At 70.4% G+C, this 114326-nt stretch carries 104 protein-coding genes (1 of these 104 running past the window's edge); 49 read left to right on the forward strand and 55 right to left on the reverse strand.

Annotation, left to right across the window (positions count from 1 at the left end; translation table 11 throughout):
• The first annotated feature begins 157 nt into the window (after positions 1 to 157).
• From AB0M01_RS35240 to AB0M01_RS35250, 3 genes are all read left to right on the forward strand, one after another.
• The gene (locus AB0M01_RS35240) at positions 158 to 1237 is read left to right on the forward strand and encodes a winged helix DNA-binding domain-containing protein (protein ID WP_363676837.1); all 1080 of its coding nucleotides are present in this window, start codon (positions 158 to 160) and stop codon (positions 1235 to 1237) included.
• Between the two features lie 26 nt (positions 1238 to 1263).
• A complete protein-coding gene (locus AB0M01_RS35245; RefSeq protein ID WP_363676838.1) occupies positions 1264 to 2211 on the forward strand; it encodes a WYL domain-containing protein in 948 nt (315 codons plus the stop codon).
• A gap of 151 nt (positions 2212 to 2362) precedes the next feature.
• Positions 2363 to 3286 (forward strand): toxin-antitoxin system, toxin component, encoded by a 924-nt coding sequence (locus tag AB0M01_RS35250; protein ID WP_363676839.1) that lies wholly within the window; start codon positions 2363 to 2365, stop codon positions 3284 to 3286.
• 80 nt (positions 3287 to 3366) lie between these two features.
• Here AB0M01_RS35250 and AB0M01_RS35255 read toward each other — a convergent pair whose 3' ends face one another.
• Both AB0M01_RS35255 and AB0M01_RS35260 read right to left on the reverse strand, forming a co-directional pair.
• Entirely contained in the window at positions 3367 to 3789 is a 423-nt protein-coding gene (locus tag AB0M01_RS35255) for a nucleoside deaminase (RefSeq protein ID WP_363676840.1), read from the reverse strand.
• A complete protein-coding gene (locus AB0M01_RS35260; protein WP_363676841.1) occupies positions 3786 to 4628 on the reverse strand; it encodes an LLM class flavin-dependent oxidoreductase in 843 nt (280 codons plus the stop codon). Before AB0M01_RS35260 ends, AB0M01_RS35255 begins: the two co-directional genes overlap by 4 nt.
• Positions 4629 to 4722: 94 nt before the next feature.
• Between AB0M01_RS35260 and AB0M01_RS35265 the strand changes: the two genes are divergently transcribed.
• From AB0M01_RS35265 to AB0M01_RS35275, 3 genes are read left to right on the forward strand one after another with little or no spacing between them, the layout of a single operon-like run.
• Positions 4723 to 5181: an Lrp/AsnC family transcriptional regulator gene (locus tag AB0M01_RS35265; RefSeq protein WP_363676842.1), complete on the forward strand. Its 459-nt coding sequence runs from the start codon at positions 4723 to 4725 to the stop codon at positions 5179 to 5181.
• On the forward strand, positions 5178 to 6029 hold the full coding sequence (locus tag AB0M01_RS35270; RefSeq protein WP_363676843.1) for a hypothetical protein: 852 nt from the start codon (positions 5178 to 5180) through the stop codon (positions 6027 to 6029). Before AB0M01_RS35265 ends, AB0M01_RS35270 begins: the two co-directional genes overlap by 4 nt.
• 34 nt (positions 6030 to 6063) lie before the next feature.
• Positions 6064 to 6375, forward strand: a complete 312-nt coding sequence (locus AB0M01_RS35275) for a MazG nucleotide pyrophosphohydrolase domain-containing protein (RefSeq protein ID WP_363676844.1) — start codon at positions 6064 to 6066, stop codon at positions 6373 to 6375.
• On the opposite strand, the gene AB0M01_RS35280 is transcribed toward AB0M01_RS35275, so the two are convergent.
• Together AB0M01_RS35280 and AB0M01_RS35285 are read right to left on the reverse strand one after the other, a co-directional pair.
• Positions 6335 to 6817 (reverse strand): OsmC family protein, encoded by a 483-nt coding sequence (locus AB0M01_RS35280; RefSeq protein ID WP_363676845.1) that lies wholly within the window; start codon positions 6815 to 6817, stop codon positions 6335 to 6337. The genes AB0M01_RS35275 and AB0M01_RS35280 overlap by 41 nt on opposite strands.
• Positions 6818 to 6857: 40 nt before the next feature.
• The gene (locus AB0M01_RS35285) at positions 6858 to 7292 is read right to left on the reverse strand and encodes an NAD(P)H-binding protein (RefSeq protein ID WP_363676846.1); all 435 of its coding nucleotides are present in this window, start codon (positions 7290 to 7292) and stop codon (positions 6858 to 6860) included.
• Between the two features lie 43 nt (positions 7293 to 7335).
• On the opposite strand from AB0M01_RS35285, the gene AB0M01_RS35290 reads away from it, so the two are divergent.
• Entirely contained in the window at positions 7336 to 8118 is a 783-nt protein-coding gene (locus AB0M01_RS35290) for an alpha/beta fold hydrolase (protein ID WP_363676847.1), read from the forward strand.
• A 142-nt stretch (positions 8119 to 8260) separates the two neighbouring features.
• On the opposite strand, the gene AB0M01_RS35295 is transcribed toward AB0M01_RS35290, so the two are convergent.
• A complete protein-coding gene (locus AB0M01_RS35295; protein ID WP_363676848.1) occupies positions 8261 to 9376 on the reverse strand; it encodes a MerR family transcriptional regulator in 1116 nt (371 codons plus the stop codon).
• 83 nt (positions 9377 to 9459) lie between these two features.
• Positions 9460 to 9840 carry a MerR family transcriptional regulator gene (locus AB0M01_RS35300; RefSeq protein ID WP_363676849.1) on the reverse strand — a complete coding sequence of 127 codons (381 nt, stop codon included), beginning with the start codon at positions 9838 to 9840 and terminating at the stop codon, positions 9460 to 9462.
• A 25-nt stretch (positions 9841 to 9865) separates the two neighbouring features.
• On the opposite strand from AB0M01_RS35300, the gene AB0M01_RS35305 reads away from it, so the two are divergent.
• On the forward strand, positions 9866 to 10669 hold the full coding sequence (locus AB0M01_RS35305; protein WP_363676850.1) for an aminotransferase class IV family protein: 804 nt from the start codon (positions 9866 to 9868) through the stop codon (positions 10667 to 10669).
• Here AB0M01_RS35305 and AB0M01_RS35310 read toward each other — a convergent pair.
• On the reverse strand, positions 10656 to 12536 hold the full coding sequence (locus AB0M01_RS35310) for a propionyl-CoA synthetase (RefSeq protein ID WP_363676851.1): 1881 nt from the start codon (positions 12534 to 12536) through the stop codon (positions 10656 to 10658). The two genes, AB0M01_RS35305 and AB0M01_RS35310, sit on opposite strands and share 14 nt — an antisense overlap.
• Positions 12537 to 12607: 71 nt before the next feature.
• On the opposite strand from AB0M01_RS35310, the gene AB0M01_RS35315 reads away from it, so the two are divergent.
• Positions 12608 to 13528 (forward strand): threonine/serine dehydratase, encoded by a 921-nt coding sequence (locus AB0M01_RS35315; RefSeq protein ID WP_363676852.1) that lies wholly within the window; start codon positions 12608 to 12610, stop codon positions 13526 to 13528.
• Here the strand turns inward: AB0M01_RS35315 and AB0M01_RS35320 are convergent.
• The gene (locus AB0M01_RS35320; protein ID WP_363676853.1) at positions 13521 to 14126 is read right to left on the reverse strand and encodes a rhomboid family intramembrane serine protease; all 606 of its coding nucleotides are present in this window, start codon (positions 14124 to 14126) and stop codon (positions 13521 to 13523) included. The genes AB0M01_RS35315 and AB0M01_RS35320 overlap by 8 nt on opposite strands.
• Positions 14127 to 14400: 274 nt before the next feature.
• On the opposite strand from AB0M01_RS35320, the gene AB0M01_RS35325 reads away from it, so the two are divergent.
• A complete protein-coding gene (locus AB0M01_RS35325; protein ID WP_363676854.1) occupies positions 14401 to 15597 on the forward strand; it encodes a Cmx/CmrA family chloramphenicol efflux MFS transporter in 1197 nt (398 codons plus the stop codon).
• Positions 15598 to 15701: 104 nt separating this feature from the next.
• Here AB0M01_RS35325 and AB0M01_RS35330 read toward each other — a convergent pair whose 3' ends face one another.
• On the reverse strand, positions 15702 to 17120 hold the full coding sequence (locus AB0M01_RS35330) for an APC family permease (RefSeq protein WP_363676855.1): 1419 nt from the start codon (positions 17118 to 17120) through the stop codon (positions 15702 to 15704).
• Positions 17121 to 17153: 33 nt separating this feature from the next.
• Here AB0M01_RS35330 and AB0M01_RS35335 point away from each other — a divergent pair, with 33 nt between their 5' ends.
• Positions 17154 to 18098 (forward strand): DUF389 domain-containing protein, encoded by a 945-nt coding sequence (locus AB0M01_RS35335; protein WP_363676856.1) that lies wholly within the window; start codon positions 17154 to 17156, stop codon positions 18096 to 18098.
• A gap of 43 nt (positions 18099 to 18141) precedes the next feature.
• Here the strand turns inward: AB0M01_RS35335 and AB0M01_RS35340 are convergent, their stop codons facing one another.
• A complete protein-coding gene (locus tag AB0M01_RS35340; RefSeq protein WP_363676857.1) occupies positions 18142 to 21330 on the reverse strand; it encodes a S8 family serine peptidase in 3189 nt (1062 codons plus the stop codon).
• Between the two features lie 87 nt (positions 21331 to 21417).
• Here AB0M01_RS35340 and AB0M01_RS35345 point away from each other — a divergent pair, with 87 nt between their 5' ends.
• Positions 21418 to 22365, forward strand: a complete 948-nt coding sequence (locus tag AB0M01_RS35345) for a LuxR C-terminal-related transcriptional regulator (RefSeq protein WP_363676858.1) — start codon at positions 21418 to 21420, stop codon at positions 22363 to 22365.
• Here AB0M01_RS35345 and AB0M01_RS35350 read toward each other — a convergent pair.
• The 3 genes from AB0M01_RS35350 to AB0M01_RS35360 all read right to left on the reverse strand — a co-directional run bounded on the left by AB0M01_RS35350 (position 22362) and on the right by AB0M01_RS35360 (position 24797).
• Complete coding sequence (locus tag AB0M01_RS35350; protein WP_363676859.1) at positions 22362 to 22982, reverse strand: HNH endonuclease family protein; 621 nt, start codon at positions 22980 to 22982, stop codon at positions 22362 to 22364. The two genes, AB0M01_RS35345 and AB0M01_RS35350, sit on opposite strands and share 4 nt — an antisense overlap.
• Positions 22983 to 23088: 106 nt before the next feature.
• Positions 23089 to 23856 (reverse strand): peroxide stress protein YaaA, encoded by a 768-nt coding sequence (locus tag AB0M01_RS35355; protein WP_363676860.1) that lies wholly within the window; start codon positions 23854 to 23856, stop codon positions 23089 to 23091.
• A complete protein-coding gene (locus tag AB0M01_RS35360) occupies positions 23853 to 24797 on the reverse strand; it encodes an aldo/keto reductase (protein WP_363676861.1) in 945 nt (314 codons plus the stop codon). Before AB0M01_RS35360 ends, AB0M01_RS35355 begins: the two co-directional genes overlap by 4 nt.
• A gap of 65 nt (positions 24798 to 24862) precedes the next feature.
• On the opposite strand from AB0M01_RS35360, the gene pepN reads away from it, so the two are divergent.
• The 3 genes from pepN to AB0M01_RS35375 all read left to right on the forward strand — a co-directional run bounded on the left by pepN (position 24863) and on the right by AB0M01_RS35375 (position 29650).
• Positions 24863 to 27328, forward strand: a complete 2466-nt coding sequence (gene pepN, locus AB0M01_RS35365; protein ID WP_363676862.1) for an aminopeptidase N — start codon at positions 24863 to 24865, stop codon at positions 27326 to 27328.
• Positions 27329 to 27502: 174 nt separating this feature from the next.
• The gene (sepH, locus tag AB0M01_RS35370) at positions 27503 to 29047 is read left to right on the forward strand and encodes a septation protein SepH (protein ID WP_363676863.1); all 1545 of its coding nucleotides are present in this window, start codon (positions 27503 to 27505) and stop codon (positions 29045 to 29047) included.
• Between the two features lie 195 nt (positions 29048 to 29242).
• A complete protein-coding gene (locus tag AB0M01_RS35375) occupies positions 29243 to 29650 on the forward strand; it encodes a hypothetical protein (protein WP_363676864.1) in 408 nt (135 codons plus the stop codon).
• Here the strand turns inward: AB0M01_RS35375 and AB0M01_RS35380 are convergent, their stop codons facing one another.
• A complete protein-coding gene (locus AB0M01_RS35380; RefSeq protein WP_363676865.1) occupies positions 29651 to 30883 on the reverse strand; it encodes an erythromycin esterase family protein in 1233 nt (410 codons plus the stop codon).
• A 106-nt stretch (positions 30884 to 30989) separates the two neighbouring features.
• Between AB0M01_RS35380 and AB0M01_RS35385 the strand changes: the two genes are divergently transcribed.
• Together AB0M01_RS35385 and AB0M01_RS35390 are read left to right on the forward strand one after the other, a co-directional pair.
• The gene (locus AB0M01_RS35385; RefSeq protein ID WP_363676866.1) at positions 30990 to 34868 is read left to right on the forward strand and encodes a glycosyl hydrolase family 28-related protein; all 3879 of its coding nucleotides are present in this window, start codon (positions 30990 to 30992) and stop codon (positions 34866 to 34868) included.
• A gap of 14 nt (positions 34869 to 34882) precedes the next feature.
• Positions 34883 to 36007 carry a Gfo/Idh/MocA family oxidoreductase gene (locus tag AB0M01_RS35390; protein ID WP_363676867.1) on the forward strand — a complete coding sequence of 375 codons (1125 nt, stop codon included), beginning with the start codon at positions 34883 to 34885 and terminating at the stop codon, positions 36005 to 36007.
• A gap of 119 nt (positions 36008 to 36126) precedes the next feature.
• Here the strand turns inward: AB0M01_RS35390 and AB0M01_RS35395 are convergent, their stop codons facing one another.
• From AB0M01_RS35395 to AB0M01_RS35440, 10 genes are all read right to left on the reverse strand, one after another.
• A complete protein-coding gene (locus AB0M01_RS35395) occupies positions 36127 to 36693 on the reverse strand; it encodes a GNAT family protein (RefSeq protein ID WP_363676868.1) in 567 nt (188 codons plus the stop codon).
• A gap of 9 nt (positions 36694 to 36702) precedes the next feature.
• Positions 36703 to 37977 (reverse strand): ROK family transcriptional regulator, encoded by a 1275-nt coding sequence (locus AB0M01_RS35400; protein WP_363676869.1) that lies wholly within the window; start codon positions 37975 to 37977, stop codon positions 36703 to 36705.
• Positions 37978 to 38042: 65 nt separating this feature from the next.
• Complete coding sequence (locus AB0M01_RS35405) at positions 38043 to 38897, reverse strand: TIM barrel protein (RefSeq protein WP_363676870.1); 855 nt, start codon at positions 38895 to 38897, stop codon at positions 38043 to 38045.
• Entirely contained in the window at positions 38894 to 40159 is a 1266-nt protein-coding gene (locus AB0M01_RS35410) for an enolase C-terminal domain-like protein (protein WP_363676871.1), read from the reverse strand. The genes AB0M01_RS35405 and AB0M01_RS35410 overlap by 4 nt, the downstream gene beginning before the upstream one ends.
• A complete protein-coding gene (locus AB0M01_RS35415) occupies positions 40160 to 41038 on the reverse strand; it encodes an NAD(P)-dependent oxidoreductase (protein ID WP_363676872.1) in 879 nt (292 codons plus the stop codon). It lies immediately after the preceding gene.
• Positions 41035 to 41916, reverse strand: coding sequence for a carbohydrate ABC transporter permease (locus AB0M01_RS35420; RefSeq protein ID WP_363676873.1), 882 nt, complete (start codon positions 41914 to 41916; stop codon positions 41035 to 41037). Before AB0M01_RS35420 ends, AB0M01_RS35415 begins: the two co-directional genes overlap by 4 nt.
• Positions 41913 to 42833: a sugar ABC transporter permease gene (locus AB0M01_RS35425; RefSeq protein WP_363676874.1), complete on the reverse strand. Its 921-nt coding sequence runs from the start codon at positions 42831 to 42833 to the stop codon at positions 41913 to 41915. Before AB0M01_RS35425 ends, AB0M01_RS35420 begins: the two co-directional genes overlap by 4 nt.
• A gap of 3 nt (positions 42834 to 42836) precedes the next feature.
• Positions 42837 to 44216: an extracellular solute-binding protein gene (locus AB0M01_RS35430; RefSeq protein ID WP_363676875.1), complete on the reverse strand. Its 1380-nt coding sequence runs from the start codon at positions 44214 to 44216 to the stop codon at positions 42837 to 42839.
• A gap of 115 nt (positions 44217 to 44331) precedes the next feature.
• A complete protein-coding gene (locus AB0M01_RS35435) occupies positions 44332 to 45114 on the reverse strand; it encodes an alpha/beta hydrolase (protein WP_363676876.1) in 783 nt (260 codons plus the stop codon).
• 10 nt (positions 45115 to 45124) lie between these two features.
• Entirely contained in the window at positions 45125 to 46057 is a 933-nt protein-coding gene (locus tag AB0M01_RS35440) for a dihydrodipicolinate synthase family protein (protein ID WP_363676877.1), read from the reverse strand.
• A gap of 72 nt (positions 46058 to 46129) precedes the next feature.
• Between AB0M01_RS35440 and AB0M01_RS35445 the strand changes: the two genes are divergently transcribed.
• A complete protein-coding gene (locus AB0M01_RS35445; RefSeq protein ID WP_363676878.1) occupies positions 46130 to 47014 on the forward strand; it encodes a LysR family transcriptional regulator in 885 nt (294 codons plus the stop codon).
• 31 nt (positions 47015 to 47045) lie between these two features.
• Positions 47046 to 50717, forward strand: coding sequence for a S8 family serine peptidase (locus AB0M01_RS35450; RefSeq protein WP_363676879.1), 3672 nt, complete (start codon positions 47046 to 47048; stop codon positions 50715 to 50717).
• 93 nt (positions 50718 to 50810) lie between these two features.
• Here the strand turns inward: AB0M01_RS35450 and AB0M01_RS35455 are convergent, their stop codons facing one another.
• On the reverse strand, positions 50811 to 51422 hold the full coding sequence (locus tag AB0M01_RS35455) for a nitroreductase family protein (protein ID WP_363676880.1): 612 nt from the start codon (positions 51420 to 51422) through the stop codon (positions 50811 to 50813).
• Positions 51423 to 51525: 103 nt separating this feature from the next.
• Between AB0M01_RS35455 and AB0M01_RS35460 the strand changes: the two genes are divergently transcribed.
• Positions 51526 to 52356, forward strand: a complete 831-nt coding sequence (locus tag AB0M01_RS35460) for a hypothetical protein (protein ID WP_363676881.1) — start codon at positions 51526 to 51528, stop codon at positions 52354 to 52356.
• Here the strand turns inward: AB0M01_RS35460 and AB0M01_RS35465 are convergent.
• The 3 genes from AB0M01_RS35465 to AB0M01_RS35475 form a co-directional block, all read right to left on the reverse strand.
• Entirely contained in the window at positions 52353 to 53423 is a 1071-nt protein-coding gene (locus AB0M01_RS35465) for a DUF4185 domain-containing protein (RefSeq protein WP_363676882.1), read from the reverse strand. The genes AB0M01_RS35460 and AB0M01_RS35465 overlap by 4 nt on opposite strands.
• A 107-nt stretch (positions 53424 to 53530) precedes the next feature.
• Positions 53531 to 54349, reverse strand: a complete 819-nt coding sequence (locus tag AB0M01_RS35470) for a sulfurtransferase (RefSeq protein ID WP_363676883.1) — start codon at positions 54347 to 54349, stop codon at positions 53531 to 53533.
• Complete coding sequence (locus tag AB0M01_RS35475; RefSeq protein ID WP_363676884.1) at positions 54346 to 54999, reverse strand: thymidine kinase; 654 nt, start codon at positions 54997 to 54999, stop codon at positions 54346 to 54348. Before AB0M01_RS35475 ends, AB0M01_RS35470 begins: the two co-directional genes overlap by 4 nt.
• Positions 55000 to 55089: 90 nt before the next feature.
• On the opposite strand from AB0M01_RS35475, the gene AB0M01_RS35480 reads away from it, so the two are divergent.
• Positions 55090 to 56733: a S8 family serine peptidase gene (locus AB0M01_RS35480; protein WP_363676885.1), complete on the forward strand. Its 1644-nt coding sequence runs from the start codon at positions 55090 to 55092 to the stop codon at positions 56731 to 56733.
• Here the strand turns inward: AB0M01_RS35480 and AB0M01_RS35485 are convergent.
• The 4 genes from AB0M01_RS35485 to AB0M01_RS35500 are packed head-to-tail and all read right to left on the reverse strand — an operon-like array spanning position 56730 to position 61116.
• Positions 56730 to 57851, reverse strand: a complete 1122-nt coding sequence (locus AB0M01_RS35485) for a nucleotide pyrophosphatase/phosphodiesterase family protein (RefSeq protein WP_363676886.1) — start codon at positions 57849 to 57851, stop codon at positions 56730 to 56732. The two genes, AB0M01_RS35480 and AB0M01_RS35485, sit on opposite strands and share 4 nt — an antisense overlap.
• A 4-nt stretch (positions 57852 to 57855) precedes the next feature.
• A complete protein-coding gene (locus AB0M01_RS35490) occupies positions 57856 to 58476 on the reverse strand; it encodes a DUF5998 family protein (RefSeq protein WP_363676887.1) in 621 nt (206 codons plus the stop codon).
• 37 nt (positions 58477 to 58513) lie between these two features.
• Complete coding sequence (locus AB0M01_RS35495; RefSeq protein WP_363676888.1) at positions 58514 to 60409, reverse strand: FtsX-like permease family protein; 1896 nt, start codon at positions 60407 to 60409, stop codon at positions 58514 to 58516.
• Positions 60406 to 61116 carry an ABC transporter ATP-binding protein gene (locus AB0M01_RS35500; RefSeq protein WP_363676889.1) on the reverse strand — a complete coding sequence of 237 codons (711 nt, stop codon included), beginning with the start codon at positions 61114 to 61116 and terminating at the stop codon, positions 60406 to 60408. Before AB0M01_RS35500 ends, AB0M01_RS35495 begins: the two co-directional genes overlap by 4 nt.
• A 331-nt stretch (positions 61117 to 61447) precedes the next feature.
• Between AB0M01_RS35500 and AB0M01_RS35505 the strand changes: the two genes are divergently transcribed.
• The gene (locus tag AB0M01_RS35505) at positions 61448 to 61711 is read left to right on the forward strand and encodes a hypothetical protein (protein ID WP_363676890.1); all 264 of its coding nucleotides are present in this window, start codon (positions 61448 to 61450) and stop codon (positions 61709 to 61711) included.
• A gap of 41 nt (positions 61712 to 61752) precedes the next feature.
• Complete coding sequence (locus tag AB0M01_RS35510; protein WP_363676891.1) at positions 61753 to 62118, forward strand: hypothetical protein; 366 nt, start codon at positions 61753 to 61755, stop codon at positions 62116 to 62118.
• Between the two features lie 27 nt (positions 62119 to 62145).
• Here the strand turns inward: AB0M01_RS35510 and AB0M01_RS35515 are convergent, their stop codons facing one another.
• A complete protein-coding gene (locus AB0M01_RS35515; protein ID WP_363676892.1) occupies positions 62146 to 63156 on the reverse strand; it encodes a P1 family peptidase in 1011 nt (336 codons plus the stop codon).
• A 40-nt stretch (positions 63157 to 63196) separates the two neighbouring features.
• Positions 63197 to 63769: a helix-turn-helix domain-containing protein gene (locus tag AB0M01_RS35520; protein ID WP_363676893.1), complete on the reverse strand. Its 573-nt coding sequence runs from the start codon at positions 63767 to 63769 to the stop codon at positions 63197 to 63199.
• 146 nt (positions 63770 to 63915) lie between these two features.
• On the opposite strand from AB0M01_RS35520, the gene AB0M01_RS35525 reads away from it, so the two are divergent.
• Positions 63916 to 64935, forward strand: coding sequence for an aldo/keto reductase (locus AB0M01_RS35525; RefSeq protein ID WP_363676894.1), 1020 nt, complete (start codon positions 63916 to 63918; stop codon positions 64933 to 64935).
• Positions 64936 to 64968: 33 nt separating this feature from the next.
• Complete coding sequence (locus AB0M01_RS35530; protein ID WP_363676895.1) at positions 64969 to 65481, forward strand: DUF2087 domain-containing protein; 513 nt, start codon at positions 64969 to 64971, stop codon at positions 65479 to 65481.
• Here AB0M01_RS35530 and AB0M01_RS35535 read toward each other — a convergent pair.
• Both AB0M01_RS35535 and AB0M01_RS35540 read right to left on the reverse strand, forming a co-directional pair.
• A complete protein-coding gene (locus AB0M01_RS35535; protein ID WP_363676896.1) occupies positions 65463 to 66347 on the reverse strand; it encodes an aminoglycoside phosphotransferase family protein in 885 nt (294 codons plus the stop codon). The genes AB0M01_RS35530 and AB0M01_RS35535 overlap by 19 nt on opposite strands.
• A 7-nt stretch (positions 66348 to 66354) precedes the next feature.
• On the reverse strand, positions 66355 to 69105 hold the full coding sequence (locus tag AB0M01_RS35540; protein WP_363676897.1) for a GNAT family N-acetyltransferase: 2751 nt from the start codon (positions 69103 to 69105) through the stop codon (positions 66355 to 66357).
• A 79-nt stretch (positions 69106 to 69184) separates the two neighbouring features.
• Here AB0M01_RS35540 and AB0M01_RS35545 point away from each other — a divergent pair, with 79 nt between their 5' ends.
• From AB0M01_RS35545 to AB0M01_RS35560, 4 genes are read left to right on the forward strand one after another with little or no spacing between them, the layout of a single operon-like run.
• Positions 69185 to 70330: an SLC13 family permease gene (locus tag AB0M01_RS35545; RefSeq protein WP_363676898.1), complete on the forward strand. Its 1146-nt coding sequence runs from the start codon at positions 69185 to 69187 to the stop codon at positions 70328 to 70330.
• Positions 70331 to 70338: 8 nt separating this feature from the next.
• The gene (locus AB0M01_RS35550; protein ID WP_363676899.1) at positions 70339 to 72048 is read left to right on the forward strand and encodes an AMP-binding protein; all 1710 of its coding nucleotides are present in this window, start codon (positions 70339 to 70341) and stop codon (positions 72046 to 72048) included.
• 19 nt (positions 72049 to 72067) lie between these two features.
• Positions 72068 to 72835 carry an ABC transporter permease gene (locus AB0M01_RS35555; protein WP_363676900.1) on the forward strand — a complete coding sequence of 256 codons (768 nt, stop codon included), beginning with the start codon at positions 72068 to 72070 and terminating at the stop codon, positions 72833 to 72835.
• Complete coding sequence (locus AB0M01_RS35560; RefSeq protein ID WP_363676901.1) at positions 72832 to 73080, forward strand: DUF2630 family protein; 249 nt, start codon at positions 72832 to 72834, stop codon at positions 73078 to 73080. Before AB0M01_RS35555 ends, AB0M01_RS35560 begins: the two co-directional genes overlap by 4 nt.
• An 80-nt stretch (positions 73081 to 73160) precedes the next feature.
• Here AB0M01_RS35560 and AB0M01_RS35565 read toward each other — a convergent pair whose 3' ends face one another.
• From AB0M01_RS35565 to AB0M01_RS35580, 4 genes are read right to left on the reverse strand one after another with little or no spacing between them, the layout of a single operon-like run.
• Positions 73161 to 73583 (reverse strand): TIGR03667 family PPOX class F420-dependent oxidoreductase, encoded by a 423-nt coding sequence (locus tag AB0M01_RS35565; protein WP_363676902.1) that lies wholly within the window; start codon positions 73581 to 73583, stop codon positions 73161 to 73163.
• A gap of 28 nt (positions 73584 to 73611) precedes the next feature.
• The gene (locus tag AB0M01_RS35570; protein ID WP_363676903.1) at positions 73612 to 74028 is read right to left on the reverse strand and encodes a CoA-binding protein; all 417 of its coding nucleotides are present in this window, start codon (positions 74026 to 74028) and stop codon (positions 73612 to 73614) included.
• 27 nt (positions 74029 to 74055) lie between these two features.
• A complete protein-coding gene (locus AB0M01_RS35575) occupies positions 74056 to 74715 on the reverse strand; it encodes a response regulator transcription factor (RefSeq protein ID WP_363676904.1) in 660 nt (219 codons plus the stop codon).
• Positions 74697 to 75971, reverse strand: a complete 1275-nt coding sequence (locus tag AB0M01_RS35580; protein WP_363676905.1) for a sensor domain-containing protein — start codon at positions 75969 to 75971, stop codon at positions 74697 to 74699. The genes AB0M01_RS35575 and AB0M01_RS35580 overlap by 19 nt, the downstream gene beginning before the upstream one ends.
• A 108-nt stretch (positions 75972 to 76079) precedes the next feature.
• Between AB0M01_RS35580 and AB0M01_RS35585 the strand changes: the two genes are divergently transcribed.
• From AB0M01_RS35585 to AB0M01_RS35635, 11 genes are all read left to right on the forward strand, one after another.
• On the forward strand, positions 76080 to 76850 hold the full coding sequence (locus AB0M01_RS35585; RefSeq protein ID WP_363676906.1) for an ABC transporter ATP-binding protein: 771 nt from the start codon (positions 76080 to 76082) through the stop codon (positions 76848 to 76850).
• A 35-nt stretch (positions 76851 to 76885) separates the two neighbouring features.
• Positions 76886 to 78871: an FtsX-like permease family protein gene (locus tag AB0M01_RS35590; RefSeq protein ID WP_363676907.1), complete on the forward strand. Its 1986-nt coding sequence runs from the start codon at positions 76886 to 76888 to the stop codon at positions 78869 to 78871.
• Positions 78872 to 79105: 234 nt separating this feature from the next.
• Positions 79106 to 80455 (forward strand): extracellular solute-binding protein, encoded by a 1350-nt coding sequence (locus AB0M01_RS35595; protein ID WP_363676908.1) that lies wholly within the window; start codon positions 79106 to 79108, stop codon positions 80453 to 80455.
• A 3-nt stretch (positions 80456 to 80458) separates the two neighbouring features.
• Positions 80459 to 81361, forward strand: coding sequence for a sugar ABC transporter permease (locus AB0M01_RS35600; RefSeq protein WP_363676909.1), 903 nt, complete (start codon positions 80459 to 80461; stop codon positions 81359 to 81361).
• On the forward strand, positions 81358 to 82209 hold the full coding sequence (locus AB0M01_RS35605; RefSeq protein WP_363676910.1) for a carbohydrate ABC transporter permease: 852 nt from the start codon (positions 81358 to 81360) through the stop codon (positions 82207 to 82209). Before AB0M01_RS35600 ends, AB0M01_RS35605 begins: the two co-directional genes overlap by 4 nt.
• 152 nt (positions 82210 to 82361) lie before the next feature.
• Positions 82362 to 82556, forward strand: coding sequence for a hypothetical protein (locus AB0M01_RS35610; protein ID WP_363676911.1), 195 nt, complete (start codon positions 82362 to 82364; stop codon positions 82554 to 82556).
• Positions 82557 to 82718: 162 nt separating this feature from the next.
• Complete coding sequence (locus AB0M01_RS35615) at positions 82719 to 85169, forward strand: DNA topoisomerase IV subunit A (RefSeq protein WP_363676912.1); 2451 nt, start codon at positions 82719 to 82721, stop codon at positions 85167 to 85169.
• A gap of 4 nt (positions 85170 to 85173) precedes the next feature.
• The gene (locus tag AB0M01_RS35620) at positions 85174 to 85878 is read left to right on the forward strand and encodes an LppX_LprAFG lipoprotein (protein ID WP_363676913.1); all 705 of its coding nucleotides are present in this window, start codon (positions 85174 to 85176) and stop codon (positions 85876 to 85878) included.
• On the forward strand, positions 85875 to 87545 hold the full coding sequence (locus tag AB0M01_RS35625; RefSeq protein ID WP_363676914.1) for an MFS transporter: 1671 nt from the start codon (positions 85875 to 85877) through the stop codon (positions 87543 to 87545). The genes AB0M01_RS35620 and AB0M01_RS35625 overlap by 4 nt, the downstream gene beginning before the upstream one ends.
• Before the next feature lie 46 nt (positions 87546 to 87591).
• Complete coding sequence (locus AB0M01_RS35630) at positions 87592 to 88527, forward strand: sucrase ferredoxin (RefSeq protein WP_363676915.1); 936 nt, start codon at positions 87592 to 87594, stop codon at positions 88525 to 88527.
• Positions 88524 to 89039: a carbonic anhydrase gene (locus tag AB0M01_RS35635; RefSeq protein WP_363676916.1), complete on the forward strand. Its 516-nt coding sequence runs from the start codon at positions 88524 to 88526 to the stop codon at positions 89037 to 89039. Before AB0M01_RS35630 ends, AB0M01_RS35635 begins: the two co-directional genes overlap by 4 nt.
• Here the strand turns inward: AB0M01_RS35635 and AB0M01_RS35640 are convergent.
• Entirely contained in the window at positions 89036 to 89809 is a 774-nt protein-coding gene (locus AB0M01_RS35640; RefSeq protein ID WP_363676917.1) for a carbonic anhydrase, read from the reverse strand. The genes AB0M01_RS35635 and AB0M01_RS35640 overlap by 4 nt on opposite strands.
• A gap of 133 nt (positions 89810 to 89942) precedes the next feature.
• Here AB0M01_RS35640 and AB0M01_RS35645 point away from each other — a divergent pair, with 133 nt between their 5' ends.
• A complete protein-coding gene (locus AB0M01_RS35645) occupies positions 89943 to 91262 on the forward strand; it encodes a hypothetical protein (protein ID WP_363676918.1) in 1320 nt (439 codons plus the stop codon).
• Here the strand turns inward: AB0M01_RS35645 and AB0M01_RS35650 are convergent.
• The 3 genes from AB0M01_RS35650 to AB0M01_RS35660 form a co-directional block, all read right to left on the reverse strand.
• Complete coding sequence (locus AB0M01_RS35650) at positions 91255 to 91887, reverse strand: HAD family hydrolase (RefSeq protein ID WP_363676919.1); 633 nt, start codon at positions 91885 to 91887, stop codon at positions 91255 to 91257. The genes AB0M01_RS35645 and AB0M01_RS35650 overlap by 8 nt on opposite strands.
• A complete protein-coding gene (locus tag AB0M01_RS35655) occupies positions 91884 to 92438 on the reverse strand; it encodes a GNAT family N-acetyltransferase (protein ID WP_363676920.1) in 555 nt (184 codons plus the stop codon). Before AB0M01_RS35655 ends, AB0M01_RS35650 begins: the two co-directional genes overlap by 4 nt.
• A 105-nt stretch (positions 92439 to 92543) precedes the next feature.
• On the reverse strand, positions 92544 to 94628 hold the full coding sequence (locus AB0M01_RS35660) for a DNA topoisomerase IV subunit B (protein WP_363676921.1): 2085 nt from the start codon (positions 94626 to 94628) through the stop codon (positions 92544 to 92546).
• Between the two features lie 469 nt (positions 94629 to 95097).
• Here AB0M01_RS35660 and AB0M01_RS35665 point away from each other — a divergent pair, with 469 nt between their 5' ends.
• Positions 95098 to 95328 (forward strand): hypothetical protein, encoded by a 231-nt coding sequence (locus AB0M01_RS35665; RefSeq protein WP_363676922.1) that lies wholly within the window; start codon positions 95098 to 95100, stop codon positions 95326 to 95328.
• A 111-nt stretch (positions 95329 to 95439) separates the two neighbouring features.
• Here AB0M01_RS35665 and AB0M01_RS35670 read toward each other — a convergent pair whose 3' ends face one another.
• The gene (locus tag AB0M01_RS35670; RefSeq protein WP_363676923.1) at positions 95440 to 96915 is read right to left on the reverse strand and encodes a PLP-dependent aminotransferase family protein; all 1476 of its coding nucleotides are present in this window, start codon (positions 96913 to 96915) and stop codon (positions 95440 to 95442) included.
• An 80-nt stretch (positions 96916 to 96995) separates the two neighbouring features.
• Here AB0M01_RS35670 and AB0M01_RS35675 point away from each other — a divergent pair, with 80 nt between their 5' ends.
• Positions 96996 to 97628, forward strand: a complete 633-nt coding sequence (locus AB0M01_RS35675) for a LysE family translocator (protein ID WP_363676924.1) — start codon at positions 96996 to 96998, stop codon at positions 97626 to 97628.
• Positions 97629 to 97659: 31 nt separating this feature from the next.
• On the opposite strand, the gene AB0M01_RS35680 is transcribed toward AB0M01_RS35675, so the two are convergent.
• Complete coding sequence (locus AB0M01_RS35680; protein WP_363676925.1) at positions 97660 to 99657, reverse strand: glycogen debranching N-terminal domain-containing protein; 1998 nt, start codon at positions 99655 to 99657, stop codon at positions 97660 to 97662.
• Positions 99658 to 99699: 42 nt separating this feature from the next.
• Between AB0M01_RS35680 and AB0M01_RS35685 the strand changes: the two genes are divergently transcribed.
• The 4 genes from AB0M01_RS35685 (at position 99700) to AB0M01_RS35700 (ending at position 103207) form a co-directional block, all read left to right on the forward strand.
• A complete protein-coding gene (locus AB0M01_RS35685) occupies positions 99700 to 100185 on the forward strand; it encodes a DUF456 domain-containing protein (RefSeq protein WP_363676926.1) in 486 nt (161 codons plus the stop codon).
• 132 nt (positions 100186 to 100317) lie between these two features.
• Positions 100318 to 100884: a hypothetical protein gene (locus tag AB0M01_RS35690; RefSeq protein ID WP_363676927.1), complete on the forward strand. Its 567-nt coding sequence runs from the start codon at positions 100318 to 100320 to the stop codon at positions 100882 to 100884.
• A gap of 65 nt (positions 100885 to 100949) precedes the next feature.
• Positions 100950 to 101651 carry a response regulator transcription factor gene (locus tag AB0M01_RS35695; protein WP_363676928.1) on the forward strand — a complete coding sequence of 234 codons (702 nt, stop codon included), beginning with the start codon at positions 100950 to 100952 and terminating at the stop codon, positions 101649 to 101651.
• Positions 101651 to 103207, forward strand: a complete 1557-nt coding sequence (locus AB0M01_RS35700) for an ATP-binding protein (protein ID WP_363676929.1) — start codon at positions 101651 to 101653, stop codon at positions 103205 to 103207. The genes AB0M01_RS35695 and AB0M01_RS35700 overlap by 1 nt, the downstream gene beginning before the upstream one ends.
• Here the strand turns inward: AB0M01_RS35700 and ppk2 are convergent.
• From ppk2 to AB0M01_RS35725, 5 genes are all read right to left on the reverse strand, one after another.
• On the reverse strand, positions 103204 to 104112 hold the full coding sequence (ppk2, locus tag AB0M01_RS35705; protein ID WP_363676930.1) for a polyphosphate kinase 2: 909 nt from the start codon (positions 104110 to 104112) through the stop codon (positions 103204 to 103206). The genes AB0M01_RS35700 and ppk2 overlap by 4 nt on opposite strands.
• A gap of 58 nt (positions 104113 to 104170) precedes the next feature.
• Positions 104171 to 104797 (reverse strand): class I SAM-dependent methyltransferase, encoded by a 627-nt coding sequence (locus AB0M01_RS35710; protein ID WP_363676931.1) that lies wholly within the window; start codon positions 104795 to 104797, stop codon positions 104171 to 104173.
• A 56-nt stretch (positions 104798 to 104853) separates the two neighbouring features.
• A complete protein-coding gene (locus tag AB0M01_RS35715; RefSeq protein ID WP_363676932.1) occupies positions 104854 to 106170 on the reverse strand; it encodes an MFS transporter in 1317 nt (438 codons plus the stop codon).
• Between the two features lie 88 nt (positions 106171 to 106258).
• On the reverse strand, positions 106259 to 108337 hold the full coding sequence (locus tag AB0M01_RS35720) for a DPP IV N-terminal domain-containing protein (protein ID WP_363676933.1): 2079 nt from the start codon (positions 108335 to 108337) through the stop codon (positions 106259 to 106261).
• Positions 108338 to 108342: 5 nt separating this feature from the next.
• Positions 108343 to 109842, reverse strand: coding sequence for an MFS transporter (locus tag AB0M01_RS35725; protein WP_363676934.1), 1500 nt, complete (start codon positions 109840 to 109842; stop codon positions 108343 to 108345).
• Between the two features lie 136 nt (positions 109843 to 109978).
• On the opposite strand from AB0M01_RS35725, the gene AB0M01_RS35730 reads away from it, so the two are divergent.
• A complete protein-coding gene (locus tag AB0M01_RS35730; protein ID WP_363676935.1) occupies positions 109979 to 110695 on the forward strand; it encodes a TetR/AcrR family transcriptional regulator C-terminal domain-containing protein in 717 nt (238 codons plus the stop codon).
• Positions 110696 to 110721: 26 nt separating this feature from the next.
• Entirely contained in the window at positions 110722 to 111123 is a 402-nt protein-coding gene (locus AB0M01_RS35735; RefSeq protein ID WP_363676936.1) for a hypothetical protein, read from the forward strand.
• Positions 111124 to 111126: 3 nt separating this feature from the next.
• On the opposite strand, the gene yidC is transcribed toward AB0M01_RS35735, so the two are convergent.
• From yidC to AB0M01_RS35755, 4 genes are all read right to left on the reverse strand, one after another.
• Positions 111127 to 111804 (reverse strand): membrane protein insertase YidC, encoded by a 678-nt coding sequence (gene yidC / locus AB0M01_RS35740; RefSeq protein ID WP_363676937.1) that lies wholly within the window; start codon positions 111802 to 111804, stop codon positions 111127 to 111129.
• A 52-nt stretch (positions 111805 to 111856) separates the two neighbouring features.
• Positions 111857 to 112114 (reverse strand): DUF6412 domain-containing protein, encoded by a 258-nt coding sequence (locus AB0M01_RS35745; RefSeq protein ID WP_363676938.1) that lies wholly within the window; start codon positions 112112 to 112114, stop codon positions 111857 to 111859.
• Complete coding sequence (locus AB0M01_RS35750) at positions 112114 to 113439, reverse strand: RNA polymerase sigma factor (RefSeq protein WP_363676939.1); 1326 nt, start codon at positions 113437 to 113439, stop codon at positions 112114 to 112116. Before AB0M01_RS35750 ends, AB0M01_RS35745 begins: the two co-directional genes overlap by 1 nt.
• A 296-nt stretch (positions 113440 to 113735) precedes the next feature.
• A protein-coding gene (locus AB0M01_RS35755; RefSeq protein WP_184794993.1) for an HhH-GPD-type base excision DNA repair protein crosses the window boundary here: on the reverse strand, positions 113736 to 114326 show its 3' portion. It continues 30 nt past the right edge of the window; only the last 591 of its 621 coding nucleotides appear in the window; the start codon falls outside the window, past its right edge; it ends in the stop codon at positions 113736 to 113738.

Here is a 114326-nt window from a genome sequence, read left to right on the forward strand (position 1 = left end):
GGCCAGCGGCCAGCGGCCAGCGGCCAGCGGCCAGCGGCCAGCGGCCAGCGGCCAGCGGCTTGGCTTCGCCATCGCCGCTCGACCACCTCCTGCTGACCGTCCTGCGTGGTGGAATCTGCGGATGACGGTCTCGGTGCGGGGGTTGAACAGGGCTTCGATGGTTCGGCAGTTGCTGGTGGAGCGGGAGGAGCTCAGCGTTGCCGAGGCGGTGAAGCGGATGGTGGCTGTGCAGGCGCAGCATCCGGCTTCGCCGTACGTGGCGTTGTTCAACCGGGTGGTGGGGTTCGATCCGGGTGAGCTGGATGCGGCGTTCACCGCGGGGGTCGTGGTGAAGGCGACGTTGATGCGGATGACGTTGCACGCGGTGCATGCCGACGAGCATGCGGCGTTCCGGGCGGCGATCGTGCCGATGATGAACAGTGCGCAGTTCCAGGCGGCGTTCGCGGCCGGTGGGGTGAGTGAGGAGGAGGCGCACGCGCTCGGCGTCGAGCTGGCGGCCTTCGCGAAGGAGCCTCGGTTGGGGGCGGAGTTCGAGGAGTGGCTGAACCAGCGGCTCGGGACCGGTGGGACCGAGATGTGGTGGGCGATGCGCGCGGTCGCGCCGTTGCTGCATGCGCCGACCGGTGGGCCGTGGTCGTTCGGGCAGCGGCCGGCGTTCATCGCCGCGTCGAGTTCCCCGGCCGCCCCCGCCCGAGGGCTGGAGCTGGTGACGCGGCGCTACCTGGAGGGGTTCGGGCCGGCGTCGATCGCGGACATCGCGCAGTTCGTGAAGGTGACGCGTGGGCGGGTGAAGACCGCGGTCGCGGCGCTCGACCTGGAGGAGCTCGAGGGGCCGGACGGCAAGATCCTGTACGACGTACCAGGCGGTGCCCGGCCCGATGACGACCTGGAGGTCCCGCCGCGGCTGATGGCGATGTGGGACAGCGTCCTGCTCGCGTACGACGACCGCGGCCGCGTCGTACCGCCGGAGTACAAGCGCGTCATCACCCGGAACAACGGCGACGTGCTCCCCACGCTCCTGGCCGACGGGTACGTCGCCGGGGTCTGGCGGCCGGTCGAGGACGGGATCGAGGCGACCGCGTTCCGCAAGCTGCCCGCCGCGGCGTGGAAGGGGCTGCGCGCCGAGGCCCGAGATCTGTTCAAGATCCTGAGAGAGCGCGATCCCCGGGTCTACCGGCGCTACGACTACTGGTGGAAGCATCTGCCCGCCGCCGAGGTGAAAGTGCTCAAGGGGTGAGCACTTAGCCTGCGACACTGGCGGGTATGCGCGCTGATCGGCTGGTGGCGACCCTGTTGCTGATGCAGGCCCGGGGCCGGGTGACGGCGGCCGAGCTGGCCTCGGAGCTGGAGATCTCGGTCGCCACCGCGCGCCGCGATCTCGAAGCACTCTCGACCGCGGGCATCCCGGTCTACCCCGAACGCGGCCGCAACGGCGGCTGGTCACTGCTGGGCGGGTCGCGCACAGATCTGAGCGGCCTGACCGCGACCGAGGCACAGGCGCTGTTCCTGCTCGTCGGCCCCGCGGCCGCGATCGCGCCCGACGCCAAGGCCGCGCTGAGAAAGCTGGTGCGCGCTCTCCCGGAGACCTTCCGCGGCGACGCGGAGGCGGCCGCCGAGGCGGTCGTGATCGACCCGGCCGGGTGGGGCGAGAACGACAAGGCCCGGCCGATCCTGGTCAACGATCTCCAGCACGCCGTCGTACGCCGGTTGAAGGTCCGGCTCCAGTACGCCGGACGCCGGGGCGCCGACCCGTCTGAGCGCCTGGTCTCACCGCTCGGCCTGATCGACAAGGACGACGTCTGGTACCTGATCGCCGGTACGCCGAAAGGCCAGCGGACGTTCCGCGTCGATCGGGTGATCGACGCGACCGTCACCGACGAGTCCGCCGAACGCCCCGACGACTTCGACCTGTCGGCGGCCTGGGCGCGAGTCGTCGAGGAGATGGAGTTCAACCGGTCGCTGTTCGCGGCGACCGTACTGGTTCAGGAACGCCACCTCTGGGTGATGCAGGACCGCCTCGGCCGCCACTGCGAGGTGCTCGGCCCGCCCACCGACGGCTGGGTGCGGACGCGGATCACCGCGCCGACGCCGCTGATGATCGCGCAGCACCTCGCCGGGTGGGGCGGGTCGATCGAGGTCCTCGATCCCCCGGAGGTTCAGGCCGAGCTCGCGCGGATCGGCGCGGAACTCGTCAGTCGGTACAAGAGCTGATCCGCCACAGATCGCAGCGGCGCGGTGACGGCTTGTGGAGCTGCGGAAAAGGTTTCGTAACTGATGGAACCGGAGTCGCGGTGTTGACCGTCAGTGGTGAGTAAGGTCCATCTGTCCCAGAGCTGTCCCGAGCGAGCAACAGGAAGTATCCGTGACCACGACTCCGCCGCAACCGCCCCACAACCCGTACGCCGGCCAGCCCGGTGGCTACGGTCCCCCGCAGGAGCAGTTCCCCCAGTACGCCGGCCAGCCGGGGCAGCCGCAGCCGGGCACGCTCCCGCCGGGCCAGCAGGTTCCGGGCCAGCCGATGCCGGGACAGCCGGGCGAGTACCAGGGCCCGCCGCCGCACCAGGCGCCGTACGGACAGCCCCAGTACGACCAGCAGCCGGGTCAGCAGTACCAGCAGCCGCAGCACGACCAGCAGTTCGGTCAGCGGCAGTTCCAGCCGAACATGCCGCCGGTCGGCGCGCTGCAGTGCCGCTTCTGCGGCGCCGTCCCCGCGGTCCAGGCGAAGGTCCGCGGCCACATGGGCCTGCTGATCGTGATGCGCCTCCTGCGCCTCGAAGGTCCGTTCTGCAAGACCTGCGGCACCGCGAGCGTGCGTGACATGACCGCGAAGAGCATGTGGCAGGGCTGGTGGGGTATCGGCTCGGCGATCATCAACCCGTTCACGATGCTGTCGAACATCGGCCCGTGGAAGAAGTTCCAGGAGCTCCCCGAGCCCGCGCCCGGCGCCCCGGGCCGCCCGATGAACCCGGGCAAGCCGCTCTTCAAGCGCCCCCAGGTCCTCGGCCTGCTGCTCCCGATCGCCGTGATCGCCGCGATCGTCGTCGGCAACCTGACCACCACGACGTCGTCCGAGGCCAAGGCCGGTGACTGCGTGATGAACGCGGGCACCAGCAGCGACCCGGACGTCAAGGTCGTCGACTGCAGCTCGGCCGACGCCGAGTTCAAGGTGCTCGGCCGGGTCAGCTCGTCGGTGTCCAGCACCTGCGACATGTACGACGAGGCGACGGTGACCTACACCGAGAAGCGCGGCTCGACCGGCTACACGCTCTGCCTCGGCCCGAACTGACAGCAGGGGCCCGGCCTTGCCCGCCGGGCCCCACGCAATCAGCTCCTGCAGCACTCCGGCCAGCTCCCGCAGTACTCGCGTCAGCTCTTGTAGTACTCCGCCGCAACAGCGCTCGCCTCGTCAGGCAGCAGCGGCCCCTCCGACGGCACCGGCGTGAACCCGCCGCCCGGCTTGAGCGCGTTCACCTGCGCCCCGGTCATCGCGTACACCACCCGCCCGAGCCCGGACCGTTCGAGCGCTCCCGCGCACATCCCGCACGGCTCGCAGCTCGTGTACATGGTCGTGCTCGCCGCGGCCTCGGCGCTCAGGTTCCGGGCCGCCCACAGCGCGAGCTTCAGCTCCGGGTGCGCGGTGATGTCGTTGCCGGTCACCGAGGTGTTGTGGTCCTCGGCCAGAACGTTGCCGTCGGCATCGGCCAGCAGCGATCCGAACGGCGGGTTGCCGCTCTCGATCGCGGTCGCCGAGAGCGCGATCGCGCGCCGCAGTAGTTCGTCGGGGGTCACGGTTTCTCCATTCCTGCCTGCACGGTCGCCAGGGCCTGCCAGGCGATCTCGGGGTGTTCGGTCTCGGCGGGATCGCCGGCGAAAGGGTCCAGTACGACGGTGTGCGCACCGAGCAGCCGCAGCTCGTCGAGGTCGCCGAGGATCTGGTCGATCGATCCCTCGCCGGCCTTGCGGGTCGCCTCGGGCTCGGGCCGGTCGGTGAGCCGGAGCAAGATCCGCGGCGCGAACCCGGGATCGGGCTTGCCGAGCTCGTCGGCCTTCGCGCGCAACCGGGCGGCGGCGTCGCGCATCCAGCCCATCGGCTGCCGCAGCGGGTGCCACGAGGCGCCGTACCGGATCGCCCGGCGCAGACCGGCGTCGGTCACGCCGCCGACCCAGATCGGGATGTCGTTGCTGCCGTAGTCCGCGGTGTCCCGCCACGCGGTGGTGAGCGCGTCGAGCAGTTCGTCGGTCTGTTGCCCACGGCGCCGGAAATCGAGGCCGAGGGCATCGAACTCCTGGGCCGCCCAGCCGACGCCGACGCCGAGCACGAACCGGCCGCCGCTGAGCTGGTGCAGGTTCGCGGCCATCCGCGCGACCAGCAGCGGGTGCCGGTACGGCGCGATCAGCACCGTGGTCCCGAGTTTGATCGAACCGGTCTGCCCGGCCAGCCAGGACAGCGTCGTGAACGGCTCGTAGAACGGTGCCGGGTACTGCTCCGCGACGTCCGGCGTGATCGCGACGTGGTCGGACAGCAGGAGCAGGTCGTAGCCGAGCCCCTCGACGGTCCGGGCCCAGGCGAGCAGCCGGTCGGGCGTCGTACCAGGGCCGAAGTTGGGGACGTTCACACCGAGTCGCATGCCGTTCAGGCTATCCAGGGCGAGGGGCGGTTCTGAACGGATTCCTCCCGGAAATCCGGCTGCCCGGCCGTGGATCCGCCGGTATCTTGGCGCGGTGACCGTGGATCTCGACACGACCGACTGGGCCATCCTCGGCGAGCTGCAGCGCGACGGGCGGATCGCCCTGACCGAGCTCGGCCGGCGGGTGAACCTGAGCGCGTCGGCGACCACCGAGCGGGTCAAGCGGCTGGAGTCCAGCGGCGTGATCAGCGGGTACGGCGCGCGCATCGACCTGCCGGCCGCCGGGTACGGCGTACTGGCGGTGATCCGGCTCAAGTACCCCGGAAACCGGCACGAGCCGCTGCACCGGCTGCTCGCGGAGCGGATCGAGATCCTGGAGTGCCTGCGGACCACGGGCGACGACTGCTACTTGCTGAAGGTCGCCGCCGCGTCGATGGCGCATCTGGAGCAGTTGGTCAACGAGCTGACCGAGTTCGGGTCGACCACGACGAATCTGGTGTACACCGAGACCTTGCCGTACCGCGGGCCGACGCAGCCGCCGGCGACTCCGTGATCGAGATCGCCGGGATCGCGCTCTCCGATGATCTCCTCGGGCGCTGGGTCGACTGGCTCGCTCCTGATCGGCAGCCTTTCTACGTGACCGCCCGCCAGGCCGCCGACTGGGAGCTGCCGCTGTCGGACGAGGAGCCGGATCGGCAATTGCGCGACACGTTCCTCTCGTACGCCGTGGACTCGCGGCTGCGGTGCTCTTGGTTGTCGGAGAGCGCGTTCTCGGATCTCCCGCGGAAGGTGCGGGCGGGGTTGGTGCGGGCGCAGGTGGTGCATGAGCGGGCCGCCGTACCGACGGTGCGGGCCTGGCGCGGGGTGCTCGGGGACGAGATCCGGGGGCAGGCGGACGGGCATCGGTTCGTCTGGTGGAAGTCGCTTCTGGGCGATCCGGGGGCCGTGCTGCCGCGGGTGGTGATGCAGGACATCGGGCCGAGCCGGCATCGGGAGGTCGCTGCTGTCGTGTGGCGCGAGGCCGAGGTGGTGCTCCCCCGGGCGCGGGAGCTGGCCGGGACGTTTCCCGACGGCAGCGGGCCGAACTGCTTCGGCACGGTGATGGCCGCGGCGGGGATCGAGGGCGCGGAGAACGAGTGGATGCAGCGGGCGCCGTTCGACGAGTGGCTCGAGCGGTCGACGAGCCGCGGCGGACGGGACGGCGTACCGGGGACTGTGCTGGTGTGGCGCTCGGCTGATCGCGCTGTTCAGCATGCCGCCGTCACCATCGGTGCAGGCTGGGCGCTGCACAAACCGTCGCAGTCCTGGATGACGCCGCGCAAGATCCGCACGACTGGCGAGATCCTGCGAGCGACCAGAACCGCCGGGTGGCATCTGCACCGCCACACGATGCACCGCTGACCGCCGCGACCGAGCCTCCGGCTAACGTCCCCCCATGGAGTTCTCGGAGCTGGTCACCCGCGCCCGCGAGATCCGCAGCAAGTACGCCGCGACGGAAACCGCCCGCTACGGCCGCGAGTGGACGCGTGAGGAGCTGATGCTCGGGTTCCTCGGCGACGTCGGGGATCTCGCGAAGCTCGTCCAGGGCAAGGAAGGCGTGCGCCCTCGCGACGACCTGGACGAGGCGTTCGCGCACGAGCTGGCCGACTGCCTGTGGTCGGTGCTCGTGCTGGCCGACGCCTACGGCGTCGACCTGGAGAGCGCGTTCAGTCGGACGATGGATCAGCTGGACGCTCATCTGGGGTGATCGTCAGTTCGCCGGCATTCAGGTCGACCGCGATCGGCGTACCGACCTCGACCGTGCGGCTGACCGTGCAGAGGCGGTCGTGGGACATCTTGACCGCGCGCGGGAGCGCCTCGCGGGCCTTGTCGCCGTCCTCGCCTTCGGGGAAGGTGATGGTGAACTCGACCTTCAGGTTCTCCAGGCGGTTGCCCTGCTCGGCGTCGCGGACCTTGTCGCCGCTGACCGTCGCGCTGAACTCGGCCGGCTCGGAGCGACGGCTGGTGACCACGTCGACGTCGATCGCGGAGCAGACGCCGATCGCGGCGAGCAGCAGCTCGACCGGGGTGAAGTCGGTGTCGTCGGGACCGCCGGAGCCGACCACCAGCTCGCCGCCACGCTTGTTGCGGACGACGTACTTGCTGTTCGCGGTCCGCTCGAACTGGATCTGGCGGAGGGTGTCACCCATCAGAGGCATCGCAATCTGTTGCCAGCGGCAACGGGAGTGATCAGAGCTGGTGCAGCGCGTCGGCGACCGGGGTGTCGCCGGCGATCAGTTCGAGGGTGCGGCCGATCGCGGCCGGGGTCTCGCACAGCCCGGCCAGCACGGCGGCGACGTCGTCGCGGGTGACCTTGCCGGCGCCGGTGTGGTCGGCGAACAGCGCCGCCGCGCCGCGGTCCACGGTGTCCTTGCGGGCGTTCCCGCTGCCCGCCCCGGCGCCCGCGGCGAAGATCGCGACGTCGGCACCGCTCAACACTTTGGCGACGGAGCCGGCGTCGGCCTGCTCGAGATCCAGTACGGCGACCTGCCCGCCGGCGGCGGCGACATCGGTCTCGTGCGCCGGGTTCCGGACCAGGCCGACCACCTCGTGCCCACCGCCGGCCAGCAGCTTGGTCAACCGCAACGCGATCTGCCCGTGTCCACCCGCTATCACGACTCGCATACCTGGAGCCTAACCCTTCACCGAAGCACGGCAGACTGAAGCCATGTTCGCCGAAGCTGCCGACGGGTGCCGGATCGCGTACCAGCTGGAGGAAGGCGCCCCAGGCAACCTCCCGCTCCTCCTGCTCGCCGGCCAGGCCAACAACCACCACTGGTGGGACCCGGTCCGCGCCGACTTCTCCCTCCGTACGACGATCACCCTCGACTACCGCGGCACCGGCGCCAGCGACCGCCCCGACGAGATCTACAGCACCCCCGGCTTCGCCGAGGACGCGATCGCCGTCCTCGACGCACTGGGCCTCGCGCGGGTCGACGTGTACGGCGCGTCGATGGGCGGCCGGGTCGCCCAGTGGCTCGCGATCCTGCACCCCGACCGCGTCCGCGGCCTGGTCCTCGGCTGCACGTCACCCGGCCGCTCCCACGGCTTCGAGAGAAGCCAGGAAATCCGGAGAGCGCTCTCTGTCCGAGATCAGGCCGAACGCGACGCGGTACTGATCGACCTGATGTACACCCCCGACTGGGTCGCCCGGCACCCCGGGCCGTATCCGGTGCTCGGCGACGCCACGATGCCGGCGTACGCCAAAGGCCGCCACCTGGTCGCCAGCAACAACCACGACGCCTGGGAGGGCCTGGAGACCATCCAGTCCCCGACCCTGATCCTCCACGGCACCGAAGACATCTTCAGCCCCGCCGCCAACGCACAGCTACTCGCCGACCGGATCCCGAACGCCCACGCGGAGCTGATCGGGGGCGCGCGGCACGCTTACTTCCACGAGTACCGCGAGACGGCCAGCCCGCTGGTGAACAACTTCCTCGCCGAGCTTTAGGCCACCCGACAGCTGCGTGCTCGCTGGGCACCCGCCCGTCGGGCCGGCCGGCCTCCACTCGCTCGTCTGCCTCACGCTCCCCGCGTTCTGCCGTGCCTCACGCGACCAACAACCGCAGCCCGGGCGGCACCGCACGTTTGCCTCACGCGACCAGCAGCCGCAGGCCCAGCTCTGCCGCGTCGAGGGCGACTAGTTCGCTGTTTCGTTCGGACCAGCGGTTTGACGTCAGGTCGGCGCTGAGGCGGTCGATTGCGCGGTGTTCGGCCTCCGGTCCGACGCGGGACCAGACCGATACTGCTCGGCGTACGGGCTCTTCGAGGTAGGCCTCGGGGCGGCGCCAGTGTGCCTCGAAGAAGCCGTCGGCGCAGTCCCAGGGGACCAGGACCGGCTCCAGGCGGGCGTTGATCGCGCGGCGCAGTTCGTCGATCGAGGGGCGGCCGGCGGTGAGGGCGGCGACCTCCGGGAGGTAGTCGCGGGTCAGCCAGAAGCGGTGCAGCCAGCCGGCGGCGCTGGCGTCGTGGGTGAACACCACGACGCGCCGGGCCACGCGGCGCATCTCGCGCAGACCCGCGATCGGGTCGTGCCAGTGGTGCAGCGTGCTCACCGCCATCGCGGCGTCGAACGACTGGTCCTCGAACGGCAGGCTCTCGGCGCTCGCGGCGAGGCAGCGGGCCGCGCCGGCCGGGCGCTGGTCGCGCATCACCGCCGATGGCTCGACCGCTGTGACGTCGCGGTCCGGTGGTTCGTACGAGCCGGAGCCCGCGCCGACGTTGAGCACTGTCTCGGCGTCGCCGAGCGCGGCCCAGAGCTGTGCGGCGATGCGTGGTTCGGTACGACGAGTTGCCGGGTACGCCGAGCCGATCGCCTCGTACAGCTGAGCGCCGAACGGGCCGAGCTGTTGCTGTGGTGTCGTGCGAAGTCCCATCGCGCGCTCCTTCAGTTCGGTGTCGATCGCGGTCACCAGCGCGGCGGCTCGGTCGCGTTGCTCGAGGAGGAGACCGTGCAGCCGGTGCAGCCGGGCGACCGCGTTCAGGGCCGGGTCGTTGACCAGGTCCGCGATCTCGCGCAGGCCGAGGCCGAGGCGCCGGTACACGAGAACCTCTCGGAGCCGCTCGACGTCGTCCGCCGAGTAGGCCCGGTAGCCGGCCGCCGTTCGCGCCGACGGGTGGACGAGGCCGATCTCGTCGTAGTGGTGCAGTGTCCGGACGCTGACGCCGGCGAGCTCGGCCACGTGCCCGACGGTGAGGTGTTCGCCCATGCCGGGACTATGCGGCATCACGTCACGTGAGGGTCAAGAGCAAGCTGATTCATGGGTGGTCGAGCGGAGGCGCGCCTGATCGCCTACCGATGCTCCGCCTGGTTCAGATACCCGGCGAGCGTGTCCCGCGTGCGCTGCAGGCTGCCGAGTTGGTTGTCCATCGCCGCCAGCTCTTGGTCGAGCAGCGTTCGCAGGCTGTCGCACCAGTCGAAGACTGTCTCGTTGTCGCGGATCTCGCGGGTGCACGGGAGGACGTTCTTGATGTCCTCGGTGGTGAGGCCGGCGTCCAGGAGGATGCGGATTTTGCGGACGGTCAGCTCGGAGCCGTCGGGGTAGCGGCGGTAGCCGTTGGGGGCTCGGGTGGCGGTCAGGAGGCCCTGGGACTCGTAGTAGCGCAGGAGCCGTGGGGTCACGCCGGTGCGGCGGGACAGCTCGCCGATCAGCATCGGGGTTGACCTTTCCACTGGTGTCAGCGTTTAGCGTCGCCGCATGAACTCGTACGTCGTCCACCGTAACGGCCGTCCGGCCGATGACCTCGCGCCGCTGGCCTTCGCCGGGTACGCGCACTTCACCGCGATGCAGATCCGCGGGAGGCTGGTGCGCGGGCTCGATCTGCATCTCGACCGGCTGCGGACAGCGTCGGTCGAGCTGTTCGGGAGCGCGCTCTCCGATGATCTCGTCCGCGATCAGCTGCGGGTCGCGGTCGAGGCCGGGCCGGAGGATGTGTCGTTGATGGCGACCGTGTTCTCGCGGGCCGGGGAGTTCAGCGGGGCGGAGGCGAAGCTGGAGTTGCTCGTACGGACCGGGCCGCCGTCGAGCGGGCCGGAGGGACCGCTCAAGCTCGCGACGTTCGAGCACGAGCGGTTCAAGCCGGAGCTGAAGCATGTCGGGGAGCCGGCCAAGACGTACGCGCTGCGGCAGGCGATCGCCGCTGGGTACGACGACGCGGCGTTCGTCGACCGGCAGGGGCGGCTGACCGAGGGGTCGATCTGGAACCTGGCGTTCTGGGACGGCGAGAGCGTGGTCTGGCCGAAAGCGCCGATGCTCACCGGTACGACGATGGGGATCGTGCGCCGCAACCTGCAGGTGCCGCAGCGCACCACCGAGATCAGCGCAGCGGACCTCGGCGGGCGAGCGGGCGACGGGCGGCCGTTCGTCGGGGCGGTGGTGATGAACTCGTGGTCGCCGGGGATCGCTCTCAGCGGGATCGCCGACGTCGAGTTCCCCGCAGCGCCCGAGTTCCTCGACCTGCTGCACAAGGCCTACGCAACAGAACCCCTCACGGCGTTCTGAGGATCGGCCGCAGCGTCTCCAGCACCGAGGCGTCCTCGATCGTCGACGGGACCGGGGCAGCCCGGCCGTCGGCGATGTCTCGCATGGTCTTGCGGAGGATCTTGCCCGAGCGGGTCTTCGGGAGCGCCTCGACGACCGACACCTCACGGAACGCCGCGACCGGTCCGATCTCACGCCGTACGGCGGCCACCAGCTCCTCGCGGAGCACGTCCTCGCTGATGTCGACGCCAGACTTGAGAACAACCAGACCCCGCGGCAACTGACCCTTCAACGCGTCGTGCACCCCGATCACCGCACACTCCGCCACAGCAGGATGCGCGGCGAGGACCGCCTCCATGCTCCCCGTCGACAACCGGTGCCCGGCCACGTTGATCACGTCGTCCGTCCGGCCCATCACGAAGACGTACCCGTCGGCGTCGATCGAGCCCGAGTCGCCCGTCAGGTAGTAGCCGTCGTACGCGCTCAGGTAGTTGTCGACGTAGCGCTGGTCGTCGCCCCACAGGGTCGGCAGCGCGCCGGGTGGCAGCGGGAGCTTGATCGCGATCGCGCCCTCCTCCCCCGCCGGGAGCGGACGACCGGAAGCGTCGAGGATCTGCACGTCCCACCCGGGCAGCGGCACCGTCGCCGAGCCGGGCTTGGCCGGCATCGGCTCCAGCCCGCGCGGGTTCGCGACGATCGGCCAGCCGGTCTCCGTCTGCCACCAGTGATCCACGACCGGTACGCCGAGATGCTCGTGCGCCCAGTGGTAGGTCTCCGGATCGAGCCGCTCACCGGCCAGGAACAGGGTCCGGAAGTTGCTCTTCAGGTCGCACCGGTCCAGCTCCAGCGCGTCCGGGTCGACCTTCTTGATCGCCCGGAGCGCGGTCGGAGCGGTGAAGAGCGCTTTCGCGTGGTGCTGGGAGATGACCCGCCAGAACGCGCCCGCGTCCGGTGTCCCGACCGGCTTGCCCTCGTACAGGATCGTGGTCGCGCCGACCAGCAGCGGCGCGTACACGATGTAGGAGTGGCCGACCACCCAGCCGACGTCGGAGGCGGTCCACCACACGTCGCCCGGCCCGATGTCGTACACCGCGCTCATCGACCACGCCAGCGCCACCGCGTGCCCGCCGTTGTCCCGGACGACGCCCTTCGGCTTGCCCGTCGTCCCGGACGTGTAGAGCACGTACAACGGATCGGTCGCCGCCACCGGCACCGGATCGGCCGGTACGGCGTCCGCGATCAGCGTGGCCCAGTCGAGATCGCGCTCTCCGAGTTTCCCGGGCGCGATCTCGCGCTGGACGACGACCGTCCGCTCCGGCTGGTGCGAAGCCAGCGCCAGCGCCTCGGTGATGATCGGCAGGTACTCCACGACGCGCCCCGGCTCGATCCCGCAGGACGCCGCGACGATCACCTTCGGCGTCGCGTCGTCGATCCGCGCCGCCAGCTCGCGCGGCGCGAACCCGCCGAACACCACCGAGTGGATCGCCCCGAGCCGCGCGCAGGCCAGCATCGTGATCACGGCCTCGGGGATCATCGGCAGGTAGACGATCACCCGGTCGCCTTTCCCGACACCGAGCCCGCGCAGCGCACCCGCGAACGTCGCGACCTCGTCGCGCAGCTCGGCGTAGGTGTAGGTGCGGCGGGTGTCGGTCACCGGCGAGTCGTAGACCAGCGCGGTCCGCTGCCCGTGGCCGGCCTCGATGTGCCGGTCGAGCGCGTTGTACGCCGTGTTCAGCTCGCCGTCGGGGAACCAGCGATAGATCGGAGCCGCGGAGGACTCGAGCGCCCGGGTCGGCGGCCGGGTCCAGGTGATCGCTTCGGCGGCGGCCAGCCAGAAACCTTCCGGATCGGTCAGGCTGCGGCGGTAGCTGTCGGCGTACGAACCCATCGCACCTCCAGGAGTCACGAGCAGTCTTACCCATCGGTGCGAACGGCAACAAGGCATGGTTGGCTGGAGGCGTGACGGTGACGCGTGAGCAGGTCGAGCAGGCAGCAGCGAGGATCGAAGGCCGGGTACGCCGTACGCCGGTCCTGCGGGTCTCGGAGACGGCGACGTTCAAGCTGGAGCTGCTCCAGCACGTCGGATCGTTCAAACCGCGCGGCATGTTCAACCGGCTGCTCGCGGCCAAGGAGGACGGTTCGCTGACCGGCGTCGGCGCGGTCACGGCGTCGGGCGGCAACGCCGGTCTCGCCGTCGCGTACGCCGCCCGCGAGCTGGGCGTCCCGGCCCGGATCTTCGTCCCGGAGAGCGCTCCCGCGGCCAAGGTCGCGCGGCTCCGGACGCTCGACGCGGACGTCGTTCAGGTCGGCAGCGAGTACGCCGAGGCCTACGCGGCGGCGGTCGTCGCCGCCGAGGAGTCAGGGGCGTTGTTCTCGCACGCGTACGACCAGCCGGAGGTCGTCGCCGGGCAGGGAACGCTCGGACTCGAGCTGCTCGACCAGGTCGACGGCTTCGACACGGTGCTGGTCGCGACCGGCGGCGGAGGCCTGATCGCGGGGATCGCCACCGCGATCGGCGACCGCGCGCAGATCGTTTCCGTCGAGCCGGAGCTCGCGCCGACACTGGCGCGGGCGCTCGACGCGGGCGAGCCGGTCGACGTACAGGTCGGTGGAGTCGCCGCGGACTCGCTCGGAGCGAGGCGCCTCGGCGACATCGCCTTCGAGGTCGCAACCAAGCAGCAGATCCAGCCGGTGCTCGTCGACGACCACGCGATCATCGCAGCCCGGCAGGAGCTCTGGCGCGAGTACCGCCTGGCGACCGAGCACGGCGCAGCGACCGCCTACGCGGCACTGACCTCAGGTGCCTACAAGCCGGCCGCCGATGAGCGAGTCGTCGTGGTCGTCTGTGGAGCCAACACCGACACCAGCACGCTCAGCTGACCTGACGCCGCTCGTCGGTCAGGAACCACGCCGCCATCACACCGGCGATGGCACCGAACAGATGCCCCTGCCACGAGATCCCGTCCTGCGGCAGCAACCCACCCAGCAGCGCGCTCCCCCACACCAGCACGACCACCACACCGATCAGCACCTGACCGATCCGCCGGTTGAAGACCCCGCGCGCGATCAGGTAAGCCGCGTAGCCGAACACCAACCCGCTCGCACCGATCGTGATCGTGTGCGGCGGCGAGATCAGCCACGTCCCGATGCCGCCGATCACCGCCACGATCGCGGTCACCGACAGCAGCCGGACCGCGCCCGAGATCGCGATCAGCGCGCCGAGCGTCACCAGCGGGAGCGTGTTGGAGATCAGGTGCCCGAAGCCGAGATGCAGGAACGGCGACGTGACGATGCCGACCAGGCCCTCGGGGTCGCGGGCGACGATGCCGTACCGGTCCAGGGCGCCGTTCAGCGCGGTGTCGACGATCTCGCTGACCCACATCAGGCCGACGAGCGCGACGAGCAGCTTGATCCCGCCGCTGATCCGGGCGGCGTCCACGGCCGGCTTCGGCCGGCGCGCTGGGCTCGGGTAACTCATGTCACCACGATGCCCGATCGCGCCAAACTCCACCTGCTCCAGCCGCGTTTCCGCCGGACTGTCGGTGCCGTGCGGCAGACTCGGCCACCACGGGAGAGGGGGTCACCTGCGCCACATCGCGGACGCCGGGTCGTGATGGGACCGCAATCTGTGTCACTATGTGCGACTTACAGGTCGCGTTGTGCGACCGGGGGCTCTGGGGGCGACCGGTTCACCGTGCGCTGACCTGATCACTGGGTCCGTCCACCCTGACCGAAGCCCGAGGAGGTCCGCTGTGCCGTTGGCTGTGTACCTGATCGGCCTCGCGATCTTCGCCCAGGGCACCTCGGAGCTGATGCTCGCCGGGCTGCTGCCCGAGATGGCCACCGACCTCGGCGTCTCCATCCCGCAGGCCGGTTTGCTGATCTCCGCGTTCGCGGTCGGCATGCTGGTCGGCGCGCCGGTGCTCGCCGTCGTCACGCTGCGCTGGCCACGCCGTACGACGCTGCTCGTCTTCCTCGCGGTCTTCGCGCTCACCCACGTGGCCGGCGCCCTCACCCCGAACTACGGCGTCCTGCTCGCGACCCGGATCGTCGGCGCCTTCGTGTACGCCGGGTTCTGGGCCGTCGCCGCCGTCGCCGCGGTCGGGCTCGTCCCCGCCGGCCAGCGGGCCAAGGCGATGAGCGTCGTGACCGGCGGCCTCACCATCGCGACCATCATCGGCCTCCCGGCCGGCACCGTGATCGGCCAGCACCTCGGCTGGCGAGCGGCGTTCTGGGCGGTCGCGCTGATGTCGCTGCTGGCGATGCTCGGCATCCTGCGCACCATCCCCGGCGGCCGGCCCACGCCCGAAAGCACCCCGCGGCTCGATGCCGAGCTGCGCGCGATGGTGAACCCGCGGCTGTGGTTGTCGTACGCAACGACCGCCCTGGTCACCGCCGCGATCCTGGTCGTGTTCAGCTACCTCGCGCCGCTGCTCACCGACGACACCGGCCTGCCGCCCGGCGCGATCCCCGGCGTCCTGGCCCTGTACGGCGTGGGCTCGCTGATCGGCATCACCCTCGGCGGCCGGACCGCCGACGCGCTGCCGTTCCGGACGCTGCTGGCCGGGATCAGCGGTCTCGTGCTGATGTCGGCGGTGCTTGCGCTGCGGGCCGGCCAGCCGGTGATCGCGATCGCCGCGATCTTCCTGCTCGGCGGCTTCGGCTTCGCGGTCAACCCGGCGCTCAACGCCCGGGTGTTCAGCCTGGCCGAGCAGGCGCCGACGCTGGCCACCGCGGTGAACTTCTCCGCGTTCAACGTCGGGATCACCATCGGCCCGTGGCTCGGCGGGCGCGCCATCGACGCCGGCGCCGGCTACCCGGCACTGGGCTGGATCGCGGTCTGCCTCGGGATCGTTGCCCTCGGCACCGTCGTACTGGCCGCGCTGCTGCCGCTGCGGTCGGTCCGCCGGACCGCTCGGGCGCCGCAGGCGACGCACCTTCCGAACTGATCGGACGAGGCAAGCCGAAGCCCCGCCTCGCTGGACGAGACGGGGCTTCGGTGGCAACTACTCGAAGAGCGAGAGCTCGCTGGAACCCGGGCGCACTGGCTGACTCAGTTCACCGGACCGCTCGGGTCCAGGTGGCTCGGGTCGAAGTCGGACTTGCGGTGGAACACGTACTTGTTCAGCACCCAGGTGAGCGCCCACAGGCCGACACCGACGACCATCAGCCAGCCGGCGATCTTGTAGTCGTTGCTGGCCCGGCCCGACAGCGGGCTGGCCAGGTAGACGCACAGGATGACGCCGAGGATCGGCAGCGCCGTCGGCGCCTTGAAGTGCTTGTGCTCGACCGGGTCACGGCGCAGCACCAGCACGGCCACGTTCACGACCGCGAACACGCACAGCAGCAGGAACGCCGTCGTCCCGCCGAGCGCCGTCAGGTCGGCGTACCCGATCAGGAAGAACGCGAGCAGCGTGGTGAACAGGATCGCCACCCACGGCGTCCGGCGCTTGTGCAGGACGCGGCCGAGCGGGCCGGGCAGGACCTTCTCGTGCGACATGCCGTAGAGCAGGCGGCTGGCCATCAGCATGTTGATCAGGGCCGAGTTGGCGACCGCGAACATCGTGATCCAGGCGAAGATCTCGATCGGGAAGCCCGGCGCGCCGGCCTGGACCACCTTGAGCAGCGGTGTGGATCCCTGGTTCAGCTCGTCCGGCGAGACCAGCGTGACCGCGGAGATCGCGACCAGCACGTAGATGATGCCGGTCACCGACAGGCCGATCAGCATGATCTTGGGGAAGATCCGGACCGGGTCCTTGGTCTCCTCGGCCATGTTCACCGAGTCCTCGAAGCCGACCATCGCGAAGAAGGCCAGCGCCGTCGCCGCGGTCACCGCGCCGAAGGCGTTGTCGCCCTCGGGGGTGTGGAACTCGGTGAGCCGCGAGGTGTCACCGTCTCCGCCCGCGATCGCCCAGGCGCCGACGCCGATCACGATCAGCAGACCGGTCAGCTCGATGCAGGTCAGTACGACGTTGGCCTTGACGCTCTCGCCGACGCCGCGAAGGTTGACCAGGGCAATCAGCGTCATGAACGCCAGCGCGGTGATCATCAGCAGCGAGCCGCGGTCGGGGTCGATCTTGACCGCGGAGAAGAAGTTCGCCGCGAACGCCTTCGACGCGCTCGAGGCCGAGGTCAGCCCGGAGCACATCACCGCGAAGGTGAGCAGGAAGGTCAGGAAGTGGATCCCGAACGCCTTGTGCGTGTAGACCGCGGCGCCGCCGGCCTTCGGGTACTTGGTGACCAGCTCCAGGTAACTCGTTGCCGTCAGCATCGCGACGATGAACGCGCACAGGAACGGCAGCCAGACCGCGCCGCCCACCTCGCCCGCGACCTTGCCGGTCAGCGCGTACACGCCGGTCCCGAGGATGTCACCGACCACGAACAGCAGCAGCAGTCCGGGTCCCATCACCCGCTTCAGCTCCGGACGGTCCTGCGCGGCCTCCTGCGTCGCCGCGCTCGTGCTCTCGCTCATCCTGCCTCCCTGGCACGCGATGATGGGGCGGTGATGCATCTTCGTCTCATCGTCCCACCGGATCGCACCACGCGCGTCCTGGACACGCTCGTCGGCGACCCGCGGGTGACCAGTGTGGTGATGCTGCCCGGCGCCGCGCGCCGGCCCGCCGGTGACGTGATCGAGTGCGACGTGACCCGCGAGGCGACCTCGGACGTCCTGACCTGGTTGAAGAAGCAAGGACTGTACGACGACGGATCGGTCGCGGTGACGGAGGTCGGGGCGACGCCGTCGCACAACGCGCGCGCCACCGAACGGGCCGCGCCGGGTGCCCCGGACGACGCGGTGATCTGGGACGCGGTCGTCGACCAGGCCTACAACGAGGCCTCCGGGTCCTGGGCGTACTACGCGTTCCTCACGCTGGCGACGATGATCGCGGCCGTTGCCGTGGTCACCGATTCCTCGATCCTGGTCGTCGGCGCGATGGTGGTCGGTCCGGAGTTCGGTGTCGTCGCGGCACTGGCGGTCGGGCTGGCGCTGGGCCGGGGCAACCTCACGCTCGGTGCGCTGCGGATGCTCGCCCAGGGCTTCGCGCTCGCGATCGTGCTGACGATGCTGATGGCACTGCTCGCCCGGGCCGCGGGCTGGATCGGCACCGCAGACGTCGAGGCGGCGCGGCCGCTGACCGGGTTCATCTGGCGGCCGGACCGGTGGTCGGCCGTGGTCGCCGTACTGGCCGGGTGTGCCGGGGTGCTGTCGCAGACCGCGGGCCGGTCGAACGCGCTGGTCGGGGTGTTCATCTCGGTGACGACCGTCCCGGCCGCCGGTGACCTCGCGCTGTCGGCGGCGGTGTGGGCGCCGGACCAGCTCGGCGGCGCCGCCGCGCAGCTGGGGATCAACCTCGCGGGGATGACGCTGGCCGGCGTCGTCACGCTGCTCCTGCAGCGCACGATCTGGCGGCAGTTCCTGCGCCGCAGGGAAAGCCGGGCGCGGGGTTGAGGCTTGACCAGGCGTCCCCGGCCCGGTCCCCCGCGCCCGGCGGTCAGGTGACCGGGATCGCGTTCAGCACGGTCTGGTCGATGCTGCCACCGGCCGCGTCGCTCGCAACAGCTCGAAGTGACAACGTTTTACCCGGCAGCACGGCCCACGGCGGGACCAGTGCGGTGTACTTCCCACCGACCGGTACGACGAGCGCCGGCGTCCAGCGCCGGCCCTGATCGGTGGAGTACCAGAGCTTCGCGCCGGTGACCCGGGACGCGGTCGATCCGGTGAGGTGATCGACGAGCAGATCGATCGTCAATGGCCGCCACGCGGCAGCTCTGCCGAAACCGTCGACGCTTGCGTCGTACCCGATCTGCAGCAGCGCGGGCGGTACGCCAGTCGCCTTCGTCGGGTCGGGAGCCGCCGACGTGTAGTTCCAGATCGTCGACGCCTGGCCCCCGATCGGGACCACCGCGGGGTCGAGCGTCCAGCTCTGCTCCAGCCGGAAGCGCGCCGCTTCGCGCGGGACCGGGAAGTACGCCGACCCGGCCGCCGCGGAGCCGATCGGCGTTCCGTCCCGAGAGAGCGCGATCCGGCGTTCCCGGTACGCCGAGGCCGGCGGTTTGCCGCGGTGGAAGGCGTCGCCGAGGCCGATGTCGACGAACATCGAGGTCTGCGAGTGCGAGGCGTTGAAGACCGTCGGGTGCGGGGTGAGCGCGAAGCTCCGGTCGACGCGCGCTCCGGACGGGAACGGGAGGTTCTCGCGGTCGCACAGGTCGATCGCGGTCGCGGCGGTCAGGCACTGGTTCCACAGCGCGCCGGGATCGGCGGTGAGCAGGTCGATCTGTCGCGAGGGAACCTGCACCGGGCGCCGACTCACCCAGCCGACCCGCGACTCCTTCGTCGCCCACGCGCGGGTCACGACCTGCGGACCCGCGCCGGACAACGTGCCGAACGTGTTCTCCACCCGAGCCATCCGCGCCACGTCCTGACGCGTCAGCTTCCGCGGCAACGGGAAGTGGTCGTTCACCAGCAGCAACTCGTACGCCGCGACGTCGCCCGCGGCCGGCTCCAGGCGCCATCGGTTGGAGGCCTCGAACGAGCCGGCGCCGGTGAGGCGTGCGGTCGGCTGGACGAAGACCGCGCCCGCCGCGATCTGCTCGGGGGTGAAGAACCAGAAGTCGCTCAGCCCGCGGGAGGTCGAGTGCCGCGACACACTGATCGCCGACTCCGTCATCCGGGTCGAGCGGCCTTCGACTGCCGGCGCCCGGAGGACCTCCGCCTTGCGGGCGTCGATCACGTACGACGTGTCGCCGGTGATCGCCAGCTCGGCCGTCCCGGCCAGCGCGAACGACGAGCCGGTCGTCACGGCTGAGAGCAGGCTCCAGCGACCGGGGGCGAGCCGGGCCCGCGCGGTGCCGTTGGCGTCGAGGGTCAGGTTGAGCGAGTTGCCGGCTTCGTAGTCGAACGCCGTGACCTTGCCGCCGGCGTACGGGGTGCCGTCGCGGGTGAGGACCTTGACGGTGAGGTCGTAGCGCGGCGGTTCGTCGTACAGGCCGAGGGCGAGGCGGAGGGGGCCGAGGGAGACCGTGCCTTCCCAGCGGTCGTCCGGGAGCTGTGCGGGGTCGACGGTGATCTCGGTCGTGGCCGAGCCGTGGGCCGGGACGGTGAGGCTCGCGGGGCTGGCCGTGACGGCGCCGGGTGGGGCGGTGCTGGAGGTGGGTGTGCGTTCGACGTCGGTGATTGGGAGGGTGATGGGGGTCGGCCCGGCGTTGGTGACGGTGACCGCCCGGGTGCGCGGCTGCTTGTCCGGGTGGCGCAGGTAGCCGAAGTCGAGCGACGTGAGGTCGGTGGACAGCGGGGACTGGTGGGCGAGGTCGAGCTGGCCGTTGCCGACGGTCCACCCGGCACCCGCCGGGGAGGTCGAGGCGACGACGGCGGACTTGAGTTGCTGCCACGTCCTGCCGGGGTCCTCCTGCAGCAGCAAGGCGGCGGCGCCGGTGACGAGCGGGGTGGCCTGCGACGTACCGGTCATCGGGACGTAGAGGTCGCCGTCGCGGGCACCGGCTCGCGCGCCGGGGATGTCGACACCGGGTGCCGCGAGATCGGGCTTCAACCGGTAGGTGCCCTTGGTCGGGCCCTCGCTCGAGAAGTTCGCCTGGCGGCCGGCCGCATCCACCGCGCCCACGGTGAGCGCCGAAGCGGCGATCCCGGGACTGCCGATCGTGTACGGCGTCGCGCCGAAGTTGCCGCGGTTTCCGGCGGCCGCGACGAAGAGCGTCCCGGACGAGGCGGTCAGCCGGTCGAGTGCTGCGGAGACCAGGTCGTCGCCCTCGCCAGGGGTCGAGCTGAGGCTGAGGTTGACCAGGTCAGCGCCCCTGGCCACCGCCCACTCCATCCCGGCGATCACCCACGACTCCTGCCCGAACCCGTCGGCCGCGAGCACCTTCCCGGAGATCAACTCCGCCGCCGGAGCGATCCCCCGGCGGGCGCCGTCCGAGCCCGCGCCGTTGCCCGCGATGAGCGAGGCCACGTGCGTACCGTGCCCGTTGTCGTCCTCGGCGCTAGTACTCGCGGTGAAGTCCGAGGACTCGGCGACGGACAGCGCCGGATGACCCGAGTCCACTCCGGTGTCGAGCACCGCGACCTTCACCCCACGCCCGTCGAGACCGCGCGCCCAGGCCGCCGGTGCCTGCGTCTGATTCAGGTACGGATCCGGACCTGAAGCTGAGGTCGAGGGTGAGGCGATCGAGCCGGCACCGAGCTTGCGATCGAGCCAGATCTTGCCCGCGCCGGCCCGCAGCGACGGCAGGCTCCCCTTGGCGACCGTGCCCGCCGTCATCCCGAGGCTGGTCAGCCGGCGCGAGGACCCCAGCCCGATCCCCGGCGACGTCGTGATCACCGGCAGGTCCCCACGGCGTGCGTCGTCGTACCCCATCGCGACCAGCCCGGTGACGTCGAACAGCTCCGGGTCGAGCACCGACGGAACGAGCTCGCTGACGGTGGACGGAATCACCGTCACCCGCCCACCGTCGCGACGGACCGAGAATGAGGTTCCGGCAACCTTCGGGTCGATCGTGACGTCCGACCCGGTGACCACGACTCGGTCCCCGGTCAGCAGTGTGACGGCGGGCGCGGAGGGCTCCCCGCCGGCCGGCGGGACGGCGCCGGCCGTGGGGACCACCGCCGCGGTCGCGGTCCAGGGGAGACCAGCGGCGAGCACGGCGGCGATCAGGGTGAGGCGGGACACTCCCCTGTGGTATCGAATCCAGGGTGGTCCGGGCTACGAGATAGCGTGTCGGATGCCGGACATGTCCACTAGTGGTCAGGAGGTCACATGCTCGAGTCCGTGGGAGTCTCCGCGGAGGACGAAGCCGCCTACCGGGCGCTCCTGGCGCTGCCAGGATGCTGCCTCGACGACCTGGCACACCGGCTCGGCCGCTCCCCCGACGACCTCAACGCTACCGTCCTCAGGCTCGAGGAGCTCGGCCTGCTCACCCGTACGTCGGACGAGCCGTCGCGGCTGCTCCCGACCCGCCCCGACGTCGCGGTCGACGCCCTGGTCGCCGTACGCCGGGCAGAGCTCGACCGGGTCCGTGCCGAGGCCCGTGAGCTGCTGTCGGAGCTGCGCGCGCAGGAGCAGCACCGGCCGGACAACCTGGTCGAGGTGATCGTCGGGCAGGAGGCGATCGCGGCCCGGTTCGCGCAGCTGCTGAACCAGACCAAGGACCAGCTGCTGGTGCTCGACCGGCCGCCGTACGCGTCGGGTGTGGAGCAGTCGGACGACAAGGTGCGCGGGCTGCTGAGCGCCGGCGTGACCGTGCGCGGGATCTACTCCCCCGACTCGCTCGAGGTCGGCGGTGTCGACGAGGCGTACAGCGCCGCCGACGCCGGCGAGACCTCGAGGGTGCACCCGCAGGTCCCGATGAAGCTCGCGATCTTCGACACGACGGCGGCGCTGCTTCCGCTGTCGGTCGACGCACTCGTCGACAGCGCGCTCGTCGTCCATCCGTGTGCCTTGCTCGACGCGCTGATCGAGATGTTCCGGCTGCTCTGGGACCAGGCGGCACCGATGGCGCCGGCCGTCCGCGACCCGCTCGACGCGCGGCTGATGACGCTGCTCGCGGCCGGCTTCAAGGACGACGCGATCGCCCGGCAGCTCGCGCTGAGCAGCCGCACGGTCGGGCGCCGGGTCGCCGAGCTGATGGAGACGCTCGGCGCCCGGACCCGTTTCCAGGCCGGCATCCACGCGCAGCGGCGCCAACTGCTGGACCCGGAGAGTTAACAGGCAGCGAGCATCTGCTGCAGCGCGGTCTTCTCCGCCGCCTGCAGCGACAGCTTGTAGGTGTACTTCACCCAGATCCACTCCCGCGCGTAGATGCAGTGCACGTTCGTGTTCGTCGGCTTCCACTCCGACGGGTCCCGGTCACCCTTCGACCGGTTGCTCGACGCCGACACCGCGATCAGCTGCGCGATGCTGCGGTCGTTCGCGAACTGCTGCCGCTTCGCCGTCGTCCACGCGTTCGCGCCCGACTTCCACGCCTCGGCCAGCGGCACGATGTGGTCGATGTCGATCGCGGAGTCGTCCTCGACGTACGTCGCGTCGTACACGCTGTACCAGCGGCCGGCGGTCGGTTCGCACTGCGCGTCGACGGTGACGCCGGTGCCGTCGCGCTTCAGCACCTCGTCGCGGGTGTCGCAGGTGCCCGACACCGTGATCCAGTGCGGGAACAGGTCGCGGCTGTAGCCCGAGGTGGAGCCCTCGGTCTTCACGGTCAGCGACGCGAGCTGCGTCTGCGCCGTACCGGCCGGGGGCGGGTCGGGCGGGTAGGCGAGCGCGGTTCCCGCGCCGACGATCCAGGTGGTGGCCACCGCGGTGGCGAAGACGGTCTTGCGTCGCATCGGTCAGGTCCTCCGAGGGTTGGGCGGATCCCCCCTGACGAGCTGTCCACAAGCCTTCCCCGGCCACCGCCTCCCGGAAACCACCTGGCGGTGAAGCGTCGGTGAATCAGTCGTGCTCGACGACCGTCAGCGTCCAGCCGGCGCCGGTCCGGTCCAGCTCCGCGTGCCACTGCTCGCCGATCAGCTTCTGCAGCGCCTTCGGCGTACCGGGGTCCTTGCCGGACTCCAGCAGGTAGCGCGCGACCTGACCGCGGGTGTGCTTCGCGTTGTGCGACACCACCGAGCGGACGCCGCCGCGTTCGCGGACCACCGACACCGCGACCCACTTGGCCGCGAGCTCGTCGGACGGACGCCAGGCCGCGGCGTACGTCGACGAACGGCAGTCGACGATCACGCTCTTGCCGACGGCCGCGTCGAGCGTCGCCCGCAGCGGGTCGCGCCACACCGACGCGAGCTGCCCGAGCCCGGGTAGCGACGTCCCCATCGACAGCCGGTACGGCGGTACGCGGTCGCTCATCCGCAGCGCACCCCACGCCCCCGACACGACCAGCAGCCGACTGTTCGCGCGGCGCTTCGAGCCGGGCGAGAGCGTGGCGTACCCGAGCGCGTCGTACAGGACGCCGGAGTACAGCTCGGACGCCGGTACGGCGGGCTCGGTGCGCCAGTGGATGTTCCGCTCGACCTCGTGCGCCAGCGACGGCCCGACCCCCAGTACGCCGAACGCGTCGCTCGACGCCGACACCTTCGCAAGTGTGTCGAGCACCAGCTCGCGGGTCGGGTTCAGCTCAGGGAACGACAACGAGTCGAGGTCGAGCGCACGGCCGCGCGCTCGACCGGTCTTGCCTTCCGACGGCGGAAGCAGAATCAGGGTCACGTCAGCTCGTCCAGGACAGCCAGGTCGTCGAGCGTCGGCTCCCACAGACCCGCGGCGACGTTCTGCGCGATCTGCTCCGGGCGGGTCGCGCCGGCGATCACCGAACCGACCGCGGGCTGCGCGGCCAGGCCGCCGATCGCGACGTCGAGCAGGGTCAGGTCGCGCTCGGCCGCGAACGTCTCCAGTGCCTCGATCTTGTCGAAGTCGGCGCGGGCCAGCCGCTCCGGCATCTTGGCCAGGCGGGTGCCCTCGGGCGCGCCGGCGCCGCGCTTGTACTTGCCGGTCAGCAGGCCCGACTCCAGCGGGAAGTACGGCAGGATCCCGATCCCGAGGTGCTCGCAGGCCGGGACCAGCTCGTCCTCGACGTCGCGGTCCAGCAGCGAGTACTTGTTCTGCGCGCTGATGAAGTGCTCGGTGCCGCCGGTGCGGGCGGCCCAGTCGGCGTCGACGACCTGCCAGGCCGCGAACTGCGAGCTGCCGACGTACCGGACCTTGCCCTCGGCAACGAGTTCGGTGAGCGCGGCCAGGGTCTCCTCGATCGGGGTGACCGGGTCCGGGACGTGCAGCTGGTAGAGGTCGATCCAGTCGGTGCCGAGCCGGCGCAGGCTCGCCTCGACCGCCTTGCGGATGTACCTCCGCGAGCCGCGGACGCCCCAGTCCGGGCCGTTCTCGCCCTTCATGTCACCACCGAACTTGGTGGCGATCACCACCTCGTCGCGGCGCGACCCGAGCGCGTCGCCGAGGATCTGCTCGCTGAAACCGAGCTCGCCGCGGTAGACGTCGGCGGTGTCGAACAGCGTGATCCCGGCGTCGACCGCCGCGGTCACCACCGCCCGGGCCTGCTCGGCGTCGATCCGGCCCCCGAAGTTGTTGCAGCCCAGCCCGACCACGCTGACGGTCAGGCCGGAGTCACCCAGCTGGCGGTACTCCATCTCGCTCATGGGCAAAACTTTGTCATGGTCAAACCCTCTCGATGCCGCTGGGGTCGGCCGCATAGAGTGCCGACATGCCGAGTCTCACAGTCGACGGCGCCCTCACCCGGGCCGCCGCACTCACCGTCCACAGCTACGACGTCGATCTCGACCTGACCCGCGGCGACCGCGTGTTCGGGTCGACGACCCGGATCGCGTTCGGCGCGACCAGCGACAGCACGTGGCTGGACGTCCGGCCCGACGCGCTGCTCAAGGTGACGCTGAACGGCGCCGCGGTCGACGTCGCCGGGCTGTCCGACGGGCGGCTGGAGCTGACCGGGCTCGGCACGGACAACGAGCTGGTCGTCGAGGCGACGATGCTCTACTCCAACGACGGCGAGGGCCTGCACCGCAGCGTCGACGCGGCCGACGGCCTGGTCTACCTGTACGCGATGTCGTTCCTCGAGGCCGCCCCGCGGATCTTCGCCTGCTTCGACCAGCCCGACCTGAAGGCGCCGTACCGGATGACGGTCACCGCGCCGGCCGAGTGGGTCGTCCTCGGCAACGGCGCCGCCAAGCAGGTCTCCCCCGGCCGCTGGGAGCTGGCCGAGACCAAGCCGCTGTCGACGTACTTCGTGACGCTGGTCGCCGGTCCGTACCACCAGCTGCTCGACGAGCACGACGGCATCCCGCTCGGTGTCGTGGCCCGGCAGTCCCTGAAGGACGCGCTGGACCGCGAGGCCGCCGACATCTTCGAGGTCACCAAGCAGGCCTTCGACGAGTTCCACGCCCTGTTCGGCTACCGCTACCCGTTCGGCGAGTACCACCAGGCCTTCGTCCCGGAGTTCAACGCCGGCGCGATGGAGAACCCGGGCTGCGTGACGTTCCGCGACTCGATGGTCTTCCGCTCCGCCGCGACCGACTCCGAGCGCTCGAACCGGGCCCGGACGATCGTGCACGAGATGGCCCACCAGTGGTTCGGTGACACCGTCACGATGAAGTGGTGGAACGACCTGTGGCTGAACGAGTCGTTCGCCGAGTACATGGCGCACCGGGTCGCGACCAAGGCGACCAAGTACACCGACAACTGGATCGACTTCGCGTTCATCCGCCGCTGGTGGGGCCTGCAGGCCGACCAGCGCACCTCGACGCACCCGGTCGCCGCCGACCCGGGCAAGGACGCCGCCGCGTCGCTCGACGACTTCGACGGGATCTCGTACGCCAAGGGTGCCGCGGTGCTCAAGCAGCTGGCGGCGTACCTGGGTGACGACGTGTTCCTGGCCGGTGTCCGCGCGCATATCGAGGCCGCCGAGTTCGGCAACGCGACCTTCGCCGACCTGGTCGCGAAGTGGACCGACGCCGGCGCGGTCGGGCTCGAGGCCTGGGCGCAGGCCTGGCTGCGGACGCCCGGGCTGGACACGATCAGCGCCGAGCGAACCGACGGCGGCGTCGTGCTGCGCCGGGCCGCGCCCGCGCAGTACCCGGCCGACCGGCCGCACAAGTTCACGATCGGCGCGTACGACGCCGACGGGCAGCTGGTCGCCTCGGCGCCGGTGCTGCTCGACGCCGACGAGGTCACCGTCGAGCTCGACCTGACCGGCGCGGTCGTGATCGTGCCCGACTGCGCCGACGACACCTGGGCCAAGATCCGCCTCGACGCCGGCTCGCTGGAGCACCTGGCTGCCGTGCTGCCGCAGATCGAGGACGGTGTCACCCGCGCGGTCGTGCTGAACAGCCTGCGCGACGCGACCAACGACGCCGAGCTCGACCCGCGGACCGGGTTCGAGGCGGTCGTGGCGACGCTGCCGACCGAGACCAGCGACATCGCGGTCGGGTCGATGGTGGCCTGGGTGCAGACGCACCTGATGGGCGTCACGCTGCCGTACGAGGAGTACCGGGCGCGGCTGTCCGCCGTACTGACCGAGCGGCTCGGCACGGTCGAGGCCGGCAGCAGCGTCCAGCTGATGGTGCTGCGCGCCACGATCCGTACGACGGCCGACGCCGACCTGCTGCGCGGGTGGCTGGCCGGGACCGGCGTGCCGGACGGGATCACCGTCGACGCGGACCTGCGCTGGCTGATCACGCTGCAGCTCGCGCGGCTCGGCGCGATCGACGACGCCGGCATCGACGCCGAGCTGGGCCGCGACACCTCCTCGGAGGGTGTCGTGCACGCGACCCGTTGCCGCGCGGCGCTGCCGACGGCCGCGGCCAAGGAGCGCGCCTGGGCGCAGCTGATCACCGACGCCGACCTGTCGAACTACGAGCTGTACGCGGTGGCCGAGGGCTTCTGGCACCCGGGACAGTCCGAGCTGACCGCGCCGTACGTCGCCCGCTTCTTCGCCGAGATCGGCGGCACCGAGAAGCTGCGCTCGGGCTGGGTCGTGGCCCGCTCGGCGATGCTCGCGTTCCCGGCGTACGCCGTGGACGCGGCGACCGCCGAGCTGGCGGCCGGGCTGGTGGCCGACGAGTCCGTCTCGGCCGGGATCCGGCGCTCGGTGGGTGACCGCGTCGACGACCTGAACCGGGCGCTCGCGGTCCGGACGGCGTACCCGGTCGGCTGATCACAACGGGTTGTGACTAGTGTGACTGGTGTGACCAGAAGGACCCTGCTGAGCAGGCAAGATGTGATTTCGTGACGTAACCTCCACAATGACCGCCCGGCACGGCGCGCCGGTCTTGGTCAGGCAGCACGTCACGGGAGAGACTGTCGAGAACCGCACAGGAGAACATAGGCAATGCGCGAGGCGAGGCTCGTCGGTCTGAGCCAGGACGGCACCAAGCTCGTCCTGGCCGTGGCCGAGACGGGTGAGGAGTTCGCCGTCCCGGTCGACGACCGGTTGCGTGCGGCCCTGCGCGGCGACCGTGCCCGACTCGGCCAGCTGGAGATTCAAATGGAGAGCGCGCTGCGCCCACGAGACATCCAGGCTCGTATCCGCGCGGGCGAAAGTGTCGAAGCGGTCGCGGCGGTCGCGCAGATGCCGATGGAACGGGTGCTGGCCTTCGCCGGCCCCGTCCTGGCCGAGCGCGACCACGTGGCCAACCTCGCCCAGCGGGCCTCGGTCCGCCGCCGCGGTGGCGGCGACGCGCCGACCCGCAACCTCGGCGCCTGGGTGACCGAGCGGCTGCGGATCCGTGGCGTGGACCCCGGTGCCGCCGAGTGGGACGCTTGGCGGCGCGAGGACGGCCGCTGGGCCGTTCGCGTGTCGTACCCGGTCGCGGACGAGGACGAGAAGGTCGCCATGTTCGCCTACGACGCCCCGGGGCGGTACGCCGTACCGGACGACGACGAGGCGCGCTGGCTGGTCGGCGAGCAGGCGCAGGTGCTGCCGCCGCAGCAGCCCGAGCGGCGGCTGACCGCGGTCGCGGACATCGACCTGTCGCTGGCGCCGGACCATGGCGCGGACAGCTACGAGGCCGCCGGGTTCGAGGACACGGTGAACCTGACGCGCGCTCGCCAGCAGTACGCGCGGGACAACAACCCGCGGGACTTCGGTCAGGACATCGACCGCGACTTCGGGCGCGACCCGCAGCCGCCGATCCAGCAGCCGGTGCGCGAGCCGCAGCAGCCGGTCCGGCCGTACGCGCGGGAGAGCTTCACCGGCCGCGACAACGACCGCGGCCCGCGCCGGGTGCACTCGGTCCCGAGCCCGGACGAAGAGCCGACGCTGATCAACGTGCCGCTGGAGCCGCCGCCGGCGCTCCGCCCGACGGTGCGCGCGGTGGAGCGCCCGACGCCGCCGCCGGCGGAGACCGCTCCCCCGGAGGAGCGCGCTGCTGCGCCGGAGAACCGTTTCACCGAGCGGCGTACGCCGCCGCCTGAGGTGCGTCAGCCTGCGGAGGCTCCTGCTTCCGACCCTCGGCACCCAGAGCTTGATGACGAACCCAAGACCACCGACCCGCGGCACCCGGAACTGCAGCGGCCTGCCATTCCCAAGCCCTTCGACCCGCGTCGAGGCGCTCAGGAGAACCGCGTCAGTCAACCGACACTGCCTACACCGCAGGAGTCGGCCCCGCAGCAGCAGGCGCCGGAGCAGCGGGCCCCGCAGGAGTTGAGCCCGCAGCCCAGCGCTCCTCAGCAACCGGCTCCCGAGCCGAGGCCTGAGCAGCAGCCCACTCCGGAACCTTCTGTCTCCGAACCCGACGCTCCGGCAGCTTCCACCGAGGAGCAGCCGGCGACCGAGCCTGCCCCCGAGCCCAAGAAGAAGCCCGCCCGCCGTGGTTCCAAGCGGGCGAGCGTGCCGAGCTGGGACGAGATCATGTTCGGGAAGAAAGCCGACTGACCGTCCGTTCACGGACAGTCGTCTCAGATCGCGGTCGGTGTTTGGCCGATCGCGCAAGCTCTGCCATGATCGTCCGCATGCGTATCTCGCTGTGTTGTTGCTGTTGTTGTCGCTGACGCGCGCCGTCTGAGGCGCGCGAGGCCCTGTCCATCTCCAGGCCCGCCCGCCGACACCAGCACTCACAGGATTCCGCACATGCAGCTCAGCACTCTCGCCGACCTCCTCGCGTCCCGTGGCCTCCGGCTGCTCCCGGGCGCCCACGCCGTCCCGGTCGAGCTCCTGGTTCAGTTGCCTGACGCAACAATCGCCCAGTTCACCGCCCGCGGCCGCACGCTCCGCCTGCGCCAGTACGCCGCGACCGCGCTGACCACGATCGCGATCCCGACCGAGTGCGGCTGCGGCGACCACCACCCGCAGACCGGCCCGGACCGCGTCACGCTCAGCGCGTACGCCGTACCGCTGACCGAGCGCGTCATCGACGGCGAGCTGCTCTTCGGCTGGACCGGCCACGAGGCCGGCCTGCTCCGCCTGGCCGACGCCACGCCGTACTTCTTCGACCTGCTCGCGCAGCTCGAGGAGCGCGAGCTCGTCGGCGTCGCCTGATCAGAGCGGCCGCGACGGGCTGGTCGTCGTCACGTAGGCCAGTCCGTCGTACTCCTTCGGCAGCAGCGTCGGCGCGAACTGGTACTTGTAGGTCCAGCGCTGCACGAACGCCCCGAAGCTGCGGAACATCTGCGGCTCCTCCAGCCAGTTCTTGATCTCGGCCGGAGCCTCGGCGACGATGCGCAGGTCGAGGAAGTGGTCGCGCGGGTTGGCCGCCTCCAGCAGGCCTTCCAGCGAGCTGAAGCCGCCGCGCTCCAGCTTGTTCACCTCGACCGGTCCGTCCAGGTCGCCCTGCCACGGCCCCGGCCAGATCCGCCGGGCGCGGAACGCACCGGAGCCGCCCAGCAGCGCCACCGCGTAGTACGCCGATCCGTACCGCTCGCGCAGGTACTGGCCCATCGGCCGCAGCTCCGGTGACTGCCGGCAGGCGGCCAGGTGCCCGTTGTGCGCCCAGAGCACGGCCTTGATCTCGTTCCCGTGCAGGAACGCGCTCACCGCGTCGGCCATCGCGCGGTCCCGGACGGCGAACGTCGTCGCGCCGGCGTCCTTGTGCTCCTTCGACGCGCAGACCACGTCGGCCGCCCGGACGAGCTGCTCGGCCGCGACCAGTACGTCGTCCGGCGCGTCGTGCTTGGCCAGGAATCCGGCCAGCGCCTCGCACTCCCGGACCAGCGCGCGCTTCGGGTCCGGCTTGGCGCCCGGGCCGGCGTCGACCTCGGCCGCGATCCCCTCGTCGAACAGCTCCAGCCGCTCCGGGGCGCTCAGCTCCAGGTAGGTCCGGATCACGCGCAGCGCCGCCGAGCACTTCTGCGGGTCGACCCCGATGAACCGGATCTGCTCGTCGACGGGTTTGTCCGCGTTGTACTTGCGCATCCACTGGACCATGGCGACGATCTCTTCGGTCCGCCAGGTCCAGAACCCGAGGTCGCTGACCACTGTCGGCGCGTCGCCCGGGCCGCCCTGCACATAGGCGTCGACGGCGAGTGCGGCCGACTCGCTGGCTTCCATCACCAGCGCGCGGTACCCGAGCTCGGTGACCAGGAACTCCAGCAGCCGGTGCTTGAGCTGGAAGAACTCGCGCGTCCCGTGCGTGGACTCGCCGAGCCCGACCAGCCGGACGTCGGCCAGCACCTCCCGCAACGGCTCCAGGTCGTCGTACGACGACCCGGCCTCGACACCCGTCAGCGGCCACGCCGTCTGCTCCAGCCACTGCCGTACCCCAGGCTCACTCACCCCGGAAGCCTATCCAGCCGAGCGGCCGAACCAGCTCTTGAATAAGTAACACGCATGGTTTAACTTTCAGAACCTCTACTCCGGCCCGCCACCTGGAGGTCCCCTGATGACCGTACGACGACGTCTGCTCGCGGGGCTGCTGCCCGCGACGCTGCTGGCCGGAGCGCTGAGCACAGCGCCGGCCGCGGCCGCCACGATGTACCCGAGCGGTGTCGGCGCCGACCTCGGCGCCACCCCGACGACGCTCGGCGTCGCGCCCGCCGCGGGTGCCGACCCGGCCGGTCTGCAGACCGGGACCGAGCAGGGCCGCACGTACTGGCGCACCAACCAGGCCGCCGGGACCGACTGGTTCTCCTTCGACGTCGACCGCGACTACGTCGACGAGCTTCCGACCGACGACGTGGTCGTCACGGTCACCTATCTCGACTCGGGCACCGGGACGCTGCAGCTGAAGTACGACGCCGCGGCCGGCCCCGAGACCAGCGCCGAGGACGTCACGCTGAAGAACACCGGCCAGTGGCAGACCGGCACCTTCGCGCTCGCCGACATCGAGTTCGCCGACCGCCTCGGCGGCGCGGACCTGCGGCTGTCCGGCAGCGCCGACATCACCGTCGCTGGACTGCGGATCAGTACGGCGGGTGCGAGCGTCGCGCTCGGCGCGGCGCCGCTGGAGAGCGGGATCTCGGCGCGCGCAGGGGACCGCCCGGAGAACCTGAAGACCGGCGTACAGGACGGGCGCCCGTACTGGCAGACCGACCGGACCGCGCCCGCGCCGGGGACGAACTTCTTCTACATGAACGTCTCCGACACCTACCTGTACGACAACCGTGGGCTGGTGCTGGTCAGCATCGACTACTTCGACGAGGGCAACGGGCAGTTCGGGCTGCACTACGACTCCCCCGGTGAGACCATCCCGGAGAAGTTCAAGGGCTCCGAGGTGATCACGTGCGGCGACTCGAAGACCTGGAAGACGCACACGTTCGCGCTGCCGGACGCGGTGATGACGAACCGGTCGAACGGTGGCGACTTCCGGATCCACATCGGTGACGGCGCGGTCGACCTGAAGGTCGCGGCCGTGCGGGTCGCGAAGGTCGCCGGGGCGCTCGACGTGACCGAGGGCCTGAACGACCTGATCGACGAGGCGGCGCGCGTGCACAAGGCGGCGCGGGAAGGCGGTCGCGACGGGCAATACCCGACCGGCAGCCGGGCGACGCTACTCGCCGCGATCGACGACGCTCGCGCGGTCGCCGCGACGCCGGCCGTCACCGACGTACAGGTCAAGGCCGCGCTGCAGAGTCTGCAGACCAAGCTCGACGCGTTCACTGCGTCGGTCGTCGACACCAACTTCGCCGGCTCCGGTACGGCGACCGCCAGCGACGGCACCGGCGCGGCCAACGTGAATGACGGCAACCACCAGACCGCGTGGACGAGCGCCGACGGCGACGCCTGGCTGCAGCTCGACCTGCTCAAACCGCGCAACGTCAACGACGTCCGTGTCGAGTGGGCGCAGGCCTACTCCCCCGACTACACCGTCCAGGTCTCGAACGACGGGCGGCGGTTCACGACAGTAGGCCGGACCGGGTCGCCGGGCGCGAACCAGTTCAGCAAGACGCGCTTCGCGACGGTGAAGGCCCGGTACGTCCGGGTCGCGCTCTCCGGCTCTCCGGCGTACGTCGTCGAGGAGCTGCAGGTGCGCGAGTCGCCGGTCGTCGTACCGCAGCCGAAGCTGGTCCAGACCGTGAACCCGACCGAGGACGGCGTGGTCGCCGACTTCGACGCCACCCGGTACGGCGCCGACCGCAGCGGGCGCTCGGACTCGACCAAGAGCATTCAGAGAGCGCTCTACGCGTGTCAGGACGCGGGCGGCGGCACGGTCTGGCTGCCGCCGGGCAAGTACCTGGTCAAGGACACCCTCGAGGTGCACTCGTTCTGCACCCTGCGCGGCGACCGCCGCGACCCCGACCAGACGAAGACCAAGCACCTCGACTACGGCACCGTCGTGATCGCCGACCTCGCGCCGGGCGACGAAGGACCGAGTCTCTTCCGGGTCGGCGGCTCGGCCGGCGTGATCGGCGTGACCACCTGGTACCCGCGGCAGAGCGCAACCCAGCCGGTCCCGTACAACTACACGGTCGAGATCCCCGGCGGCGCCTGGATCGGGAACGAGAACTACATGATGGCGACCGTCCAGGACGTCACCCTGCTCAACTCGTACCGCGGGATCGGGATCAGCACGATGCCGAACGACCGCGGCAACGCGCCGAGCTCCGGCCAGGTGCACGAGTCCAGCACGATCCGGAACATCCGGGGAACCGCTCTCTTCGAGGGCGCCCGCGCCTACAACGGCGCCGACGTCGGCACCTGGGAGAACGTGGCCTTCAGCAACAGCTACTGGGCGCAGGCCCCGGCCGCGTTCAAGCCCCCGGCCCGCGGCGCCCTCGATGCCTGGACCCGTGCCAACGGCACCGGGCTGGTCCTCGGTGACCTCGAGTGGGACCAGTTCCACAAGATCGCGCTCTCCGACTACAAGGTCGGGATCCACGTGGTCGCCGGGCAGCGCGCGCAGTTCACCGGGAGCTTCCTGGAGCCGGACATCCGGCGTACGGGGACCGGCGTGCTGGTCGACGTGATGGACGACCGGTGGGGCATGACGCTGGCCGGTGGACATGTGGAAGGCAGCGCTCAGGCGATCCAGAACAACTCGCGGGGCTACGTGAAGATCACCGGGACGGAAACCCAGGGAGCGCTCTCCGGGATCATCCACCAGATGTCCGGCGCAGCGCCGACGTACACGCAGCAGCCGCTGCCCGCTCCGGCGCGCAGGAGCCTGACGGTCGTCGACGCGCCGCACGGCGTCGGTTACCTCCCGAGCGCTGACGCGACCAAGGCCGTGCAGAAGGCGCTCGACAAGGCCGGGCGCAGCGGTGGCGGCATCGTGTACCTGCCCGCGGGCTGGTACCGGATCAGCACCCACCTCAGCGTCCCCGCCAACGTCGAGCTGCGCGGCGCGTCCGCCGTACCGAACCGCGACCAGGGCGGGTCGTCGGGCGGAACCGTGTTGCACGCGTTCGAGGGTCGCGGCACCACCGCACCCGACACCGCGACCGCGCTCGTCACGCTGAACGGCAGCAAGGCCGGCGTCCGCGGGCTGCGCGTCTTCTACCCCGAGCAGAACCCGGGCACGCCCGAGGGGATCGTCGCCTACCCGTACGCCGTCCGCGGCAAGGGCAGCCACACCTACGTGATCAACGCCGGCTTCCCGAACGCCTGGAACGGGATCGACTTCACGACGTACCGCAACGACCACTTCGTGGTCCGGAAGGTCGCCGGGGCGTTCTTCGACCACGCGATCGCGGTCGGCCGGAGCGCCGGCGGGCGGATCGAGGGCGTGCTGTCGAACGGCAACGCGGTCACCCGGATCGGCTACCAGCAGCCGTACTGGATGAACGAGGGCAGCATCTTCGAGCTGGTGATCGACAAGTACATGCGCAAGCAGGCCAAGATCGTCACCGTCGACGGCGCGACCGGGCTGACCTTGTTCAACGTGTTCGCGTACGGGTTCCACGACGGGCTGGTCGTCAACAGCGGGCAGGTCGACGCCTACAACCTCGGCACCGACAACCTCGGGACCGACGGGTACACGGTGAAGGTGGTCGAGGGTGACGTCGAGGCGACCAACCTCGCCCGCTACAACGGCGCCACCAGCACCGGGCCGGTCACGTTGCACAACGTGATGGTGATCAACGTGGTCCAGCGGGCCGTGTCGGTCGCGGCCGACGGGAACGGGACGGTGAAGATCGCAGGCAACGAGTCCGAGCCGGGCACCTACGAGGTCGGCGCGCAGGTGACCGTGACGGCGGCGCCCGCATCGGATAACGTTTTCCAGAACTGGACCGTCGATGGTGAGGTGGTCTCGACCGATGCGTCGTACACCTTCACCGTCAGCGCGGACCAGATCCTGACCGCGCACTTCACCACCGAATAGCAGCAAGGAGCGAGATGGCTGACTCGACGACGCCGCACCAGGTCGCGATCGTGGGCTGCGGCATCATCGGACGCACCCACGCCGACACCGTCGCGGCCCGGCCCGACGCCACGGTCACCGCCCTGGTGGACGTGGACCCGGCCGCGGCCAAGGCCCTGGCCACCCGCCTCACCGAGGCCGGGCAGCCCGAGCCGAAGGTGTACGGCGACCTGGACGCGGCCGTCGCCGGGTCGGACATCTCGCTGGTGGCGGTGTGCGTGCCCAGCGGCACGCACGCCGCCGTCGCGGAGAAGGCGCTCGAGCACAAACTGCATGTGGTCGTCGAGAAGCCGCTCGACGTCGACCTCGCCAAGGGCCGCCGCCTCGGCGCGGCGGCAACGCGAGCGGCGAGCCACGGAGTGGTGTGCTCGGTGATCAGCCAGCACCGCTTCGACCCCGGCAGCGCGATCGTCGCGGAAGCGATCCGCGCCGGCCGCTTCGGCACGCTCACCTCGGCCACCGCAACAGTCGCCTGGTGGCGCAGCGACGAGTACTACGCCTCCGCCGGCTGGCGCGGCACCTGGGCCCAGGACGGCGGCGGCGCCTTGATGAACCAGGGCGTCCACACCCTCGACCTCCTCCTGTGGTTCATGGGCCGCCCGGTCACCATCCAGGCCCAGGCAATCCGCGCCGCCCACCACGCCATCGAAGTCGAGGACACCCTCGTCGCCACCTTCACCTTCGAGTCCGGCGCCGTAGCCACCCTCCACGCCACCACCGCGGCGTACCCCGGCGGCCGCACCCGCATCGCCGTCCACGGCACCGAAGGCGGCGCCGAGATAGAGGACGACGTCCTCCGCCGCTTCAACGCCGACGGCGCGAAGGAAGACCTCCCCGTCGCCGAGCAGTCCGCCTCCGACGCCAGCGTCCAGCAGCTGTCCATCGACGGCCACACCCGCCAGTACGCCGACATCCTCGGCGCCATCGACGCGGGCACCTCGGCCGGCATCACCATCCAGGACGGCATCGAAGCCCTGGCCGCCGTCCGCGCCGTCTACATCGCGTCGACCCTCCAGCGCCCGATCAAGTTCGAGGACGTGCTGGAAGGCCGGTACGACGACGTGGAGGTCTCGCGAGGCATCGGCCTCCCGCCGAAGTGAGCCGAAGGCGAACGAGCCCACCGGCGGCGTGAGCCGGAGGCGAACTGCCGGATCGGGGGCGGCCGGCCCTCATCCTCCGCCTTCCGCTCGCCCCGCCCCACAGGGGCGGGGCGAGCGGGTCAGTTCGGCGCTTCGCCCGGCGCGCGCTCGTTCAGGATGCGCTGGTACAGGTTGCTGTCGCGCCAGGCGCCATTGATGTGCAGGTAGTTCGGGGCGAAGCCGTACTGGGTGAAGCCGCATTTCTCCAGGACGCGCTGGGAGCGGTAGTTGTCGTGGTTGGTGCTGGCGGCGATGCGGTGCAGGAGCAGGACCTCGTCGGCCAGCGCGCAGACCGCGTTCAGGGCCGCCGTGGCGAGGCCCTTGCCGGCTTGGGCGACGTCGACCCAGTAGCCGATGTCGCCGTTGCGCCAGGCGCCGTGGACGATGTTCGACAACGTGGCCGTGCCGATCACCTGGTCGTCCTCGACCAGGACCCAGGGGACCACGTTGTCCTTCTCCAGCAGCGCCGCGAAGCGCTCGGCGTGGAAGCCGGCGTCGTACCAGGACTCCGCCCGCGCCGGTTCCCACGGGCCCAGTTGCTCTCGGCATCGGTCCTGGGCCTCGACGAACGACGCGGCGTCGTCGGGCCGCACCACCCGGAGTACGACGGTATCGGTCAGGGGCACGGTGAGGGCAGCGGAATCCACCCGCGCACCCTACTTCGGCAGCCGGCGCGCCTGGCTCGACCCACCGACCCGCGGGGTGAACGCGTCGTGGAAGATCGTCGACGCGGCGCCGACCGCGGCGGCGTCGGTCTGCAGCATCGACTCCTCGACGGCGACCGTCCGGGTGCCTTTCGCGATCGGGAAGGAATTCACCGCGGAGGAGATTTCCGAAATCAGCGTCGCCGCGATTTCCTTTTCGTACGCCGGACCGCCGAGAACGATCAGGTCGATATCCAGCAGGTCGACCAGCCCGACCGCACCCTGGGCAATCACCCCGGCCACCTGGGTGACCGCTTTGCGGGCCGCCTGGTCACCGTCGGCCGCGGCTTTGCAGACCGCTTTGTAGCGTTTCGCCTCGTCGGTCGCGGACGCGTCGGTCTCGACATATCCGAACCCGGCGGCGATCACCGGCAGCGACGCGGTCGGGTTGCACTCGGCCATCATCCGCGGCCCGCCCTCACCGTCCCACTCCCCCATCCGCAGCGCCGCCAGTTGCCCGAACTCGCCGGCGTTCGCGGTCAGCCCGCGGTAGATCGACCCGTTCAGGATCAGCCCGGACCCGACACCCGTCCCGAGGTACAAGTAAGCGAAGTCCCGCGCCCGCGCCGACCGCCCGATCCACCGCTCGCCGATCGCGGCCGCCGACCCGTCCTTCTCGACGAGCACCGGGTGGTTCAGCTTCTGCTGCAGCAACTGCCGGATCTCCAGCCCACGCCACGCAGGCTGCAGCGGCAGGTCGAGCAGCGTCCCGTCGGCGTTGATCGGCCCCGGTACGGCGACGCCGACGCCGAGCAGCGACGCGGTGTCGACCTGGCTGATGCTGATCGCCGCCGTCACGGTCGCCGCGACCAGGTCGACGAGCCGCTGGCCCTCGAGGTCGGCGGCCAGGTCGACGGTCTCGCGGCGCACGATGGTGCCGTCGAGGTCGACGACGGCGACGGTGAGCAGCTCGGGGTCGATGTGGATGCCGACGGCGTGGGCGGCGTTGGAGCGCAGCCGCACCGGCGTACGGGGTTTGCCGAGGCGTTCGGCACGCTCCTGGGCCTCCTCGACGAGCAGCCCCTGCTGCAGCAGCACGCGCAGGATCCGCGACACCGACTGCTGGGTCAGCCCGGTACGCCGGGAGATCTCGGTGCGGCTGATGATGCCGGCCACCCGGATCGTCTCGATGATCACGGCCTCGTTGAAGGACCCCAGGTCGTACTGGTTCGCACCCGAACGGGTCGGTTCGTCCAGGACCGCCGAGTCGCTGTCAGGCGCGACCATCGCCCACCTCCTGTGTCACTTTCTTCCCCGCCGGTGTCGAATTCTTTCTTCCCGGACCCACTCGATCAGCGCAGATCGTACCCCGCCGCTCGCGCGACGGCGGTGAGGTATTCGAGATTGTTCGCGGTCCTTTCCGCCAATGGCAGCACGGTGGAGAAATCCTCGACGGTGACCCACCCGTCGTAGTTGGCCCGAGCGAGCTGGGTGAACAATTCCGGCAGCGACGCTCGGCCTTCGCGCAGCGGTACCCATTTCGGCTCCCAGCGCAGCGTCCCGTCGCTTTCCACGGCGGCCAGGTGCCACGCGCAGTTCTTCACGTGCACGTGCGCGAGGTACTCGCCGAGCAGGTCGATCCCGTGGTCCTCCCAGCCCTCGATCACCAGGTTGCCCACGTCGTGGATCACCCCGACGTACGCCGGGTCGAGCCCGTCGAGCAGCCGCCGGGCCGCCGACGCGCTCGGCGTCAGCGTCGCATGATGGAGCTCGACCAACGCCTGTACGCCGTACCGTCGCGCTGTCTCCTCGACCCACACCCAGTGCTCCCGGCAGGCCGCGAACGCCTCCCGGTACGTCTGCCCCGGCTCGACAGCCAGGCCGGCGATCCGGACCCGCCCGGCGCCGAGCGCGGCCGTTGCCGCGAGCATCCGTTCGGCGTCGGCCCGCCGCGTCGGCGGCACGTACCCACCGAGCGCGGAGTACTCCAGCCCGGCACCGGCAGTGACGGCAGCGATCTCCTCCAGGCTGTCCTCGAGCCCGGTCAACGGCCAGGTCGCCCGATTCCCCGACCAGAACCCACTGCCTGACGACTCCTGGTCGGTGATCCGCCACTCGATCCCGTCCCACCCCTGCGCGGCCAGGATCTTGGCCGCCTCCGCAGGCGTCCACTCCGGCGTCGACGCGGTGAACACAGAGAACTTCACGGCGCTTCCAGCGCCCCGTCGATCCGCCGCACACCCGCTGCCCACTCGTCGTGCCCGGACAGCTCCGCCGGGTACCGCGCCGCGGCCGCCTCGTCGATCTCGATCCCCCACCCGGGCGCCTCGTTCGGCGTCAGCCACCCGTCCTTGATCCGCAGCGTCCCCGGAAACACCTCGTACGTCGCGTCGTTGTAGATGTGCCCTTCCTGAATCCCGAAGGCCACCGAGCTGACGTCCAGAGCAACGTTCGCCGCCGCACCGATCGGCGAAGTGTCGCCAGGCCCGTGCCAAGCCGTCTTCACCCCGCACAGCTCGGCCAGATCAGCCAGCTTCCGCGCCGGCGTCAATCCACCGATGTCCGACACGTGCGACCGGATGAAGTCCACCCCACCGTCACGCACCAGCCGTACGGCGTCGCCCATCGAAGTCGTCAACTCACCGACGGCCAACGGCACCGGCGACGCCGCCCGCACCTCCGGCAGCCGGTCCCAGTGCTCCGGCGCCAGCACGTCCTCCAGGAAGAACAGCCGGTACGGCTCCAGCGCCCGTGCCAGCAGCACCGCTTCCTTCGGCGTCAGCCGCGAGTGCGTGTCGTGCAGCAGCTCGATGTTGTCCGGCAACGACTGCCGCGCCGCCGCGAACAGATCCGGCGTCGTACGCAAGTAGTCCCGTGCCGACCACCCGTTGTGGTACGGCGAGTCCGGGTACAGCGTCGCGAGCCGCGGCGCGCCGTACCCGCCACCACCGGGCGTCGAGACCTGCAGCCGGATGTGCCGCCAGCCCTGCGCGACCAGCTCCTTCGCGTGCTCCAGACACTGCTCGATGTTGATGCCACTGGCATGGATGTAGGTGTCGGCCGCCGCGCGGACCTTGCCGCCGAGCAGCTCGTACACCGGCATCCCAGCGCGCTTCCCGGCGATGTCCCACAGCGCTTGATCGATCCCGGAGATCGCGTTGTTCGTCACCGGACCACCACGCCAGTAACCGGAGAAGCCGGCCAGCCGGGTGAGATCGCCGATGTCACCTGGGTAACGCCCGACCAGCAGCCGCGCGAGGTGCTCGTCGACGAAGGTCTGGACCGCCTTCCAGCGCTGCGTGAACGTCGCGCAGCCCAGCCCGTACAGGCCCGGCTCGGTGGTGTCGATCCGGACCACCACGAGCGGGATGCCCTGCGGTGCCGTCACGATCGCGCGAACGGAACGGATCCTGACGTCGTCGCGGACCGGCCAGGGCTGGGCGAAGGTGGCGAGCGTCTCCTGCGGCATTCAGGTCTCCAGTCGGTCGGTCGGAAGGTCCAGCTCGTGCCGGGCCCGGAAGCCGAGCACGGTCCGGGCGGCGGTCAGGTCGATCGGCACCTCGCGCCCGGCGAACCGGCGCAGCCGCGGCACGCCCGGCGCGAACGCGTCGAGCAGGTCGTCGGTCGCGAACGGCGCGTTCGTCGTCCCGGCCGCGACGAACAGCGTGTGCTGCCCGGTCAGCGCGGCGGTCAGCCCGAGCTCGATCGCGTACGCCGCGTCGCGGGTGTCGAGGTAGCTCCAGCCTTCCCGCATTCCGGCGGACGGGTTCGTCCGGAACCCGTCGGCCTGCCGGCGCAGCACCTCGGCGTTGTTCACGTGCGGGAACCGCAGCGACACCACGTCGATGTCCCAGTGCCGCCAGGCCATCCGGGCGGTGTTCTCGTCGTTCTGCTTGGACAGCGAGTACCAGTCGTCGACGTCGGCCGGGATCTTCTCGTCCAGCGGGAAGTACGCCGGCCGAACGTCGTGATGGTTCATCGGTACGCCGTACGCGTTGATGCTGCTGGCCACGACGGCCCGCTTGATCCCCAGCGCGCCCGCCTGGGCGAGCACGTTGAAGGTGGAGATCACGTTGCCGGTGTAGACGTCGTACGGCGTACCGGAGTCGCGGTGCGCCAGCGCGGCCAGGTGGACGACCAGGTCCACCCCGGCCAGCGCGTCGGCGACGTCGTCCTCGGACCGGGTGTCGCCGACGACGACCCGGTCGGCCTTCAGCTCCGGGTCGTCGACGATCGTGAGCGCGGTGACGAGCGCGCCCAGCTCGGTCAGGTGCCGGGTGGTGACGGACCCGATCCTTCCGGCCGCGCCCGTCACCAGCACCCGGCGCCCGTTCAGCGGTGAGCTCATTCCTTGATCCCTCCGGACATCCCGACCCCTCTCAGGAACTGTTTCTGGAACACCAGGAACAGCACCACCGGTACCAGAACGGCCAGGAACAATGCACTCATCTGCAGCGAGATCTCCGTGGTCTCCTGGACTCGCGGCAGCGCGACCGAGATCGGCTGCAGCCGCGGGTCGGGCAGCACCAGCAGCGGCCACAGGTAGTCCTTCCACGACCCGATCACCGTCAGCAACGCGACGACGCCGAGGATCGGCTTGGACAGCGGCACGATCAGCGCGGTGAACAGCCGCACGTTGCTCGCGCCGTCGATCCGGGCCGCCTCGATCAGCTCCCGCGGGATCGCGTCGAAGTAGCGCTTCATCACCAGGATGTTGAACGCGCCCGCGGCCTGCGGCAGCCAGACCGCCCAGAAGGTGTTCTGCAGGTTCACCCCGAGCACCGGCATCTTCAGGATGGTCAGGTAGAGCGGGACCAGCGAGATGACACCGGGCAGGAACAGCGTGGCCAGTACGGCGCCGGTGACGACCGGCCCCCACTTCGGGCGCAGCACGCTGAGCACGAAGGCGCCCGTCGTACAGACGAACAGGGTGGACAGCAGCGACCCGATCGCGATGATCGCGGTGTTGCCGAGGTACGAACCGATCTGGACCTTGGTCCAGGCGTTCGGCACGTTCGCCCACTGGATCCCGCTCGGCCACAGCTCCATCGGGCCCTGCAGGATGTCCTGGCTGGTCGACAGCCCGGACTTGAGCAGCCACAGCAGCGGTCCGACACCGGCGATCACGACACCGATGAACAGCAGGACCTGGACGGTCGGCAGACCGAAGCGGATCAGCGTCCGCTTGCGGTCCGCGACGGAGATGATGCCGCGTTCGTGGCTCATGTGGTGCTCCAACGGCGGGTGAGGAAGTGGTACACGACCGACAGCACGCACAGCACCCCGGCCAGCAGCACGCTCAGCGCGGTGGCGGCGCCGAAGTCGCCGTTGATGAACGCGTAGCGGTAGATCAGCAGCAGGATCGTGGTGGTCGCGTTGTCCGGACCGCCACCGGTGAACAGGAACGGCTCGGTGAAGACCTGGAACGTCCCGATCAGCTGCAGCAGCATCATGATCAGGATGATTCCGCGGATCTGCGGCAGCGTGACGTGCCAGACCCGCGACCAGATCCCGGCCCCGTCGAGCTCGGCGGCCTCGTACAGCTCGGTCCGGACGCCGGTGAGCGCGGCCAGGTAGATGATCGCGGTCGCGCCCGCGCCGGCCCAGGTCGCCTCCAGCACGATCGCCGGCATCGCCAGGCTCGGGGAGTTCAGCCAGGACAGTGGATCGATGCCGAACCAGCCGAGGATCGTGTTGAAGACGCCGGTCCCGCTCGGGTCGTAGAAGAACTTCCAGAGCAGGATCGCGGCCACCGGCGGGACGACCGCCGGCAGGTAGGACAGCACGTTGTAGAGCCAGCCGGTGCTGCGCAGCTCACTGATGAACACCGCGAGGAACAGCGGCACCGGGAATCCGAAGACCAGGGCCAGCGCCGCGAAGTACAGGGTGTTCAGCGTGGCCTGCGGCAGCTGGGGGTCGGTCAGGACGTAGCTGAAGTTCGACCACCCGACCCACTCGGGGGTGGTGACCAGGTTGTTCTTCTGGAAGCTGAGCACCAGGCCGCGCACGATCGGGCCCCAGGAGAAGTACAGGAAGACCAGCACCAGGGGCAGTGCGAAGACGATGGCGCTCAGCCCGCCGGAGCGGTACCAGGTCAGCAGACTCCGGCGGGACAGGGCGTTGGATCGCAGTGACAGGGACATGGGCTACCGGGCCAGACGGGCGTCGATCTTCGAGGCGGCGTCGGTCAGCAGTTTGTCGATGTCCGCGTCCTTCTTGGTCAGCACCTGCTGCACGACCGGGTCGAGCAGGGCGTAGACCTCCTGGCCCTTGTTCGACGGCTCGGGCAGCAGCTTGAGCGACTTGGTCGACTCGATGTAGCCCGCGAACTGGGCGACCGGCACGTTGTTGTACGGCTCGCGCCACTTGTTGTACTGGTCGTAGGTCTCCTGGCTCAGCGGCGTCACACCCGGCCGGCCGACGAAGCCCTTGTCGGCGATCGCGGTCTTGGCGTCCTCGACCGCGAGCTGCTCGTTGGTGTACTTGTCGAACTCGGTGGCCTTGATCCACTTCAGCGCCGCGACGATCTCGTTCTTGGACGCCTTCGGGTTGATCATCTTGATCGAGCCGCCGGTCAGCGTGCCGTGCGGGCCGCCGTCCTGCGGCAGCGCGCCGTGGCCGTAGTCGGCCGGCTTCATCCCGAAGTTCTTCACGCACATGTCGTAGGCGTCCGAGGCCTGCATGACCATGCCGATCTTGCCGGCCGCGAAGTCCTGCCGGATCTCCTCCTGGTTGTACAGGAAGTTGCTGCCCATCGTGTTGTCGGTCCAGCGCATGTCCTTGAGCAGCTGCAGCGCCTTCTTCGCCGGGGCGTCGTTGAAGGTGCTCTTCTTGCCGTCGTCGGACTGGACGGTGCCGCCCATGCTGTAGGTCATCGTGGTCAGCATCCAGCCGCCGGTGTTGTCCTTGGTCAGCTGCGCGTAGCCGGCCTTGCCGGTCTTTTCGTGGATCTGCTTGGCGTACTGGCGGACCTCGTCCCAGCTCGTCGGCGGCTTGTCCGGGTCCAGTCCGGCCTGCTTGAACAGGGCCCGGTTGTAGGCCAGTCCGACCGAGAAGGCCTCGAAGGGTACGCCGTAGATCCGGCCGTTGGCGTCCTGGACGAGCTTCAGCGTCTGCGGGTTCAGGTCCTTGGTCAGGTCGACCAGCTTGAGCTCGTCGGTGATGTCCGGCAACTGCTTGTTCGGGATCATGTTCAGCGGCTCGGTGAAGCTGATGCTCATCACGGTCGGCAGCGACCCGCCGGCCACCTGGGCCTGGAAGGTCTGCGCGTCCCACTCGGTCTCGGTGGCGTTGATCGTGATGTTCGGGTTCTTGTCCGTGAACGCCTTGATCTTGCGCTCGAACGACGCGACGTCGGCCGGCTTGTCCGGCTTGGGCTTGTTGCCGACGGTGATCGTCACCGGGGCGTTCTGGTCGATCGCGCCACCGCTGTCCGCGGCCGGCGTCGTACCGTCCGCGCAGGCTGCCGCCGTCAGCAGCAGGGCCGCGGAGGCGCAGGCCGCGACGTACCTTGCCGTTCTCGTCATCGGAACTCCTCAGGGGGTGTGGGCTGGGCCACATCAGGTCCAATTCCGAGTAAGTTAAACCATGCGTGTTACTTTATCAACGCCTGATCCGGTCACGGTTGGGATTCGGGGTGGATCAGTGGTCGAGGGCGCCCATCGGCATGAACTTGGGGGTCTGCCGGTTGGCCAGGAAGTCGATCAGCAGCTGGTTGACGATGCCCGACTTCTCCAGCGGCAGCCCGTGCGAAGCCCCCGGTACGACGGCCAGCTGCGCCTGCGGCAGCGCCTTCGCGATCTCCAGGCTGTGCTCGATCCGGACGCCGTCGTCGTCGCCCTGCATCACCAGAACGGGCATCGTCAGCCGCTCGCTCAGCTCACCGAGATCGAGGTCCGGCAGCGTGCGCCACATCTCGACCCACTTCGCGAACACCACGTCGAAGTGGCCCGGCCCGTCCGGCGCCAGCGGCTCGTACTGCGCACGGAACGCGGTCGCCAGTTGCTCGAGGCCCGCATCGGTCATCAGCTCGGCGGCCGCGGGCGTCTGCCCGGCCATCGTGAGCTCGGCGCCGATCAGCACCAGCTTGCGGACCAGCTCCGGGTGCGCGAGCGCGAACCAAGCGCCGACCTTGCCGCCGTCGCTCCAGCCGACGATCCGCGCCGGCCCGATCTCGAGCCGCTCGACGAACGCCGCGAGATCGGCGGCGTACAGCTCCATCGAGACCGGGCCGTCGACGTCCGGGGTGCGGCCGTGGCCGCGGCGCTCGGGGACGATCACGGTGTAGTGCTGCGCGAGCGCGTCGATCTGCGCGACCCAGGTGTCGCCGGCGACGCCGCCGCCGTGCAGGAGAAGGACGGGCTCGCCTTCGCCCGCGACCTCGAACCAGGTCAGCACTCCCCCGGCTTCGACGTACTGGCCCACAGTCAGCTCCTCAGGTCGCGGACACGCTCACTTCATCTTCGACCAGCGCGGAGGTCAGGTGGACAGTGGGCTCCTCCGCCGCCAGCAGGCTCGCCGCAACGGCCCGTTCGGTGGAGGTGCGAGCGGCGGCGAGGAGCGGCAGCCGGACGTCCGGTGTCGGGATCTCGCCGCGGGCGTGCAGGACGGCTTTGATCACCGTCGGGTTCGGCTCGGCGAACAAGGCCTTGGAGAGGCGCACCAGCTCGAGTCCCAGCCGCCGCCCAGTCGTCACGTCACCGCGACGCCAAGCCTCGACGAGCTCGACGAACTTCCGCGTCTCCAGATGAGCCGAGGCGAGGATCCCGCCGTGCGCACCCAGCGCGAGCATCGGCGCGATGAACGGATCATCGCCACCCAGTACGGAGAACCCCTCCGGCAGACCGCCGCTCAGGAACAGCATCGTCTCGTCGTCGATCCCGCCGGCGGCGTACTTGATCCCGGCAACGTTCGGCAGCTCGGCGATCCTGCGCAGGGTTTCGGCGCTCAGCTGCTGCCCAGTTCGGTACGGCACGTGGTAAACGATCACCGGCACCGGACTCTCCAGCTGCCGGAAGTACTCCAGCACCCCCGCCTCACCGGGCCGCACGAACGGCGGTACGAGGGTCAGCGCCGCCACACCGCGTGCCCCCGCTGCCTCTGCGGCCCCCGCGACCAACTCCGGGTCGTTGCCTCCGACAACCAGCGTTGCGCTCCGCGCCGCGCACACCCGCCCGATCGTCTCCACCACCAACCGCCGCTCGTCCGCCGTCAAACTCCCCGGCTCCCCCGTCGTCCCGAGCGCGACGATCCCGCTCGCCCCCTCGTCGAGCACCCGCTCCGCGAGCCCTTCCAACGCCTCCACCGCCACTCCCCCGTCCCGTCCGAACGGAGTGATCAACGGCACCAGCACACCAGTCGGCTTCATACGGTCTACCCTCAGCCGCCGCGACGCGTAAGGTCCAGTTCAGTCTTCCACCACTGTGTTTAAGCTGACCTTATGCTCGACGTACGCCGCCTCCGCCTGCTCCGCGATCTCGCCCACCTCGGCACCATCACCGCGGTCGCCGAAGCCCACACGTACACCGCGTCCGCGGTCTCCCAGCAGCTCACCGCCCTCGAACGCGAAGCCGGCACCCCGCTGCTCGAACGCACCGGCCGCCGCGTCCGCCTCACCGCCGCCGGCGCCCGCCTCGTCGAGCACGCCGAGAAGATCCTCACCACCCTCGAGCAGGCCGAGGCCGACCTCGCCGCCCCGGATCTCACCGGGCCGCTCCGCATCGGCGCCTTCCCCACCGCCGTCCGCGCCCTCCTCCCGAGCACCCTGGTCCGCCTGGCCCGCGACCACCCGCGCCTCGACCTCACTGTCACCGAGCTCGACCCGGCCCAAGCCCCGCAGCAACTCCTCAAGTCCCAACTCGATGTTGCCTTGGTCAACGACTACGACGTCCTGCCCGACCCCGCCTTGGACACCGTCGAGACAGTTCCCCTGGTCGAAGAGACGGTCTACCTGGCAATGCCGTCAGCAGTCCCCCACGAGCCCGACCAGCCGCCCGAACCCGCGGTTGCCAGTGCTCGCGATGCCGTCTGGATCGCCGGATCACCCGGCACCGCCTGCCGCGCCCTCACCATGCACGTCTGCCAGGCCGCCGGCTACACCCCGCGCATCCGCCACACCGCCGACGACTTCGACGCCGTCCTCGCGCTCGTCGCCGCCGGCCAAGGCGTCTCCCTCGTCCCACAGCTCGCCGCCGGTTCACCACCACCCGGCGTCTCCCTGCTTCCTCTGACCGTCCGCCGCAGGACGAGCGCCGCCTACCGCAAAGGCGCCGCCAAGCACCCGGCGATCGCCGCCTTCGTCGACGCCGTCCGAGACGCGGTGTGAACGCCGAGAACGTCAGCGGGCAATACCGTGCATGGCACAGAAGAAATACTGGTTGGCCGCCCCGGTGGCGGCGCTCGGAGTGCTGGCGACAGGATTCCTGTCCGCACCCTCGTCCGCCACCCAGCCCAGCGCCGCGCAGCCTCAGCCCCGCTCCTCGACAGTCACCCTCATCACCGGCGACAAGGTCACCGTCACCGCCCAAGGTGACATCGAGATCCACCCCGTACGCCGTACCGGCGCCCCGACCGCCGGATTCTTCCGGCACACCGGCCCCGACGGCGTCACCGTGATCCCCGCCGAAGCTCTCCCGCTGGTCCGCTCCGGCGCCCTCGACAAGGCCCTGTTCGACGTCACCGGACTGATCCGCCAGAAGCTCGACGACGAGCACACCAAGGAGCTGCCCCTCCTGATCCAGTCGTCAGGCGCCGCCCGGAAGTCCGCGCCCGTCGGCCGCATCACCCGCCAGCTCCCGGCGGCCAAGCTCACCGCCGTGACCGCCGCCAAGTCGGCAGCGACGTACGACAAGCTCACCACCCCGGACCAGGCCGCGCTGACCGGTGGAGCGACCAAGATCTGGCTCAACGGCCGCGCGAAACCCAGCCTCGACGTCAGCGTCCCGCAGGTCGGCGCCCCGGCCGCCTGGCAGGCCGGGTTCACCGGCGCCGGCGTGAAGGTCGCCGTCCTGGACAGTGGGTACGACGCCACGCACCCCGATCTGGCCGGAGTCGTGAAGGACACGAAGGACTTCATCCCCGGCGACCCGGCCGGGATGAAGGACGAGACCGGCCACGGCACGCACGTCGCCTCCACGATCGCCGGTCGCGGCACCGCCTCCAACGGCCGGTACGTCGGAGTCGCCAAGCAGGCCGACCTGCTGATCGGCAAGGTCTGCGACCCCGACGGCTGCCCGTACGACGCGATCATCGCCGGCATGCAGTGGGCCGCGACCAGCGGCGCCCGGGTGGTGAACCTGAGCCTCGGCGGCGGCGCCACCGACGGCACCGACCCGCTGTCGGCGGAGATCAACCGCCTCACCGCCCAGACCGGCACCCTGTTCGTAGTTGCTGCAGGCAACGATGGCCCCGACGGCCGGGTCTCCTCCCCGGCCACCGCCGACGCGGCCCTGGCCGTCGCATCGGTCACCAAGCAGGACACGCTCGCCGAAGACTCCTCGGTCGGCCCACGGATCGGCGACTTCGCGCTCAAGCCCGACCTGGCCGCGCCCGGCGTCGACATCGTCGCGGCCCGCGCTGCGGGAACGCTCGACGACCGCGCCGTCGACGAGCACTACGCCCGGTTGTCGGGGACCTCGATGGCTACGCCGCATGTCACCGGCGGCGCCGCGATCCTGGCTCAGCAGCACCCGGACTGGAAGGCCGCCCAGCTCAAGACCGCGCTGATGAACAGCGCCCACCCGGTCGACGCCGGGGTCTACGGACAAGGCGCCGGGCGCCTCGACCTCGCCCGCGCGACGACGCAGCAGGTCACCAGCTCCCCGGCCGGCCTGAGCTTCGACACCGTTCGGTGGTCCAGCAGCACCCCCGAACCCCGGACCCAGCAGATCACCTACCGGAACGCAGAGAGCGCTCCCCTCGTTCTCGACCTGAAGCTCGACGTCCGCGACGCGACCGGGAAGGCGGCCGGGCTGTTCACGGTCAGCCCGAGCACTCTCACCGTCCCGGCCGGCGGTCAGGCGAGCGCCACGGTGACACTCACCCCGGGCGACGCGACACCCGGCACGTACGGCGGCCGCCTGGTCGCCACCGGCGATCGCACGGTGGTCCAGACCCCGGTCGGCGTCACCAAGGAACCCGAGAGCTACAACCTCACCGTGAGCATGAAGGACCGTAACGGTGCCACGGTGAAACCGGAGAGCGGTCTCTCGGTGGTACAGAGCCTGGACGACCCGACGGGGACCTACTATCCGGTCCGCCCCGGCGAGAAGCTCCGCCTGCCCGCGGGCCAGTACGCCGTCTTCAGCAACGTCGCGACCCCGGTCCCCGGCCGGGTCGAGTCCTCGCTGACCAGCGCCGCCGAGCCGGAGCTCGCCCTGCGCCGCGACACCGTGCTCGCGATCGACGCCCGCCAAGGCCGGCCCGTCAGCCTCCAGGTGGACGCCGAGGACGCCCGGATCGTGAGCGGGATGACCGGCATGCTCTACGAGCACGGCGACGTGCGCGCAGGCCTCGTACGTCCGATCCGCAAGCTGGAGTACGCCGTACCGACGAAGCGGCCGAACCCCGATTTCGTCTTCTACACCAGGCCCCAGCTGGAGCGGCCGCTCGTGCGACTGGCTGTCAAAGCGCCCAACGCCTTCGAGGTCCCGGTCGACTGGGTTCCAGGCGGGCCGCAGCTCGTCGGCCGCCGGCAGCTCGGTGTCGTCGACGTCGGCCATGCCGGACCGGACGAGATCGCCACGCACCCGCTGAAGGGCAAGCTGGCGCTCTTCACCTTGTCGGCCGGCGAGGAGGACAGCTTCCGGGACCGGTTGCGGCAGTTGCGGGCCGCCGGTGCCGTGGCCGCGTTCTACCGCGTGTCCGAGGCGATCTCGCTCTCCGAGGCCGACGCGTCATCGCTCCCGACGCTGTACGCCGACGACGCCACCGCGGGACGCCTCGCGGCTCTCACCTCCGCGACGGTGACGATCGATGGCAACGCCGGTAGTCCGTACCGGTACGAGCTGGCGGTTCCGTACGAGGGCGGCATCCCGCGCAACCCGGCGTACCGGCCGCGCAACAGCGACCTGGCGACCGTGCAGGCGAGCTACTCCGCGCCCGGTACCGGCTGGACCGGCTACCGCGACTTCACCAGCACCTCGGGCCGGTGGGAGCTCAGCGAGTCGCTGTGGTCGTCGGTGGTCAACCTGCCGACGCGCCGGACGGAGTACTTCTCACCGGGCCCGATCAAGTGGACCTCCTCGCTCCGCGTCGCACCGCCGGCCGGCGACGGCGTCCAACAGGGCTACCAAGGCGTCGTGAACCACTCCTACCGGCGGGGCGAGAAGCTCACCGAGGAGTGGAACAAGCCGGTCTTCGGTCCGGGCTTCGCCTTCCCGCTGTCCGGTCCCGGGACGCACCTCGCGGTGCGCGACGGCAACGTCGTCGATGTGCTCCTGCCGCTGTTCTCGGACTCCGCCGGACACACCGGTCTGCCGGAGCCTGACGACTTCAACTTCGGCGACCACGGGAAGACCACGCTGTCCGCTGGGAGCACGACGATCGGGACCAGCGACGTTCCCGGTGCCGGGACGTTCGAGGTGCCGGCCGGCCGTACGGCGTACCGGCTCAGCACGGAGGTGACACGCACGCACCCGTACTGGCCGCTCGGGACGAAGATCAGCGCCGCGTGGACCTTCCACTCCGCGTCGACCGCGAAGCCCACACCGCTGCCGCTGCTCACCGTCGGCTTCGACCCGAAGCTCGACCTGTCCGGCCGCGCTCCGGGCGGGCGCCAGTTCACCGTTCCGGTCCGTGTCGATCGTCAGCCCGGATCGACCGGTGGCGAGGCGACGCTGCGCTCCGTCGAGGTCTCGTACGACGACGGCGTGCACTGGCAGCAGGCGAGCCTGACGACGGCCGGAGCCGGCTGGCAGGTGTCCCTGAGCCACCCGAAGGAGGGCTCAGTCTCGCTGCGCGCCTCCGCGATCGATGCCGAGGGCAACAGCGTGGAGCAGACCACGATCCGCGCCTACCGGATCGGGTGACGTCCGCGAGCGGTCCGCGCTGATCACCGGCGCGGATCGCTCCAGGACGCCCAGCGCTCCTGCGCGCGGACCAGCAGCGCTTCCGGGCGCGGACTACCAGCGCTCCTGGTGCACGACCTCGTCGTACCGACGTCGCGGCCGCCGCCCAGCGGCCGCGACGTCGCCCCACGTCTTCGCGTCCGGCGCCTCGTGCCCGAGCAGCGCGATCCCGACCGGGATGTACTCCGCCGGGATGCCGAGCAGCGTGCGCACATCGTCGGCCTCCAGCCCACCCACGAACGCCGCACCGATCCCCTCGTCGACGGCCGCGAGCAGCAGCAGCGTCATCGCGGCGCCCGCGTCGGTGTACCAGAACGGGACCACCCACAGCGCGTCCTCGTCGATCTCGGAGACCACCTGCTGCTTGTCGGCCTCCCGGTACCGGCCCTTGTAGATCTCCGGGCTGACGCAGATCACCACGTGCACCTGCGCCTGCGCGACGAAGTCCGGTCGCTGCAGCTGCTCGAACATCTCCCGGCCCGGCTCGGCGATCGCCGCGCGGGTCGCCGGGTCGGTCACCACGACGAACTCGACGCCCTGGCTGTACCCCGCGCTCGGCCCGCGCCGCGCCACGTCGAGCACGCGGCGTACGACGTCCGGGTCGACCGGCTCGTCGGTGAACGAGCGGACCATCTTCCGGCGGCGGACCACGTCGAGGAACTCCACCCTGGGCACGATAGCCGCGCGATCTCGCAACCTTTCCGCTCCCGCTCGCATCGTGGCGAGTAAGAGCCAGGCCGCCGGGCCGGGCGGATCGGAAGGATGGGCCATGTCCGCGGTGAACGAGGTCGACGTGAACGGGTTCTGGGAGAACGGCTGGACGATCGTGCGCGGGGTCTACTCCCCGAGCGACGTGCAGCGGCTCCGGGAGGCCGCGCACTGGTCGCGGAAGAACTTCGGGGGCGACCTGCTGGCCAACCCGCGGCTGCGCGAGGTGCTGACCGACGGCAACTTCGTGAAGATCGCCCGGCAGATCCTCGGTGAGGACAAGATCGTCTACACCGGGGACAGCGCGTTCACCGTGAACGGCGTCCAGCGCGGCTTCCACAAGGACAACGCCGACCGGGTCGACCCGAACGCCCCGGACTGGAACGGCCGCTACACGATCCTGCGCTTCGGGATCTACCTGCAGGACCACTACCGCCACACCGGCGGGCTGAACCTGCGGCACCAGTCGCACAACACGCCAGACCTGACCGTCGGCGACAACGTCTACGTCCGGACCCGGGTCGGCGACGTCGCGGTCTGGAGCCTGCGCACGACGCACAGCGGCAACGGCACGCTGCTGCGCTTCCCGAAGTCGAAGGCGCCGCTGCCGCACGAGCACGACAAGTACCCGAAGTGGCGCGTCGCGAGCAAGGACGGCGACCGGATCGCGCTGTTCGCCGCCCTCGGCCTCGACGACGCCCACATGGCCCGGTACGTCGACTACCTGAAGACCCGCAAGTACATGGTCGACATCTGGGGCAAGACCCGCTACGACCAGGCCGCCCTGACCGCCGCGTCCGAGGCCGGCCTGATCGTCCGCGACGTCCCCCGCGAGGTCGCGGGCGACCCGAACGCAGGCCAGCACGTGGACTACGTCGCGCTGCCGTACTAGCCGAAGCCGCGGACGCGGAACTGCATCGCTCGGTAGGGCCAGCCGGCCGAGGTGTTCCACTGGCTCACCGAGAGGTGCAGGTCGCTCAGCGTCGAACCCGGGATGACGTAGCCGCCGTACAGCTGGGCGACGTGGTTGTCGTTCTCCTGGCCCCACGCGCCGCCGTAGATCAGCGTCTGCCGGTACGCCGTGAACAGGTTCGACGTGGGCGTGTCCATGATGATGCCGTCGATGCGGTAGTCACCGGCGTTGAACCAGGTCAGCACCCACTTCCCGCCGAGCGGCCGCAGGCACAGCTCGCCGAAGCTGCCGGTCAGGATCGGCGTCGCCGGGTTGCCCCAGGCCCAGACGCCGTCGCGGAAGCCCCACGGCTCGTACGCCGCCGGGTTCGCGATCTGGTTGCTGCGGACGCGCTTGAGGATGATCGGCTTGTTGCGCTGGAAACCGGTCGAGTACACGTAGACGTACCCGTCGTTGCCCTCGCCCCAGGTGATGCACTGGAACAGGCCGCCGTCGATGTTGGGCTGGAACTTCGCGCCGGTGTGGTACCAGCTGGCGCCGGAGTTGTCGCTGCGCCAGATCTCGGTCCAGACCACGTTGCCGAGGCCCTTGTTCACCATCGCGTGCAGGTACATCGACCCGCCGATGGTGATCACGTCGGACGGCAGCACGGTCGAGAAGGTCGGGTTGTCGTGCGGGTAGTCCCACAGCTGCTGCGCGGCCGCGCCGCCGACCGCGCCGGACCACTTCACGCCGGAGTTCAGGTCGGTCGTCGTCGACCAGAGCGCGACCGGCGACCGCCACCAGCCGCCGCCGACCCGCGCCTGCTCGAAGGTGTCGCCGAACATGAACAGCATCCGGCCGTCCGGCGTGCGCGCCGGGATGCCGAGATCCGTCGCGGCCATCCGGAAGCGGTCGGTCAGCCCGGGGCCGGTCAGGTCCGCGACCTTGTTGGTCAGCACAGCCTGTACGCCGTTCGCGCTGCTCGGTGCGGCCCAGGCGGCGCCTGGCGCCGCGGCCAGCGCGCCGGCTCCGGCGGCTGCTTTCAAGAACGTTCTGCGATCCATCGTGAGCTCCTCGATCTGGGACGGGAAATCGATTGCTCACGAGCCTGCGACCGGAACGGAACGAAGTCAACAGATCACTTCAGGGTTACCACCCTGGTCGAAAGGCGTCAGTCCCGCCCGGTCGCGACCGGCCGCTCCGGATCGGTGATCCACTCCGACCACGACCCGACGTACACCGGCGCGTCCACCCCGGCGATCTCCAGCGCCAGCGCCTCGTGCGCCGCGGTCACACCCGACCCGCAGTACGCCGCCACCGGCTGCGACCCGTCGGCACCGAGCTTCGCGAACCGCTCGCGCAGCTCGTCAGCCGGCAGGAACCGCCCGTCCTCAGCCACGTTCCCGGTCGTAGGAGCGTTCACCGCACCGGGGATGTGCCCGGCGACCTTGTCCATCGGCTCGACCTCACCGGCGAACCGCTCCGGAGCCCGAGCATCCAGCAGCACCCCGGTGGAGGCGATCTCCGCAGCACCTTCGGCATCAAGCACTTGAAGGCTCCCACCAGCAGTCACGAACTCGCCCTTCGCATCCGCCGGCACCTCCGCGCTGACCTCTCCCCCGGCCGCCTTCCACGCCGCGAGCCCACCGTCGAGCACCCGCACGTTCTCCACCCCGAAGTACCGCAGCACGAACCGCGCCCGCGCCGCCGCCATCGAGTTCGCGGCGTCGTACACGACCACCGCCGAGTCCCCGTCGATCCCGGTCCGCCGCAGCAGCGCCTCGACGACGCTTGCGGAAGGCAACGGGTGCCGGCCACCGGCACCGGGCGGCCCGGCCAGCTCGGTGTCCAGGTCCACGAAGTACGCCCCCGGCACGTGCCCGGCGTCGTACGCCTCCCGCCCGGGCGGACCCATCAGGTTCCACGTCGCGTCCAGCACGACCAGACCGGTCGCGGCACGCAGCTCGGCAGCGGTGATCAACGGGCTCATGATGCGGAACCTCCGAACGGGAGTACCTCGGGAGACAGCGTGGCCCGGGCCCGGGCCGTGGTCAGCCGGCGCCGGTGGTGCCGACGGCAGAGTACTTCGTACGCGACCTCGCGGTCGTCCTGCTCGATGTCGCCGACGACCAGCTGCTCGCCCTCGGTGACCATCTCGCCGCCGACCGTCCGCGCGTTGTGGGTGGCCCGCTCGCCGCACCAGCACAGCGCCTCGACCTGGAGCAGCTCCATCCGGTCGGCCAGCTCGACCAGCCGCGCCGAGCCCGGGAACAGCGTCGCCCGGAAGTCGGTCAGGATGCCGAAGCAGAAGACGTCGATCTGCAGCTCGTCGACCATCCGGGCCAGCTGCTCGACCTGCTCGGGCTGGTAGAACTGCGCCTCGTCGCAGACCGCGTAGTCGATCCGGCCGCCGTGGGTCAGCTCGCCGACGACGTAGTCCCAGAAGTCGAAGTCCGGCCGGACCTCGATCGCCTCGGCGGCCAGGCCGAGCCGCGACGACAGCACGTTGTCACCGGCCCGGTCGTGGCTGGTGAAGATCCGCCCCAGCCGGCCGCGGGCCCGATGGTTGTGATCCATCTGCAGCGCGAGGGTGGACTTGCCGCAGTCCATGGTCCCGGTGAAGTAGAGCAGCTCAGCCACGGGCGCCCATCCTGCCAAAGTCGCTTGCGGGTCAGTAACGCCGGGGGGCTCCGGCTTTTGTTCTGCACCTTTGTCAGGTTCTACTTGGTCGTGCGCAAAGCTCTGCTGTTCGCCCTGTCGTTCGCCCTGCTGCTGACCACCACCGCGGCTCCGGCCGCCGCCGTACCGGTCCGGGCCGAGGCGGGGCTGCGCGCGTACTTCGTGATCACCGCCCCGAAGCAGACCGCGGCCGTGACGTCGGCGATCACCGGCAACGGCGGCACCGTCTACGCGGCGTACGACGCGATCGGCGTCCTGGTCGTGCACTCCGCGACCGCCGACTTCGCCACCAAGCTGCGCGGGGTGAGCGGCGTCCAGAAGGTCGGAGCCACCCGTACGTCGGACCTCCCGGCCGCCGCGGCCAACCCGCCGATCCCGCCGGCCCCGGCCGAGAACCCCGACGAGACGCCGGAGATCCCGCGGCCGGACATGCAGCAGATCGGCGCCGACCAGGCCTGGGCGGTGAACCCGGGCTCGAAGTCGATCACCGTCGGCGTGCTCGACACCGGCGTCGACGACCAGCACCCGGACCTGAAGCCGAACTTCGACGCGTCCCGGTCGGCGTCCTGCGCGTACGGCAAGGCCGACACCCGGCCCGGCGCCTGGCGGCCGGTCGGCGAGCACGGCACCCACGTGGCCGGCTCGATCGCGGCAGCCAAGGACGGCAAGGGCATGGTCGGCGTCGCTCCCGGCGTACGGGTGTCGTCGATCCGGGTCGCCGAGGCCGGCAACCAGCTGTTCTTCCCGGAGAACACGGTCTGCGCGTTCGTCTTCGCCGCCGACAAGGGCGTCTCGGTGACCAACAACAGCTACTACACCGACCCGTGGCTGTTCACCTGTCCGAGCGACCCCGACCAGGACGCCATCGCCGAAGCGGTCCGCCGTTCGGTCGCGTACGCCGACAGCAAGGGCGTCGTCAACGTCGCCGCGGCCGGCAACGAGAAGTACAACCTGGCCGAGAAGTCCGGCGACGACACCAGCCCGAACGACTCGACCCCGGGTCAACGGACGATCACCAACGACTGCCTGAGCCTGCCGACCGAGCTGCCGAACATGGTCGTGGTCGCCTCGGTCGACGGTGGCAGCGTGAAGTCGAGCTTCTCCAACTTCGGCACCGGCAAGATCACCGTCGCCGCACCTGGCGAGGACGTCTACTCGACGGTCCCGGGCGGCGGCTACCAGACGATGGACGGTACGTCGATGGCCTCGCCGCACGTCGCCGGTGTCGTCGCGCTGCTGCGCAGCGTCAACCCCAAACTCAACCCCGAGCAGGTCCGCGACCGGCTCACCGCCCAGGCCAACGACCTCACCTGCCCGGCCACCTCCGGCGGCGAGTGCACCGGCTCGGAGGCGAACAACTCGTACTACGGCGAGGGCCTGGTCGACGCGGCCGAGGCCGTCGGCGCGTCGACCAAGACGCCGTCGTCCGGCGTGACGATCACCAAGCCCGGTGAGCAGCTCGGGATCGGCGGGCTGCCCGCCGTACCGCTGCTGATCAAGGGGATGAGCAGCAAGGGCGAGATCGGCTACACCGCGACCGGCCTGCCGCCGGGCCTGAAGATCGACCCCGAGCGCGGCTGGATCACCGGAGTGCTGACGCCGGGCGCCGGGCGCTACAAGGTGACGATCCGCGCACAGGACGGCGACGGACGGGATGCCACGTCGACGTTCTTCTGGAACGTCTGGAGCTTCTAGCCCGCGTCGATCAGCAGGGGAATGGCCATCTCGTCCTCGGTGAGCGAACCGTGGACGCCGATCAGGCCGGCCTCCTGCGGGAAGCGCGTCCCGGCGACCAGCGCGACCGGGCCGAGTGCCGCGACCACGACGTCACCGATCCGCGGCGCGACCCGGTCCTCGACCTGACCGAACCAGCCACGCTCGGCCGCCTCCGACCGGGACAAGACGAGCGCACGGTCGCCGAGCAGCTCGCGGTAGCGGTCGGCGACGTACGGCTCGGCACCAGGCACGCAGTACAGGTGACGAAACCGCGACTCGCCACCGATCAGCCGGACGCCGTCGGTCAGCGTCGGGTCGGCGTCGAGATCGATCCGGTCCTCGGGCGCGACGTCGACCATGCCGTGATCAGCGACGACGACCAGTACGGCGTCACGCGGCAGCGACGACCTGACCCGCTGCGCGAACGAGTCGGCCGCGGTCAGCTCCTTGCCCCACTGCCAGGACTCGCAGCCCTGCATGTGCCCGGTGTAGTCGAGCTGGGAGTCGTACACGTACACCAGCGACGAACTTCCCTCGCGACTCGCGAACCTGGTCGCGTCCAGCCGGTCCTCGATCGTGTCAGCGCCCCGGTGAGCGCTCCCCCGGAACGCCGCCTGGGTCAGGCCCGACTTGTCGAACCGCGCCTTGCTGACGTTGCGCGTCGCAACCCCCGCGGCCGCGACCCGCTCGAACACGGTCGGGTGCGGCTGCCAGCGCCGCGGATCGACCGGCGCGTCCCAGGCCAGCGCGTTCAGCAGCGCGCCGGTCTCCGGCACGATCGACGAGTAGCCGACGATCCCGTGCGCGCCCGGCGGCAGGCCGGTGCCGAGACTGGTCAGGCTCGCGGCGGTCGTCGACGGTACGCCGGCCGTCAGCGCGCGTGCCGTCAGCGAGCTCAGGTACGGCGCTTGCTCGGGGTGGCGGCGCAGCAGGTTCCAGCCGAGACCGTCGAGCAGCAGTACGGCGTACCGGCGGGCCTCCGGCAGATCGAGATGGTTCTGCTCGCCCGGGACCGACAGCGCCCCGGCGACCGACGGCAGGACGTCGGCCAGCGACCCCCCGCCGTACGCGGGCAGTGTCGGCGTCGGGTCGCTCACGGCGCTAGCGGGTCGTCGCGAAGGACAGCGCGGCCGCGAAGTCGAGCACCTGCTGGATCCCGGCCGGGCCGTCGGCGGCCGCGCTGATCCGCAGCGAGATGTCGTCGGCGGCGACCGAACCGGTGTAGCCGTGGTCGGCCTCGCAGTTCGGGTCGGCGCAGACGGCGGGCTCGAGGTCGATCCGGTTCACCATGCCCCACCCGATCGTCAGCACCACCTCGCCGCCGGCCGAGGCCGACGCCGGGTCGGCCTTGCCGGAGGCGTAGGCCGACGGGTTCGGGACGACGCGGTTGACCACCACGGCGTTCACCCGGTTCAGCGGGATCGCCTCGGTCGAGGTGGACGCGTACGGCGCCCGGATCAGGTCGTCGGCGGCGTGCTCGTCGGTGTGCCCGACGATCAGCCGGGTCGGGGTGAGGGCCAGGATGGTGATGTGCCGGCGGACCTCGTCGCGGTCGAAGGTCGGCTCGTGCTGCAGCACGAAGGCCCGGATCGGTTCGCCGGCGATCGCGATCGCCAGCGAGTCGGTCACCACGTCGGGGTAGTAGCCGCACCGGTCGATCGCCTCGCGCAAAGCGGCGGAGGCGTCCGTGAGCTCCGGGACCGGCGCATTCAGGTCACGCATGCCCTCATCCTTGCATGCGCCGGTCCGTTCGCTGCGGCTAACCCACGCTGGCCTTGCGCAGTACGGGCGCGCCGGCCGCTCCGGCGAGCGCGACCAGAATCAGCCCGACCGCGACCTGACCGAACAGCAGCAGGACTCCCCAGTTGCCCTGCGTGATCACCTGCCCGCCGCTCAGCAGCAGCCCGCAGAGCGCTCCGAACCCGACCACCGGCAGGCCGACACCGACCACCGGTACGACGGCCGCGAGCCTCGACGAGCGCTCGATCACGCTCAGCGGTACGCCGGATCGGCGGAGCGCCTTGGCCGGGCCGGCCTGGTCGAGCGCCGTACCGACGGCTCCGGCCGCGGTCGAAGCAGCGCCGGTGACGAAGACGAGGCCGAGCAGGAGGGCGACACCGAGGCGCATGTCGAGGTAGAGACCGGCCTGGTGCTGGTCGTTCTCGGCGTCGGTCAGCGGGACCTTGCCGGGGACGAGGTCGTAGAGCACGGTCCGGACGGTCTCGCGATTGTTGCCCGGTACGACGATCTCGACGGTCTGGTCGCCGGTGCTGACCTCGCCCTTCAGGCCGGCTCGGGCGAGTCGGTCCTTCGCGTCCTGCGCGACCGTCTGGGTGGTGTAGAACTCGAACGCGGCGTCCTTGCCGTCGCCGTTGATGCCGTACGGCATGAACAGCGCGAGGAACCCGGTCACGAACCCGCTCAGCACCAGCGCGGCGACCGGGCGGAACGCCGCCTTCGGGTCGTCGACGAGCCGGCGGCCGGCCAGCAGCGCGACCGGGCCCTTCGCCGTACCGGCGAGGATCTTGCCGATGATCTGGACGGCGAACGGACCGACGACGCGGACCGCGAGCGCGCCGAAGCCGACGCCGATCACGAGCGGGAGCAGCGCGCCGCCGGTGCCGATCACGCCGAGGATGACCGGGCCGACCACGAGCAGGCCGAGCCGGAACGGCGTGATGCCCTTGCGGGTCTGACCGCGGACGACGCCGAGCGGCGTGATGCTGACCCGGCCGAGACCGATCAGCGCGCTCAGCACCGACAGCAGCGGTACGACGGCGAGCACGACCAGGACGAGCCACCAGCTGACGGTGAGATCGCTGACGTACCAGCGGCCGCCGCCGAGCGGGATGCGCGCGATCAGCGGGCTGAGCGCGGTGTAGCCGATCAGGCCGGCGATCGCGCCGAGCAGACCGAGGACGGCTTGCTCGACCGCGCTGAGTCGGAGGACCTGGCTGCGCGTTGCACCCGCCAGCCGGAGTGCGGCGAGTCGATGCTCGCGCCGCTTGGCGGCGACACCGGCCGCCTGGCCGACCAGGCTGAGGACCGGGAAGAGGACCAGAGCGATGCCGAAGGCAACGAGTGCGAGCAGGGTCGCGATTCGCTCGTCGGTCGACGTACCGCGCCAGGTGTCGAGGTAGTTCGGGTGGTTGTTCTGCTGCAGCCCCGGCGCGTTCTCGGCGAGACCGCGGATCGCGACGAGCTCGTCGGGCGAGGACAGACCGTCGCTCGAGATCGTGCCGGTCGGCGTCGCGACGCCGTACCGCTTGGCGAGATCCGGCCCCCAGAGCTTCGCGAGCGCCGGCGAGACGAACACCTCACCAGGCTTCGGGGCATGAGGGAGCCCTGGCGGTGGTGGCAGCTCGGCGTTGCGCTTCTCGTTGACCACCGCGAGGTCGAGGCGCTGGAACGGTTTCCCGTCGACCATGTCGTCGACGTTCTTGGTGACGCCGACCGCCGTACCGGCGTCACCGCCGTCACTGACCCGCCAGCCGATCCGATCGCTGCGCTCGGTCAGGCCGAGCGTCCCCGCGACCAGGAACGTGATCAGCAACGCGACGATCGCCGTGGCGCCGAACGCGGCCAGGTTCGCGGCCCGACCGCCCGGCCCGGGTCTGCGGACGAACCGCAACCCGAGCGAGGTCATCGGATTCATCGCTCACTCACCCGGCCGTCCACGATCCGCACCACCCGGTGGCACCGCGCCGCGACCGCGTTGTCGTGCGTCACCACCACCACCGCCGCACCCCGGTGCGTCGCCGCACCGACCAGCAGATCGATCACCTGAGCACCGGTCGCCGCGTCCAGCGCCCCCGTCGGCTCATCCGCGAACACCGCCTGCGGTTCCCCCACCAACGCCCGCGCGATCGCGACCCGCTGAGCCTGCCCACCACTGAGCTCCCCCGGCCTCCGCGTCGCCTCGTTGGCCAACCCCACCTGAGCCAACATCGCCCGAGCCCGTGTGACGGCCTCTCTCCTCGACACCCCGTCCACCATCAACGGCAAAGCCACGTTCTCGTCAGCCGGCAGCTCCGCCAGCAACTGATTGTCCTGAAACACAAACCCCAACCGCCGACGCCGCAAGACCGTCCGCTGAGCGTCACTGAGCTGATCCACCCGCTCCCCACCCAGCCAGACCTCCCCTTGATCCGGCGTCAAAATCCCCGCCAGCACATGCAGCAAGGTGGTCTTCCCGTTCCCACTGGGCCCCATCACCGCCAACGCCTCCCCCGGCCGGACCGCGACATCCACCCCCGCCAGCCCCACCACTTCCCCGTAGTACTTCACCAACCCCCGCCCGGCCAACGCCGGAAACTCGCTCCGCTGAGGTATCTGCACCATCTGAGGCCCGCTCTGAGTCATACCTGAACTCTCCAACTCCGCGCCCCGAAGCGAATCGGCCGACGGACCGGTCTGTCCCTCACCTTTAGGTAGCCCCAGGGCGACCCGCCGTAGTCCCCAGGTCGTACACCGCCGTAGCCGTTCGACCGCCCCCAAAACCCCTCGACCTCGTCGTCACAGTCACCGACGACCCCGAGGACTACGGCCCGACTCTGGCGCTCACTTCGACCACTTAGCCTCTCCCGGTAACCACCTCGAGCACGCGCCCACGTCGTACACCGAGCTAGCCGCTCGGCCATCTAGCCTGTCGGACACCCCCCACTCCGCCACGCCTCCGACAAGGAGCATCGCGATGCCGAACAGCCTGCCCCTGCACTGCCGTGTCTGCGGCCTCCCGCAGCTCACGCCACCGTGGGGTGACGACGGCAAGTCCCCCACCTTCGAGATCTGCGACTGCTGCGGCACCGAGTTCGGGTACGACGACGCGACCCCCGCCGGAATCACCCGAGCCCGGGCGCGGTGGAAAGCCTCCGGGTTTCAGTGGTTCACCGCGTCAGCCCGCCCAGAAGGCTGGAACGCCGACGCACAGCTCCCCGGGCAACAGCATGGGTCGTGACCGAAAGCGCAGGCCGTCATGGACTACAGAGGGAGTACGCGATGAAGGTGCGGTTCGTCGGAGTGAAGGACTATCCGCAGCACGTTCGGCAGGGTGCGAACGGGTTTCACGAAGGGCAGGTCTGGCCTGTTCTCGAGGCGTACTTCTCGGTGGACGGGCCGAACCAGCTCCGGATCGAGACCATCGAGGGTGAAGGACCCGGGCTGTACGACTCACGGCTCTTCGAAATCGTCGATCCGACGCTGTCTTCGGTGTGGTGTTGCTCGATCGATGCGGACGGGTCACTCACGTTCGCACCCGAGGCCTGGCTGGTCCCTGGGTTCTGGGAGCAGTTCTTCGACCAGGTCCCGGACGCGATCGACACCTTCGAGATCGGCAGACGCGCCGTGCTCGCAGACTCCGAGTGAACGGGGTTGCGAGCACGTTACCTGGAATCAGCCCGGGAACGCCGACGGATAGGTGTCGCGGTAGCTCAGGAGGGTGTTGGCTGACTCGGCGGCCAGTACGGCGTGGACGACGGCTCGGGTGAGGGAGCGGGCGCCGGCGGCGAAGACTGCTTCCAGGCGGGCGAGGGCGGTGGGGTCGGTGACGGTCAGCTTCGGGGCGGTGCCTGTCGAGACGCCGAAGATGGAGTCGCCGTCGAGGAGGGTGTGGACGGGGTCGATGGCTCGGGCGAGGCCGTCGTGGGCGATCATCGCGAGGCGCTTGGCTGCTGGTTTGTCGAGGGGGGCGTCGGTGGCTACGACGGCGATGACTGTGTTCATGCCGGGGACCGCGGGCGCGGTGGGGGCGGATTCAGTGGGCGTGTTGAGGACGCCGAACTCTTCGGCCAGGGCAGACGGTTCGCCGTAGAGGCGGCCGGACGGCGTGACGGCTGAGCCGACGGCGTTGACGATGGCGAGGGCGGCGACTGTGGTGCCGTCCTCCAGTACGACGCTGGCGGTGCCGGTGCCGCCCTTGAGGGCGCCGACCCGGGCGCCCGCGCCGGCGCCGTGGTTGCCTTGGGCAACTGGGCCGTCGGTGGCCGCGGCGATGGCGTCGCGGCCCCAGTCCGCGGTGGGGCGGGCGGTGAAGGCGCCGCCTCGGCCGAGGTCGAAGATGACGGCGGCGGGGACGATCGGGACGACGTCGTGGTCGCCGGGGCCTACGCGGACTCCCTCGCCGCGAGTCTCCAGCCACGACATGACGCCGGCGGCGGTGTCCAGGCCGTAGGCGCTGCCGCCGGACAGGACGATGGCGTTGACGCCGGGGTTGGAGTTGACCGGGTCGAGGAGGTCGGTCTCGCGGGTGCCGGGGGCGCCGCCGCGGACGTCGACGCCGGCGACCGCCGTACCGGGGAAGTAGACGACCGTCGTACCGGTCAGGTACGGCGGGTCGGTGCGTTCGACCTGGCCGACCAGTACGCCGGGGACGTCGGTGATCGCGTTGTACGGGCCTGGCTGCATGGGAACTGTCTAGCACCCCGGCGAAGCGAAGCGGTCGCGGTCAGGCCTGCGGTGGGGTGGACAGGCCGTCGAGGGCGGCGCGCAGGATGGGGTCGACGTAGCCGGCGTCGGCGGGGATGGTGGCGACGGCGACGACCAGGTCGAAGATCTGCTCGAGCGTGAGGTCGTCGCGGACCTCGCCCGACTGCTGGGCCGCGGCGAGCAGCGGGCGGCCCGCCGCGAGGCCGGCGGCTCGGCCCTCGTGCATCACGGACTCGTCGGTGCCGAGCTGGGTCAGGAGCTCGGTGGCGACGTCGCGCTTGGCGGTGATGAACGCGGCGAAGTGCAGCAGCCAGCTCCGGAGCGCGGCGCCGGGCGTCTCCCCCTCGGGGTCGGCCGCGGCGGAGCACAGCGCGGCGACCTCGTCGGCGTATACGGCTTCGAGGAGCTCGCGGCGGCCGGGGAAGTTGCGGTAGAGCGTCGCCATGCCGACGCCGGCGCGGCGGGAGATCTCGGCCATCGAGGTCTCGCCGCCCTCGCTGAACGCCTGCCGGGCGGCGGTGAGGATCTTGTCCCGGTTTCGCCGCGCGTCGGCCCGCCGGGCCGGTACGGCGTCAGCAGGTTGCGTCGGCACGGCGTCAGCCCGCGGCGCCGCCGCGGGGCCACCGGCCGGCGCCTCCGGAACAGAGCTCTCTTGTAAGTGGATAGCCTGTCCGTTACTGTCTAAGTGGATAGCCTCTCCGGTCATACTCCGGAGCATACCTCGGCAAAGGACTTCAGATGGACTACCGCCCTCTCGGCCGCACCGGCATCACCGTCAGCGAGCTCTGCCTCGGCGCGATGATGTTCGGCGGCGCCGGCAACCCCGATCACGACGACTCGATCCGGATCATCCACCGCGCTCTCGACGCGGGCATCAACTTCGTCGACACCGCCGACATCTACTCCGCGGGCGAGTCCGAGGAGATCGTCGGCCAGGCACTGAAGGGCCGCCGCGACCACGTCGTCCTGGCGACCAAGGTCGGTCTCCCGTACGACGACGACCCGAACCACCGCGGCACCTCCCGGCGCTGGATCGTCGAGTCCGTCGAGCGGTCGCTGCGCCGGCTCGGCACCGACTGGATCGACCTGTACCAGATCCACCGCCTCGACCCCGCGGTCGACATCGACGAGACCCTCGGCGCGCTCTCCGATCTCGTTGCCCAAGGCAAGATCCGTGCGTTCGGCGCCTCGACCGTGCCGGCCTCGGAGATCGTCGAGGCGCAGTGGGTCGCCGAGCGGCGCGGCCGGGAGCGGTTCCGCACCGAGCAGCCGCCGTACTCGATCCTGGCCCGCGCGATCGAGAACGACGTCCTGCCGACCACCCGGCGCCACGGGATGGGCGTGCTCACCTACAGCCCGCTCGCGATGGGCTGGCTGACCGGCCGCTACCGGCTCGGCGCCGACCAGCCCGAGTCGGGTCGTGCCGGGCGCTTCCCCGCGCGGTTCGACCTGGGGCTCGAGGTCAACCAGCGCAAGCTCGCGGCTGCCGACGCGCTCGCGAAGCTCGCCGAGAGCGCGGGCCTGACGCTGATCGAGCTCGCGATCGCGTTCGTCGTACGGCACCCGGCGGTGACGTCGGCGATCATCGGCCCGCGCACGATGGAGCACCTCGAGTCCCAGCTCCCGGCCGCCGGGATCGCGCTCTCCGACGATCTCCTGGACCGGATCGACGAGATCGTCCCGCCGGGCGTGACGATCCACCCGGAGGACAACATGTCGTTCACCGACGCGCTCGCCCCGGCGTCGCGCCGCCGCTGAAAACCCGTTGCCGCCGTCACTAGCGTGGATGGCATGAACGCCGATCAGCTCTGTGGTCTCCTCGCCGAACCGACGCGACTGCGGGTCTACTCCGCCGTCGTACTGGGCGCCGGTACGCCGGGCCAAGTGGTCGAGCAGACCGGCCTGGAGCTCGCGGTGGTGAGCAAGGCGCTGCAGCGGCTCAACAAGAGCGAGCTCGTGGTCGCCGATCAGGACGGGCTGCACGCCGACCTGGACGCGTTCAAGGACGCCGTACGGGCGGGGAGGCCGGAGCGGGAACCGCTCTCCGCCGATCCCGCGCGGGACAACGTGCTGCGCGCGTTCATCCGCGACGGGAAGCTGACGCACTTCCCGACGGTCCCGGCGAAGCTGCAGGTGGTGCTGGAGTACCTGGCGGCTGGCTTCGAGCCTGGGAAGAGCTACTCGGAGCCGGAGGTCAACGAGATCCTCCAGCGCTGGCACGCCGACTACGCGACGCTCCGGCGGCAGCTGGTCGACTACTGGTACCTGACGCGCACCGACGGCATCTACAGCCGCGCCAGCTGAGCCGCACGCTCCAGTACGCCGGGAGCGGGCAGCGACCGGATCAGCCCGGGGACCTGTGCGGCGCCGAACGCGCGGTGGTCGTCGGACATCGTGACATCGAGCGCGGCGCTGAGCTGGACGTTCAGGTAGTTCAGCATGATCGCCAGCCCGGTCGCGAAGCCGTCGGGACCGGTGATCTCGCCGGGGCCGCCGGCCTTCCGGTACGCCGAGGAGAGCCGTCGGACGGCGGGCTCGTCGGTCAGGTGGTTGATCAGCAGGAAGCCGAACTCCTGGGTCGGGGCGAGCGGGCCGACGTTGTCCCAGTCGACGAGGTAGGGGCCGTCGGCACCGATCAGCACGTTGTCCGGCGTCAGGTCGCGGTGGCAAAGGACGACGTCGCCGAGGGGCGTCGCGTTGACCAGCTCGCTGAGCTCGGTGAGCCGCGGGACCGAGCCAGCCAGCTCAGGCGCTCGCGCGGCCAGCGAAGGCCAGTCGACGTCGACGCGGTGGTAGAAGTCGTTGGTCTCCATCGGGCCGTCGGTCCAGCCGCGGGAGTGGATCGTCGCGAGCTGCTCGGCCAGCCAGACCATCGTGTCGAGGTCGTCGCGGGAAGGTACGACGCCGTCGATCCACTCGTACAGGCGCCAGCCGTCGGCGACGTACGTGCCGGACGGGGTCGTCAACGGGCGAGGGCTGCGCACCTGGCAGGCGCGCTGGAAGGCGACCTCGTCGAGCACGGCAGACTCCATGGGCTGCTTCCAGAAAGCTTCCTTGGCGACGAAAACACCAGCAGAAGTCTCCAGTCGCCACACCGCGCCCATCGCGCCGCGAGCCACCCGAGAGAAACCGAGTACGTCACCAAATCCGAACGCTGAAGCCAGTTGCACGAAGAACTCACGTGAGCCGGCGGGCCGGCGTGTCCTGCCGGGGCTTCTCGTTGGGCGCGATCCGGATCGACGTGTCCAGCACCGTCGCGCCGTCCGCCGCGACCAGCACCGACCGCAGGTCGAGCCGGACGACCTCCTCCAGCTCCAGCGTCAATCGGGACACCCGATGCAGCAGGTTCTCGATCGCCGCGATGTCCACCGGATCCGAGCCGCGGTAGCCGTAGAGCAGCGGCGCCGCCCGCACCTCTCGCACCATCTCGGCGGCGTCGGCGGTGGTCAACGGCGGCATCCGGTACGACCGGTCCCCCAACAGATCCGTCGCCACACCGGACAGACCGAACGAGACGACCGGGCCAAAGGCAACGTCTTCCTGCGCGGAGATCACCACCGGCACCCCCGGCGGCGCCATCTTCTGTACGACGAACTGCGCCCGCCCCGGATCAGCCGCGACCCCGAAGGTCCGCGTCATCTCCGCCCAGGCCTCCCGCATGTCGTCCTCGTCGTGGATGTGCCGCCAGATGTCGGCCAGGTCGGGCCGCATCCGCCACTGCTCGGCCGTCGCCTTGAGAATCACCTCGAACCCGAGATCCGCCGCCCGGGCCACCGCCTCGTCGGCCGACAGCACCGGGAACGCCGGCAACACACTGATGTCGTAGAAGCTCAGCAACCGCTGCCGATCAGCATCATCCAGGTCAGCCCCGGACGGATGACGCTGCAGGAACTCCGCAACGAAATCCTCCGCGCCCGAAGAATCAACCCCAGGCAGCTCCGGCGTCCGATCATCGGCCCGCCGCCGCCACTCGGCGTACTGCGTCGCCTTCGCCAGCGCCCCCACGGCGTACTGCGGATTCAGGAACGACGGGATCGACCCCCGAGCCGCTCCCCCGTGCTCGTCCGGCACCCGCAGCTGCTCCGGCACACTCCGCGACGCGAGGAACGTCGACACCACCGGCTTCTCCGACCCAGCGGCGGCCGCCGCCAGCACCTGCGCGACCTCGGCGACGTTCGACTGCACCGGCGGCGTGAAGATCACGACCACGGAGTGCACCTCGTCATCAGCGAAGACCGCGCCCAACGCCTCGCCGAAGTCCGCAGCACTCGCGTCCGCGCTCAGCGTGTGCGGCTCCCCCGCCACGTCCAGCCCACACCCGGCCATCGTGTCCAGCGCGAGCAGCGTCAACGCGTCCGAGTTGCTGACGATCGCGACCCGGCGGCCCTTCGGCAGCGGCTGGTGGGCGATCAGCTGCGCGACGTCGAACAGCTCACCGGTGGTGTCCACCCCGATCAGCCCGCTCTGCCGGAACAGCGAGTCGACCGTTGCCGCTGGCAAATGACTGCGCCGGACCGTGTGGCCGAGCGGCACCCCTTGGGTGGCCCGCCCGGACTTCAGCGCGATCACCGGCTTGCGCCGGGCCAGCCGCCGCGCGACCCGGCTGAACTTGCGCGGATTCCCCAGCGACTCCAGGTACAGCAGCACGACCTCGGTGGACTCGTCGGAGTACCAGTACTGCATCAGGTCGTTGCCCGAGACATCAGCTCGGTTGCCCGCGGAAACGAAACTCGACAGCCCGAGCCCCCGCCCGACCATGTCGGCCAGGATCGAGACGCCCAGCGCACCCGACTGGCAGAAGAACGCCACCCGCCCCCGGCTCGGCATCAGCGGTGACAGCGTCGCGTTCAGCGACACCCCCGGCACGGTGTTGATCACGCCCAGCGCGTTCGGCCCGATCACCCGCATCCCGTACGAGCGCGCCAGCCCGACCAGCCGCCGCTGCCGGCGCCGCCCCTCGGCCCCGACCTCGGCGAACCCGCTCGACACCACGACCAGCCCGCGCACACCCTTCGCCGCGCAGTCCAGCACCACGTCGACCACCGCCTCGGCCGGCACCGCGACCACCGCGAGATCGACCGTGTCCGGCACGTCCCGGATCGTCCCGTACGCCGTGACGCCGTCGATCGCCTCGGCCTTGGTGTCGGTGTTGACGGCGTACAGCCGCCCGGGGAAGCCGCCGTCGCGCAGGTTGCGCAGCAGCGCGTTGCCGATCGTGCCCTCGCGCCGGGACGCGCCGATCACCGCGACGCTGGTCGGCGTCAGCAGCCGCGCGATCGACAGCGCCTCGGAGCGCTGCTCGCGGGCCTGCATCACCCCGAACGAGGTGTCGGTCGGCGCGATGTCGAACTCGACCATGATCACGCCGTCCTCGAACTCCCGGGCGACGGTGTAGCCGGCCTCGGTGAAGACGGTGATCATCTTGCGGTTGTCCGGCAGCACCTCGGCGACGAACCGGGCGATCCCGTTCTCCCGGGCCGCCTGCGCCAGGTGCTCCAGGAACAGCTGCCCGAGCCCGCGGCCCTGGTGCGCGTCCTCGATCAGGAACGCGACCTCCGCCGTCCGGCGACCGGTCCGCTCGTAGCGGCCGACGCCGATCATCTGGTCGGCGACGGTGACGATCAGCGCCAGCCGGTCGTGGTAGTCGACCTGGGTGAACCGCGCCACGTCCCGGTCCGACAGCTGCGGGTACGGCGCGAAGAAGCGGTAGTACTTCGACTGCTCCGACACCCGCGCGTAGAACTCGACCAGCAGGTCCGCGTCGTCCGGCGTGATCGGCCGCAGGTGCGCGGTCGCACCGTCGCGCAGTACGACGTCCGCCTCGAGCTCGGCCGGGTACCCGTCGGGCGGCCCGGCCAGCGGTCGTCCCGCCAGCGGCAGCCCTGCCAGGGTCTGCCCGGCGGTGTCAGGCTCCTCCGGCGGCGTCACCCGATCAGCGTACTCACCGCCCAGTCCCTCGGACGACGCCATTCCGGTCGCTGGAAGGGCTCCGCATAGGGTTTGGCGCATGTGGTGGCTGAGCGCGGTCGGCGGACTGAGCGTGCTGGGCTCAGGCCTGCTCGGGCTGGACGACGCGGTGGGAGTGCTGGAGCGGATCGCCTCCGTGCTGGTGTTCCTGGTCGCGGTGACGGTGATCGCTGGGCTGGCCGACTCCGCCAAGGTGTTCGACGTCGCAGCGCGGGAGGCGGCGCACCTGGCGCGCGGCAAGACGTGGCGGCTGTGGCTGCTGGTCGTCGTACTGGCTACTGCGCTGACCATCGTGCTGTCGCTGGACACCTGTGCGGTGCTGCTCACTCCGGTCGTGCTGGCGATGGCCAGGCAGTTGGACATCCCGCCGAAGCTGTTCGCCTTCACCACCGTCTGGCTGGCCGGTACGGCGTCCCTGCTGCTCCCCGTGTCCAACCTGACCAACCTGCTGGCGCTGCACCGCCTGGACCAGCTCGGGCTGAGCCTGGCCGACTACCTGGGCCTCAGTTGGCGCCCGGCGGTGGCAGCGATCCTCATCACCGTCGCTGTGCTCGCTGCGCTGTTCCACCGGGACCTGCGGCGTGAGTACGCCGTACCGGCGACTCCCGCGGTCGACGACAAGGTCCTCTTCTGGAGCTCGGCAGGGGTCTGTCTGGCGCTCGGACCGGCCTTCGTCTCCGGTGTCGAGGTAGCTATCCCCGCCAGCATCGGAGCGGTGGCTCTCACCATCCTGTTCGCCGTGAGGCGCCGGGGAGCGCTCAGCTGGGCCCTGGTCCCCTGGCGACTAGTTGTCACGGTCGTCGGGCTGTTCCTGGTCGTCGGAGCGCTCACCGCCCACGGGCTGGAGCAGCTGCTCGGCGACATCGCCGGCACCGTCTCGTCAGGCCTCGCATCAGACCTGAGGCTCACCGGCACGGCAGCAGCCGGTGCCAACCTGTTCGACAACCTCCCGGCGTACCTGGCGATGGAACCGGTCGCCGCGGCCGAGGGCCACCGGATGATGCTCCTGCTGGTCGGAGTCAACACCGGCTGCCTGCTGACGCTCTGGGGATCACTCGCCACCCTGCTCTGGCGCGACCGCTGCCAAGCGGCCGGCGTCCACATCTCCTGGTGGTCGTTCCTGTGGCGCGGACTGGTCCTGACACCCCTGGTGCTGACCGGATCGGTTCTGGCGCTCCACCTATAGTGCGGTCCATGAGCGAGGAACAGAGCACCTCGGACAACACCCGGACCTTCCGCGCCGCCCGCGACTTCCTGGTCGCGCACCGGGAGGACTACGACACGGCGTACCGCGACTTCAGCTGGCCGCAGTTCGACCGGTTCAACTGGGCGCGGGACTGGTTCGACGCGCTCGCGGTCGAGCAGCCCGAGGTCGCCGCGCTGACCATCGTCGAGGAGGACGGCGAGGTCAACTCGCTCACGTACGCCGAGATGGCCGAGCGCTCGCGCCAGGTCGCCGGCTGGCTCACCGAGCACGGGCTGCAGCCCGGCGACCGGGTGCTGATCGTGCTCGGCAACACCGTGCCGCTGTGGGAGGTCATGCTCGGCTGCATCCGCGCCGGCGCGGTGATGATCCCGGCCACCACGCTGCTCACCGACGCCGACCTGGCCGACCGCATCACGCGTGGCGGCGTACGGGTGGTCGTGACTGCCAGCGCCGACGCCACCCGGTACGACGGCGTCGCCGACCACTGCCTGCGCGTGGCGATCGGTGAGCCGGTCGACGGCTGGCTCAGCTACGACGACACCCGCCAGTACGACGGCCCGGTGCCCGAGGTCGACACCGCCGCCGACGACTCACTGCTGCTCTACTTCACCTCCGGGACGACCAGCGAGCCGAAGCTGGTCGAGCACACCCAGGTCAGCTACCCGGTCGGCCACCTGTCGACCATGTACTGGATCGGCCTGCAGCCCGGCGACGTACACCTCAACGTCTCCTCCCCCGGCTGGGCCAAGCACTCCTGGAGCAACGTCTTTGCGCCCTGGAACGCCGGGGCGACCGTCTTCCTCTACAACTACGTGCGCTTCGACGCCGAGAAGATGCTGCAGGTCCTGCAGACCTACGGCGTGACCACGTTCTGCGCGCCGCCGACGGTCTGGCGGATGCTGATCCAGGCCGACCTGTCCGCGGTCGAGGTGGCGATCCGGGAGTGCATCTCGGCCGGCGAACCGCTCAACCCGGAGGTGATCGAGCAGGTCCGCAACGCCTGGGACATCACCATCCGCGACGGCTACGGCCAGACCGAGACGACCGCGCAGATCGGGAACCCGCCGGGCCAGCCGGTCAAGCTCGGCTCGATGGGCCGGCCGCTGCCGGGGTACTCGATCGCCCTGGTCGACCCGAGCACCGACGCGGTCGGCGACGACGGCGAGATCTGCATCGAGCTCGCGCCGCCGCCGGTCCCGCTGATGCGCGGGTACCGCGACGCCGCGGCGCTCACCGAGGAGGTGATGCGCGGCGGTTTCTACCACACCGGCGACGTCGCCAGCCGCGACGAGGACGGCTACATCACGTACGTCGGACGCTCCGACGACGTGTTCAAGGCCAGCGACTACCGGATCTCGCCGTTCGAGCTGGAGTCGGTGCTGATCGAGCACCCGGCGGTCGCCGAGGCCGCGGTCGTGCCCTCGCCGGACCCGGTGCGGCTGGCGGTGCCGAAGGCGTACGTCGTACTGGCGGCCGGGCGGGAGCCGTCGCGGGAGCTGGCCGGGGAGATCCTGCAGTTCTGCCGCGAGCACCTGGCGCCGTACAAGCGGATCCGGCGGCTGGAGTTCGCCGAGCTGCCGAAGACGATCTCGGGCAAGATCCGGCGCGTCGAGCTGCGCACCGACGAGGCCGAGAAGGTTGCTGCCGGCACCGGCGGCGAGCACACCTACGACGAGGCGGACTTCAAGCCGGCCTGAGTCGTGGTGAAATGACCGGATGTCCACCGACACCGGCCTGGGAGTCGCCGCCTTCGTCGTCCTGCCGCTGCTGGTGGCGGTCGCCGTCCTGGCCTCGCGGTCGGCGCAACTGCGGCACGACAAGGGCATCGTCACCGCGGCGGTCCGGGCCGTGCTCCAGCTCGCGCTGGTCGGCGCGGTCGTCGGGTTCGCGCTGCAGACGATCTGGGGTGCGCTGGCGTTCGTGCTGGTGATGCTGACGGTCGCGACGATCACCAGCACCCGGCGGCTCCAGTCGACCGCCGTGGTCCCCGGTCAGCTCGCGTACTGCGCGGTCGCAATCGGCGGCAGCGCGTGCGTCGTCCTGCTGCTGCTCATCCTGCCCGGGGTCGTGCCTCGGAACCCGGAGACGATCCTGCCGATGGGCGGGATCATCATCGGCGGCGCGATGAACGCGACGACGCTGGCCGGGCGCCGGCTGCTGCACGAGTACGGCGCGCGCTTCGGCGAGTACGAGGCCGCGCTGTCGATCGGGCTGATGCCGCCGGACGCGTTCAAGCTGGTCGCCGGGCCGACCGCGGGCGACGCGCTGCTGCCGGCGCTCGACCAGACCCGCACGGTCGGGCTGGTCACGCTGCCGGGCGCGTTCGTCGGGATGGTGCTCGGCGGGGCGTCACCGACCGCGGCCGCGGCGCTGCAGCTCGTGGTCCTGCTCGGCCTGATCGCGGCCGAGGCGATCGCCATCCTGGTCACCACGGAGCTCCTTGCCCGCGCCGCGCTGCCGGACGGGCGTACGGTTTCCTCATGACCGACGACAACAGCATCCTCCACCGCATCAACGGCCTGGTGGCCGAGGAGCACGACCTGCGCACCAAGCACGCCGCCGGCCAGGTCGACGACGCCGACGAGAAGGCCCGCCTGCGCGCCCTCGAGGTCGAGCTCGACCAGTGCTGGGACCTGCTCCGCCAGCGCCGCGCCAAGCGCGAGTTCGGCGAGGACCCCGACACCGCCCAGTCCCGCTCCGCCGACACGGTCGAGGGCTACCTCAACTAGCAGCAACCAGACCTTCAGCAGCAGCCAGACCTTCAAGTACCGGCCACCTGATCGGTGGTCGGTACCTGAAAGATGTTCGGTCAGAAACCGCGGAGCTTGTCCGGGGTGATCCGAATCAGCACCGGATAGTCCCGGTGGAAGTCCTCCGTGCTCATCCCCAGCCCCGCGAGCCCCTCCGCGTACTTCGCGTTGTACACCTCGAGCTCCTCAGCCGTAGCACCCCCGGCGTCGACCCGCGCATCCCCGGAGATCACCCCCACGTCCCCACCCGTGAACGTCGCGTTGAAGTGCAGCGCGACCCGCGGCGACCGCTCGACGTTGTGCACCTTCGCCTTGCCCGCCTGGCTGAAGACCAGCACCTCCCGCCCGTTCCAGTGGAACCACACCGGATTCGGCGCCGGAGTCCCCGACTTGCCGACGGTGGTCAGCCAGACCACCTGCTCCCCCGCCAACTGCTTGGCGATCCGCGCCCCGAACGCGTCCGACGTATCGATCGTGAACATGTGAACCCCTCGTCGCTGAGCTGACCGGTCAGTGCGGGCCCAGGCGTCCCCACTCGATCGCCGGGCAGCGGTTCATCACCATCGTCAGTCCCGCGGCCGTCGTCCGGGTGTAGGCGTCCGGGTCCTCCACATCCAGCTGGAACCAGACCGCCCGCGCGTTGATTCCCACCGCCTCGTCCGCGACCGCACCGGCCAGCTCCGACCGGACGAAAACGTCCACGCAGTCCACCGCGAACGGGATCTCGGCCAGCGTCGCGTACCCCTGCTCCCCGTGCACGGTCTCCGCCGCCGGATGCACGGGCACGATCCGCTTCCCGTGCTGCTGCAGGAACCGTGCCACGCCGTACGCCGCCCGGCTGGTGTTGTTCGACAGCCCGACCACGGCCCAGGTCTGGCAGTCGGCCAGGATCTTGCGGATGTCGCTCTCGTCAGCCCAGTTCGCCATACCCCGATCTTCTCTCAGGTGGCGAAATCATGCCTGCCGTCTCAGGTAGGTCAGCACCGCCGACACCCGCCGGTCGAGCCCGTCCTCGAGGTGCAGCTTGGCGAAGATGTTGCCCACGTGCTTGCGCACCGCCGCCTCGCTCACCACCAGCTCCGCGGCGATCGACGCGTTCACCCGTCCCTCGGCCATCAGCGCGAGCACCTCCAGCTCCCGCGGCGTCAGCGCGGCCAGCGGTCCGTCGTCCCGCCGCCGCGCCAGCAGCTGCCGCACGACCTCCGGGTCCACCACCGTCCCGCCCTCGGCGACCCGGTCCAGCGACGCCAGGAACTCCGTCACGTGCCCGACCCGGTCCTTGAGCAGGTAGCCGATCCCACCGGTCGTCGTCTCCAGCAGCGACGACAGGTACGCGTCAGCGACGTACTGCGACAGCACCAGGATCCCGATCGCCGGCAGCTCGGCCCTGATCGCCGCTGCTGCCCGCAGCCCCTCGTCGCTGTGCCCCGGCGGCATCCGCACGTCCGTGATCACCACATCCGGCGGTGACTTCCGTACGACGGCCACCAGCGCGTCCCCGTCGCCCACCGCGTCCCGCACCTCGTGCCCGGCCCGGTCGAGGATGCTAGCCAGCCCCTCACGCAGCAGCATCGAGTCCTCGGCGAGCACGATGCTCAGTCGACGAGCCGGCACGGGCACTCCATCCGTAGTCGAGTGGGCCCACCAGGTGGGCTGGACAGGTCGAGTGTGCCGCCCAGGGCGTCCAGCCGGGTGACCAGTCCGGTCAGCCCGGTCCCCTGCGCCGGGTCGGCGCCGCCCTGACCGTCGTCGGTGACTGTCACCACCAGCCGGTCGCGGTTGATCCACGCCTGGACGTGGCAGTTGGTTGCTGATGCGTGCTTGGCCACGTTGCCCAGCGCCTCGCTGACCACGAAGTACGCCGCCGCCTCGATCGGCGGCGGCAGCCGTTCCGGCAGCGCCACCTGTACAGAGACCGGCATCGGCATCCGGTCAGCCACCTCCCGTACGGCGGCCTCCAGCCCCAGGTCGACCAGTACCCGCGGGTGAATGCCACGCACCGCCTCCCGCAGGTCGGCCAGCGCCGCCTCCGCCTCGCCGTGCGCCTTGACGACCAGCCGCTTGCTCTCGCCCTCCGGCAGGTCCAGCTCCGCCAGCCCGAGCGTCATGGTGAGCCCCACCAGCCGCTGCTGCACGCCGTCGTGCAGGTGCCGCTCGATCCGCGCCCGCTCGGTCTCGAAAGCGTCCACCAGGTCCAGCCGGGAGCGGCGCAGCTCCGCGACGTTGCGACGCAGCTCCTCCTCCCGCGGGCCCAGCAGCGCCTTGGCCAGCGACGCCTCGACAGCAGCGAGCACACCGAGCAGGTACGACGAGACGACGTAGAACACCGGCCCGAAGGTGAACAGGAACAGGAACCCCTCACCGGTCGTGTCGAGGATCCACGGGCCCATCCCCATGCTGTCGTCGGTCGCGATCATCGGCGCCAGCAGCGTGAGGACCAGCGTCGCCGCGCTCAGCCCGGCGAACGCGGCGCTGAACAGCCAGACGAACGTGCCGAGCAGTACGCCGTACCCGAGCGCCCGCAGCGACGCCTGCTCACGGCGCCGGAACTTGAGGCGCTCGCGGCGGGTCATGTTCGGCGGCATCTTCGCGTGCGGGCTGGCGATGCCGCGCGGGAGCACGAGCCGCGCGCGGCCGCGCTCGATGCTGCCGATCAGTACGCCGTACAGGGGGAAGAGGGTGAGCAGCAGGATGCCGACGACGAGCGGGCTGAGCAGCGCGCTGATGCCGACGGAGACGAGCAGGACGGCGATCGTGACGATGCCGAGCGGGATCGAGCTGAGCAGGTAGGCGTAAGCGCGCCAGGGCCAGGACGACACGAGGTACCGCTTGGTCGTCAACGCCGCCCACGCGGACTCCGGTCCCTCCACACGGCAACCCTAGGTCCCGAACAGGCCGCCGCACGGTAGCTCACGCGCTACCTCTGAACTCCTCCGCAGGCCAGCGCACCAAGCTGCCTTCAGTACTTCGATAGAACCATGACGACGACCGTGCCGCAGCACCACCTGATGCAACACCCCACGAACCCTCCTGCACTCCTGCTCGACGGGATCACCAAGACCTACAAGTCCAAGGCCGGCTCGGTCGACGCGCTCCGCGGCGTGACCTACCACTTCCAGCGCGGCTCGTTCACCGCCGTGATGGGCCCGTCCGGCTCCGGCAAGTCCACGCTCCTGCAGTGCGCCGCCGGCCTCGACAAGCCCTCCACCGGCGCGGTCGTCCTGAACGGCATCCCCCTGCACGGGCTCAACGAGGTCGAGCTGACCAAGCTGCGCCGTCAGGAAATGGGCTTCGTCTTCCAGGCCTACAACCTGCTCCCCAGCCTCACCGTCTACGACAACGTCGCCCTCCCGCTCCGCCTCACCGGCCGGCGTCCCCGGCGTACCGACGTCCACGATGTCCTCCAGCAGGTCGGACTCGCCGACAAGGCCAAGCGCCGCCCCGCCGAGCTCTCCGGCGGCCAGCAGCAGCGAGTCGCGATCGCCCGCGCGCTGATCACCCAGCCGGCCGTCTTCTTCGCCGACGAACCGACCGGCGCCCTCGACAGCAGCACCAGCCGCCAGGTCCTCGACCTGTTGCGCACAGCAACCGACCGCAGCGGCCAGACCGTCGTCATGGTCACCCACGACCCGGTCGCCGCCGCGTACGCCGACCGCGTGCTGTTCCTGTCCGACGGCCTCGTCGCCGGCTCCCTCGACCGCGGCACTCCCCAGCAGATCGCCGCCGCCATGAGCGACCTCGAACGCTGATCCCCGCTCGCCGACCCGATCGACCTGGAGTCCCGATGTTCTTCCTCAGCCGTCAAACGGTCAGCCGGCACCGATCCCTGTACGCCGGTTCGTTCGTCGCCCTGGCGGTCGGCGTCTTCCTCCTCGGCCTCGCCGCGACGGCCACCGCCGCCACCATCGCGTACGACGCCCCGCCCGGCACCACGATCCCGGTCCACCTCCCCGGCGGCGACGGCACCGCCCCGCACACGGTCCACGTCAACCCGACCGGCGAGGACGTCTCCGGTCTGCAGGTCGTGCTCAGCATGGTCGGCGCGATCAGCGGGTTCATCACGATCTTCGTCATCGCCAGCACATTCGCCTTCGCCGTCGCCTCCCGCCGCCGCGAGATCGGCCTGCTCCGACTCGTCGGCGCGACGCCGAAGCAGATCCGCCGGATGATCCTCGGCGAAGCCCTGGTCGTCGCGCTGGCCGCGTCCGTCACCGGCGCCGCGCTCGCCCTGCTCGCGACCCCGCTACTGCTCGCCAAGGCGTCGTACACCGAGCTCGCACCGGTCAAGCTCGAACCGGCCAGCCCCTGGATCGCTCTAGCGATCGCGATGTCGATCGGCCTGGTCGTCGCGATGCTCGGCGCCCGGTCGGCCGCTCGGCGCGCCGGCCGGATCGGCGCGATCGACGCGCTGCGCGAGGCCGCGCTCGAACCGCCACGGATCGGCCCGGTCCGCGTCGTCTTCGGCCTGCTGGTCCTGGCCGGCTCGATCGTCCTGCTCGCGCTGATCCGACCGGGCACCGGCGAGGGCGTCGTCCCGCTCGCGATGTTCACGCCGATGCTGCTGGTCGTCGCGCTCACCCTGCTCGCGCCGCTGATCATGCCGCTGCTCGGCCACCTGCTCGCGATGCCGCTGGTCGCCTGGACCAACATCTCCGGCCGCCTCGCCCAGAGCAACGTGGTCGCGGCTCCCCGCCGTACGGCGTCGCTCGCGGCGCCGATCCTCGCCATCTCGGCGATCGCGGGCTCGCTCGTGCTCACCCTCAGCTTCGCCGCCGACGCCTCGACCGCGAGCATCCGCGACACCCTGCTCGCGCCGGTCGTCGTCGCCCCGGCGGACCAGGGGGCGTGGTCCGGGAGCGCGAGAGAGCGCGTTCTCGCGACGCCCGGCGTGGCCGCGGTGGACGCCGCCATCCCGCTGACCGTGATCCGGGTCAGCAGCGACTCCGCCGACCTCGAGGACGCCGAGGGCATCGACACCACGGTGGCCCCGCAAGCCCGGCGGCTGGAAGCGCTCTCTGGCGATCTCACCGCGATCTCCGAGCCGAACACCGTTGCCATCAGCAAAGAGCTGGCCGGCTACGAGGGCTACAAGGTCGGGAGCGAGATCCCGGTCACCTTCACCGACGGCGCCGCGGCCCGGCTGAAGGTGGTAGCGATCGTCCGGACCGCGATCGAGCTCAACGCCTCGATGCTCGTCTCGCAGGACCTCGCCCGGGCCCACGCCCCGAAGGCCGACCCGACCCGGTACTTCGTACTGCCCACCCCGGGCACGGACACCAGCACGCTGATCGACGCGCTCAACGCGATCCCCGGAGCGCACGCCGTACCGGCCACCACCTGGGAAGCCGAGCAGGGCCAAGGCGTCCGCGACGGCAACCAGCTCGGTCTGATCCTGCTGCTCGGCCCGGCCGCCCTCTACAGCGCGATCGCGATCGTCAACACGCTCCTGATGGGCAGCCTGCAGCGCGGCCGCGAGTTCGTCACGTCCCGCCTGCTCGGAGCAACACCCGCGCAGATCCGCCGGATGGTGCTGTGGGAGTCGACGCTGGTCGGCGCCGTGGCCCTCACCCTGGGCACAGTCATCACCGGTACGGTCGGCGCCCTGATCCGGCACGCGATGAGCGAAGGCCTCACCGATGTTCCGACCACGGTCCCGTGGGGAACGCTGCTCGGCATCGGCACGATCTGCCTGGTCCTGACCGCGGGCTCCGCCCTGGCACCGACCGCGTTCATCCTGCGCCACTCGCATCCGTCGGCGGCGGCAGAATGACAGAACAAAAGATTGATACTAATTTACGAATTAATATTGACACTGGTCACGGGTCGCCGCAAGATCGTCGGCAAGCACCGCCCCCGACCCCTTCGACGGCAACACCGAACCCTCCCGGCTGGTCGCCGACCAGCAGCCTCCCGCCCCCGGTGATGGAAGAAACGTGCCCGAGGCCTGCCCGCCAGGAGGTGCTGAGGTTGCCGTAGGCAACCACATCCACCAGGAGGTTTCCTCATGCCCATCTTCACCAACCCCGCCGGCGGACGACCCATCTCGCGGCGCACCTTCCTGGCCGCCTCGGCCGTCGCGGGCGTCGGCTCGAGCGCACTGCTGAGCGGCTGCGCGAACGGCAGCGCCGGCGGTACCTCGGCCGAAGGAGGCAAGGGCGGCAGCGGCGGCAAGGGCGGCACCGTCACCTGGGCGTCGTGGGCCAACCCCGGCGAGGCCGAGCGGTTCCGGCAGATCTCGAAGGACTACGAGAAGGCGTACGGGACCAAGGCCGACTTCCAGGTCGTCGTCGGCGACTACGGCGCCAAGCTGCTCACCCAGCTGGCCGGCGGCAGCGCGCCGGACGTCTTCTACGTCCAGGACGTCGCGATGCAGCGGCTGATCCAGTCCAAGAACCTGATGGACTTCACCGACTTCACCTCCAAGCCGGAGTCCCCGCTCAAGCTCGACTCGCTCTACCCGAACCTGATGGAGTGGTGCAAGCCCGCCGACGGCAGCCCCGGCACGTACGGCCTGGTCGTCGACTGCAACCCGATCGTGTTCTGGTTCAACAAGGACATGGCTGCCGCCGCCGGGATCACCGAGAACCCGGCCCAGCGGCACGAGAACGGCACCTGGAACCGCGACGCCCTCGACGACTTCCTGACCAAGATCAAGGCCACCGGCAAGCGCGGCATGGTGCTGGAGGGCGGCTTCGGCCCGTTGTTCAGCTGGATGACCGCGTTCGGCGGCAAGACCGTCGAGGGCCGCAACGCGGTCTTCAACGAGGACGCGAAGTCGATGGAGACCCTGGAGTGGATCTGGGAGGGACTCGCGGCCGGCAAGATTACCTACAGCGGCACGCTGCCCAAGGGCCAGGGCGTCGACGCGCTGTTCTACGGCCAGCAGCTGGCCAGCTGCCAGATGGGCCGCTGGATCCTGCCGAACCTGAAGAAGCTCAAGTTCGGCTACGACATCGCGCCGTTCGCGTCCGAGGACGGCAAGAGCGTCGCCTCGACGATCGTCTACACCGCGGCGATGGGTGTGAACGCCAAGGCCAAGGACCCCGAGGCCGCGATGTACTTCGCCACCCGCTTCGTCAACAAGGACGGCCAGAAGGCCCGCCTGTCCGGCGGCGGCAACGCCGTACCGGCGACCGCCGGCCTCGACGACGTGGTGACCGAGGGCAACCTGCCCGAGCACGGCGGCTGGTTCGCCGACGTCGCCAAGGCCGGGTACGCGATCCCGCCGGCGATCGCCTCCAAGGCCACCGTCGGGGCCAACCTGGGCACCGAGATGGACAAGTCGATCAAGGCCGGCGACAACGCGAAGACGTTCGCCGACAAGATCTGCACGTTCATCAACAACGGGAGCTGAGGCATGCCGACCGCTGCCGCCGTACGGCGCAAGCAGCGCGCCGAGGCGCTGTGGGGGTACGCGTTCCTGACCCCCCAGCTGATCGGCCTGGTCGTGTTCATGCTGGGGCCGCTGGTCTTCGCGCTGATCCTGTCGTTCTCCAGCTGGGACGGGTTCGGCTCCCGGACCTTCGTCGGGCTGCAGAACTTCATCGACGTCTGGAAGACGCCGCAGCTGCGCCAGTCCTGGCTGAACACCGCGTGGTTCACGGTCCTGCAGGTCCCCGGGCTGATGCTCACCGGCTTCTTCTTCGCGTTCATGATCCAGAAGGCGCACAAGCTCAAGTCGTTCTACCGGGTCTTCTTCTTCGCGCCGCAGGTCACCTCGTCGGTCGCGGTGGCCGCGATCTGGCTGTGGCTGCTGAATCCGGAGATCAGCCCGCTGAACGCCGCGCTGAAGTCGCTCGGGATCCCGAACCCGCCGGACTGGCTGCAGGACCCGAAGACCGTCATCCCCGCGATCGTCCTGGTGTCGATCTGGCAGGGGCTGGGCTACATGATCGTGATGTTCGTGGCCGGCCTGGAGAACATCTCGCCGGCGCTGATGGAGGCCGCCGACATCGACGGCGCCTCGGAGTGGCAGAAGCTGCGCCGGATCACGGTGCCGCTGCTGTCGCCGACGATCCTGTTCCTGTCGGTGACCTCGATCATCGGGTCGTTCCAGGTGTTCGACTACATCTTCTTCTTCTTCGACACCACGGCGCCGGCCGGAGCCCACACGATCGTCTACGACATCGTCAACGTCGCGTTCCGGGAGTTCCGGTTCGGCTTCGCCGCGGCGATCGCGATCTACCTGTTCCTGATCCTGCTGGCCCTGACCGGTCTGCAGCTCCTGGCCCAGAAGAGGTGGGTGCACTACACCGAATGAGACTCTCGACGCACGACGCCGCTCGCCGCTTCCGCCCGTCCTGGATCCCGCTGCACCTGATCCTGGTCGCCGGGTCGCTGGTGATGTTCGTCCCGTTCCTGTGGATGCTGTTCTCGGCGCTGAAGCCGCTGGACGAGATCTTCGCCCAGCCGCCCAAGCTGTTCCCGAAGGTCTGGCAGCCGGAGAACTTCGCCACCGCCTGGCAGGGCGCCGACTTCGCCCGGGCCTACTTCAACAGCGTCTACATCGCCGCCCTGGTGACGGCGCTGACGCTGCTCACCTGCTCGATGGCGGCCTACTCGTTCGCCCGGATCCGGTTCCCCGGCCGCCGGGCCCTGTTCGGGGTCTTCCTGGCCACCATGATGGTGCCGTTCCAGCTGACCGTGATCCCGCTCTACGTGATCATGGGCAAGCTGCACTGGATCGACACCCACCTGGCCCTGATCGTCCCGCCCGCGCTGTTCAACGCGTTCGGGGTGTTCCTGCTCCGCCAGTACATCCGCGGCCTGCCGCTGGAGCTGGAGGAGGCGGCCGCGATCGACGGGGCCGGCCGGATCCGGATCTTCACCACGATCGTGCTGCCGCTGCTGCGGACACCGCTGGTCGCGCTCGGGATCTTCGTGTTCCTCGGCCAGTGGAACTCGTTCTTCTCGCCGCTGATCTTCCTGAACAGCGACGAGAACTTCACCGTGCCGCTGGTCGTGAACCAGTTCAAGGGCGCCTACTCCTCGGACTGGACCAGCCTGATGGCGGCCACCACGATGGCGGCGCTCCCGATGCTGCTGGTGTTCGTCGTCGCCCAGCGCCAGATCGTGCAGGGCATCGCGCTGTCCGGCTCGAAGACCTGACCTGCTAACACCCGCGGACCCTCGGGACAAACTCTTCGAATCTCACGAGAACCCCGCAGTACCGGCCCCCGGCGTACCGACGATCGTCGCACCGGTCCAGGCCGGTGGAACCTCCACCGGCCGCGCAGACCGGCCAACAGGAAGGATCACCCATGCGCACGCGCATCATCGCCGGGGCCCTGCTGACCGCGGGCCTGCTCGCCACACCCGCCGTCGCCATGGCCGACTCGGTCCGGATCACCGGTGACGAGACCGGTTCGGTCCGGATCACCGGCGACGAGACCGGCTCGGTTCGCATCACCGGCGACGAGACCGGCTCCGTCCGGATCACCGGCGGCACGATCTGATCACCCGCCGGGACTGATCGGCTGTCCGCCCGTGCCGCCCGGAGCAGATCCGGGCGGCACGGGTCGCCGCGGCTCGGGGCAGGTCGTTGGCGGGAGTTGTCGGTACGGCGTCGTAGGGTTGGCGCCTAACAGCCGGCACCACCGAGGAGTGCACAGACCCGCATGGCACGCCGTACCAGCACCACCGCCGAACCCGAGGACTTCGAGGAGCGCATCCTCGACGTCGACGTCTCCGACGAGATGCGCACCAGCTTCCTGGAGTACGCCTACTCGGTGATCTACTCCCGCGCGCTCCCCGACGCCCGGGACGGCCTCAAACCGGTGCAGCGGCGGATCCTGTTCTCGATGGCGGAGAACAACATCCGCCCCGACCGCGGGCACGTGAAGAGCGCCCGCGTCGTCGGTGAGGTGATGGGTAAGTACCACCCGCACGGTGACGGCGCGATCTACGACGCCCTGGTCCGGACCGCGCAGCCGTGGTCGATGCGGGTCCCGCTGATCGACGGCCACGGGAACTTCGGCTCCCTCGACGACGGCCCGGCCGCGATGCGGTACACCGAGTGCCGGATGGCGCCGTCCGCACTGGCGATGACCAACGGCCTCGACGAGGACGTCGTCGACTTCAAGCCGAACTACGACGGCCGCGAGGAAGAGCCCTCGGTCCTGCCCGCCGCCTTCCCGAACCTGCTGGTCAACGGCGCGGCCGGCATCGCCGTCGGCATGGCCACCAACATGGCCCCGCACAACCTGGTCGAGGTCATCCAGGCCCTGCGGCACCTGATCAAGACCCCGAACGCCGACCTCGACGACCTGATGCGCTTCATCCCCGGCCCGGACCTGCCGACCGGCGGCAAGATCGTCGGCCTGGAGGGCATCAAGGACGCGTACGCCGCCGGCCGCGGCAGCTTCAAGATGCGCGCCACCGCCCGGATCGAGAACGTCACCCCGCGCCGCAAGGGCATCGTGGTCACCGAGCTGCCGTACACGGTCGGCCCGGAGAAGGTGATCGAGAAGATCAAGACGCTGGTCCAGGCCAAGAAGCTGCAGGGCATCGCCGACGTCAAGGACCTCACCGACCGCAGCCACGGCACGCGCCTGGTGATCGAGGTCAAGAACGGCTTCGTCCCCGAGGCGCTGCTGGAGCAGCTGTACAAGCTGACCCCGCTCGAGGACTCGTTCTCGATCAACGCGGTCTGCCTGGTCGACGGCCAGCCCCAGACCCTCGGGCTGCGCGCGCTGCTCGAGGTCTACCTGGAGCACCGCTACTCGGTCACCCGGCGGCGCAGCGAGTTCCGCAAGAAGAAGGCCGAGGAGCGGCTGCACATCGTCGACGGTCTGCTGGTCGCGATCCTCGACATCGACGAGGTCATCCAGATCATCCGGACCAGCGACGACGCGGCCGCGGCGCGGACCCGGTTGATGGACATCTACGACCTGTCCGAGGTCCAGACCAACTACATCCTGGACATGCCCCTGCGGCGGCTGACCAAGTTCAGCAAGCTCGAGCTGGACACCGAGAAGGCCGAGCTCGAGGCGACGATCGAGAAGCTGACCGCGATCCTCAACGACGCGGCGCTGCTCAAGAAGATCGTCTCCGAGGAGCTCGCCGAGATGGCGAAGACCTACGGGACGCCGCGGCGTACGGTGCTGCTGGAGTCGTCCGGCGCGGCCAAGACCGCCGCCGTACCGCTCGAGGTCACCGACGACCCGTGCTGGGTGCTGATGAGCTCGACCGGGTTGCTGGCCCGGACGAACGGTGTCGAGCCGTTCGGTGCGGCCGACGGCCGGGCCAAGCACGACGCGATCGTGTCGGCGATCAAGAGCACGGCCCGCGGCCAGTACGGGCTCGTCACGAGCGCCGGCCGGCTGATCCGGCTGGAGTCGCTCGACCTCCCGGCCGTGCCGACGACGGCCAGCGCGCCGAACCTGCAGGGTGGCGCGCCGATCGCCGAGTTCGTCGAGCTCGAGGCCGGCGAGCGCGCCCTCGCGCTGACCACGATGGACCCGGAGTCGGTCGGCCTCGCGGTCGGTACGGCGACCGGCGTCGTGAAGCGGATCGTGCCCGACCACCTGAGCAACCGCGACTCCTGGGAGATCATCCGGCTCGCCGATGGCGACCAGGTCGTCGGCGCGGTCGAGCTGGCCACCGGCGACGAGGAGCTCTGCTTCATCGCCAGCGACGCCCAGTTGCTGCACTTCCCCGCGTCGGCGGTCCGCCCGCAGGGCCGGACAGCGGGCGGTATGGCCGGCATCCGGCTGTCGTCGGGCGCGAAGGTCGTGTACTTCGGCGCGGTCGACGCCGCCCGCGAGGCGCACGTCGTCACGATCGCGGGCTCCTCGTCGGCGCTGCCGGGGACGGAGGTCGGCGCGGTGAAGGTGACACCGTTCAGCGAGTACCCGGCCAAGGGCCGCGCGACCGGTGGCGTCCGCTGCCAGCGGCTGCTGAAGGGTGAGGACGGGCTGCTGTTCGGCTTCGTCGGTACGGCGCCGGTCAAGGCCAGCGCGACCAGCGGCGCACCGGTGGACCTGCCGCCGGTCGACCCGCGGCGCGACGGTTCCGGCGTACCGGTGGCTCAGCCGATCGCCGCCTGCGCCCCGGACCTGGCAGGCTGACCCCATGAAGAGACTGGTCGCGGTCGGTGCGGTGCTCGTGCTCGCACTGACCGGCTGCAGTGACAAGAAGGACGGCGGCGGCGACGGCAAGTCCGGCGACGACGCGGTGGCGCTGCTGACCGACGCCAAGAAGACGATCGACGAGGCGGCCAGCGTGCACGTCGTGCTCACCGGGCGCGACCTGCCGGACACCGCGCAGACGCTGGCCAACGGCGACGGCGTCGCGACCCACGCGCCGGCGTTCAAGGGCAAGCTGACCGTGCGCGCGGCCGGGTCGCCGATCGATGCCGAGGTGGTCGCGGTCGGCGGCAAGGTCTACGCCAAGTTGCCGTTCACGCCGAAGTTCATCGAGCTCCCGCCGTCGCAGCTGGCCGGTCTCGGCGCGCCCGACCCGGCGATCCTGCTCGACCCGGCCAAGGGCCTCACCGCGGTCCTGCCGACGCTGAAGGACCCGGTCGTCAAGGGCGAGACCCGGGACGGCGCGAAGGTGCTGACCGAGATCACCGGCGCGGTCCAGGGCAAGACGCTGCAGGGTATCTTCCCGAAGGCGCCGGCCGACCAGGACTTCCCGAGCACCTTCAAGATCGACAAGGACAGCAAGCAGCTGGTGTCGGCGACGATCACCGGCCCGTTCTACGACGGCGCGACGAGCAGCTACGACGTCACCCTCGACAAGTACGGCGAACAGGTGGAGATCACCAAGCCGTGACAGAGGCCACTGCGGTGGGAAATGCTCGGACGAAGCTCACCCTTGCTTCAGTAGCAGTTGCCTTTGCAGCAGCGGACACCTATGTGGTGGTGCTCGCACTCCCGGACATGATGTCGGGCGTCGGGCTGTCGGCCGACCAGCTCCAGCGGGCGGCGCCGATCGTCTCCGGGTTCCTGCTCGGCTACATCGCCGTCCTCCCGCTGATCGGCCGCATCACCGACGTCGTCGGCCGAACGCCGGTGCTCGTCGGCGCGCTGATGCTCTTCGCCGTCGGCTCGCTGATCACCGCGGCGGCGTACGACCTCTCGCTCGTCGTCACCGGACGCTTCCTCCAGGGCATCGGCGGTGGCGGACTCGTCCCCGCGACCCTCGCGCTCGTCGCCGACCTCTGGCCGCCCGCCAAACGCGGGCTCCCGCTCGGCGTCGTCGGCGCGGTCCAGGAGCTCGGCTCGGTCCTCGGCCCGCTGCTCGGCGCCGCCGTCCTCGCCGTCGCTGACTGGCGCTGGATCTTCTGGCTCAACCTCATCGTCGCGGTCGTCCTCGCGGTGCTGCTCCGCGGCCGCCAACGCCCACCGATCTCCGCGGCCGTCGGCGTGCTCGCCTGCGTCGCTCTCGGACTCACCCTCACCGCCCCCGAACGCCTGGCCACCGGCATCACCCTCGGCCTCCCGTTCGTCCCCTTCACCGGCGACTCCCGCCTGCTCACCCCCATCGGCGTCGCCACCGCGGTCCTCCTGCTGGCCTGGCTCGCCCTGCTGCTCCGCAAGACCAACCTCCGGGCCCTCGCCGAGATCGACCTCGTCGGCGCTCTGCTCCTCGCGCTGGCCCTGGCGGGCGTCGTACTGGCCTTCGCGACAGCAGACCCAGAACAAGAAGTCCTCTCCCCCGCGGGCCCATGGCTGCTGGTAGCAGCCGCTCTCTTCGCTCTCCTTTTCATCCTCTGGCAACGCCGTACAGCTCGCGCGATCATCCCCGCGGGCCTCCTCCACCACCCGGCCGCCTGGGGCTCCCTCGTCGTCAGCTTCCTCGTCGGCGCCGCCCTGATCGCCGCGCTCGTCGACATCCCCGTCTTCGCCCGGACGACACAAGGCGGCGGCCAGCTCGCCGCCGCGCTCGTCCTGCTCCGCTTCCTGATCGCGCTTCCCGTCGGCGCCGTCGTCGGCGGCTGGCTCACCCGCCGGTACGGCCTCGGCCTGATCACCGCCGCCGGCCTCGCGCTCGCCGGCCTGATGTTCACCCTGATGGCCTTCTGGGACCGCAACGCCCTCGACACCGTCCCGGCGACGCTGGTCCTCCTGGCCTGCGGTTTCGGCTTCGGTCTCGCCCTCTCCCCGGTCAACACCGCCATGCTCGCCGCCACCCCGCAGGACGCCCACGGCCTGGTCAGCGCGCTCGTCGTGGTCGCGCGCATGGTCGGCATGCTCGTCGGCGTCTCCGCGCTGACCGCGATCGGCCTGCGCCGGTACTACGCGCTCGCCGCCGACATCCCCTCCCCGAACGACCTCTGCCCGACCAGCCCGGGCACCTGCCGCCCGTTCGTCGACGCTCTCCGCGAGGCGGCGATTTCACAAGTGCACACGATCTTCGCCGGGGCCGCGGTCTGCGCGTTCGCGGCCGCCGTACTGGCTGTTGTGCTGCTCGGACGGCGCCGGACTGTCCACGGGTGACGGTCGTCATGGGGATCCCGGCCGGCCTCGCGTAACGTTGAGGGTTGTGAGTGCCCCCTTACTCGAACGTCCCGGGCTCTGCTCGACGATCTGCCGGGACCTGAACGAGCCGATGCCCGGTACGGCCGTCGTGGCCGCCGGGTGGGTCGTCGTCGAACAGCCCGGCCCGTGGGGTGCCAAGGTCGCGACCCAGAGTCACCTCGACCCCGTGTTCGGAGCGCGCATCGACGCCAAGTGCAAGAAGGCGGACCTGCGCTTCGGCACCATCCGCCGCCCCGGCAAGCACGCGGACGGCGTACCGCTCCCGCACCAGGTGTACGTCGCGAGCACCGTCCCCGGGCGCTGCTGGCTGCTCGGCGGCCGCGTCGACGACCCCGCGCGGCTCGACGCGCTCGACGTCGACGCGGTGCACCGGGGCGAGCTGGACGCCGTACGGGCTTCGCTGCCCGAGCTCTCGCCGGTTGATCAGCCGGTGCTGCTGGTCTGCACCAACGGCAAGCGCGACGAGTGCTGCGCGATCCTCGGCCGGCCGGTCGTGGCCGGTGCGGCCGAGGCGGCGCCGGGCCGGGTGTGGGAGTCGTCGCACCTGAGCGGGCACCGCTTCTCCCCGACCGCGGCGGTGCTGCCGGCCGGGACCCTTCACGGCAAGCTGACCGTCGAGTCGGCCGTCGCCGTCCTGAACGCCGCTGACCGCGGTGAAACTGTTGTGGAAACGCTGCGCGGCCGGTCCGCCTGGACCAAGCGCGGCCAAGTCGCCGAGATCGCCGTCCGCAACCTCACTGGCGAGGTTGCCCTGGACGCGCTCAGCGTCGTCGCGGAGGAGCTGGACACCGTCACCGTCGCCCACACCGACGGCCGGACCTGGCAGGTCCAGGTGACCAGCGATCCCGCCGACCCTCCCCGCCCGGAATCCTGTGGAAAGGAGCCTTTCGCCATGTCGATCCTGCGTGCCGGCACCGTAGTTCCGGGTGGTCCCCGATGAGCGCCGCCGAAGGGCCGGTCCCCGGTTTCGAGGACCTGCTCGCGGCCAATGCGGACTACGCCAAGAACTTCTCCTACGGCGGCTTCGACGGCATCGCCCACGCCGGCGTCGGCGTGGTCACCTGCATGGACTCGCGGATTCCCCCGCTGGAGCTGCTGGGCCTCAAGCCCGGTGACGCCAAGGTCCTGCGCAGCGCCGGCGGCCGGGTCACCGAGCTGACGATGACCGGCCTGGTCCTCGGCGTGCACCTGCTCGGCGTCCGCCGCATCATGGTCATCCCGCACACCCGCTGCGCGATGGCGTCGATGACCGAGGACCAGATGCGCGCCAAGGTCGAGCAGGCCTCCGGCCTGCCGGCCGGCTACCTGACGATCAACATCATCCCCGACCAGCTCGAGGCCCTGCGCCACGACGTCGCCGCCGTCCGCGAGCACCCGCTGATCGGCGACGACGTCCTGGTCGGCGGTTTCATGTACGACGTGGACGACGGGCACCTGACCCAGATCGTCTAGAGCACGATCACCTTGCCGGTGTCGAGCTCGTAGTAGGCGCCGACCAGCTTGACCTTGCCGGCCTTCTCCAGCGGGGCGAGCACCGGCGACTTGCGGAGCTCACCGAGCACGTGGGTGACGTTGGCACGGACGGCGTTGTCCAACCTGTCCCCCGGCTGTCCAGCGACCTGCTGGACCGCCGGGGTCAGGGTGTCGACCAGGTACTCGATGCCGCCCGGGTGCGCGCCGGTGCGGTGGCTGTCCATGGCCTTGATCGTCGCGTCCAGCGCTCCGCAGCGCTGGTGCCCGAGCACCATCAGCAACGGCGTGTGCAGCTCCGCGACGCCGAACTCCAGGCTGCCGGTCACCGAGTCGTCCAGCGCCTCACCGGCACTGCGTACGACGACCAGGTCGCCGAGCCCGCGGTCGAAGATCAGCTCGATCGGCACTCGCGAGTCCACGCACCCGATCACGGTCGCGAACGGCTGCTGACCCTTGCTCACGGCAACCCGGCGCTCGACACCCTCGTCGATCGCCTCGTTGCGGTTGGCAACGAAGCGCGCGTTGCCCTCGAGCAGCCGCTGCAGGGCCTGGTCGCCGGTGGTGATCGGCGGTTCGACCACGGCGGCGGCGTTGTTGGGCTGCGACGACGGACCGGACGAGCGGGTGGCGGACGGCGTACCGGTGTCCTGGCACGAGCTCAGCACGACCGCTCCCAGGCTGGCGCCGAGCGTGGCGCCGAGCGCGTTGGTCAGGAACCGGCGACGGGACGGAGGGGGCGGGATGCTCACAGGGGTTCTCCTCACGGGCGGCGGTGCCGGGCGAGCACCGCCTTCCGAAAGTAGCGCATTGCATACTGTCTGCAATACCCGCGACAGCCCACGAACTCCGGCCGAACCGGTCAGAACCTGATAGGAATTCGGTATGAGACTCCGCCCAAGCTCTCTTTCCCGCTCCCTGCTGGTCGGTGCCCTGGCCCTCGGCACCGTCCTCACCGCGACTCCCGCACCCGCCGCGATCGCCGTCGACCGCCCGAGCCAGCCGCTCGATCTGCACGGCTCCTGCTTCGACGCGGCCGTCACCGGCACCGTCGAGGAGCAGCGCCTCGGCAACGGCGTGGCCGGCGGCCCGTCGGTGCCCGGCCAGATCCTGACCCGCTCCGGCTTCGACAAGCAGGTGAAACTGTTCAACCACCTGCTCTGCGCCGCGCCGAACAAGCTGGTCGCGCGCGTCGTCGTACGGGCTCAGGCCGAAGCGCTCTGGCGGACGGCGACGCATCGCGCCCAGCATCAGCAGGCCGCGTCCGCGCTGCCGGCCACCGACGACCGCGGGCTGTACTGGGCGCGGATCTCGATGGCGCTCGCGCTGCGGCAGTGGAAGCCGTCGTTCGGGCTGAGCGCCGGGGACCGCGCCGAGCTGATGAAGAGCCTGGAGTACGCGTCGCGCGGGATCACCAGCACGCGGTTCTCCCCCGGCGTACGGAAGATCCTGGTGACCGGCTTCGACCCGTTCACGTTGGACGCCGACATCCGGATCGGGAACCCTTCCGGCGCGAACGCGCTCTCGCTGGACGGACAGCGCTGGAAGATCGGCGGGACGACGTACGAGATCCAGACCGTGGTGTTCCCGGTCCGGTACACCGACTTCGACCAGAACATGGTCGAGGACGCACTCGCGCCGCACTACCGCCCGGGGCCGCAGCACGCGGACCTGGTGATGACCGCGAGCCAGGGCCGGGTCGGCATCTTCGACCTCGAGGTCTTCAACGGCCGCCGCCGCTCGGTCAGCTCGATCGGCGACAACAACAACCTCTGGGGCGGCGGCACGATCAACGCGCCGGTCGTCTCCCCGAGCATGCCCGCCGGCCCGGAGTGGCTGACCACCAGCCTCCCGACCGCCCGGATGGCCCAGGCCGACGTCACGCCGTTCCGCACCCGCGTCAACACGTCGGTGCTGGAGATCCCGGCCGGTCAGACCCTCCCGGTCCGCCAGCCCCTCGGCCCGACCGAAGGCTCGATCGCTTCCGAGGGCGCCGGCGGCGGCTACCTCTCCAACGAAGTTGCCTACCGCAACACTCTCCAGCGCGACCTGCTCGACCCGCTGATGCCCGCCGGGCACCTGCACGTCCCGGTCCTGCAGTTCGACGTCGCCAACAAGACGGAGATCACCGACCCGACGTACGAGACCAACCGCGACGCCATCGTCCGCGGCGCCCACGCGATGCTGCGGCAGGCGCTCAGCTGAGAATCAGCCCGAAGGCGGCCGCCACGGAGTTGACGTGATGGTCCGCCTTCGGGCCGCCGCGCTGGTCGCCGACCTGGATCGTTCGCAGACCGGCGTTGATCCCACCGGCGATGTCGTACTCCGGATGGTCACCCACCATCCAGCCGCCGTCGAGTTGCGCACCAACCGTCTCGGCCGCGACTTCGAAGATGCGTCTGTCGGGCTTCCGCACGCCGACCGCCTCGGAGATGCACACGCCGTCAACCGCTGACCCGATCCCGGTGTGATCGAGCTTCAGCTGCTGCTGGACGACTCCACCGTTGGTGATCACGACAACCTTCCAGCCCGCCGCGCGCAGGCTCGCAATCCCTTCCAGCACAGCGCTTTCGACCGACGTGAACAGCGGATGCTCCCGGTCGTAGTCCTCGACCAGCTCCACCGCCGACTTCGAGACGCCGTACTCCGCCTTCACCCCAGCGAACAACTCCTCCCGCGGCCGATAGCCCCCGAGGTCGTTCGCCAGCAACCACCCCACCGCCTCGGCGCTCAGCCGCTGCCGCTCGACCCACCACTCGGCCCACGCCTTGAACGCGCCGTCCCGATCGATCAACGTGTTGTCCAGATCGAACGCCGCCAGCCGCGTCACGCCTGCGCCTTGCGCCAGGTCTCCCGCGTCATCTCGTACTCGACCTCCCCCAGCTCGGCCCCCGGGAAGTCCTCCGACGACGGGAACTCCCGCACGAACGACAACCCCACCGAAGCCATCACCGCCCGCGACCCCGCATTCCCCACCAACGTCTGCGCGAAGATCCGCTCCAGCCCGACAACGTCGAACCCGTACCGCAACAACTCCCGCGACCCCTCACTCGCGTACCCCCGCCCCCACCGATCCCGCAACAACCGGTACCCCAGCTCGGCCTCCCCCTCCACCTGCGGCTGATCCGGCCCGTACGGCCCCCGCAACAACCACCACCCCACGAACCCCACGTCGTCGAACCCAACCCAGAACCCCAGCCCACCCTCCGCACACCCCATCCGCCGAGCATGCGCCACCTCAACCTCCGCCCGACTCCGAGCCTTCCCACCCAGGTACTTCATCACCTCGGCATCGGAGTCCAGCAACACCTCCAACTCCAGGTGCCGATCCCCCAACGGCACCAGTTCCAGCCGCCCCGTCTTCAAAGTCAGTTGCTCCATACCCCGATCCTCGCACCCGACCCGGTCCTCCCTCGGCCCATTTTCCGCGCACACGACAACGGTCCGGCCCCGACATGGGGACCGGACCGTGGCGACCGACACGGGTCAGGCGTCGATGCGGCTTTCGTCGAGTTCGTAGGCGCCCTGGACGATGAACTCCTTGCGGGGGGCGACGTCGTTGCCCATCAGGAGGTCGAAGACCTGGGCCGCGGCCTCGCCGTCGTCGACGGTCATTCGGCGCAGGGTGCGGTGGCGGGGGTCGACGGTGGTTTCCGCGAGTTGGTCGGCGTCCATCTCGCCGAGGCCCTTGTAGCGCTGCGGGGGCTCCTTCCAGCGGACGCCCTTCTTCATCAGTTCAGCCGACTTCCGCTGGTACTCGGCATCGCTGTAGGTGTACAGGTACTTGTCCTGCCCCTTCTTCGGGTTCGTCAGCTCGAAGCGGTGCAGTGGTGGGACGGCGGTGTAGACGCGGCCGGCGTCGACCAGGGGGCGCATGTAGCGGAAGAACAGGGTCGCCAGCAGGCAGCGGATGTGGGCGCCGTCGGAGTCGGCGTCGGCCATGAAGATGATCTTGCCGTAGCGGGCCTGCTCGATGTCGAAGGTCCGACCGGAGCCGGCGCCGACGACCTGGATGATGGAGGCGCACTCGGCGTTCTTCAGCATGTCGCCGACCGACGCCTTCTGCACGTTCAGGATCTTGCCCCGGATCGGCAGCAGCGCCTGGAACTCCGAGCTGCGCGCGAGCTTCGCCGTACCGAGCGCTGAGTCGCCCTCGACGATGAACAGCTCGGAGCGGTCCACGTCGTTGCTGCGGCAGTCGGCCAGCTTGGCCGGCAGTGCCGACGACTCCAGCGCGGTCTTGCGCCGCTGGAGCTCCCGGTGCTGCCGGGCGGCGACGCGCGTGCGGGACGCGGCGACGACCTTCTCCAGTACGGCGCGCGCCTGCGCCTTCGCCGTGCCCTTGGTCGAGGTGAGGAACGTCTCGAGCTCGGTCTGGACGACCTTCGCGACGATCCGCGACGCGGCCGGCGTGCCGAGCACCTCCTTGGTCTGGCCGTCGAACTGCGGTTCGGCCAGCCGGACGGTGACCACCGAGGTGAGTCCCTCGAGCACGTCGTCCTTGATGATCTCCTCGCCGCTCTTCAGCAGCCGCGTCCCGGTCAGTACGCCGGTGAACGCCTTCGACAGCGCCCGCTCGAAGCCGGCCACGTGCGTGCCGCCCTTCGGCGTGGCGACGATGTTCACGAACGAGCGGACCTCGGTCTCGTACCCGTCGCCCCAGCGGACCGCGATGTCGACGTCGAGGTCGCGCTCGACGTCGGTCGGGGTCATGTGCCCGGCGTCGTCGAGCATCGGCACGGTCTCGGTGAAGTGGCCGGTCCCGGTCAGCCGGACGACCTCGGTGACCGGCTGGTCGGTGGCCAGGAACTCGCAGAACTCGCTGATCCCGCCGTCGTGCTTGAACGACTCCTCGGTGACCTCGTCACCACGCTCGTCGCGGATCACCAGCTCCAGGCCGGGGACCAGGAACGAGGTCTGCCGCGCGCGGGTGACCAGCTCGTCGTAGTTGAAGGTCGCGTCGCGGGTGAAGATCTGCCGGTCCGCCCAGTACCGGATGCGGGTGCCGGTGACGCCCTTCTTGGCGCGGCCGGCCTTGCGCAGACCGCCGGCGGCGGTGAAGCCCGCCGAGGCTCCCTCGCCGTCGAACTCACCGGCGACCCCGCGCCGGAACGACGTGGTCCAGACCGTGCCGCCACGGTCCACCTCGACGTCCAGGCGCGCGGACAGCGCGTTCACCACCGAGGCACCGACACCGTGCAGACCGCCGGAGGCGTTGTACGAGCCGCCGCCGAACTTGCCGCCGGCGTGCAGCTTGGTGAAGACGACCTCGACACCGGTCATCTTGGTCTTCGGCTCGATGTCGACCGGGATGCCGCGGGCCTTGTCCCGCACCTCGACCGAGCCGTCGTTGTGCAGCACGACCTCGATCCGGTCGCCGTGCCCGGCCAGGGCCTCGTCGACGGAGTTGTCGATGATCTCCCACAGGCAGTGCATCAGGCCGCGGCTGTCGGTCGAGCCGATGTACATCCCCGGCCGCTTGCGGACCGCCTCCAGTCCTTCGAGGACGAGCAGGTTGCGGGCGTTGTACGTCGGGTCGAGCTCGGTACTGCGAGGCGTCGGGGCGGCCACTGGGCTCCTTCACTGGTTCACAAGCAGACATCCGTACGACGGCCCGGCCGTCGTACGAGTGACAGCCTACGAGGCCGCACCCCCAAAACCCGGCAGGAGGTCCACGTGGCCGGTTTGGGTTGCCCGGCATCATGGCGGGGTACCGAATCAGCACAACAGCATCGACAGGGACCTCGCACCAGACAGTTGTCCTGGCAGGTATCGATCCGGACTCGATCACGAAGAATTCCGACACTCCGGAAGTCAGCGCACAGTGAACAACTGGTGGCGCACAGTGAAAGAGGACACGCCCGACACCCGCCGGAAACAACAGATCGAGCGAATCCGAAACGATTCCCCGTCAATATGCGTCATAAGGGAACAGGTGGTTCGTCTCACATTCGGACACGCTGCACCTACCGGGAAGCGATCCGCATGTCAGGATGTTGCTATCTGGTGAGTACGGAACTAGATGAGATGAGGCCTCAAAGTGACTACAGCACTCGCCCCGAGCTCGACCCTGTCGGCTGCGGACCGTTGTGACCGCTGCGGCGCGCAGGCCTACGTACGTGTCACCCTGACCAGCGGTGGGGAGCTTCTGTTCTGCGCCCACCACAGCCGGGAGCACGCCGAGAAGCTGCGCAACATCGCGATCACCATCCACGACGAGACCGGCCGGCTCGACGCCACCCCGGTCGCCGCCGCGGACGAGGAGCGGTAACCCCAGGCCTCGTAGGCGCCAACGGCGGCGCAGACCCCACACATACTTAGCGATGGTGGTCACCCTCACGGGTGGCCACCATCAGTCCTGTCCGGCGAGTTGTTGCCTTCCTCACACCATCGGTACGCCGGGCTCCGGCCCGTGCCGGCGCAGTTCCTGCCAAGCACCAGCCAAGCGATTGACTGCGTCGACAAGTACTTCCGGCGCGTACGCGAACGGCAACCGCAGGTAGTTGTCGTGGTCACCGGTCGGGTCCATCGCGTGCCCGGCGACCACCTCGACGCCGTGCCGCAACGCGATCTGCGCGAACACCCGCGCGTCGGTGTCCGGCAGCCGGACCCACAACGCCGATCCCCCGGCCGGCTCCTCCCACTCCCACTCGGGCAGCCGATCGCGCAGCAACTCGCCGATGTGCGCACGCCGTCCGGTCGCCAGCCGTGCCCGTTCGGCGGTGACCTCGGCAAGCCGCGGAAGCAGTCGCGCGGTGAGCGCCTGGTCGATCACCGGGCTCCCGAGATCGGCCAGCGCTTTGTGCCGCGCGAGCCGGTCGGCCAACGGCCGCGGCGCCCGGATCCAGCCGATCCGCAAACCGCCCCAGACCGCTTTCGACACCGAGCCGATGGTGAGCACCTCCGCATTCCCTGGTGCGTACGCCGCCAGCGGCGGCGGTATTTCCGGTCCGGCCGGATCGCCGGCGGAATAAGCGTTGTCCTCGACCACCACGACGCCGTACCGGGCGGCGATTTCGGCGACCTGGCGACGCCGGGCCGGTGACATCAGCCGGCCGGTCGGATTGTGGAAGGTCGGCATCACGAACAGCATCGCCGGCTGGTGCTCCTTGAGCGCCGCCTCGAGCAGGTCCGGCCGGATCCCGGCGTCGTCCAGCGGTACGCCGACCACGCGCCCACCCGCGGCGCCGAACAGGTCGAAGCAGCCCGGCCAGCTCGGCTGCTCGATCACGACCGCGGCGCCGGTCCGCAGGTACATCGCGGTGACCAGCGCGATCGCCTGGTGCGCGCCGCTGGTGACGACGATCTCGTCGGCGCTCGTCGGCAGCCCGGACTCCTCGAAGTGCTCGGCGATCCGCGTCCGCAGCGGCTCGATGCCACGCGGGTGGTAGCCGACGTCCTGCAGCAGCGCCGGCAGGTCGGTGCGGGCGAGGTCCTCGACCTCGGCGGCCAGGTCGGGGATGCCGGGGTCGACGGCGTACGTCATCGAGATCACGTCGCCGGGCCCGACCGTGATCCGGTGGAACAGCGACTCGCCGTACCCGATCGGCATCCGCTTGTCGGCGGTCGACCGGCCGCGGCTCGCGGACCGGGCGACCGTCGTCCCGCTGCCGCGGCGGCGCTCGACCAGGCCGCGGGCGCGCAGTTCGTCGTACGCCGCCACAACCGTGCTGCGGGAGACGGCGAGCGCTTCCGCGAGCCGGCGCTCGGCGGGCAACTTGGCGCCGACCGGGAGCTCGGCCGAACCCATCAGCGCGGCGAGCGCGTCGGCCAGGCGGCGGTACAGGCCGCCGGCGCGGCCGGTCAGCCGGCGGCCGATCAGGTCGGCCAGGACAGCGGGATCTCCGGAACGGTCCACTTCTCCTCGGATTGGCTCGGGTGGACTGGGCGTGGAGCCGACAGGCTAGTCCGGTACGCAGTCCAGTTGAAGGGGTGAGGATGGGAATCGGGCAGCTGCTCGGGTTCGTCGGAGCGACCGTGGTGCTGGTCGGGATGCCGGGGCCGAACAACATCTACATCTCGCTGCGCAGCCTGACCCAGGGCCGCCGGGCCGGTGTCGTGTCGGCGTTCGCGATCGAGACCGGGTCGGTGGTCTACATCCTGGTCACCGCGCTCGGGCTGGTCGCCGTGCTGGAGGCGTCGCCGGAGCTGTTCACGGTGATCTCGCTCGCGGGCGCCGCGTACCTGGCGTACCTCGGGATCAAGACGCTGCGGAGTACCGGAAGCTCGTCGGGGCTCGGCGGATTGAACACCGAGCCGCTCGGCAAGGTGTTCCGCGCGGGGGTGCTGGTGAACCTGCTCAACCCGAAGGCCGCGCTGTTCTTCCTCGCCTTCCTCCCGCAGTTCACGACGCGCGACGCGGGCGCGAGTCAGGTCCGCAGCGAGATGCTGCTGCTCGGGCTGGCCGTGCTGGTGATCGGGCTCGTCCTCGACCTCTGCTACGCCGTCGGTGCCGACGCGATCGGCCGGCGCTTCCGCTCACCGCGCAGCACCCAGATCCAGCGCTACCTGGCCGGCGGAAGCTATCTCGCCGTCGCTCTGGTCGCGGCTCTCAGCGCTCTCGCGCACTGAACCTCAACCTCACGTCGAGCCCGAACCAGCTCTAGCTCAGCGTGAGGTTGCCGTCCGTGTACTCGATCGACAGCAGGCGCTCGCCGACGCGCACACCGTCGAGCTTCAGCGAACGCCACGGGAAGTCGCTCGCCGGCGTGATGTCAAGCGTGCCCGCCGGGACGTTCGGCTCGATCCCGAGCGCCGCGACGACGACCGCGACCGCCGAGGCCGCGGCCCAGGCCTGCGGCCGGCAGGACAGCGGGTACGGCGTTGGCGTGCTCTCCTCGCCGATACCCGCTCCCCCGTACAGCTCGGGCAGCCGGTAGCCGAACGCCTCGGCGGCCTGTACCAGCCCACGCACGTACGAGCCGGCGACCGCAGGACGCGCGGCGGCGTACAGGCCCTGGACGGCCATGGCGGTGTCGTGCGGCCAGACGCTGCCGGTGTGGTAGCCGAGCGGGTTGAAACCGGTCATCTCGATCGTGAGGGTGCGCAGGCCGAAGCCGCTGTCGAGCTGGTGCTCGCCGAGCAGGTCCGCGACGATCGCCTCCTCGTCGGCGTCGAGCAGTCCGGTGCCGAGCAGGTGCCCGATGTTCGACGCCGGGCCGGCGACCGGGCGCTTCTCGCCGTCGAGCGCGATCGCCGGGTACCCGTCGACCCAGAACTTCTCCCGGAACCGGGTCTTCAGCGCGGCCGCCCACTCCAACCACTCGTCGGCGCCCTCGGCGCCGAACGCGGTCAACAGCTCCGCGCCGGCGACCGCCGCGGCGTACGCGTAGCCCTGGACCTCGCAGAGCGCGATCGGCGCGGTCGCGATCGTGCCGTCGGGCCACTGGACCGAGTCGCTCGAGTCCTTCCAGCCCTGGTTCGCCAGCCCGTGCCCGGACTCGTCGATGTACTCCAGGAACCCGTCACCGTCGGGATCAGCGAAGTCGCGGATCCAGGTGAGCGCTCTCTGCAGGTTCGGCAGCAACTCCCGGACCTCGTCGGCGGGCATCCCCCACCGCCACGCCTTGTGCAGCGTCGTGATCCACAGCTGGGTCGCGTCGTGCGTCCCGTAGTACGCCGCCGGCAGCACCAGCCCGTGCCCGTGGTCGGCGACCTCGGCGCGCAGCTCGTGCGGGATCTTGCCCGGCTGCTCGGCCGCGTCGGCGTCCACCTTGGTGCCCTGCCACGCGGCCAGCGCGCGCAGCGTTCCGGCGGCGAGCTCGGGGTCGACCGGGATCAGCATGCCGGACGAGATCAGCGAGTCGCGGCCGAACAGCGTCAGGTACCAGGGCGGGCCGGCCCCGAGATAGCGCTCTCTGCCCGTCCCCAGCTGCAACGCGGCGAGGTCGTCGAGCGACCGGCGGAACCAGCGGTCGACGCGCGAGTCGTCGCAGGAGAGCGCGATCTCGCCGTACGCCGGACGCCGCTCGGGCGCCTTGATCTCGAAGCCGGTGGCCGCCGGGAACGTGGCGGTGACGCGCAGCGTGAAGGTGACCTCGTCGCCGGGCTTCAGCTGCAGCGGCCACTCGAAGCCGTCGGCGCCGAGAACGGCCGCGGGATCGCAGAGAGCGCTCACCCGCGTTCCCGCGGCGTTCTCCCAGACCAGCGCCGGGCCGTCCGCGCTCGGGACCAGCGCCGGAAGCTCCGCGGCGGCGCCGCTGCGGACTTCCGCCGTACCGGCCAGGTCGGTGCCCATCGCAACCGAGAGGCGGCACGCGACGGTCTGGTGCGAGTTGTTCACGACCGTGAACCGCTCGGTGAACCCGTCCCCGTCGACCGTGCGGGTCCGCCGGAGCCGGACCGTCGGGTCGTGGCCGGCGTCGCCCAGGCCGACCAGGACCGCGCCGAAGATCGTCGTACCGGGCCGCTCGTCGACGTGCACCGGAAGCGGTTCCCGGCCGTCGACCGACACCTCCAGCCGGGACAGCACCCGGCGGTCCCGGGCGAAGACGCCCTCGGCGCCGGACCCGGTCAGCTGGCCCGACCGCGGGGACAGGACCTCCCACGGCGCGGCGAGCGTGGTGACCAGTTCGTGCAGGGCAGGTAGTGAGTCAGCCATGCGTCCACACTAAGCGGACCGTTTTGCGGCAGAGTTGGGGGCGTGAACTCCGTTGCGACGTTCCTGGTCGGTGTGGCGATCTTCGTCGGCATCCTCGGCATCGTGGTGCCGGTACTGCCCGGCGCCCTGCTGAGTCTCGCCGCGATCCTGATCTGGGCGCTGGAGGTGCAGAGCCCGACCGGCTGGGTCGTGCTGGCCGCGGCCGTGGTCCTGATCGGTGCCAGCCAGGTGGTCAAGTACGTCGTACCGGAACGCCGGCTGCGCGAGTCCGGCGTGCCCAGACGGTCGATGTTCGTCGGCGTGCTGCTCGGGATCGTCGGGTTCTTCGTGATCCCGGTGGTCGGCATGTTCGTCGGGTTCCCGCTCGGCGTGTACCTGTCGGAGCGGCAGCGGCTCGGCACGCACCCGGCCGCCTGGGCGTCGACGAAACACGCGCTGCGCGCGACCGGGCTGTCGATCCTGATCGAGTTCGTCGGTACGGCGCTCGCGGCGGCGGTCTGGCTGGTCGCAGTGCTCTGGCTGGTCTGAGTCTCCTGGTGATCTGAACGACTGCCAGGGTTTTGCCAGCCTCGCCCAAGGCCCGTCTCAGGTCGGCCGCGCAGGGTGGGACGACCAGTACCAGGTGACGGCCTGGTACGTCGTACCGGGAGGCAGTTGCAGATGGCGTCGTTCGAGAAGCTCTCCGACAAACCGTGGCGGCTAGTCGGGACCGTCGCGGCGGTGGTCGTCACCACGGCCGCCGGCGGGGTCGCCTGGGCCACCACCAACGCCGACCCGTCCCCCACGCCGTCAGCCAATCCGTCGGCATCGCCGTCGGCACCGGCCGACCCCTCGGCTCCGGCCGAGCCGGGCAAGCCGGGCCCGGGTGGACCCGGCCGGCACGGCGGCGAGTTCGGGCTCGGGATGGGCGCGCTGCACGGCGAGTTCGTGGTCGAGAAGGAGGGCGGCGGCTACCAGACCGTCGCCACCCAGCGCGGTGAGGTCACCGCGGTCAGCAAGGACAAGCTCACCGTGAAGAGTGCGGACGGCTACAGCCGCGAGTACACGCTCACCGAGGACACCCTGGTGAACGCTGCCCGGGACGGCATCGACGACGTGAAGGTCGGCAACCAGGTCACCGTGTCGGCCGTGGTCGCCAACAACGTCGCCACGGCGACCACCGTCAACGACGGCACCACCCGGGACGCGGCGCGCGAGAAGTGGGGCTTCAAGCGCGGCCCGCGCTGACCTTCACAGCGAACTGCCAGGAAGGTGCCAGGGTTCGCACGGGTCCCGGGGGCAGACTGGGGTCCATGAGCCCGCATCTTCTGGTGGTCGACGACGAACCCAACATCGTCGAGCTGCTGTCCGCGAGCCTGCGGTTCGCCGGGTACGACGTGACCACGGCGACGCACGGGGCCGAGGCGCTGAAGAAGGCCCGCGAGGTCGAGCCCGACCTGGTGGTGCTGGACGTGATGATGCCCGGGCTGGACGGGTTCGAGGTGGTCCGGCGGCTGCGGGGAGAGGACCGGCACGTGCCGGTCCTCTTCCTGACCGCCCGGGACGCCGTCGAGGACAAGGTGCTCGGCCTGCACACCGGCGGCGACGACTACGTCACCAAGCCGTTCAGCCTGGACGAGCTGGTCGCGCGGGTCCGCGCGCTGCTGCGCCGCTCCGGGCACCGCGAGCAGACCGCGACCGAGCCGGCCGTCCTCAAGTACGCCGACCTGGAGCTGAACGAGGACAGCTACGAGGTCTTCAAGGCCGGTACGGCGGTGCAGCTGTCGCTGACCGAGTTCAAGCTGCTGCGCTGCCTGCTGGAGAACGCCGAGCGGGTGATGTCGAAGGGCCAGATCCTGTCCGCGGTCTGGAACTACGACTTCGCCGGCGACGCCGGTGTCGTCGAGTCGTACATGTCGTACCTGCGCCGCAAGGTCGACACCGGCGACCAGAAGCTCCTGCACACCGTTCGCGGCGTCGGCTACGTGCTGCGGACGCCGCGAGGACCCAACTGATGTCGACCGGCAACGGCGTCCGGCTCGGTGCCGGGGCTCGCCGCTTCTTCTCGCACCGCCGCTTCACCGAGCGCTACCCGCTGCGGATCACGATCGTCATCGTCCTGCTCACCCTCGTCACCGCCGCGCTGGTGGCGTCGGGCCTGGTCGCGACCACGATCATGCGCGGCTACCTGATCGACCGGGTCGACAGCCAGCTCACCGAGGCGTCCAAGCAGTTCGCCGCACAGCCACCGGGCCCGGGCCCGGACCGCCCACCGCGCGGGGCGGGACGGCTACCGAGTGCCTTCTTCGTCCAGCGGTTCCAGTCCGACGGCTCCGAGGTCCAGGGCGGGCCCTTCCACCAGCCGCTCCGCGAGACCGAGGGCGAACCGGCGCTGCCGGAGCTGACCCTCGCCCAGGTGGTTGCCAAGGGCAATCACCCGTTCGACACCGGCGCGGTCTCCGGCGGCGACACCTGGCGGGTGCTCGCCGTCCCGCTGCGCGCGGGTGACGGCTACGTGATGATCGGCCAGAGCCTCGCCGACATGGACCACACGATCGAGCAGCTGGTCGGCGTGCAGATCGCCGCCGGAGTGATACTGCTCGTCCTGCTGGCCGGCGTCGCGACGTACGTCGTACGGCGCAGTCTGCGCGGGCTGGAGGACGTCGAGCACACAGCCGTCGCGATCGCCGGCGGAGACCTGAGCCGGCGGGTCCCGCAGCGCGACCCGCGGACCGAGGTCGGCCGGTTGTCGCTGGCGCTGAACCAGATGCTCGGACAGATCGAGACGGCGTTCGCCCAACGCACGGCATCGGAGTCGGCGGCCCGGCGCTCGGAGGAGTCGGCGCGGCGCTCGGCCGAGCTCGCTCGCCAGTCGGAGGAGCACGCGCGGCAGTCCGAGGACCGGATGCGGCGGTTCGTCGCGGACGCCAGTCACGAGCTGCGGACGCCGCTCACCTCGATCCGTGGGTTTGCCGAACTCACCCGGCAGCGTGGCGGCGCGATGGAGCCCGCGACGATGAAGCGGATCGAGGACGAAGCCAAACGGATGGGCCTGCTCGTCGACGACCTGCTGCTGCTCGCGCGGCTCGATCAGCAGCGGCCGTTGCAGTACCAGCCGGTCGACCTGCTCACGCTCGCGGGCGACGCCGTCCATGACGTGGAGGCTGTGCAGCCGGAGCGCACGGTCAGCCTGAAGATCCTGCCGAACTCCGGTGCGCCGGTCGTCGAGGGCGACGAGGCGCGGCTGCGGCAGGTCATCGGCAATCTCGTCAGCAACGCGCTGCACCACACCCCCGTCGACGCGCCGGTGACCGTGTCGGTCGGGACGCGCGACGGGCGCGCGGTACTGGAGGTCGCGGACACCGGGCAAGGGCTGAGCGCCGAGCAGAAGGCGCGCGTGTTCGAGCGGTTCTACCGTGCGGACTCGGCCCGGACCAGGGTCACCGGCGGATCAGGTCTCGGACTCTCGATCGTCGCCGCGCTGGTTGCCGCGCACCGTGGGGAGGTCGCCGTCACCGACACACCAGGAGGTGGGGCGACCTTCACCGTTTCACTGCCGCTGATCGACTAGAGCTCCGGGAAGCTCCGGTTCGCCGACTCGCCGTGCTCCAGCACCTCGGCGGCCGGGCCGAGGATCTTCGGGTCCGGGTGGCTGACCAGCTCGTGGTCCTTGTCGGAGTACTCGAACAGCGACAGCACGTGCCGCATCGCCTCCAGCCGGGCGCGCTTCTTGTCGTTGCTCTTCACGACCGTCCACGGCGCGTCCGGCGTGTCCGTGTAGTGGAACATCGCCTCCTTCGCCTCGGTGTAGTCGGCCCACTTGTTTAGCGACGCGAGGTCGGTCGGCGACAGCTTCCACTGCCGGACCGGGTCGATCTGCCGGATCGTGAACCGGGTCTGCTGCTCGGCCTGCGACACCGAGAACCACAGCTTCACCAGCAGAATGTCCGACCGGACCAGCATCCGCTCGAAAGCCGGCGCCTGCCGCATGAACTCCAGGTACTCGTCCTCGCCGCAGTAGCCCATCACCCGCTCGACGCAGGCCCGGTTGTACCAGGACCGGTCGAACAGCACCATCTCGCCGGCCGCCGGCAGGTGCTCGACGTAGCGCTGGAAGTACCACTGCGTCTGCTCGCGCTCGGTCGGCTTCTCCAGCGCGACGATCCGGGCGCCGCGCGGGTTCAGGTGCTCCATGAACCGCTTGATCGTGCCGCCCTTGCCGGCCGCGTCGCGGCCCTCGAAGACGATCACCAGCTTCTTCTTCGAGCGCTTCACCCAGTACTGCAGCTTCAGCAGCTCGATCTGCAGCAGCCGCTTGTCGCGGTCGTAGACCTCGCGGCTCAGGCGTTCGCCGTACGGGTAGCCCTCGCGCCAAGTGTCGACCGGCGTGCCGTCGGCGCGCAGCAGCACCGGGTCGTCGTCCTCCTCGTCGAGGACGCGAAAGCCGAGCTCTTGGACCAGGTCAGGGGTGTTCACGATCCCTAGGTTCACCGCGAGCGATGAACCTGAGGGATCCTCGTGATGAACAGTGCCGTCAGCGGCGGCGGAGCTTCACCGTGCAGTCGCGGCGATTGATCTGCTCGCCGTCGCGCATGATCTGCGCCCGGTCGTGGATCGTGCTGACCAGGACCTCCCACTCGTCCTCTGGCAGCGCAAGGTCGGCGATCACCTCGTCGGGTGACGGGAAGCGGATCTCCGGGTGCGGGTTGTGCTCACCGGGCGGGAAGCCCATGTGCCCCTCGATCAGCAACACTCCCCCGGGCGCGACGACGCCCGCCGCGCTGCGCAGGATCGCCTCCCGGGCCAGCTCGGTCTTGGAGTGCAGGAACTGCGCCGACACCAGGTCGTACGAGCCCTCCGGGAACGACGACCCGAGATCGTGCTGCTCCCACTCGATCTTGTCGCCGACGCCGGCGTCCTTCGCGTGCCCGGCCGCGCGCTCGAGCGCGACCGTCGAGATGTCCACCGCGGTCACCGTCCACCCCTGCTGCGCGAGCCAGATCGCGTCGGCGCCCTCACCGCACCCGAGGTCGAGCGCACGCCCCGGCGTCAGCCCGGCGACCTCGGCCACCAGTACGACGTTCGGCTTGCCGCTCCAGATCTGGTCCCGCTCGGCGTAGAAGGTGTTCCAGTGGTCGGCGGGGAGTTCTTCTGTCGTCATGCTCCGATCATGTGACGTCGGACCGAGGCGCGCAAACTTCCTTGCCGTTTCGGCAATTACCGGCGCAGCGCCGGCAGCGGCTCGGCCTTGCCGACGACGAACGCGTAGGTCAGCGCGCCGACCACGGCGACCCCGGCCGCGACCGCGAAGGACGGCCCGTACGAGCCGTCGTTGAGGTCGAGCAGCAGCCCGAACAGGAACGGGCTGATGATGCCCGCGATGTTCGAGGCGAAGTTCTGGATGCCGCCGATCGACGCGACGTGCCGCGAGCTCGGAGCCACGTCGCCGGGCAGCGACCAGATCCCGGTCGCCGCGATCGCCAGGCTCGCGTACGAGATCGCCAGGAACAGCAGCGCGACGTACACCGACGACGCCGGCGCCGCGAACACGATCGCCGCGCCACCGAGCAGCCCACCGACCATCACCGTCTTGCGGACCCGGGTCACGTCGGCACCGCGCCGAATGAACCGGTCGGCGGTCAGGCCGGCGATCCAGGCGCCGGCGATCGCGGTGATCCCGGGCAGCGTCCCGAGCGTGCCGAGCTCGGCCAGGTCGAGCCCGCGGGCGTCCTTCAGGTACGACGGGAACCAGGTCAGGAAGAAGTAGATGACGAAGTTCAGGCAGAAGAAACCGAGCATCATGCCGCGCACGGTCCGGTACCGGAACAGGTCGCGCCAGCGCACCTCGACGGCGTCCCGGTCGTCGTTCTCCTCCAGCCGGGCGCCGTGCGCGGCGATGTACTCGCGCTCCTCGGCGTTCGCGCCCTTGTGCTCCATCGGGTCGCGGTAGTACCAGTACCAGGCGCACGCCCAGATCAGCCCGACCACACCGAGGACGACGAACGAGAAGTGCCAGCTGACCAGCGCGATCAGCGCCGTCACCACCGGCAGCGCGAGCACCGTGCCGACCCGCGAGCCGGAGTCGATGACCGCGGTGGAGAACGCCCTTTCGTGCTTGGGGAACCAGCGCGACGACGCCTTGGTCGCGCTCGGGTACGCCGGTGCCTCTCCCGCGCCGAGCGCGAACCGGAACAGAAACAGCGACCAGAACCCGCGGGCCAGCGGGGTCAGCGCGGTGATCACCGACCACCAGACCGCGGCGAACGTGAAGGCCTTGCGGGACCCGACCTTGTCCGCGAACCAGCCCGCCGCGAGCATCGCGCCGTCGTACGCCCAGAAGAACGCGCCGAGGATCAGGCCCTTCTCGGCGTTGCTCAGATCCAGGTGCAGGTCGTCCTCGATGAACGGCAGCGCCACGCTCAGGTTCGCGCGGTCCAGGTAGTTCAGCGAGAGCCCGACGAACGCGAGCGCGAGGATCAGGTAACGGGTGCGGCTGGCTCCGGGCGGGGCCTTCACCACTGGGGCGGTGGTCACGGTCTGCCTCCGATCGATGGCGGATCGTCGACACGTTACCCATCGGCGCGTGTTTGTCACGACATGCGTGCCACAGTCCGGAACGCGCTCAGCCGAACATCTTGGCGATCACCGCGAGGTCGATCTCGGCCGGCTTCAGGCGGTACGCCGGTGGGGTGACACCAGCGACGTGCTGCAGCAGGTGGTTCCAGCGACGCCGTACGACGTGATGTTCGTAACCCAGCAGAACGTGCTCGCCGCGCGGGACGATGAGCAGGTCGAAGTCCTGGTCCGCGGCGATCAGTCGTTCGACGAAGCGGAGCGTGTGGTGCGGCTGCACGTTGTCGTCCAGGCCACCGTGGACGAGCAGCAGGCGGCCCTCGATCCGGTCGGCGAGGTCGAGCAGCGAGACCTCGGCGTAGTCCTGCTCGCCGACGGGGCCGGCGTACGTCTCGCCCCACTGCTGCAGGTACATGCGGTTGTCGAGGTTGCCGGACTCGGCGACGCCGGCCTTGAAGAAGCCGGGGAACTCGCCCATCGCACGAACGGTGGCGAACGCGCCGCCGGACATGCCGTACACGCCGACCCGGTCGAGATCCATCCAGGGCCGGGACTCCGCCAGCTGCTTGATCGCGGCGACGTGGTCGACGATCCCGGCGGTCTGGAGGTGGCGGTACGACGCGTCGTGGAACGCCTTGGTCCGGCCCGGCGTCCCGCGGCCGTCCACGGCGATCACGACGAACCCGAGCGCGGCGAGCGCCTCGGCGTCCGGGCCGAAGTGGCCGGGGTCGAAACTGGGGGCGGTGCGGTTCACGTGCGGGCCGGGGTACGGGCTGTTCAGCACCGGGTAGCTCGCGGCCGGGTCGAAGCCGTGCGGCTTGTGGAGCAGGCCGAAGATCTCGGTGACGTCGTCGGCGGCGAGCGCGCGGAACTCCTCGGGCGGCTGCCAGCCGGTCGCGAGCAGGCGGGTGACGTCGGCACGCTCCAGCTCGATCAGCACTTCGCCGGTCCAGGAGCGGACCGTGATGACCGGCGGCCGGTCGACGGTCGACGCGGTGTCGACGAAGTACTTGCCGTTCGGCGGGACCGCGACGTCGTGGTGCAGGTCGTCGTCGGTGATCCGGGCGAAGCCGGTGCCGTCGAGGTGGACGCGGCAGAGGGTCTCGCGATAGGGGCTTTCGGCAACCAAGCCGACGGCGGTGAAGCAGACGACGGTGTCGTCGACGTGCAGGATCCGGCGGACGTTCCACTCCCCCGAGGTGACCTGGTTGCGCAGCTCGCCGGTGCGGAGGTCGTAGCGGTAGAGGTGTGGTCGGCCGTCGCGCTGGCTGTACCAGAGCAAGTCGTCGCCGGCGGCGCGGGTGACGGCGCGCTCCTGGCCGTACTGGTTGGGTTCGAGGCGGGTGTCGCCGGTCTCGGTCAGGATCACCTCGGTCGCGCCGGTCCTGGTGTCGAGCCGCTTCATCGTGAGGCTCCGCTGGTCCCTCGGCTGCTCGATGAAGTAGACGTCGCCCCCGGACCACCAGACCCACTCGAGCGTGATCGGCGACAGCACACCGACGTACTGCGGCTCGCCCTGAGCGCGGACCGCGCCGCCGTCCAGATCGAGTACGACGTACCGCTGCAGCGGCAGGTGCTCGTCGTCGGGGAACGCGTAGCGCTGGGTCAGCAGCTCGGGCGCCGCCTCACCCTCCGGCAGTACGTCGATCAGGTGCGTCTCGCGGACCTCGCGGCGGTCCAGCTGGTGGGTCAGGACGCGGGTCGAGTCCGGGGACCACGCGACAGCCGGCGGCAGGTGCGGTAGGCCGATCTTGCCGAGGAGCACGTCGACGGAGAACGAGTTCGTGCCGTAGGCGTTGTCGGTCTCGCCGTCGGTCGTCAGCGGGCGTTCGGTGCCGTCGGCCACGGTGCGCAGCCACAGGTCGGGTCCGTGCCGGATCACCTCGTACTTGCCGTCGGGCGAGACGACGGCCAGGAAGTCGCCGGTACCAGGCCGGTCGGGCAGGCCGGTGGCCTCGACCCGGGTGCCGGCGGTCGGGTCCACGCGATAGGTCTTCTCCTCGCCGCCGCGCGTGACCTGGTAGACGAAGCCGTCGTCGACCCACTGCGGCGAGATGCTGCCGGCCTCGACGAGCTTCGAGCGGTTGTGCCGGAGCAGAGCTTCGGCGGCCTGGAAATCGAGCTTCATGGTGGTCAGCCTTTCGCGGTGGTCAGGGCGGCGACGTCCACCGTGGCGTCGGCCGGCTTCGTGTCGCGGAGCAGGACGAGGGCGAGGACGGCCGAGCCGAGGACGGCCGCGGCGCCGGCGACGAAGGTGCTCGACATCGCGGAGGCGAAGGTGGTCTTGGCGACCTCGGCGAGGGCGCCGTCGCCAGTCGCGGCGGCGACAGCGAGCGCTTCGCCAATCGAGCCGCGGGCGGCGTCCGGCGTACCGGCGGGCATGCCGGAGGTGAAGCGTTCGGCCATCGCGCTGCCGAGGATGGCGATGCCGAGTGCGGCGCCGGCCTGCTGCATCGTGTCGTTCAGCGCGGAGCCGACTCCGGCGTGCTCGTGCGGTACGGCGCCCATCAGGGCGGCCGTCGCCGCGGGCTGGGCGAAGCCGCTGCCCGCGCCGAGGACGAGCAGGGCGAGCGTGACCTTGGCGAAGCTGTCGTGTGCGTCGAGCATCGCCATCAACCCGAAGCCGCCGGCCAGCAGGACCAGGCCGGCGACCGTCATCGGCCGGTTGCCGATCTTCTGGCCGAGCGTCGCGCCGAGGCCGTTCACCACGATCACCGCGATCGCCATCGGGACCAGCGCCAGGCCGGCCTTGGTCGCGGAGAAGCCCAGCACGAGCTGCAGGTACTGCATCAGCGCGAGGATCAGGCCGCCGTTGCCGACCTGGACGAGGACCAGCGAGAGCGATCCGCCGCTGAAGTTGCGGTCGCGGAACAGGTGCAGCGGGACCATCGGCTCCGGCGTACGGAGCTCCCAAGCGACGAACGCGGTCAGGCCGACGACGGCGACGGCGAGCGCGGGCCAGGAGACGCCGTGCTCGGGCAGCTCGATGATGAACCACACCAGCGCGACCAGACCGGCCGTCGACAGCACCGCGCCGAGCGGGTCGGGCTTGCGCCACGGACCCTTGGACTCCGGCATCCAGATCAGCGCGGCGGCGATCGCCAGGGCGACGACCGGGACGTTGATCAGGAACACCGAGCCCCACCAGAAGTGCGCGATCAGCGCGCCGCCGAGCACCGGGCCGCCGATCAGGCCGACCATCAGCACCGAGCTCCAGATCGACATCGCCTTGCGGCGTTCGGCGTCGTCGAAGACGGTGATGAGGATCGACAGCGTGCTCGGCATCACCACCGCTCCCCCGATGCCCATCAGCACCCGGCCGGCGATCAGCAGCTCCGGGCTACCGGCGTACGTCGCGACCAGGGAGGCGAGACCGAAGATCGCGAGGCCGACGATCATCACCCGGCGGCGGCCGTACCGGTCGGACAGACTGCCCGCGGTGAGCAGCAGGCCGGCGAAGACCAGGATGTAGCTGGCGACGATCCACTGGATGTCCTGCGCGGTCGCACCCAGATCCTGGGTCAGCGCCGGGATCGCGACGTTGAGCACGCCGTTGTCCAGGACCAGGACGAAGGTGCTCAGGCACAGCACGACCAGGATCAGCCAGCGGCGCGGGTGCGGTTCGGTGCTCATCGGGGGTCCCCTCACGTTTATTGAACGCTGTTCAGCTTGCTTGAACAGTGTGCAATTAAAATTGAACAGTGGTCAAGTCCTGCACGGTGTTCAATTCCTGGCGTACGATGACGGCACCAACGGCGGAGGTGGAACGGTGGCGGAAGAGGTCGGAACCCGACCCAGGCGCGGGCGGCGGCGTGAGCAGACGGCCCTCAGCCAGGAGCAGATCGTCGGCGCGGCGCTGAAGCTGCTCGACGCCGACGGCGTCGACACGTTCAGCATGCGCAAGCTCGGCGCCGAGGTCGGCGCCGCCGCCACCGCCGTCTACTGGCACGTCGCGACCAAGGACGACCTGCTCGAGCTGTGCGTCGACGCGGTGTACGGCGAGTTCGAGGTCCCCGAGATCACCGAGCCCCCGCAGTGGCGCGAGGCCGCGGTCGCGACGGCGAACAGCCTGCGCTCGCTGATCCAGCGGCACCCGTGGGTGGCCACGACTCTGGCCGAGGTCGGGCTGACCTACATCGGGCCGAACCTGATGGCGGTCTCGGACCGGATGCTCGCGCTCTACCGGGTCGGTGGGTTCGGCGTGATCGAGGCCGACCAGGCGTCGAAGACGGTGGTCGGCTTCGTGCTCGGCGTGGCCGGCAACGAGGCCGCGACGCTGACGCGACTCAAGCGCACCGGGCAGGCCGTCGAGGAGTGGACGGCGAAGTCCTGGCCGGCCGGGGAGGCCGCTGCGCAGCAACACCCGCACCTACGCGACCTGTACGCGGCGTACCGGGAACGCGAGCCGGAGTCGGATGCCGACGAGACGTTCCGGTACGGCCTGGAACGGATTCTCGACGGGCTGGAACTGCGCCTGCGGGGCTGACCCCGGCGCGCGACTAGGGTCGCGGCGTGGCAGAACCTGGCGAACCGACTCCGGAGCGGGACGAAGCGGCACGGATCGCGGAGACGCGTCGAGCGATGGAGCGCGGACTGCCGCCGGTCAAGGGCGCGACCGCCGCAGGTGCAGGTGCCGGCGGCGGGGCCGCGGCCGGTGGGGCGGCGGCCGGCGGAGCCGCGGCGGCCGGGCCACCGGAGCTGGCCGAGGAGATGGTGCGGAAGGCCAAGGAAGCCGTGGAGAAGGCCCAGGCCGCGGTCGACGCCTTCACCGTCGAGGAGATGTGGTCGGCCTCCCAGGGATCCAAGGGATCGCAGGGCTCGCCGCCCGATCATCGCCGGCAGTCGGGCCGCGGCCGCCCGCCCGGTCAGCAGTCCGACCGGTCCGGGCCGGGCCACCGCGGCCCGCACCGGTGAGCGTCAGCGCAGCAGGATCGTCCGCTCGACCACCGTCCACGTGGTCGTCGTGAGCAGGTAGAGCCCGGCGGCCAGCGGGATGAAGGCCGCCGTCAGCAGCGTGCCGAACGGCAGCAGGCGTGCGAGGTTCCGGCTCATCGGCGTCGCGCTCGCGTCGAGCCGCGCGAGCTGGCGGCGGGCCGAGAAGAACGCGACGACGGCCAGCAGCAGCGCGAGTCCGACGTACGCCGGTGTGGTCGCGAAGACCGGCCAGTGCACCCCGATCGGCGCACCGAACAGCGTGCCGCTGAGCAGGTCGTTCGGTTCGCCGCCGACAACCGCGCGGGTGAAGAGCGTGTACAGCACCCAGAAGAACGGCAGCTGGGCGAACATCGGGAGACAGCCCGCGAGCAGCGTCGTCCCGGAGTCGGCCTGCAGCTTGGCGATCTCCTGCTGCGCGCGTTCGGGGTTCTTGGCGTGCTTCTTGCTGATCTCCTGGATCTGCGGCATCAGCACCGCACGGGACTTCTCACCGCGCACCGCCGCCAGGCTGAGTGGCAGCAGCAGCAACCGGACGGCGAGCGTACAGACGACGATCGCCAGCGCGGCGGCGTACGGGCCACCGACGGGTTCGAGCGCGGAGGCGACGAAGGACACGAGCTGGTAGGCGCCGGTGATCGGCGCCTCGAGAAACGAAGGCATGACAGAGCTCCATCAGAACAAGAGGATTCGGGCTGGTCGCGAGGAAGTGCGACTACAGCCCGGGAGCTCTGGGACGCGGCCGGCCGGCCGTGTCAGGATCACGCAGCGGGACGTACGACGTCCGCGCCGACTGCTCGCGCAGGGTCAGCGCGACCAGCGGCGTCACCACCGGCGTACGCCGGGACGCGGACCCGGCGGCCAGCATCAGCGTGAACAGCAAGGCCGCCGCCGTGAACACGGCGGCGGCCAGAGTTGGCGCGTCGAGCGCAGGGATCACCGACGACAGCGCGTCGGCGATCACCTGGTGCATCAGTCGAGGTAGTCGCGCAGGACCTGGGACCGCGACGGGTGCCGCAGCTTCGACATCGTCTTGGACTCGATCTGGCGGATCCGCTCGCGGGTCACGCCGTAGACCTTGCCGATCTCGTCCAGCGTCTTCGGCTGGCCGTCGGTGAGACCGAAGCGCATCGAGACCACCCCGGCCTCGCGCTCGGACAGCGTGTCGAGGACGGCGTGCAGCTGCTCCTGGAGCAGCGTGAACGAGACCGCCTCGGCCGGCACGATCGCCTCGGAGTCCTCGATCAGGTCGCCGAACTCGGAGTCGCCGTCCTCACCGAGCGGGGTGTGCAGCGAGATCGGCTCCCGGCCGTACTTCTGCACCTCGATGACCTTCTCCGGGGTCATGTCGAGCTCCTTGGCGAGCTCTTCCGGAGTGGGTTCGCGACCGAGGTCCTGGAGCATCTGGCGCTGGACGCGGGCCAGCTTGTTGATGACCTCGACCATGTGCACCGGGATCCGGATGGTCCGGGCCTGGTCGGCCATCGCGCGGGTGATCGCCTGCCGGATCCACCAGGTCGCGTACGTCGAGAACTTGTAGCCCTTGGTGTAGTCGAACTTCTCGACCGCACGGATCAGACCGAGGTTGCCCTCCTGGATCAGGTCCAGGAACAGCATCCCGCGGCCGGTGTAGCGCTTGGCCAGCGAGACGACGAGTCGCAGGTTGGCCTCGAGGAGGTGGTTCTTGGCCCGCCGGCCGTCCTCAGAGATCCACTCGTACTCGTCCTTGACCTTGTCCTTGAGCTTGGTCGCCTCGTCGCCGATCTGCTCCTCGGCGAACAGGCCGGCCTCGATCCGCTTGGCGAGCTCGACCTCCTGCTCGGCGTTCAGCAGCGGGACCTTGCCGATCTGCTTCAGGTAGTCCTTGACCGGGTCGGCGGTCGCGCCGGCCACCATCACCTGCTGCTCGGGCTCGTCGGTCTCGTCGGCCTCGGAGACGATGAAGCCCTGGTCCTCGGTGAGCTCCTTCTCCAGCGGCTTGACGGCGTCGGGCTGGAAGTCCGCCTCGTCGACGTCGTCCAGGGCGCGCGGCTTCCCGGTCTTCGGGTCGATCGACAGACCCGCCTCGGACACGGCCTTCTTCGCCGGCGCCTTCTTCGCGGCGGCCTTCTTCGCGGGGATACCGTCCTCCTTGGATGCAGCAGCCTTCTTGGCCGCGGGGGCGGCCTTCTTCACGGTGGCCTTCTTGGCGGCAGGGTCAGGCACTCTGGCGCTGGTCCTCGGAGCCGTGCTGCGGGCGGTGGCGGCCACGGCCCGGGCTGACTCGGCGGGAAGACTCTCGGACGAGCTGGACGACACGAATTACCTCTCGTCTGACGCAGGGTTTTCTGTACGGCGATGCTGGTGGTGCTGGTACTGCTCGGGTGGTGCAACGAGTTGTGCGCTGCTCGCCGGCTTCTGTGCTCGTCTGCGATCGTGTTCGCTGGTCAGCATTTAATCACCGGGGTGCCCGTCAGGCGGCAGCAACACTACATTGTAATCCGCGGAGCAACCCGAACCCACGCGCGACCCCCGTCCCGGCGTGGCACACCCGGTGCCCGCACGCCCCCGCGGGCCGGCACCGGTCCTGCTCTTGAGCCTTCAACAGCTCGCGTTCAGCTGTTCCTGGTCTGCCGCAACGGCCGCGCGACGACCCGTTGCTGGGCCACCTGCTGGGCCGCCTTGAACTGCCGCACCTTCACCAGAGACGCGACATCGATGACGTCGGCGACCGACTTGTACGCGCCGTCCTCGCCGTACGGCTCGGAGGCCTCGCGCCAGCCGCGCGGGCGGACCTTGAGCTGCTTGCCGAGCAGCGCGACGAAGATCTTCGCCTTCTGCGCACCGAAGCCGGGCAGCGCCGACAGCCGGGCCAGCAAGTCGTCACCGGACTTCACGTCGGCCCACACCCCGGAGGCGTTCCCGCCGTACTCCTCGTCCAGGTGCTTGGCCAGCGTCTGGATCCGGGCCGCCATCGCGGTCGGGAACCGGTGCACCGCGGGCGGTCCGGTCACCACCTCGACGAAACCGTCCGGGTCGTAGGCGGCGACCGTGCACGGGTCGAACGAGCCCTCCATCCGCTTGGCGATCAGGACCGGGCCGGCGAAGGCCCGTTCCATCGGGATCTGCTGGTCGAGCAGCATCCCGACCATCAGCGCGAAAGGGTCCCTGCTCAGCATCTCGTCGGCGTCGGGCTGCTGCGCCAG

Source organism: Kribbella sp. NPDC051770, from assembly GCF_040681455.1.
Lineage (GTDB): Bacteria > Actinomycetota > Actinomycetes > Propionibacteriales > Kribbellaceae > Kribbella.

Coding starts and splice junctions, on each gene's coding strand:
- AB0M01_RS35240 (WP_363676837.1), top strand. CDS start 158: ATGGTTCGGCAGTTGCTGGTGGAGCGGGAGGAGCTCAGCGTTGCCGAG.
- AB0M01_RS35245 (WP_363676838.1), top strand. CDS start 1,264: ATGCGCGCTGATCGGCTGGTGGCGACCCTGTTGCTGATGCAGGCCCGG.
- AB0M01_RS35260 (WP_363676841.1), bottom strand. CDS start 4,628: ATGCGACTCGGTGTGAACGTCCCCAACTTCGGCCCTGGTACGACGCCC.
- AB0M01_RS35275 (WP_363676844.1), top strand. CDS start 6,064: ATGGAGTTCTCGGAGCTGGTCACCCGCGCCCGCGAGATCCGCAGCAAG.
- AB0M01_RS35280 (WP_363676845.1), bottom strand. CDS start 6,817: ATGGGTGACACCCTCCGCCAGATCCAGTTCGAGCGGACCGCGAACAGC.
- AB0M01_RS35285 (WP_363676846.1), bottom strand. CDS start 7,292: ATGCGAGTCGTGATAGCGGGTGGACACGGGCAGATCGCGTTGCGGTTG.
- AB0M01_RS35290 (WP_363676847.1), top strand. CDS start 7,336: ATGTTCGCCGAAGCTGCCGACGGGTGCCGGATCGCGTACCAGCTGGAG.
- AB0M01_RS35295 (WP_363676848.1), bottom strand. CDS start 9,376: ATGGGCGAACACCTCACCGTCGGGCACGTGGCCGAGCTCGCCGGCGTC.
- AB0M01_RS35305 (WP_363676850.1), top strand. CDS start 9,866: ATGAACTCGTACGTCGTCCACCGTAACGGCCGTCCGGCCGATGACCTC.
- AB0M01_RS35310 (WP_363676851.1), bottom strand. CDS start 12,536: ATGGGTTCGTACGCCGACAGCTACCGCCGCAGCCTGACCGATCCGGAA.
- AB0M01_RS35320 (WP_363676853.1), bottom strand. CDS start 14,126: ATGAGTTACCCGAGCCCAGCGCGCCGGCCGAAGCCGGCCGTGGACGCC.
- AB0M01_RS35330 (WP_363676855.1), bottom strand. CDS start 17,120: ATGAGCGAGAGCACGAGCGCGGCGACGCAGGAGGCCGCGCAGGACCGT.
- AB0M01_RS35335 (WP_363676856.1), top strand. CDS start 17,154: ATGCATCTTCGTCTCATCGTCCCACCGGATCGCACCACGCGCGTCCTG.
- AB0M01_RS35345 (WP_363676858.1), top strand. CDS start 21,418: ATGCTCGAGTCCGTGGGAGTCTCCGCGGAGGACGAAGCCGCCTACCGG.
- AB0M01_RS35350 (WP_363676859.1), bottom strand. CDS start 22,982: ATGCGACGCAAGACCGTCTTCGCCACCGCGGTGGCCACCACCTGGATC.
- AB0M01_RS35360 (WP_363676861.1), bottom strand. CDS start 24,797: ATGAGCGAGATGGAGTACCGCCAGCTGGGTGACTCCGGCCTGACCGTC.
- pepN (WP_363676862.1), top strand. CDS start 24,863: ATGCCGAGTCTCACAGTCGACGGCGCCCTCACCCGGGCCGCCGCACTC.
- sepH (WP_363676863.1), top strand. CDS start 27,503: ATGCGCGAGGCGAGGCTCGTCGGTCTGAGCCAGGACGGCACCAAGCTC.
- AB0M01_RS35375 (WP_363676864.1), top strand. CDS start 29,243: ATGCAGCTCAGCACTCTCGCCGACCTCCTCGCGTCCCGTGGCCTCCGG.
- AB0M01_RS35385 (WP_363676866.1), top strand. CDS start 30,990: ATGACCGTACGACGACGTCTGCTCGCGGGGCTGCTGCCCGCGACGCTG.
- AB0M01_RS35390 (WP_363676867.1), top strand. CDS start 34,883: ATGGCTGACTCGACGACGCCGCACCAGGTCGCGATCGTGGGCTGCGGC.
- AB0M01_RS35400 (WP_363676869.1), bottom strand. CDS start 37,977: ATGGTCGCGCCTGACAGCGACTCGGCGGTCCTGGACGAACCGACCCGT.
- AB0M01_RS35410 (WP_363676871.1), bottom strand. CDS start 40,159: ATGCCGCAGGAGACGCTCGCCACCTTCGCCCAGCCCTGGCCGGTCCGC.
- AB0M01_RS35415 (WP_363676872.1), bottom strand. CDS start 41,038: ATGAGCTCACCGCTGAACGGGCGCCGGGTGCTGGTGACGGGCGCGGCC.
- AB0M01_RS35420 (WP_363676873.1), bottom strand. CDS start 41,916: ATGAGCCACGAACGCGGCATCATCTCCGTCGCGGACCGCAAGCGGACG.
- AB0M01_RS35425 (WP_363676874.1), bottom strand. CDS start 42,833: ATGTCCCTGTCACTGCGATCCAACGCCCTGTCCCGCCGGAGTCTGCTG.
- AB0M01_RS35430 (WP_363676875.1), bottom strand. CDS start 44,216: ATGACGAGAACGGCAAGGTACGTCGCGGCCTGCGCCTCCGCGGCCCTG.
- AB0M01_RS35440 (WP_363676877.1), bottom strand. CDS start 46,057: ATGAAGCCGACTGGTGTGCTGGTGCCGTTGATCACTCCGTTCGGACGG.
- AB0M01_RS35445 (WP_363676878.1), top strand. CDS start 46,130: ATGCTCGACGTACGCCGCCTCCGCCTGCTCCGCGATCTCGCCCACCTC.
- AB0M01_RS35450 (WP_363676879.1), top strand. CDS start 47,046: ATGGCACAGAAGAAATACTGGTTGGCCGCCCCGGTGGCGGCGCTCGGA.
- AB0M01_RS35460 (WP_363676881.1), top strand. CDS start 51,526: ATGTCCGCGGTGAACGAGGTCGACGTGAACGGGTTCTGGGAGAACGGC.
- AB0M01_RS35465 (WP_363676882.1), bottom strand. CDS start 53,423: ATGGATCGCAGAACGTTCTTGAAAGCAGCCGCCGGAGCCGGCGCGCTG.
- AB0M01_RS35470 (WP_363676883.1), bottom strand. CDS start 54,349: ATGAGCCCGTTGATCACCGCTGCCGAGCTGCGTGCCGCGACCGGTCTG.
- AB0M01_RS35490 (WP_363676887.1), bottom strand. CDS start 58,476: ATGCGTGACCTGAATGCGCCGGTCCCGGAGCTCACGGACGCCTCCGCC.
- AB0M01_RS35495 (WP_363676888.1), bottom strand. CDS start 60,409: ATGAATCCGATGACCTCGCTCGGGTTGCGGTTCGTCCGCAGACCCGGG.
- AB0M01_RS35500 (WP_363676889.1), bottom strand. CDS start 61,116: ATGACTCAGAGCGGGCCTCAGATGGTGCAGATACCTCAGCGGAGCGAG.
- AB0M01_RS35505 (WP_363676890.1), top strand. CDS start 61,448: ATGCCGAACAGCCTGCCCCTGCACTGCCGTGTCTGCGGCCTCCCGCAG.
- AB0M01_RS35510 (WP_363676891.1), top strand. CDS start 61,753: ATGAAGGTGCGGTTCGTCGGAGTGAAGGACTATCCGCAGCACGTTCGG.
- AB0M01_RS35515 (WP_363676892.1), bottom strand. CDS start 63,156: ATGCAGCCAGGCCCGTACAACGCGATCACCGACGTCCCCGGCGTACTG.
- AB0M01_RS35525 (WP_363676894.1), top strand. CDS start 63,916: ATGGACTACCGCCCTCTCGGCCGCACCGGCATCACCGTCAGCGAGCTC.
- AB0M01_RS35530 (WP_363676895.1), top strand. CDS start 64,969: ATGAACGCCGATCAGCTCTGTGGTCTCCTCGCCGAACCGACGCGACTG.
- AB0M01_RS35545 (WP_363676898.1), top strand. CDS start 69,185: ATGTGGTGGCTGAGCGCGGTCGGCGGACTGAGCGTGCTGGGCTCAGGC.
- AB0M01_RS35550 (WP_363676899.1), top strand. CDS start 70,339: ATGAGCGAGGAACAGAGCACCTCGGACAACACCCGGACCTTCCGCGCC.
- AB0M01_RS35555 (WP_363676900.1), top strand. CDS start 72,068: ATGTCCACCGACACCGGCCTGGGAGTCGCCGCCTTCGTCGTCCTGCCG.
- AB0M01_RS35560 (WP_363676901.1), top strand. CDS start 72,832: ATGACCGACGACAACAGCATCCTCCACCGCATCAACGGCCTGGTGGCC.
- AB0M01_RS35565 (WP_363676902.1), bottom strand. CDS start 73,583: ATGTTCACGATCGATACGTCGGACGCGTTCGGGGCGCGGATCGCCAAG.
- AB0M01_RS35570 (WP_363676903.1), bottom strand. CDS start 74,028: ATGGCGAACTGGGCTGACGAGAGCGACATCCGCAAGATCCTGGCCGAC.
- AB0M01_RS35585 (WP_363676906.1), top strand. CDS start 76,080: ATGACGACGACCGTGCCGCAGCACCACCTGATGCAACACCCCACGAAC.
- AB0M01_RS35590 (WP_363676907.1), top strand. CDS start 76,886: ATGTTCTTCCTCAGCCGTCAAACGGTCAGCCGGCACCGATCCCTGTAC.
- AB0M01_RS35595 (WP_363676908.1), top strand. CDS start 79,106: ATGCCCATCTTCACCAACCCCGCCGGCGGACGACCCATCTCGCGGCGC.
- AB0M01_RS35600 (WP_363676909.1), top strand. CDS start 80,459: ATGCCGACCGCTGCCGCCGTACGGCGCAAGCAGCGCGCCGAGGCGCTG.
- AB0M01_RS35605 (WP_363676910.1), top strand. CDS start 81,358: ATGAGACTCTCGACGCACGACGCCGCTCGCCGCTTCCGCCCGTCCTGG.
- AB0M01_RS35610 (WP_363676911.1), top strand. CDS start 82,362: ATGCGCACGCGCATCATCGCCGGGGCCCTGCTGACCGCGGGCCTGCTC.
- AB0M01_RS35615 (WP_363676912.1), top strand. CDS start 82,719: ATGGCACGCCGTACCAGCACCACCGCCGAACCCGAGGACTTCGAGGAG.
- AB0M01_RS35620 (WP_363676913.1), top strand. CDS start 85,174: ATGAAGAGACTGGTCGCGGTCGGTGCGGTGCTCGTGCTCGCACTGACC.
- AB0M01_RS35635 (WP_363676916.1), top strand. CDS start 88,524: ATGAGCGCCGCCGAAGGGCCGGTCCCCGGTTTCGAGGACCTGCTCGCG.
- AB0M01_RS35645 (WP_363676918.1), top strand. CDS start 89,943: ATGAGACTCCGCCCAAGCTCTCTTTCCCGCTCCCTGCTGGTCGGTGCC.
- AB0M01_RS35655 (WP_363676920.1), bottom strand. CDS start 92,438: ATGGAGCAACTGACTTTGAAGACGGGGCGGCTGGAACTGGTGCCGTTG.
- AB0M01_RS35675 (WP_363676924.1), top strand. CDS start 96,996: ATGGGAATCGGGCAGCTGCTCGGGTTCGTCGGAGCGACCGTGGTGCTG.
- AB0M01_RS35680 (WP_363676925.1), bottom strand. CDS start 99,657: ATGGCTGACTCACTACCTGCCCTGCACGAACTGGTCACCACGCTCGCC.
- AB0M01_RS35690 (WP_363676927.1), top strand. CDS start 100,318: ATGGCGTCGTTCGAGAAGCTCTCCGACAAACCGTGGCGGCTAGTCGGG.
- AB0M01_RS35695 (WP_363676928.1), top strand. CDS start 100,950: ATGAGCCCGCATCTTCTGGTGGTCGACGACGAACCCAACATCGTCGAG.
- AB0M01_RS35700 (WP_363676929.1), top strand. CDS start 101,651: ATGTCGACCGGCAACGGCGTCCGGCTCGGTGCCGGGGCTCGCCGCTTC.
- AB0M01_RS35710 (WP_363676931.1), bottom strand. CDS start 104,797: ATGACGACAGAAGAACTCCCCGCCGACCACTGGAACACCTTCTACGCC.
- AB0M01_RS35720 (WP_363676933.1), bottom strand. CDS start 108,337: ATGAAGCTCGATTTCCAGGCCGCCGAAGCTCTGCTCCGGCACAACCGC.
- AB0M01_RS35725 (WP_363676934.1), bottom strand. CDS start 109,842: ATGAGCACCGAACCGCACCCGCGCCGCTGGCTGATCCTGGTCGTGCTG.
- yidC (WP_363676937.1), bottom strand. CDS start 111,804: ATGCCTTCGTTTCTCGAGGCGCCGATCACCGGCGCCTACCAGCTCGTG.
- AB0M01_RS35745 (WP_363676938.1), bottom strand. CDS start 112,114: ATGCACCAGGTGATCGCCGACGCGCTGTCGTCGGTGATCCCTGCGCTC.